Raw genomic sequence first — 113,993 nt, 5'->3', positions numbered from 1 at the left:
TGGTGCGAACTCCAGTGTCCCGACTGCGCCGCCGCCCTGACCGACCTGCACGCCCTGCGCGAGCGCTACGGCGACACCCTGGAGGTGCAGCTGCGGCACTTCCCCCTGGAGAAGCACAAGCATTCCTACGCCGCCGCCCAGGCCGCGGAGGAGGCCTTCACCCAGGGACGCGGCTGGGAGTACGCGGAGGCGGTCCTCGCCCGCACGGAGGAACTGGGCGAGCGCGGCGAGGCGCTGCTGGTCGAGATCGCTGCCGACCTGGGGCTCGACGCGGAGGAGGTCGACACGGCGCTCGTCGACGGGCGGCACCTGCTCGTCGTCGACGCCGACCACGCCGAGGGCAAGGCCATCGGCGTCACCGGCACCCCCACCTACGTCATCTCCGGCGAGCGCCTCGACGGCGGCACGTCCCAGGAGGGCCTCCGCGCCCGCATCGAGTCCCTCGCGGACGCGGCCCTGGGCCGCTGACCGGTTCGGCATCGCGCCTGTGCGGTGCCTTGGGGGGGCTGCGGAGACTGCCCCCACCTCGTCCGGCTGTCGTGCGCCGATACGACGGGAGGGGGTGCGGCGGGGTGCCCCCGCAGGGGACGGGCGGCGGACCCGGCGCCGAATGACGTGGGCGTGAACCGCGGGCCCCGGGGTGGGGGTCCCCCCGGCCGAAGGCCGGGGGGATGCCCGCCGCGGGCGCAACACACCCGCACACGACAACGGGCCCCGACCACGGCTCCGGGCACTCACACAAGCGGCTTCGCCAGATGCACTTCCGTCACCCCGTACCCCAGCGCCGCGTAGAGCCCCTCCGCCGCCTCGTTCCCGGCGAAGACGTTCAGTCCCAGCCACTCCAGCCCGGCCGCCAGGCACTCCCGCTCCGCGGCGAGCATGAGCGTGCGCCCGTGGCCCCGCCCACGGTGCTCCTCGGCGACCTGGACGTTGAAGACGAACCCCGTGTCCTCGTCCCCGCGCCCGACCCACAGGTCCCCCACGGCCTCCCCCGCCGTGCCCCCGGCCCCGCCGGCCTCCAGCACCCGCACCAGCGCGCCCGGCGTCGCGAGCCCCTCGGGGAGGGCGGCCCGGTCGTCCGCCTCGGCCTTGGCGAGGGCCTGCGCCTCGGGCACGCCGCGCTCCGTCCAGGACCGTACGTACTCGTCCCGCCTCCGGGCCGCCCACCCCGGGTACTCCGCCTCGGTCATGGGCCGTACGACGCTGCCCTCCGGCAGCGCCGGCGGCACGTCGGGCAGCGCCTTGAGCATGCTCCGGTTGCGGACGACGTACCCCAGCACGCCCGCGAGCCGGAGCGCGGCCGTGTCCTCCGCCCGCACCGAGACCTCGATTCGGCGGCAGCCCCATCCCCGCAGGACCTCCTCCGCGGCGAGGGCCGCGACCGTGCCGCGGCCGCGGCGCTGCTGGTCCTGGTCGATCCGCAGCGCGACAATGCGCCCGGCCTCGGGCCCGAACCGGGTGTCGGTGGACAGGGTGGTCTCCCCCACCGGGCGCCCGTTGACGCAGACGTGGAAGCGGCGGGCGCGTGCTCCGCCGCGCCGGCGGTGCTCGGGCTCGGCGGGGCGCAGGGTGGTGGTCATGGTGTGGAGTTCTACCGGGTCGCCGGGGTCACGTCACGGGTTCGGGTGCTCCGCCGACCGCTCCGCGAAGACCCGCATGGCCTTGGCCGTGACCGGGCCGGGGCGGGCCCCGGTGGCGAGTTCGCGGTCGTCGACCCGGTGGACGCCCTGGACGTCGCGGAGCGAGGAGGTCACGAAGATCTCCTCCGCCTCCCCGAGCGCCTCGAACGGCAGGTCGGCCTCCTCGGCGCCCGCCCAGTCGATGACGAGCTCCCGGGTGATCCCGGCGAGGCAGCCCGAGGCGAGCGGCGGGGTGAGCAGCTTGCCCCCGAGGACGACGAAGACGTTGGAGCCGGTGCCCTCGCACAGGCGCCCCTGCGTGTTGGCGAACAGCGCCTCGGAGGCGCCGTGCTGGTGGGCGCGGGCCAGCGCCACGACGTTCTCCCCGTACGAGGTGGTCTTGAGCCCCGCGAGGGCGCCCTTCTCGTTGCGGGTCCAGGGGACCGTGACGACGGCCGTCGTGTCGGGGCGGACGGTCGCGGCGCCCAGGGCGACGACCAGGGTGGGGCCGGTGGTGCCGCGCTCGGAGCCGAGCGGCGAGGTGCCGCCGGTGTAGGTGACGCGGAGCCGGCCGTGGGGCACCGGGTTGGCGGCGAGGACGGCCTCACAGGCGTGGCGCACCTCGTCCCGATCGGGCTCGGGCAGGCCGAGGCCGCGCGCGGAGCGGGCCAGCCGGCGCAGGTGGCGGTCCATGGCGAACGCGGTGCCGCCGGTGGCCTTGAGCGTCTCGAAGACGCCGTCCCCGACGGTCAGGCCGTGGTCCATGACGGACACGGACGCCTCGTCGGTCTCGCGCAGCGCGCCGTTGACCCAGATCGCGCCCGCGGTGGTCGTGCTCACGGTGTCACTCTGCCCCATGGTTCCGTTCGCCTTCGTTCGAGTCGTACGTACCCGACGCTACCGCCAGCAGCCGGGAGGCCTTCAGTTCCGTCTCGTCCCACTCCCGATCGGGATCGGAGCCCCAGGTGATCCCGGCGCCGGTGCCGAAGCGCAGCACGGGGCCGCCGGGGGCGGCGCGGTCGATCCAGAAGGTGCGGATGCCCACGGCGAGCTCGCCGGTGCCGCGGTCGGCGTCGACCCAGCCGATGCCCCCGCAGTAGGGGCCGCGGGGGGCGGTCTCCAGTTCGGCGATGATGCGCAGGGCGCTGGACTTGGGCGCGCCGGTGACGGAGCCCGGCGGGAACGCGGCGTCCAGCAGCGCGGCCCAGCCGGCGCCCTCGCGCAGTTCGCCGCGCACGGTGGAGACGAGGTGGACCAGGCCGGGGTGCTTCTCCACGACGCAGAGGTCGGGGACGGTGACCGTGCCGGTGGCGCAGACCTGGCCGAGGTCGTTGCGGACCAGGTCGACGATCATGACGTTCTCGGCGTGGTCCTTGGGCAGCAGGTCGGCCTCGGTGCGGCCGGTGCCCTTGATGGGCCCGGACTCGACGATGTCGCCGCGGCGGCGCAGGAAGAGTTCGGGGGAGGCGCTGGCCACTTCTATGCCGTGCTCGGGCAGCCGGACCGTCCCGGCGTGCGGGGCGGGGTTACCGCGGGCGAGGACGGCCGCGAGGGCGTCGATGTCGGCGTCCGGGTCGGGCAGCGGCGCGGTGAGCACCCGGCAGAGGTTGGCCTGGTAGACGTCGCCCGCCGCGATGTACTGGCGGACGCGGCGCACCCCCGCGGTGTACGCGGCGCGTTCCAGCGAGGACGTCCAGTCGCCGCGGGCGGGGCCCTTCCAGAGCCGGCGGGGGGCCGCCGCGGCGGATTCCGGCCGTACGGTCCCGAAGCGCGCGCAGACCGTCCCGCCCTCGAAACCGGCGACCACCGCCCAGAAGCCGGAGGAGTCCAGCGCGGCGGGGTCGGTGGTGACATCCCGCAGGTCGGAGGCGACGAGGCCGCCGAATCTGGCGAGGGGCTCGAGGTCGGGCACGGGGCTTCCCAGGTCGGTCCGGAGGGGCGAATGCGAGTCTAAGTCGGCGGCGACGGACGAGATGCGCTGGTCACCGACCCGGCACGCTGCGGAAACGCGTTTTGGTGGCAGAGCCGTAATCCGCTAGAGTTCAACTCGTCGCCGGGACGCGGAAGCGCACCTGCGAAGGTCCCGCCCGGGTGCGAGCTCCGGGGGAGACACTGCGGACGTGGCTCAGTTGGTAGAGCATCACCTTGCCAAGGTGAGGGTCGCGAGTTCGAATCTCGTCGTCCGCTCGAAGTGGGGGTCACCGCCCCCGCGCTGGTGGAGTGGCCGAGAGGCGAGGCAACGGCCTGCAAAGCCGTCTACACGGGTTCAAATCCCGTCTCCACCTCTGAGGACGATTAGCTCAGCGGGAGAGCGCTTCCCTGACACGGAAGAGGTCACTGGTTCAATCCCAGTATCGTCCACTGGGCCCGGAAGGGCCTTCCCGCGCTTCGGCACGGGGACCCGAGCGCGATTAGCTCAGCGGGAGAGCGCTTCCCTGACACGGAAGAGGTCACTGGTTCAATCCCAGTATCGCGCACGCTGCATCAACACCAGCACCACCCGTAGTACCGAGGACGATTAGCTCAGCGGGAGAGCGCTTCCCTGACACGGAAGAGGTCACTGGTTCAATCCCAGTATCGTCCACCAGCACCCGAGGGCCGGAGCGTTCGCTCCGGCCCTCGGTCGTGTCACGACGAGAAGAGCATGTGGGCCCAGCTCTGCTGCTTGTGATGACCGCGGTGGCCCCCGTGGTGCCCGCCGTGCGGGGCACCCCAGGCCGGGGCGGCGTGCTGCTGCTGCGGGTACGCCTGCGGGTAACCGGGCGGCGGCGGGGCGGGCTGGGCGTACTGCGACTCCATGCGGGTCAGCGCTTCGAGCTCCCCGTAGTCCAGGAAGATCCCCCGGCAGTTGCCGCACTGCTCGATCTGGACGCCGCTGCGGGTGAACGTCTGCATCGGGCCATGACACTTGGGACAGAGCATCGTCGGCTCATCTCCTCGTTCGCGCCGGCCGGGGGTCGTCCCCCGGCGTAGAACTGCACTTTACTTCCGCGATTCGGCGGCACGTATCGAGGACGGACTGTTCCGCCCCGTCGAGTGCGCGGCCCTCCTGCGCGGCCTTGGCGACGGCTGTCGCCGCGGTCTGGACCGCCAACGCCCGCGCCGCCACATCGAGATGCGGCCACGGGTCGCCGTCCGCGGGGACGGCGGGGCCGCCGCCGGCGCGGTAAGCACCGAGGAAACGGCCCCAGTCGGCGGGGTCGAGCAGCCCGGCGGCGAACCACATCGCCGGCCGGGCCAGGTCCCAGGCGGGCTCGCCGAGCCCGAGGTCGTCCACGTCTATGAGGCACCACGGCCCGTCCGGCGCGGGGTGGCGCACCAGTTGGCCCATGTGCAGGTCTCCGTGGCAGAGCACCCGCCGCGGCTGCGGGGCCTCGCCGCGGGCCCAGGGCGGCAGGCCGTGCCAGGCGGCGAGCACCGCCGGGTCGCCGGGGCCGGCGGCGAGCATCCTGGCGACCGCGCGGGCCGCGCTGACCGGGCCGCGCATCTGCGGCGGCGGGCCGGGCAGCAAGGCCGGCGGCACGGTGTGCAGCCGGGCCAGGAGGGCGCCGGCCTCCGCCCAGGGCGCGGAGTCCGGGTCGTCGCGGTCGACGGGCTCGCCGAGGGGCCACAGGCTCACGGTGCGGCCGAGGAGCACGGTGCTCAGCGCGCCCCCGTGGTCGGGCAGCGGCGCCGGGGGCAGCAGGACGCCGTCCATCAGCGGGTGGGCGGCCACACGCAGCCGCAGGGCGAGTTCTCCGGGATCGGTGCCCGGGGCGTGCGCCTTGGCGACGAGGCGGCCGCCGCGGACGACGGTGGCGTCGGGCCGTTCGGCGAGCACGGCGGGCCGCGCCTGGCCGGGCACCCGCGAGGCCGCTGCCGCGACCGCCCCCAGGGCGTGCGTCAGCGCTGCTCCGCTGCTGGTCACTTTCTCCCCCACTGCCCGTTCCACCGGCCCACTGTGCGGCAGCGTGCCGCCCACTGGCAATGCCGGGTGTGATGCCCGGGTACCGCCACAGGTACCCGGGCATTCATGCCGTCCGCCGGACCCCCGTCCCCACGGGGTTGGTTCACCGGTCCTCGCGGACCCCGGACCGCTCTTCCGGGGCCGCAGGGCGTCTGTCAGCGCCCCATCAGACCGGCTACGGACGACGCCTGTGTGACCACCGCGTCCCAGCCTCCGAAGGCCACCGCGAGCAGCACCGCGAGCGGCAGCACCATCGCCACCGCCACCAGCGGATGCCGGGTGCCCGACGGGCGTATGCCGAACGCGGCGATCCTGCTGCCGCGCGCCGGCCGCACCGTACGGCTCACCGTGTTCGCCATGGCCCTCTCCCGGGTCGTGGTCCGTGATCATTCACAGTTGTCGGGGCGGCGGGCGTTTGACCTCGGGGGACGAGTGCTCCGCCCGCCGCTTGACCTCAACACTAGGCGCGGCGCCGGCGGCGGTCGTCATGCCGTCGTACCGCTTCCCTGGCCTCCCCGAGGATGACTCCGGGTCCGGCCGTGTACTCCCCTGGGTGGAGGGACCGGGCCGCGCCCCCGGGACATCCCCGAGGGGATGTCCCGGGCAGGCGCCCAGGGGGCCCGTCAGGCGCGCTCCTCGTCCTCCGCGTCGCCGGTCGGCATGGGCTGCTCGACCAGGGCGAGGACCCGGGTGGCCATGAAGCGCGCGGTGCGCACCACGGAGCCGGACCGGGTGACTTCGCTCACTTCGACCACCCCTCGGCGGACCGCTGTCTCGACCCTGCGGCCCGCCCTGGTGGCCACCACTTCATACGTCCTCGTCGTGTCGCCGGCGTCGACGACTATCTCCACACGATCACCCTTCATGGCGTCAATCCCCCTTGTCCGATGGACTGTTGACGGCATGACGAAATTCCGGGCCGTCAGCGGCCGGAACTTTCCCCACTCTTCAAGGATCCCATCCGGCACTGACAATCCGCCGCCCCGCGCGGGCGCGGCCTCGCGGCACGACGGGCGGTCAGTCCGTAAGCTGTCGGCGTCAGACTGGCCAGGCAGGCAGCGGGGATGGACGACATGGCGATGATGCGGCTCCGGCGCGAGGACCCGCGTGTCGTCGGCTCGTTCCGGCTGCACCGGCGGCTGGGCGCCGGCGGCATGGGCGTCGTCTACCTGGGTGCCGACAAGCGCGGCCAGCGGGTCGCGCTGAAGGTGATCCGCCCCGAGCTGGCCGAGGACCAGGAGTTCCGCTCCCGCTTCGCGCGCGAGGTGTCCGCCGCGAGACGCATCCGCGGCGGCTGCACGGCCCGGCTGGTCGCCGCCGACCTGGAGGCGGACCGCCCGTGGTTCGCCACGCAGTACGTCCCCGGGCCCTCGCTGCACGACAAGGTCGCCCGCGACGGAATGCTCCCGGCGGCCGAGACCGCGTCCATCGGATCCGCCCTGGCGGAGGGACTGGTCGCCGTCCACGAGGCCGGGGTCGTCCACCGCGACCTGAAGCCCTCCAACATCCTGCTGTCGCCCAAGGGCCCGCGGATCATCGACTTCGGCATCGCCTGGTCCACGGGCGCGAGCACCCTCACCCACGTGGGCACCGCCGTCGGCTCCCCCGGCTTCCTCGCGCCGGAGCAGGTGCGCGGGGCGGCGGTCACCCCGGCCACCGACGTCTTCGCCTTCGGCGCGACGCTCGCGTACGCGGCGATGGGCGACTCGCCCTTCGGGCAGGGCAGTTCGGAGGTCATGCTCTACCGGGTCGTCCACGAGGAGCCGGACCTCGCCGGTGTGCCGGACTCACTGGCCCCGCTGGTGTACGCGTGCCTCGCCAAGGACCCGGAGCAGCGGCCCAGCACGGTCCAACTCTCCGAGCGGCTGGCCGAGATCGCCGCCCGTGAGGCCCGCGGACTCGGCGTGGCTCCGGGCCGGCGCGACATCGTGCCCCGGGCGTCCGGCCCGCGCCCCGAGCGGCCCACGGGCACGCGGGCGCAGGAGTACGCGGAGCAGCACACCGAGCGGCGGACCTCGCCGGGCACCCCCACGGCGCCGCGCACCCCCGCCTCCCCGCGTACGCCCGCCGCGCCGCGCACCCCGGCCCGGACCCCGGCCGGGCGCACTCCGGCCGCCCGCACGCCCACCGGCCGCAGGCCCGCGGGCGCGGACCGCAGGCTGCTGCGGCAGCGGCTCATCGTCTTCGTCACCGTGACCCTCCTCGTCGCGCTCGGCATCGCCGCCGCGCAGGGCTGCCAGGGCCCAAGCCGCGGCCTCGGCCTGCTGCCCGGCGTGACGGCACCCCACACGCCGTAAGCGCCCCGGCCGGCACGAACACCCACGCCTTCACCGACGTCGTCCTCACCACGGCGCGGTATGCACCCATGCCCACGAGTGTGACCTCGGTCGCCACCTTTGTCATTGTCTGACACGCGTGTCTATAGTCGACAGGCAGGGGGGCAGAACCGGCGCAGCGAGGAGCAGCGAATGGACACGACCACGGCCGGTGCACCCGGCACCCCCTACTGGGCACAACTGGGATCGCCCGACCCGCAGACGGCTGCAGCGTTCTACGGCGCGCTGTTCGGCTGGGACTTCACCGAGGACCCCGCACGCGGCCCCGGCCACCTGACGGCCCGGCTGCGCGGGCTCCCCGTCGCGGGTCTCGGGCCGGTCGGCGACCTGCCGAGGCCGGGCTGGACGGCCTGCTTCACCGTGGACGACACCCACAAGGCCGCCGCCTCGGTCGTCGCCGCCGGCGGCAGCGTCCTCGCCAGGGCCCCCTACCGCACCGACGCGGGCGGCGGCGAGGACCTGTACGCGGACCCGAGCGGAGCGCACTTCGCCGTCCGGGAGCCGGACGCCCGGCAGGCCCCCTCGGCGTCCGCCGGACCCGGCGGCTTCGCCCTGGCCGAGCTCATCACCGACGACGTCGACGCCAGTGCCGCCTTCTACGGCGCGCTGTTCGGCTGGACGGCCGGCGACCCCGCCGGGCCGCTGGGCCGGCGCGAGTGGCGGCTCGACGGCACGGCCGTCTCGCTGCTGCTGCCGCGCCCCGCGGCGATGCCCCGGGAGATAACGCCCTACTGGGACGCGTACTTCACCGTCACCGACGTCTCCGCCGCGACCGCGCGCGCGACCTCGGCGGGAGGCACCCTGCTCATGCCGTCCACCGACATCGGCAGTGGAAGCATCGCCGTGCTCCTCGATCCGACGGGTGCCGTCTTCACCCTCGTCGAGCCGAGGTGACGGCCATGTCCGTGAAGGGGAAGACCGGCATCGTGACCGGCGCCGGGTCCGGGCTCGGCGAGGCGGGGGCCAGGCGGCTCGCCCGCGAGGGCGCCAGGATCGTCGTGGCCGACGTCGACGGGGCCGCCGCCGAACGCGTCGCCGACGGGATCAACCGCGCGGGAGGCGAGGCCGCGCCGTACGAGGTCGACGTCGTGTCCTTCGAGGACACCCGGCGGCTCGTGGAGTTCACCGTCACCACCTTCGGCGGCCTCGACATCGCCTTCAACAACGCGGGCGTGACCCCGCGACTGGTCGACGCGCACGAGATCGACCCGGCGGACTGGCTGCGCGTGATCGACGTCAACCTGACCGGTGTCTTCGCGTGCATGCACGCCGAACTGGCCCACTTCGCGGCGCACGGCGGCGGCGCCATCGTCAACATGGCGTCCACCGCGGGGGTCATGGCACACGCCGGGCGGGCCGCGTACGCCGCCTCCAAGCACGGCGTCGTCGGCCTCACGCGCTCCGCGGCCGTGGAGTACGCGCAGCGCGGCATCCGCGTCAACGCGGTCGCACCCGGCCCGATCGACGCGCCGTCGGCGCGGGCACTCCCCCCGGAGGTCCGTGCCGCGATCGCCGCGAAGACCGCGATGAACCGCACCGGCGGCGTGGAGGACGTCGCCGCGGTGGTGAACTTCCTGCTGTCGGACGAGGCGTCCTTCGTCACCGGTTCCGTGTACGAGGTCAACGGCGGCCAGACCCAGCTGTGAGTGACGGACGACGACAGATCCGTCCCTGCGCGCCAGGGGTTTCAGCCTTGGCTACGCTGAGGCCATGAGCAGCACGGATCCTCTGCGGTCGGGCCTTCGCGAGCTGACCCGCCAGTCGGTGAGGGCGCAGATCTCCGACCGCGCGATGGAGTTGTTCATCGAGCACGGCTTCGAGAAGACGACCATCGAGCAGATCGCGGCGGAGATCGGCATGTCCGGGCGGAGCGTCTCGCGCTACTTCGCCAGCAAGGAGGACATGGTCGTCGGCAACCTCACCGGGATCGGGCAGGGCATCGCCGAACGCCTCGCCGCACGCCCCGCAGACGAACCCGTGTGGGAGGCACTGCGCCGGTCCCTCGACGAGCACGTGGCCGCGCTCGACCGCGACCCGGACGGCACACTGCTCGCCACCTCCGTGATGCTGGCGGGGACCCCCGCCCTGCAAGGGGCGCTGGCGAAGAAGCAGCGGGAGTGGCAGGACCTGCTCGTTCCCCTCGTGGCGGCGCGCCTCGACGAGGGCGGCGAGCACCGTGAGCTGAGGGCGCGCGCACTCGCCGTGACGGTGCTGTCCTGTCTCAACGCGGCGGTGGGTGCGTGGACGGACAGCGGGGGGAGCGAGCGGGTCGATGTGCTCGTCGATGTGGCGCTGGGTGCGGTGGGGGGTGCCGCGGGGCGGCGCTAGGGGGTGTGCGGGGGGGGTGCCCCTTGCGGCCCGTTGTTGTGTGCGGGTTGTTTGCGCCTGCGGCGGGCTGTTTCCCCGCCCTCCCTCCCGATTGCCCGGCGCGGTCAGTGCGGGTCCCGCAGCGTGTGCCTGGGTCGGTGCCGCGCCGGCGCACTCCCCCAGCCTTCAGCCGGGGGGACCCCCAGAACGCTCGCGGTTTGGCCCGACATCATTCGGCGCCCGGGTCCGCCGCTCGTCTCCCCCAGCCTTCGGCCGGGGGGACCCCCATGGGCACACCCCGCCACACCCCCTCCGGTCGTGTGGGCGACTGACGGCCGGAGGGGGGTGATGGGGGCGCCCCTCCCCGCACCGTTGGGAGCTGCCCCAGCAGGGGTCCCCCGGCCGGAGGCCGAGCGAGGGTGCGCGCCATGGAGGGGGCGCCATCCACCCGAGCGCCCGAGCCCCTCTGGTCCGCAGGGCGCCTGACGGTCGTGGGCGTTCAGTAGGGCGCGTGCGGCGCCCCCGGACCGCCTTCTCACCACCCACCGGCCGTTGTCGCCCGACGAAACGGAGGGGGCGGGGGAGTTGGGGGCACCCCTGGCCGAAGGCTGGGGGAGGGTGGGCGTTCTGGACGCTGACGTGTATTTGTTGTGCGGCACAGACGGCAAGGACCTGGACCGCCCGACATGCACATAAATATGCGGTACAGAATGCCCACCCCGGAGGCCCCGTCCCCGGCCCACCACGCACGCGCGCAGGCCCGAACCAACCGCGCCGGGCAATCAGGCGGGAGGGCGGGAGAACCGCCCGCCGCAGGCGCAAACGACCCGCACACAACCACCGGCCGCAACCAACCCCGGACACGCGCACCGCGCAGGGGGTGACGAACGGGCACTCCGTGGGTTAGTTTCTAAGCGCTTGCTTAGCGCTACGCACACGCGGAGGGACGCATTCGCATGACGGTCACACCGGAGGAGCTGCGCGAGCGAGTGCGCGCGCTGCTGGCCTCTCACGATCCGGCGGCGACGGACCGCCTGGACTTTCTGCGGGCCCGGTTCGACGCCGGTCTGGCGTGGGTGCACTACCCGCAGGGCCTCGGCGGCCTTGGCGCACCCCGCGCCCTGCAGGGGGTCGTGGACGCCGAGTTGGCCGCCGTCGCGGCGCCGGACAACGAGCCGCGCCGGATCGGCATCGGCCTCGGGATGGCGGCGCCGACCGTGCTCCGGTACGGCACCGAGGAGCAGAAGGCCCGGTTCCTGCGCCCGCTGTGGACCGGGGAGGAGGTCTGGTGCCAGCTGTTCAGCGAGCCCGGCGCCGGCTCGGACCTGGCGGGCCTGCGCACCAGGGCCGTGCGCGACGGCGACGGCTGGATCGTCACGGGCCAGAAGGTGTGGACGTCCAACGCCCACAACGCGCGCTGGGCGATCCTCATCGCCCGTACCGACCCGGACGTCCCCAAGCACCAGGGCATCACGTACTTCGTGTGCGACATGACGGCCCCGGGCGTCGAGGTGCGTCCGCTGCGGCAGATCACGGGTGAGGCCGAGTTCAACGAGGTCTTCCTGACGGACGTCCGCATCCCCGACGCCCACCGCCTCGGCGAGGTCGGCGACGGCTGGCGGGTGGCGCAGACGACGCTGATGAACGAGCGGGTCGCCATCGGCGGCACCCCGCTCCCCCGCGAGGGCGGGATGATCGGGACCGTCGCCGCGACATGGCGGGAGCGGCCCGAGCTGCGCACCCCGGACCTGCACGACCGGCTGCTGCGGCTGTGGGTGGAGGCCGAGGTCACCCGCCTCACCGGCGAACGGCTGCGGCAGCAGCTCGCCCTGGGCGCCCCCGGCCCCGAGGGCTCGGGCATGAAGCTGGCCTTCGCCTCGCTCAACCAGCGCATCAGCGGCCTGGAGGTGGAGCTGCTGGGCGAGGACGGACTGCGCTACGGCGACTGGACGATGACCCGCCCGGAGATCGTCGACTTCTACGGCCGCGACGCCGGTTACCGCTATCTGCGGGCCAAGGGCAACTCGATCGAGGGCGGTACCTCCGAGATCCTCCGCAACATCATCTCCGAGCGTGTCCTCGGCCTGCCCTCCGAGCCCCGTACGGACAAGGACGTCCCCTGGAAGGACCTGCCGCGATGAGTGCCGACCTGCTCTACTCCGACGTCGAGAACGACCTGCGCGCCGCGGTGCGCGGTCTGCTCGCCGACCGGTGCGCCCCGGCGGACGTCCTGGCGCGCTGCGAGGGCGACGAGCCGTACGACGCCGCGCTGTGGCGCACCCTGGCCCGGGAGGTGGGGGTCGCCGGGCTGCTGGTGCCGGAGAAGCTCGGCGGCCAGGGCGCCTCCGCGCGGGAGGCGGCGGTGGTGCTGGAGGAGCTGGGGTCCTTCGTGGCGCCCGTGCCCTTCCTGGGCAGTGCCGTGCTGGCCACCACGGCGCTGCTGGCGGCCGGCACCACGGAGGCGGACGCCGTCGTGGCGCGGCTCGCGGAGGGCGAGCGGACGGCCGCCCTGGCCGTGCCGCTGCCCTCGGCGCCCGGCGCGGAGGTGTTCCCGGGCGTGCGGGCCGACGCGGACGGGGTTCTCGGCGGGCGTGTGACCAGCGTCGCCGACGCGACCGCGGCGGACGTGCTGATCGTGCCCGCGACCGGCCCTGACGGGCTCGGCCTCTACGAGGTACGGACGGACGCGGCCGGGGTCGCCCTGGCCGTGCCGGTGCCGCTCGACCTGACCCGCCCGATCGCCGACGTCACCTTCGACGGCGCGGCCGCCCGCCGGATCGTCGGCCCCGCGACGGCCGCGGCGGCCGTCGAACGGGCCCTGCTGACCGGCGCGGGGCTGCTGGCCTCGGAGCAACTGGGCCTGGCCCAGCGGTGCCTGGACGAGACAGTGGCGTACCTGAAGGAGCGTCACCAGTTCGGCCGGGTCGTGGGCTCCTTCCAATCCCTCAAGCACCGGCTCGCGGACCTGTGGCTCGAGGTCGTCCAGGCCCGCGCCGCGGCACGCAACGCCGCCGACGCGCTCGCGCGCGACAGCGCGGACGCCCCGGTCGCGACCGCCGTGGCGCAGGCCTTCTGCGCACCCGTCGCGGTGCGGGCCGCCGAGGAGTGCGTCCAACTGCACGGCGGCATCGGGATGACCTGGGAGCACCCGGCCCACCTGCGGCTGAAGCGCGCCAAGGCCGACGAGATCGCCCTGGGCACGCCCGGCCGTCACCGGGCGGCCCTCGCCGCGCTGGTGGAACTGCCCGCGGCGGGCTGAGTCAGTCCCGGGGGCGGCCGGTCGCCACCGCGTAGAACGCGACGGCGGCGGCCGCCCCCACGTTCAGCGAGTCCACCCCGTGCGCCATGGGGATGCGCACCCACTCGTCGGCGGCGACCAGGGCACGGGTCGACAGGCCGTCGCCCTCGGCGCCGAGCATCAGCGCCGCGCGCTCCAGCCGGTGCGGGCCGGCCTCGTCGATGTCGGTGGCCTTCTCGTCCGGGGTCAGCGCGAGCAGCGTGAAGCCCGCCTCCCGCACCGCCTCCAGGTCCCGGGGCCAGTTCTCCAGCCGGGCGTACGGGACGGAGAAGACGGCGCCCATCGAGACCTTGACCGACCTGCGGTACAGCGGGTCGGCGCAGTCCGGGGAGAGCAGGACGGCGTCCATGCCGAGGGCGGCGGCACTACGGAAGATGGCGCCGATGTTGGTGTGGTCGTTGACCGACTCCATGACGACGATCCGCCGCGCGTCGCCCAGCAGGTCGGCGGCGTCGGGCAGTTGCCTGCGCTGCATCGAGGCGAGGGCGCCGCGGTGCACGTGGTAGCCGGTCACCTGCTCGGCGAGTTCCGGGCTGACCGCGTAGACCGGAGCCGGGACCTCGTCGATGACGTCCCGCATGACGTCGACCCACTTGGCGGACAGCAGCATGGAGCGCATGCGGTAACCGGCCTGCCGGGCGCGCCGGATGACCTTCTCGCCCTCCGCGATGAACAGCCCCTCGGCGGGCTCGCGGCGTCTGCGCAGCTCCACGTCGGTCAGGGACGTGTAGTCGCGCAGACGCGGGTCGTCGGGATCGTCGATGGTGATGAGCTCAGCCACAGGGTGATACTGCCTTGTCCGAAGTGCGGTGCCAACGGCACCGACGTCACTGGTTACCGCTGGTTACGCGCTCGCCCACGGCGACGACCTCGCCGACGACGATCACCGCGGGCGGCCGGACGCCCTCCGCGGCCACCCGCTCCGCCACCGTCGCGAGTGTCGCGTCGACCCGGCGCTGGGCCGCCGTCGTACCCTCCTGGATCACGGCGACGGGGGTGTCCGCGCCCCGGCCGTGCGCCACCAGCGCCGCCGCGATCGGGCCGATCCGCTCCACGGCCATCAGCAGCACCAGCGTGCCGCGCAGCCGGGCGAGGGCCGCCCAGTCCACGAGCGAGCGCGGATCCTCCGGGGCCACATGGCCGCTGACCACGGTGAACTCGTGCGCCACGCCCCGGTGCGTGACCGGGATGCCGGCGGCGGCCGGAACACTGATGGAGCTGGAGATCCCGGGCACCACGGTGCACGGGATGCCGGCTTCGGCGAGCGCCTCCGCCTCCTCCATGCCGCGCCCGAACACATACGGGTCCCCACCCTTGAGCCGCACGACCGCCTTGCCGGCCTTAGCGTGCTCGATCAGCGCCGCGTTGATCGCCTCCTGGGCCATCGCCCGGCCGTACGGGATCTTCGCGGCGTCGATCACCTCGACGTGCGGCGGCAGTTCGTCCAGCAGGTCGCGCGGACCGAGGCGGTCGGCGATCACGACGTCAGCCTCCGCGAGCAGCCGGCGGCCGCGCACCGTGATCAGGTCCGGGTCGCCCGGACCGCCGCCGACCAGCGCCACGCCCGGGGTCCTCCCCCGGTGCTGCGGCGCCGCGAGCGAGCCGTCCCGCAGGCCCTCCACGATCGCGTCCCGCACGGCCGCGGAACGCCGCGGGTCCCGGCCGGTCAGGACGGCGACGGTCACGCCCTCCGTACGGCCGGTCGCCGGGGTCCACGCGGTCGCCGCCTCGGCGTCGTCGCTGCGGACGCACCACACCCGGCGCACCTCCGCCTCCGCGGAGGCCGCGGCGTTCGCCTCGGGGTCGGTGGTGGCGATCAGCGCGTACCAGGCGTCGGCGAGGTCGCCGGGCCGGTAACGGCGTCGCTCCCAGCGGATCTCGCCCGCGGCGGCCATCGCGTCCACGGACGGCGTCGCGGACGGGGATACCAGGACGACGTCGGCCCCGGCCGCGACCAGAGGGGGCAACCGGCGCTGGGCGACCTGGCCACCGCCGAGGACGACCACGCGCCGGCCGGTGAGGCGCAGTCCGACGGGGTAGGCGGGTGGGTCGTTGCGGTCCTCGGCGGCAGTCATGGCGGTGCGGCTCCTAGGGTGTGCCTCGCGGCGCGGCAGGGGGTGGGGTTGCGGGGCGACCCTGCCCCGCCCCAACCCTACGGTGCGGGGCGGCTGCGGGGTTCTGTGGGGCCCGGTGGTTGCGTGCGGCGCCGCTGTGGTTGCGGTTGCGGTTTCTCCCCCGCCCTCCCTCCCTCCCCCAGCCTTCGGCCGGGGGGACCCCCATCCCGGATGGTTGGTGCGGGCCTCGCGCGGTGCGTGGTGGGCCGGGGGCGGGGCCTCCGGGGCTGGGCATTCTGTACCGCATATTTATGTGCATGGCGGGCACCTGCGCTCGGTGCCCCGGATGCCGCACAACAAATACACGTCAGCGTCCAGAACGCCCACCCCTACGACCCCGCCCCCTCCGTATCGCTGGGCGACCAACGGCCGGTGGGGGGTGATGGGGGGCGCCCCTCCCGGCACCGCTGGGAGCTGCCCGCAGTAGGGGTTCCCCGGCGGGAGGCCGAGCAAGGTGCGCGCACCGATGGCCGGGGGCGGCACCTTCCACCGTCGGCTGGCGCACCTCACCCGCCGGTGCTCGCAGGGCTTGCCTATGTCACGGCGATGCCGAAGGCCGCCAGGCGGCAGATCACGACGATTGCCGATCGGCCCTGGCGTCCGGCGGGCGTCCGACTCGCAACCAGGTTCAGTCTTGGGACCACACCGAGTGAGGCCGCCCCCGAGCGAAGGCCGAAACAGGGCAACACGCACACGGCAACGGGCCGCTCAGCAGAGCGATCAGCGCCCGCGCGCCCTATCGCCGGCATCGGCCCGAGCACCCCGAAAGACCTTCAGGTCCGATCGCGGCGGAGCCGGCGCGGGCCTCAGCCACCACCCCCAGCTACCGCTGGAAAGCGCCGCCCCATAGAGGGCCTGATGGCCGTGGGCGTTCGGTAAGACGTGTGCGGCAACCCCGGACCGCTCTCTGACCACCCTCCGGCCGTCAGTCGCCCGCGATACGGAGGGGGCGGGGTCGTAGGGGTGGATGTTCTGGACGCTGCGGGATATTTGTGTGCGGCACAGACGGCACCAATTGGACCGCCCGCCATGCACGTAAATAACCCAGTCCAGGACGTGCAGCCCCGGAGGCCCCGCACCCGGCCCACCACGAACCGCGCGAGGCCCGCACCAACCGCGCCGGGCAATCGGGAGGGAGGGCGGGGGACAGCCCGCCGCAGGCGCAAACAACCCGCACACAACAACGGGGCAGCCCGGCGCAGCCGCCCGCACGGGGCACTCCGGTCCGAAGGCCGGGGCGGGCGGGGAGACCGCCCGCCCCGGACCGCGTGCGTCAGGACTTCTCCGTGACCCCGGCAGAGTCGAACGTCGCCACCTCATGCATCGCGCGCGCAGCGCTCTGCACCAGCGGCAGCGCCAGCAGCGCACCGGTGCCCTCGCCGAGCCGCAGGTCGAGCTCGACCAGCGGCCGCAGGCCCAGCTTCGTCAGCGCCGCGCGGTGGCCGGGCTCCGCGCTGCGGTGGCCCGCGATGCAGGCCGCGAGCACCTCCGGAGCGATGGCACGGGCCACCAGGGCGGCCGCGCCCGCGCTGACGCCGTCGAGGATGACCGGCGTCCGCAGCGAGGCCGCGCCGAGCAGCAGGCCCACCATGGCCGCGTGTTCGAGGCCGCCGATCGCCGCGAGGACCTCGATCGGGTCGGACGGGTCGGGCCGGTGGAGTTCGAGGGCGCGCCGTACGACGTCGATCTTGCGGGCGTGCATCTCGTCGTTGATGCCGGTGCCGCGCCCCGTGACCTCCGCCGGGTCGACCCCGGTGTAGACCGAGATCAGGGCGGCGGAGACGGTGGTGTTGGCGACCCCCATCTCCCCGGTCAGCAGCGCCTTGTTGCCCGCGGCGACGAGGTCGCGGGCGGTCTCGATGCCGACCTCGATCGCGCGCAGTGCCTCCTCGCGCGACATGGCGGGCCCGGCCGTCATGTCGGCGGTGCCGGGACGGATCTTGCGGGGTAGCAGGCCGGGCGTGCTGGGCAGGTCGGAGGCGACGCCGACGTCGACCACGCAGACCTCGGCGCCCACCTGGTTGGCGAAGGCGTTGCACACCGCCCCGCCGCCCAGGAAGTTGGCGACCATCTGGCCGGTGACCTCCTGGGGCCAGGCGGTGACGCCCTGGGCGTGCACCCCGTGGTCCCCGGCGAAGATCGCGACGGCCGCGGGCTCGGGGATCGGTGGCGGGCACTGCCGGGACAGCCCGCTGAGCTGCGCGGAGATGATCTCCAGCATGCCCAGCGCACCCGCCGGCTTGGTCATCCGCTTCTGCCGCTCCCAGGCCTCGCCGAGCGCCTTCGCGTCCAGCGGGCGGATGCCGCGCAGCGTCTCCTCCAGGAGGTTGTGCGGCTCCTCACCGGGCAGGGCCCGGTTGCCGTACTCCTCCTCGTGGACGACCCAGGACAGCGGGCGCCGCTTGGACCAGCCGGACTGCACCAGTTCAGGGTCCTCGGGGAACTCGTCGACGTAGCCGACACAGAGGTATGCGACGACCTCGAGGTGCTCGGGCAGACCGAGTTCGCGGACCATCTCGCGCTCGTCGAAGAAGCTGACCCAGCCGACGCCGAGGCCCTCGGCGCGGGCGGCGAGCCAGAGGTTCTCGACGGCGAGCGCCGACGAGTACGGGGCCATCTGCGGCTGGGTGTAGCGGCCCAGCGTGTGGCGGCCGCCGCGGGTGGGGTCCGCGGTGACGACGATGTTGACCGGGGTGTCGACGATCGCCTCGATCTTCAGCTCGCGGAACTGCTTGGCGCGGCCCTTGGGGAGGGACTTGGCGTAGGCCTCGCGCTGCTGCATGGCGAGTTCGTGCATGCGCTCCCGGGTCTTGGCCGAGCGGATGACGACGAAGTCCCACGGCTGGGAGTGGCCGACGCTCGGCGCGGTGTGCGCCGCCTCCAGCACGCGGATCAGCACCTCGTGCGGGATCGGGTCCTTGCGGAAGCCGTTGCGGATGTCCCGGCGCTCACGGATGACGCGGTGGACGGCGTCCCGTACGGCGGGGTCGTAGCCCTCGGCGGGGGGCAGCAGCAGCTCCGGGTCCTCCTCCTCGTCGGCCACCGGCACCTCGGGCACCTCGGGCACCTCGGGGACCTCGGGTTCCTCGGATGCCTGGGGCTCCTCGGGCGCCGGCTCCGCCTCGGCCGGGGGCACGGCCTCGGGCTGCGGCTCGACGGCGGCGACCGGGGTCTCCTCCTGCACGACGGCGGCGGGCGCAGGCTCGACGACGGGCGCCTCCGGCTCGGGCTCCGGCTCCGGCTCCGGCTCCACAACAGGTACGGGCACGGGCACGGGCACCGCCACGGCCTCGACGACCGGTTCGGGCTCGGGCATCACGACCGGTTCCGGCACCACGACCGGCTCGGGCGCCTCCGGGACGACCGGTGCCACGGGCAGCTCGGCGGCCGGCTCCATGCCGAACGGCAGCGGCTCGTCCGGGGTTTCCAGCGGCGACACGGGGGCGGCCACCGGCTCGGGCGTCGCGGGCACGACGGCGACCGGCTCGGGCTCCGGCACGACGGCCTCGGGTACGGCCGGCTCCGGCACGACCGTCTCGGGTGCGGTCACCTCGGGCGCCGGGGCCTCGTCGCGGAGGATGTCCAGGTACTCCGGCCCCGTGGTGGGCGGCCCCGAGTGGCGCATGGGCGCCGGAACCGGCTGCGGCGCAGGCACCGGTGCGGGCGGCGGGGTGGCCGGACCGCGGTCGGCCAGGGAGCGCACGATGCCGCCGCCGTTGGACGGGTCCGGAATCGGGGGGCCCATGTGGAGGGGGCGCCGCGGCGGTACGGGGGCGGCCTCCTGCACCTGCACCTGCGCGGGCACCTGGGGCTGCGGAGCCGGCTCGGCCTCCGGGGCCTGGACCTGGACCGCGTCTTCGGCGGGCGCGGGCTGCGCGACGGGTTCGGCCGCCGCGTGCACCGGCTGCTCCGCCACGAACGGCGCGGCCTGCTCCGCCGGCAGCTGCTCCGGGACCGGGCTCCCCGGTACGAGCGGCACCTCCGTGCGGACCGCCGAGTAGTCGAGGGAGACGGAGTCGCGGCCGCCGCTCTCGTGGGCGTCGTGCCCGATGCCCTGGGGGGCCAGGGGCACCCCGTGCGGAGTGTGCTCGACCGACACGGGGGTGGGGGCCGCGGCCTGGGCCGGGACCGGCACGGGCGGGGCCACGGGAGCGGGCGCCGGGACGGGTACGGCGACCGGGACCGGCTGCGGCGGCACGGGCTGCGGGTCGGCCCAGGACCCCTGCAGACCCGGCATCAGCAGCATCTCCTCTTCCTCGTCGACCGGCGCGGGGCCGGACGGCTGGTCGAGGTAGTGGTACTCGGGAGGAACCGGCGCGGTGAGCGGATCGATGTCCCACGAGGGGACGGACTGCTGCTGCGCGCCACTGCCGGGAAGGTCGACGTGCGGCTGCAGAACCGCTTCTTCGCCTGCGTTCTCCGGCAGTCCCTCACCCGGGACCTGGCCGGTGTCAGTCATGCGTGCCCCTCGCCCATCGGTTTCGCTCCTTCCATCGCTGCGCCGAGCACACTGCCCACAGAGAGAACGAGCGTGGGCGGCAACCGGCACGACGACGGCGATTGACCGGTACTGACCATTACTGATCAGCCCTCACGCGACGTCAATGCGCGACAACGGCACAGCGGTCCGTCAGCCTACCGTGCGTGTGTCCGCGCGTGCTCAGGGGGTTCACCTCAAACCGGTGCCAATGCGGGCGCAACCCACCGGCTCACCTGCGGTGTCCGAGGAGCGTGAAGACCACCGTGCGCTCCCGCTCGGACCACTCGTCGTCCAGCTCCACTGCCTGCAACAACGCGCGTTCCACGGTGTATCCGCCCTCGTCGAGGGCGCGGCTGACGGCTTCGGCCTCGTCCCGGTTCGCCGCGCTCGCGGCGATTCGCTCCGGCCGGCGCGCGGCGCAGGCGGCCACGACCTGCGGTCCGCCGCCCCCGATGCGCACGATGTCCGGTTCCGGAAGGTCCTCCAGCACGTGCGGGGCCCGGCCGTGGACGACCCTCACCTGCACCCCGAAGTCCCGCGCGGTGTCCTCGATCCGCTCGCACGCCGCGGCGTCGGCCTCCACCGCGATGACGGCCGCGCCGAAGCGCGCCGCCTCCACGGCGACGGCGCCGCCGCCGGCGCCGATGTCCCACAGCAGGTCGCCCGCCCGCGGCCCGAGCCGGGCCAGTTGCAGGGCGCGCAGGTGCGCCGGGCCGTCCCCGGGGACGTACCGCTCGGCGGGCAGCGCCCAGCCCCGTACGCGGTCGGCCGTGGCGGGGTCGCCGCCCGCGAGCCAGCCCGGCTGCGCGGTGACCGGGACGGGCACCGGCGCGGGTGCGGCGGCCGGGGCGGCGCCGACGACGAGCACGACGTTGGGGTCGCGCCAGGTGTGGTCGGCCACCTTGTCTGAGGTGAGGACGGTGACCTGCTCGTGCTCGGTGCCGAGGGCCTCGCAGATCACGAAGGTGCGGTGCTCGTCGCCGAGCAGCAGGGCGAGTTCGGCCGGTCCGGCGCCCGGCGCGGTCAGCACGGCGACCTTGGGGTGCGCGCGGCAGACGTTGACGGCACGCCGCAGGGTGCGGGTGTGCGCGACGACCACCCGGGCGTCGTCCCAGGGCATCCCGGCCCGCGCGAAGGCCTGGGCGACCGAGGTGACCCCGGGGACGACCTCGACCTCCAGCCCGTACTCGGGGGTGCGCAGGGCGCGGACGACACCGAAGAATCCGGGGTCGCCGTCGGCGAGGACCACCGCGGTGCCGCGGTGCCGCGCGATGCGGCGGGCGGCCAGGTCGATGCTGCCCAGCACGATCCGCTCGGCGTCCTCCGGCACGAAGGGCAGTGCCAGGTGGTGCCGGGTCCCGGCCACCAGCGTGGCGGCCGACAGCGCGGAACGCGCCGCCTCGCCGGGTGGTGAGCCGTCCCACCCGATCACCGTGACACGGTCGGCCATCGTCGTCCTGCCTCCTGGGCACGTCGCGGTGTGGTGCCCGGGTGAGGTGATCCCGGGGTGTGCACAGTACCCCGGCCAGGATCTTGCGCTGGCGGGCGCTCACTGCCAGTCGGCGTACGCCGCGTAGTCGGAGCCGTCGGCGGACTCCTCCGCGAGGCCGTCGAGGTCCTCGGGGAGCAGGCTCCACACGATGAGATCGGTGCGGATCTCCTCCCAGCGGCCGTCGGTCTCGCCTTCGGGCCGGATGCGGACCAGGCCGGCGCCTCGCAGCACGCCCTCGCTGATGCAGCCGATCTTCTGCGCGACCTGCTGCGAGGCGGCGTTGTCCGCGGCGGTGCGCAGTTCCAGGCGCTCGAACTTCTGGTCGTCGAAGAGCCACTGGGCGGTCGCCTGCACGGCCTCGGCGGCGTAGCCCTCGCCGCGCGCCCAGGGGGCGATCATGTAGCCGGCCTCGCTGCTGCGGATGCGCCAGTCGGTGCGCTGCAGGTGGACGGTGCCGACCAGCCGCTGGGTGAGGAACTCGGTGACGGCGAGCACGATGCCGCGGCCTTCCGCGCGCTCGGCGGGGGCGAACTCGGCGATGAAGGAGCGGGCGTCCGCCTCGGTGTAGGGATACGGCACGGAGGTCCAGGCGATCACGGACTCGTCGTTCATCATCTCCGCCAGGGCGGGGATGTCGGACTCCTCGTAGGCGCGCAGCACCAGCCGCTCCGTACTGATCGAGATCTCCGGGAAGCTGGTCATTCGACGCTCCGTAGCCAGGGCATGTGTGAAGTGCACAGCATGCAACATCCACCGGGTCACCGCAGGACCGGGTCGCCGCGGGGGCCTGCGCGGCCGTCGCCCAAGGGTACGTGCAACCATCCGCACGACGGGAGCAGTTGGTGTGCTGTTCCCCGGCTTTTCCGCAGGTCCGCTACGCCTGTGGTCACAGGGTCCTGCTACCGTCTGCCCGCGTGACGGTGCACCACGCAGCAGGAGTCGGATATCAGCGGGCCGCGGGTGTGTACGAGCGGTCGCGACCCTCGTACCCCATGGCGGCCCTGGCCGAGTTGGCGGACGCGCTGCCCCTCGAGGCCGGCCGTACGGTGGTCGACCTGGGCGCCGGCACCGGCAAGTTCACCCGCCTGCTGGCCCTGACGGGCGCGGAGGTGATCGCGGTCGAGCCGGTGACGGAGATGCGGGAGCGGCTCGCGGAGCTGCTGCCGGGGGTACGGGTGACGGCCGGGACGGCCGAGGCCACGGGCCTGCCGGACGGGTGCGCGGACGCGGTGGTGGCGGCGCAGTCCTGGCACTGGTTCCAGGAGGACGAGGCCCTGGCGGAGGTCGAGCGGCTGCTGCGGCCGGGCGGTTCGCTGGCGCTGGTGTGGAACACCTACGACACCTCGGTCCCGTGGGTGCGGGACTACCAGGACATCGTCTTCCGGCTGGCGCCGCGTGACCTGCCCAGCCCCCTGGACGACGGCTGGCGCAAGGCATTCACCGACCGCGCGGGCTGGTCGCGGGTGCACGAGCGGCACTGGCCGAACCTGCACTCGACGACGGTCTCCGACGTGGTGGAGCGGATGACGTCCTCGAGCCACATCGCGGTGATGGACCCGGCGGAGCAGGAGCGGGTACGGGCCGAGGTGGAGGCGGTGCTGGCCGGGCACGACGCCACGCGCGGCAACGCGGCGGTGGAGATGCCGTACACCACGGACGTGTACTGGGTGCGGCGGCGCTGACCTCGAGGGTCTGTCGGTGGCGCCGTGTTGAATGGGCGCATGGACGTGGACCGGATGCGGGGCTTCTGCCTCGGTTTCAGCGGCGCGGTGGAGGAGACCCCCTTCCCGCGGAACCCTGAGGTGACCGTCTTCAAGGTCGGCGGGAGGATCTTCGCGATCAGCGCGCTGGGGGGTGAGCCGCTGAAGGTGAGCCTGAAGTGCGAGCCCGACCTGGCGGTGCGGCTGCGGGCGGAGCACGCGGCAATCGCGCCCGGCTGGCACCTGAACAAGCGCCACTGGAACACGGTGACGCTGGACGGCTCGCTGCCCGACGCGATGGTGTGCGAGCTCGTCGAGGACTCGTACGACCTGGTCGTGGCGCGGCTGCCGCGCGCGGAACAGGTGCGGCTGGACTGGCCGGGGGCGGCGGGGGACGGGGCGCGCTGAGCGCGCTGCCCGTCCCCCGCCGTGGCCCGGTGGGTCAGAAGGACGGGATGACGGAACCGGCGTACTTGTCCTCGATGAACTTCTTCACCTCGGGCGTGGTGAGCAGCTTCTTCAGCTTCAGCACGCGCGGGTCCTTCTCGTTGCCCTCCTTGACGGCGAGGAAGTTGCCGTAGGGGTTGTTGTCGGCGGACTCCAGCACCAGGGCGTCGTCGGCGGGCTTGAGACCCGCGGAGATGGCGTAGTTGCCGTTGATGACGGCGGCGTCGACGTCCTGCAGGGAGCGCGGCAGCTGGGCGGCCTCGAGCTCCTTGAACTTGAGGTTCTTCGGGTTGCCGGTGATGTCGGCGGGGGTGGCCTCGTTGCCGACACCGTCCTTGAGGGTGATCAGGCCGTTGGCGGCGAGCAGCTTGAGGCCGCGGGCCTCGTTCACCGCGTCGTTGGCCACGGCTATCGTGGCGCCGTTCTTGATCGCGTCGGCGGACTTCAGCTTGTCGGAGTACAGGCCCAGCGGCTCCAGGTGCACCGTGACGACGGGCACGATGTGGGTGCCCTTCTTCTTGTTGAAGTCGTCCAGGTAGGGCTGGTTCTGGAAGTAGTTGGCGTCGACGGAGCCGTCCTCGGTGGCGGTGTTCGGCGTCACGTAGTCGCTGAACTCCTTCACCTCGAGCTTGAGCCCGGCCTTGGCCGCCAGGTTGTCCTTGACGAAGTTCAGGATCTCCGCGTGCGGGACGGGGCTCGCGGCGACGACGAGCGGGTCGCTCGCGCTGTCCTTCTTGGTGCCGGAGTCCCCGCCGCAGGCGGTCAGGCCGAGGGTGAGGCCGGCGGCGGCGAGGACGGTGGTCGTGATCTTGATGCTGGTACGCACGAAAAGTGCCTTTCTGGAACGGTGTTGCCTTGCGGTGTCAGGAGGCTTCGGTGGCCGCGGCCGGGCGCAGCAGGCGCAGCCGGGGCGTGGTGGAGGTGCGGCCGCGGTGGGAGGCGCCGCGGGCAGCGAGGTCGCCGGCGAGCTGGACGGCGGTCACGATGACGATCAGGACGCCGATCGTGACGAGCATCAGAGAGGTCTCGAAACGCTGGTAGCCGTAGCGGATGGCGAGGTCGCCGAGCCCGCCGCCGCCGATGGTGCCGGCCATGGCGGAGTAGCCGATGAGCGCGATCACCGTGGTGGTGAGCCCGGCGATCAGGGAGGGCAGCGACTCGGGCAGCAGGGCCTTGCGGACGACGGTCCAGGTGCTGCCGCCCATGGCCTGGACGGCTTCGACGAGTCCGCCGTCGACCTCGCGGACGGCGGTCTCCACCAGCCGCGCGAGGAACGGGATGGCGCCGATGGAGAGCGGGACGACCATGGCCTCGGCGCCGATGGTGGTGCCGATCACCCAGCGGGTGAAGGGCAGCACCGAGATCATCAGGATGAGGAAGGGCAGTGAGCGGCCGAGGTTCACGACCACGCCGACGACCTTGTTGACCGTGGCGTTGCGCAGCAGTCCGCCGCGGTCGGTGAGTACCAGCAGGACGCCCAGCGGGAGTCCCCCGGCCACCGCGATCAGGGTGGACCAGCCGACCATGATCAGGGTTTCCCAACAGGCCTGCGACAGCAGCGGCTGCATCTGCGACCAGCTCACTTCGCGTCCTCCTTGACCGGCTCGTCCCCGCCGACGGGGGCGACGTCGACCTGGAGGCCCTTCTCGCGGAGGAAGCCGATCGGCACCACGTTGTCCTCGAAGGCGCCGGGCAGCTCGATGCGCATCCGGCCGACCTGGCGGCCGCCGATGGTCTCCAGCGCGGCGCCGAGCACGGAGATGTCGATGTTGTAGGTGCGGGAGAGCTGGGAGATGACGGGCTCGGTGGCGGCCTCGCCGTGGAAGGTCAGGTCGACCACGGTGCGGCCCTCGCCGGACGGCTCGCCGCCGACCGGGAAGAGTTCGTGGGCGAGTTCGGAGCCGGGCGTGGCGAGCAGGTCGGTGACCTTGCCGGATTCCACGATGCGGCCTCCCTTCATCAGAGCGGCGGAGTCGCAGATGGCCTTGACCACGTCCATCTCGTGGGTGATGAGCAGGATGGTCAGGCCGAGCTGCTGGTTGAGGTCGCGCAGCAGCTGCAGGATCGAGCGGGTGGTCTCGGGGTCGAGAGCCGAGGTCGCCTCGTCGGAGAGCAGCACCTTGGGGTCGCCGGCCAGGGAGCGGGCGATGCCGACCCGCTGCTTCTGGCCGCCGGACAACTGGGCCGGGTAGGCGCGGGCCTTGTCGGAGAGGCCGACCAGGTCGAGCAGTTCGAGGGCCTTGCGGCGGCGCTCGCGGCCGGAGACGCCGAGGATCTCCAGGGGCAGTTCGACGTTGTCCCGCACGGTGCGCGAGGACAGCAGGTTGAAGTGCTGGAAGACCATGCCGATACCGGTGCGGGCGGTCCGCAGGGCGGAGCCCGCCCGGTCGGAGCGGCCGGCGAGCGCGGTCAGGTCGCGGCCGGCCACCTCGACGGTGCCGGAGGTGGGTCGTTCCAGCAGGTTCACGCAGCGGATGAGCGTGCTCTTGCCCGCGCCGCTGCGTCCGACGACGCCGTACACCTCACCCTCGCGGACGTGCAGGTCGACGCCGTCGAGGGCCACCGTCTCCCGGTCACGGGAACGGTAGACCTTGGTCAGGCCCGTTGTGGTGATCACTGGATTTCCGTCACTGTCGAGTGCGCGGCGGACGAAAGCCGCACACGGGGCGTATGGACCGCGGACAGGGCATGGCTGCGCCCCTCGGGGGGCGTGCGGGAAAGGTCAGCAGTGGGTGCCGGGCGGCTGGGGGTCGTGCGCCAGCCGGCAGCGGCGGAAGGTCTGCTGCAGTTCCAGGTCCATGGGGAGGTGCGATCCGTGGCAGGAGGGGCGGGTCTCGCTTCGGGGCGCGAGACTCAGATGGCGTGGGCCCTCAGCGTGCACACATTCGACACATACGACGAACACCGGGCGTCATCGCCTCGGTCGCGCGGCAGCGGCGGTTCGTCGTGGTCATGCGCACCAGTAAAGCAGACGCCCGTGCGGCGTACCAATATCCGGTCTCGCAGTCCGGAATGTGGACAGGCCGGGGGGCCGGGAACCGGCGATTCCCGCCCGTAATAGAGTCGCGCCATGCTCGACGCGCTCACGATCGTGGTCTCGACCACGGCGCTGCTCCTGGCGTCCTGGTGCGGTTTCGCGGCCTTCCGCGACCAGCCCACCAAGGACTGGCACTTCATCGGCATGGCCCTGGTGGCGGTGCTGGCGCTCGTCCAGCTGGTGATAGGTGTGGTCAAGCTCACCGGCGGCGAGAAGCCGGTGGACGGCACGACGATCTTCGTGGCGTACCTGATCGGCGCGGCCTGCACCGTCCCGGCGGCGGGCTTCATGTCGCTGACCGAGCGCACCCGCTGGGGCTCGGCGATCGTGGCCGCGGGCGGGGTGATCCTGGCCGTGCTGGAGGTGCGGCTCCACGACATCTGGGGAGGCATCAGTGCCTGAGACCGCGAAGGACGCCACCGCGCCGGCCGCCGCCGAGCGCGGGATCGGCCGCGGGCCGGGCCGGCTGCTGCTCTCGCTGTACGGCGTCTTCACCGTCGCCGCGCTCTCCCGCGCGATCGTGCAGATCAGCATGCAGTTCGACGAGGCGCCGCTGGCGTACCTGCTCTCCCTGCTGGCGGGCATCGTCTACGCGGTGATCACGGTGGCCCTGTGGCGAGGCGGCGAGGGCGCGCGGAAGGTGGCGCTGGTCAGCTGCGCGCTGGAACTGGCCGGCGTGCTGACCGTGGGCACACTGACGCTGGTCGACTCCGGGGCGTTCCCCGACCAGACCGTGTGGTCCGACTACGGCATGGGCTATCTGTTCCTGCCCGTCGTCGTGCCGGTGACCGGCCTGCTGTGGCTGCGCCGGCCGGCGCAGCCACAGCAGGCCTCGGGATCCTGACGCGGGCTCAGGCGCTCGCGGCGTAGGTCTCGGGCCGGGCGGCCGGCTTCTCCATGTGCACCAGGCTCAGGTGGCGCGTGACCGGCTCGACGTTGCCGATCTGCGCGTAGCCCAGCTTGCGGTACAGCTGCAGGTTGACCTCGCTGCGGTGCCCGGTGAAGAGCCGGTAGCGCTTGGCCTCGCTCTCCGCGGCCAGACGCTCCTCGATGGCCCGGAGCAGACGGCCGCCGAGTCCGTGCCGCTGCATGCGGGGGTGGACGATCAGCTTGGCGAGCCGCGCGGTGCCGTCCTCGTCGACGGAGCCGCGGACCGAACCCACCACCTCCTCGCCCAGCCGGGCCACCACCACGATCCCGCCCGCGAGTTCGGCGCGCAGCGCCTCGAGGGTCTGGGTCAGCGGTTCTATGCCGTAGTCCCCGTACAGTGCGGCTTCGTCCTGGTAGCAGAGGTACTGCAGTTTGAGGATCTTCTCGGCGTCGTCGCCGGTAGCCGCAGAGATGGTCACGCTCATGCCCATGTGCGCTGGCCTCTCCTTCGAGTCCGCCCGGGCCGCGGGGGGTGAGGGTGCGGCGCGGGACGTTGCCCTGAATCGTTTCCGGAAGGCGGCGCGGCCGTGCACAAGCGTCCGTACGCCGACTGTTTACGGTGCATTACCCCGTCGTACGGGTGATGCAACCCCGGTTGCGAGGATCGTACGCAGGCAACTCAGGCACCGGGAACGCATCGGTCCGAGGCTGCCCTGTGAGATTCCCAACTCCCGGGAGATTTCACGGTAAGTGGGGTCGGAACGGGAGATCAGGGCGGATACCAGCTCGGGGCAGCGCCCGGGCAGCCGGCGCGCGGCGGCCAGCAGGGTGCGGCGCTGCTCGGCGGCGAGCACCTGCTGTTCGGTGCTCGGCAGGGAGTCGGCGGCGAGCTGGCGGGCGGGGCCGTACGACGTCTCCCGGCGGGCCCGGCGCACGGCGAGGCGGACCTCGGCCCGCACCGCCCGGCGCAGCCAGCGGGCGGGGTCGGGGGGCGGTTCGGGGAGCTCCAGCAGCCGCAGCCACACGGACTGTTCGAGGTCCGCCGCCTCGACGCAGGCGGGGACGGACTCGGCCGCCGCCTCGGCCGCGAGCAGCGGGCGGATGGCGGTCAGCTCTTCGTGTCGTACGCGCGAGGTCATGCCCGCCGGGACATCCCCGACGCGCCGGGTGGTTGCCCCCTGGCGGGGGAACCACCCGTGCGCGGGAGGGGATCACCTCGTGTTGACGATCACTTCCGGCCGACGAAGTCCGCGCGGGCCAGGAGCGCGGTGTCGCAGTTGTCCGAGAAGATGCCGTCGATGCCCTGCTCGAAGTAGACCTTGAAGGCGCCGAAGGCGTCGCCGTAGGCGTTGGGGTCCGTGCCGACCCGGAAGTCGGCGGGCAGGAAGCTGTTCTCGTTGCGCATCGTGTAGGGGTGCAGGATCAGCCCGGCCTTGTGGGCGTCGCGCACCAGCGTGGTGGGCGTGCCGAGCTTGCCGGCCGCGTCACGCGGGATGATCAGGTTCAGGGTGGGGCCGATGCCCTGCGCGAAGCCGGCGATCCACTTCAGGCCGGCCGGGGTGACCAGGTCGGCGACGGTGCGCGGGTCCCCGGCTGCGACGAAGTCGTACGGACGGGTGGTCGCCGCGTCCAGCAGGACGACCTTGGGGTTGTGCAGGCCCAGCGCGCCGAGCCGCTGGATGCTGCCGGGCTCGAAGGACTGCAGGAACAGGGGGGAGTTGCGCTTGTCGCGGCCGTAGCGGCGCAGCAGCTTGGCGAGCCGCTCCTCCAGGCCCAGGCCGATGCCGCGGAAGTAGGTGGGGTGCTTGGTCTCGACGTGCAGCCACACCGCCTTGCCGCGCCGGCGGCCCTGCTCGTCGGCCCAGCGCAGCACCTCCTCGAAGGTGGGCACCTCCCAGTGGCCGTTGTAGAGGGTGTTGCGCTGCCGCTGTGCGGGCAGGCGCTCGACCGCGCGCAGGGTCTTGAGCTCGGCGAGGGTGAAGTCCTCGGTGAACCAGCCGGTGGTCGCGACCCCGTCGAGGGTCTTGGTGGTCCGGCGGGAGGCGAACTCGGGGTGGTCGGCGACGTCCGTGGTGCCGCCGATCTCCGGCTCGTGGCGGCAGACGAGGTGCCCGTCCTTGGTGGGGACGACGTCCTGCTCGATGACGTCGGCGCCGAGGTCCAGGGCGAGCTGGTAGGAGCCCAGGGTGTGCTCGGGGCGGTAGCCGCTCGCGCCGCGGTGGCCGACGACGGTCGGGACGGGCAGGGGGTGGACGGGAACGGAGCCGTGCGAGGAGCCCCGCTCGCCCGCCACGGCGGTGCCCGCGCCGCCGAGCACGGTGACGCCGGCGCCGAGCGCCGCGGCCCCGATCAGTGCCCGGCGCCCGGGCCCCCTGCCCTGCTCCCGGCCGCCCTGCTGCTCGTGCGTCATGTGCGCTCCCTCGTGTCGGCCGAACGTCCGTCCGGATCCTGCCAAGCGACGCGCGCATCGTAGGCGGGCCCGTGTTTCCTTCGAGCGGCGAGCGACGGAACGTGACGGAAACGCATGTCAACAATGCGTACCGGTCGTGTGAACCCGGTGTGCGTGTCGCGCCGTGGCGGAAGTATCGTCCTCGGCGGGGGTGGCGCACACTGGTGAGCGAACCCCGCGGGCGTCCGGCCGGACTCCCGCCGACCACGACCGGAGGACCCGTTGTTCCGCATCATCCTCAAGGCACTGCTCGGAGTACTGATGCGCGTCCTGTTCCGCCCCCGGGTCGAGGGCGCGGAGCACATCCCGGGCGACGGCCCCGTGATCCTCGCCGGCAACCACGTCACCTTCATCGACTCGATGTTCCTGTCACTGGTCGTGAAGCGTCAGGTCTTCTTCATCGGCAAGGACGAGTACGTCACCACCCCCGGGGTCAAGGGCCGGCTGATGGCGGCCTTCTTCACCTCCGTCGGCATGATCCCCGTGGACCGCGACGGCGGGCACGGCGGCGTCGCCGCGCTCATGACCGGACGTCGCATCCTCGACGAGGGCCGGGTCTTCGGCATCTACCCCGAGGGCACCCGCTCCCCCGACGGCCGCCTCTACCGCGGCCGCACGGGCGTGTCGCGGCTGGCGCTGATGACCGGCGCGCCGGTCGTCCCGTTCGCGATGGTCGACACCGACCGGATCCAGCCGGGCGGCGCCGGCGTCCCGCGGGTGCACCGCTTCACCGTCCGCTTCGGCAAGCCGCTGGAGTTCTCCCGCTACGAGGGCATGGACCGCGACCGCTATGTGCTGCGCGCCGTCACCGACGAGGTGATGAGCCATGTGATGCGGCTGTCCGGCCAGGAGTACGTCGACATCTACGCCACCAAGGCGAAGGCGTCCAAGGCCACGGACCACGCGACGGCGGCGTAACCCCCTCCCCCACGCCCTCTCACCCTCACAGGCGCGGCATCCGGCCGACCGGCCCGTTGCCCGCGGGAGTCCGCGCCGGGGTGAGCGCGACCTCGCCGCGCGGGCCGCGGGAGATCTGGCCGATACTCGCCGACAGGTCGGCCTCCATCCCCCCGGGCAGTTTGAGCCGGATCAGCACCGGCAGCAGGAACCCCACCGCGATGAGCCCCGCCAGCACCGGGGTGAGCGTCGTGAGCATCACGGCGGTGACATGGTGCTTCCACAGGAAGTCCACCCAGGCCGCGCCGAGCACGGCGGTGGCCACCAGCACCAGGACCGCGCTGCTCAGCCGGCTCCCCCGGGCCGCGCGGGCGTCCTCCTCCAGCAGCCGCAGGGCCCGCTCCGCGTCCTGGTGCGCCGGGTCGAGGCGGCGGCAGCGGGTGAGGAAGCGCTGGGCCCGTCGCCGGTGGAGCAGTTTCAGCCGGACGTCGACGGTCTGCGTGCCCAGGCGCTGCTCCACGACCCCTGCCACGAAGTGCGGTTCGGCCTCGCGCTCGGCCAGCCGGATGGCGGCCCGCGCCTCCTGGCCCGCGTCGCGGTGGCGGTCGGCGTTCTGCTCGGCGTCGCCGGCCTGCACCAGCAGGCGCGCGAGCGCGAGCCGCAGCTGCCACTCCGGCTGGTCCCGCACCCCGCGCCGGCCGAGCACGCGTCGTAGTTCCTCCTCTGCGGCGCCGAGGTCCCCGGCGCCCTCCGCCAGCGCCACCGCGAGCCCGAGGGCCGCGCTGCCGCTGTCCGGGTCCACCGCGACCGCCCGGCGGAACGCGCCGGCCGCCTCCGCCGTCGTGGCGTCGCCCCCGCCCTCCCGGGCCCGGTGCAGCGCGAGGCTGCCCAGCTCGACGTGGGCCTGTACGTCGTACCAGTCCAGCTCCACGGCCCGGCGCAGCACGGCCTCGGCCTCCGTGTACCGGCCGAGCTGCACATAGAGCGCGCCCAGTTCGGTGTGGGAGCGCCCGTACGGGTCCAGTTCCACGGCGCGGGCGAAGTGCCGCTCGGCTGCGGCCGGCTCCGCGCGCCGGTGCGCGATCAGCCCGAGGCAGGTGTGGGCCGCGGCGTTGCGCGGGTCCTCGCGGCCGACGGCCCGGCAGTGGGCGGCCGCCTCGGCGAGACGCTCGTCCGACTGCGGGCCGCCGGGGCCGAGGTCCGCCAGGCGCACCAGCGACCAGGCGCGGCCGATCCGGAAGTCGTGGTCGTGCGGCCGGCCCCGCAGGACCTCCGCGAAGGCGTCCGCCGCGTCCAGCGGGCGCTGGTCCATCAGCGCGACCCAGCCGGTCGCGGCACGGGCCTCCGCCCGCCCGAGGGGTCCGGACGCGGATTCCAGCAGTTCCTCCAGGACCTGCCCGGCCGGGGTGTGCTCGCCGCGCTCCGCGTGCACCGCGGCCAGCTGGAACCGGAGCGACGCCAGGTGCGGGCGGACCCGGGTGAACTCCTCGACGCGACGCTCGGCCTCGTCCAGGCTGCCGCATTCGCGCAGCGTGGTGACCAGCTGGTCGTGGGCGGCCACGCTGTACGGGGCGTCGGCCACGGCGCGTTCGCACTGGGCCAGGGCCTCGTCGTACCGGTGCCGCTCGCGGAGCACGGCGGCGAGGCGGCATCGCACGGACACCGCGTCCGGGACCCTGCCGAGCAGCGCCTCCGCGGCCTGTTCCGCCTCCTCGGAACGGCCCAGTCCGGCGAGGGTGTCGACCAGCAGCCGGCACGCCCACTCGTGCTCCGGGTCGAGCTGCAGGGCCCTCCGCAGATGCGGCAGCGCCTCCTCCCGGCGGTAGGTGTCGGCGAGCACCTGCGCGGTCGCGACGTGCGCGGCGGCGATCTCGGGATGGCTGCCGCGCGCCCGGCGGGCGACGGCCTCCGCCTCGTTCCAGCGCCGCAGCGAGCACAGCACCTCCACCTTGAAGGTGAGGGTGCGGACCCGGTCGGGACGCAGGGCGAGGGCGCGGTCGACGCTCTCCAGGCACTCCGTGTCCTTGTCCTGGTCCCAGAGGCAGTAGGCCAGGTCCATGTGGGCGTCCGGCGCCGCGGGACGGCGGTCGACGCCGCGCCGCAGCACCTGTTCGGCCTCGTCCCAGTGCCGTGAACGGCGCAGGAGCCAGCCCAGGAGGTCCACGGCGTCGGAGGCGTCGTCGGTGAGTTCCGCGGCGCGCCGGGCGAACGGCAGGCCCTCGCCGGGGCGTTCCATCGCGGAGTACAGCCATCCGACGGCGGTCAGGACCTCGGGGTCGTCTGGCCGGAGCCCGGCGGCGTCCTCGGCGGCCCGCTCGGCCTCGTCCCAGCGTCCGAGCGTCCGCAGAGCGGCGAGCCTGCCGAGCAGCGCGTCGCGGTGGTCCGGTTCGCGCCGCAGCGCCTCCTCGTACGCCTCGCACTCCTCGGCCGTGCGGTCCTGCTCGCCGAGGCAGCGGGCGAGCAGCCAGGGGCCCGTCGCCGAGCGGGGCGACGCGGCGGCGGCCCGGCGCGCGGCCGACTCGGCGGCGGCCCGGTCCGCACGGCCCTCGTGCGCCAGGACGAGGAGTTCCAGCGCTTCCGCGTCGTCGGGGCGCAGGCGCAGGCACTCCTCGGCCGCGACGAGGGCCCCTTCGTGGTCGTCCCGTGCCAGGGCCGTCCTGGCGCGGGAGGCGGCCAGGACGTCGGCGGGCACGCCGCGGCGGGCCGCCTCCTCCAGGGCGGCCTCGGCCTCGCTCCAACGTGCCGCCGCGCGGAGGCCGTCGAGCCTCGCGACGTGCGCGTCCGTCGCGCGGGGGTCGAGCCGCAGGGCGCGGTCGGCGGCCGCCAGCGCCTCCTCGGTGCGCTCCGCGGCGACCAGGACCGTCGCCAGGAGGGCGTGGGCCTCGGGCTCGTCGGCTGCGGTCTCGGCGCCCTGCCGGGCGGCGGCCTCGGCGTCGGCGAGACGACCGAGGCTGTGCAGGGCCCGGACGCGCAGGCGGGCCGAGAAGCCGCGGCCCGGTTCCGCCCGGAGTGCGGCCTCGCACTCCGCGACCGCCCGCACGTACCTCTGCCGCGCGAAGGACAGGCAGGCCTGCTCCTCCAGGAGCAGGCCCTCCAGACGTCCCGTGCGGTCCGCCGCGCGCAGCGAGGTGATCATCTCCGCCGTGTCGTCCCAGCGGCGGGCGCTGCGCAGCAGGGCCAGCGCGCGCTCCATCAGGGAGGTGTCGCCGGGTTCGAGTTCCCTGGCGCGCGTCACGGCGGCGAGTGCCTCGTCGTACCGGCCGGCCGCGCCCAGCGCCCCGGAGAGGCGCAGCAGTGCCTCCGGATCGGCGGGCCGCAGCGCGGCCGCGTGCCGGACGGCCGCGATCGCCCCGTCCACGTCGCCGCCGCGCCTCAGCAGATCGGCCCGGACGCCGAGCGCCCAGTCCGAGCACGGGTCGAGCGCCAGGGCCTCCTCGGTACGGGCCAGGGCGCGGTCGAGTGCTCCGCCGGCCAGTTCGGCGGCGGCGAGTTCCAGCCGGACACCGGGCGCGTAGGGGCACTCCCGCGCGGCCCGCCGTCCCGTGGCGAGTGCCTCCGCCGGGTCGCCGCCCCGTCGTTGCGCCTCGGCCTTGCACTCCCAGGCGAGTTCCCAGTGGGGTTCCAGTGCCAGCGCCCGGTCGCAGGCCGCGACCGCCTCGTCCGTGCGTCCGAGGTCGACGAGGCAGCGGGCGTGTTCGACGTGCGCCTCGGGCCGCCGTCCGTACCGGGCGGCGAGGCGCTCGGCGGCCTCCAGCGCGGCCCGGGCGTCGCCCCGGCGGCTCTCGTACCGGACCTCCGCCGTGAGCACGGCGACGTCGTCCCGGTCCAGGGAGCGGGCGGAGAGCAGCTTGGCGCGGGCGAGTTCGCCGCCGCCCCGGCTCGCCGCGATGCGTACGGCCGCGCAGCGGACCTCGACGGGGTCGGCGAGCGCGCGCTCGGCGTCCTCCAGGCCCCGCAGTGCGGCGGCGGTGTCGCCGAGTTCGACGCGGGTCCACGCGGCGCCGATCCAGCCCTCCGCGTGGCGCGGTCCGACGGAGGTGGCCTGTTCGAAGGCCGCCAGTGCCTCGTCCCAGCGGCACGCGTCGTGGTGGAGCCAGCCCAGCGCCGTGTGGACGTCCGCGGCCCGCGGGTGCCGCGCCGCGGCGGCCGTGCCCTCGGCCAGGGCCTCGTCGAGGCGGCCCATGCGTTCGAGGGCCGCCACGCGCCACCCCGCTGCGGGGCCGCATTCCGGGTCGTGGCGCAGGGCGGTGGCGAACTCCGTGAGCGCTGCCCGGTGTTCGTACTGCCGCAGCCGCAACCGGCCGCGCGCGACGTGCAGTCGGGCCGTCCGCTCCGGATCGCCCTCCGCGCGGGCGAGCTCCACGCCGATGACGGACTCGGTCTCCTCGTAGCGGCAGTCGAGGGTGTACTCCCTCAGGACCGCCAGGACGTCGGTGTCCTGACCGGACTGTGCGTCCGTGCTCATGGCGCTCCCTCCCCCGCGGCGGGTACCGGCAGCATACGGAGTGCGATCCGGCCCCGTGCGGGCGGAGTCGGCGGCCGGCGCAACCCGCGGACCCGCACGGCGCGTCCTCCCGAGTGACGGATCCGCCGGGGGCGGGGGGACGTGTGCAGTACATAGAGGTGACGGAACTGGCGGGGGTGCGGTCGGCGCTCATCCGCTTCCGCAGCCGCGGGACGGCGCTGACCTTCGAGCTGTACCCGATGATCCATCTGGCGGAGCCCGCGTTCTACGCGGAGGTGACGGCCCGTCTGCGCGCCTCCTGCGACCTGGTGATCGCCGAGGGCGTCCGGGACAGTACGGCGACGCGGGCGCTCACGCGGTCGTACCGCAGCCTCTCCGGCCACGAGCGGCTGGGACTGGTCGTCCAGGACATCGACTTCGCCACGCTGGGTGTTCCGGTGATATGCCCGGACATGAGCGGTGCGGAGTTCGACGACCGGTGGCGGCGGCTGCCGCTCAGGGAACGGGCGGCGCTGGCCGCGCTCGTCCCAGCCTACGTCGCGGGCATGCGGCTGCTCGGCACGCGCCGGTTCCTCGCCCGGCACCTGCAGTTGGAGGACCTGCCCGGTGACGACGAGGAGACGGAGCTCTGGACGGACGACCTGGTGCTGCACCAGCGCGACCGCCTGCTGATCGACGCGCTGAGGCATCTGCACCACGCTCGGGCCGGCCGTACCGAGCCGTTCACGGCCGGGATCCTGTACGGCGCGGCGCACATGCGCGCGGTGACGACGGCGCTGATGGACCTGGGTTACCGGCCGGCCGGCTCGCAGTGGCTCACGGTCTTCTCCCTCGACGACCCCGGCGCCGCCTGACGCGGTGCGGGGACGGAGGCGAGGCCGAGGCCGAGGGCGACGCGCCCCGCGCGGAGCTGCCGAACGCCCCCGTGCGACGCGCCGCTTCGCCCCGCGGCCGCAGCCTTCGCAGCCCTCAGTGGCCCACGGCGGAGATCCGGCTCTCCGCGAGCCGCTGGCCGCGCAGCAGGCGCCAGGCGGCGATGGCGGCCAGCAGGAGGACGGCGCCGCCGGCGCCGGACGCGGCACGCAGGCCGTCGGTGAAGGCGGCGGGGTCTGCCGAGGCGGGGCCGCCGGAGATGCCGGTGACGACCGAGCCCAGGAGGGCGATGCCGAGGGCGGCGCCGAGTTCGTACGCGGTCTCGGAGACGCCGGAGGCGGCACCGGCCTGCTGCGGCGGAACGCTGGAGAGGATGACGTCGGCCGTGACGGTGAACGACAGCCCGGCTCCGGCGCCGACGACCAGCAGGGCGGCGCCGAGGAAGAGGTAGCCCGTGCCGGGACGCAGGGCCAGGAGCGCGAGCAGGGCGAGTCCGGTGGCGCCGAGGCCGCCCGCGACGGCGACGCGGACCGACCAGCGGCGCGCGACGGCGCCGGCGGCGAGACCGGTGGCGGCGGCGCCGAGGGTCGCGGGGAGTTCGCACAGGCCCGCCTGGAGCGGGGAGCGGCCCTGGACGAGCTGGAGGAACTGGGAGAGGAAGAAGACGCTCCCGGCGAGCCCGAGCACGGTGAGCAGGTCCGCCAGCACGGCGCCGGAGAAGCCCCGGTGCCGGAAGAGCCCCATGTCCAGCAGCGGCTTGGGCAGGGCGAGTTGCCTGCGGACGAAGGTGTACAGGCAGGCCGCGCCAAGGAGGCCCGCACCGGCCGCGCCGGCGCCGGGGCCGTGCACGGCGAGCTGCTTGACGGCGTAGACGACGCCGAACATGCCGAACAGCGAGAGCAGGACGCTCAGCGGGTCCCAGGGGCCGGGCGCGGGGTCGCGGGACTCGGGCAGCAGCCGGGCGCCGACGACGAGCAGCAGAGCCATGACGGGCAGGTTGATGAGGAAGACCGAGCCCCACCAGAAGTGCTCGAGGAGAATCCCGCCGACGACCGGGCCGAGGGCCGCGCCCGCGGTCGAGACGGCGCCCCAGACGCCGATGGCGAAGCTCCGCTCGCGCGGGTCGGGGAAGAGGGTGCGGATCAGCGCGAGCGTGGACGGCATGAGGGTCGCGCCCGCGACGCCCATGAGGGCGCGGGCGGTGATGAGCATGCCGGGGCTCGTGGCGTACGCGGCGAGCACGGAGAGCGCGCCGAAGGCGGCGGTGCCGGTGAGCAGCAGCCGCTTGCGGCCGACGCGGTCGCCGAGGCCGCCCATGGAGACGAGCAGGCCGGCGATGACGAAGGAGTAGATGTCGCCGATCCACAGCAGTTGGGTGGACGTGGGCCGCAGGTCCTCGCTGAGGAAGGGCACGGCGAGGCCGAGCACGGTGGCGTCGACGGCGATGAGCAGCAGCGCGAGGGTGAGGACGCCGAGGGCGAGCCAGCGGGCGGGGTGGCCGCGGTCGTCGTGGCGGGTGGTCGTGACGGGTGCGGCGGTGGTCATGACCCGCTCCGGGGTGCGCGCAGCATGCCGCCGAGCAGCAGGTCCGTGACCATGCGGGCGGAGTCGAGGCGGGCCATGCGGCCGTCCTGGACGGACCAGGCCGAGGCGGCGATGAGCGCGTACAGCGCTTCGACGAGCCAGGCGGGGGTCAGGTCGTAGCGGAGGGCGCCGGCTTCCTGGCCGCGCCGGAAGAGGGCGGCGACCCGGGCGTCGATGCGCGCCCAGCCGTCGTTGATCTCGGCGAAGTCGTAGAGCTGGTTCTCGCCGTAGAGGAAGGCCAGGAAGCCGGAGACGGGCACGGCCTCGGCGATGAGCCGGCGGACGGCCTCGACCGGGTCGCCCTCCTCGATGCGCGCCGCGTCCAGGCACTCCTCGGTCTGCTCGATGCCGAGCACGCCGAGGGCCCGCACGAGCGCGTCCCGGCCGGGGAAGTGCCGGTGGAGCGTGGCGCGGCTGACGCCGGCGGCCTTGGCGATCTCGTCCATGGAGGCGGTGGCGCGCCGCGACAGCAGGTCGGCCGCGTCCCGCAGGACCTGCTCACGATCGAAGCTCATGAGACGAGGGTAACGCGTATGAGACATTGATGTCTCATACGAGAGAACGAAGAAGCCCGGCCGGGTGGACGGACCCGGCCGGGCTCCCCGCGTGCGGAATCAGCCCTTGGCCTGCGCCCACGCCAGCTGGACCGCGAGGTCCCGCTTGACCTCGGCGAGCTGGACGACCACCGCCGACGGCGCGGTCCCGCCGCGACCGTCGCGGGATGCCAGCGCGCCGTGGACGTCGAGCACGGTGCGCACCTGCGCGGTGAGGTGGGGCGAGATCTTCGCGAACTGCTCGTCGGTCAGCTGGTCCAGCTCGATGCCCTCGGCCTCGCAGACCTTGACGCACTCCCCCGCGACCTCGTGCGCGACGCGGAAGGGTACGCCCTGCTTCACCAGCCACTCGGCGATGTCCGTGGCGAGCGAGAAGCCGGCCGGGGCGAGCTCCTCCATGCGCTCCCGGTTGACGGTGAGCGTGGCCATCATGCCCGTGAAGGCGGGCAGCAGGACCTCGAGGGTGTCGCAGGAGTCGAAGACCGGCTCCTTGTCCTCCTGCAGGTCCCGGTTGTACGCCAGCGGCAGCGCCTTCAGCGTGGCGAGCAGGCCGGTCAGGTTGCCGATGAGCCGCCCGGACTTGCCGCGGGCGAGTTCGGCGATGTCCGGGTTCTTCTTCTGCGGCATGATCGACGAGCCGGTGGAGAAGGCGTCGTGGAGGGTGACGAAGGAGAACTCCTTCGTGTTCCAGATGATGACCTCCTCCGCGATCCGCGAGAGGTCGACGCCGATCATGGCGGTGATGAAGGCGAACTCGGCGACGAAGTCGCGCGAGGCCGTGCCGTCGATGGAGTTGGCCACCGAGCCGTGCTCGAAGCCGAGGTCCCTGGCGACCGCCTCCGGGTCCAGCCCGAGCGAGGAACCGGCCAGCGCGCCGGAGCCGTACGGCGAGACCGCGGTGCGCACGTCCCACTGCCGAAGCCGCTCGGCGTCCCGGGACAGCGCCTGGACGTGGGCGAGCACATGGTGGGCGAAGAGCACCGGCTGCGCGTGCTGCAGATGGGTGCGGCCGGGCATGGCGACGTCGATGTGCGTCTCGGCGAGCCGGACCAGGGCGTGCTGCAGCTCGGCGATCAGGCCGCCGATGATCCGGGCGTGGTCGCGCAGGTACATCCGGAAGAGCGTGGCGACCTGGTCGTTGCGGGACCGGCCGGCGCGCAGCTTGCCGCCGAGGTCGGGGCCGAGCCGCTCCAGCAGGCCGCGCTCCAGGGCGGTGTGGACGTCCTCGTCGGCGATGGTCCCGGTGAAGGAGCCGTCGGCGACGTCGGACTCCAGCTGGTCGAGCCCCGCGAGCATGCGGGTCAGCTCGACGTCGCTGAGCAGCCCCGCCTTGTGCAGCACACGCGCGTGGGCGCGGGAGCCCGCGATGTCGTACGGCGCGAGCCGCCAGTCGAAGTGGACGGACGCGGAGAGTTTGGCCAGCGCCTCCGCGGGACCGTCGGCGAAACGCCCGCCCCAGAGCCGGACGTCGCCGCTGTTGGTGGTCACTGCTCTGCTCGCTTCCCTCGGGGGTGGATGTGCGGCCGCCTCCCCGCCCGGACGGGCGAGGAGGCGGGCTGCCGTGGTCGAGGCTACCGACTAGGCCAGGTCGCGCTTGGCGGCGATCTTCGACGACATGCCGAAGATCTCGATGAAGCCCTTGGAGAGGGACTGGTCGAACGTGTCGCCGGTGTCGTACGTCGCCAGGTTGAAGTCGTACAGGGACTCGGCGGACTTGCGGCCGGTGACGACGGCGCGGCCGCCGTGCAGGGTCATCCGGATGTCGCCGGTGACGTGCTGGTTGGCCTCCTCGATGAAGCCGTCCAGGGCCCGCTTGAGCGGGGAGAACCACAGGCCGTCGTAGACCAGCTCGCCCCAGCGCTGCTCGACCTGCCGCTTGTAGCGGGCCAGTTCGCGCTCGACGGTGACGTTCTCCAGCTCCTGGTGGGCGGTGATCAGGGCGATCGCGCCCGGAGCCTCGTACACCTCACGGGACTTGATGCCGACCAGGCGGTCCTCGACCATGTCGATCCGGCCGACGCCCTGGGCGCCCGCGCGCTCGTTGAGCTGCTGGATGGCCTGCAGGACGGTGACCGGCTTGCCGTCGACGGCGACCGGGACGCCCTGCTTGAAGGTGATGACCACCTCGTCGGCCTCGCGGGCCGCGGCGGGGTTCTGGGTGTACTCGTAGACGTCCTCGATCGGGGCGTTCCAGATGTCCTCGAGGAAGCCGGTCTCGACGGCGCGGCCGAAGACGTTCTGGTCGATCGAGTACGGGGACTTCTTGGTGGTGGCGATCGGGAGGTTCTTCTCCTCGCAGAACGCGATCGCCTTGTCCCGGGTCATCGCGTAGTCGCGGACCGGCGCGATGCAGGTCAGCTCGGGCGCGAGGGAGGAGATGCCGGCCTCGAAGCGGACCTGGTCGTTGCCCTTGCCGGTGCAGCCGTGGGCGACGATCGAGGCGCCGTGCTTCTTGGCGGCGGCCACGAGGTGCTTGACGATGGTCGGCCGGGAGAGCGCGGAGACCAGCGGGTAGCGGTCCATGTACAGGGCGTTGGCCTTGATCGCCGGGAGGCAGTACTCGTCGGCGAACTCGTCCCTGGCGTCGGCGACCTCGGCCTCCACCGCGCCGCAGGCGAGCGCCCGCTTGCGGATGACGTCCAGGTCCTCGCCGCCCTGACCGACGTCCACGGCCACGGCGATGACCTCGGCGCCGGTCTCCTCGGCGATCCATCCGATGGCGACGGAGGTGTCCAGTCCGCCCGAGTAGGCGAGTACGACGCGCTCGGTCACGGGTCTCTCCTTTGGTGCGCGAGGTCGAGTGCGTATGGCGGCGGTGACGATGCATACGCTGTTGGGTATAAGTATGCACTCCTCTGCATGCTTCGTCAATCGGCCGTGTCGCCGCAGGCCACAGGCGTGTCGGCGACTCCCGGCACCACCCGCGCCGAGGACGTTCCGGCCGCCCCCGCACGACCCCTCCCCGCTCCACGCGGCCATACCACAACGCCGCACGCCACGTAGGGAGAAACCGGGCTTTGAGCAGCGGCGCGAGACCGTGCGTATCCATGCGCATGGCGGCCACGACCACGATGATCCACAACAGCAGGGCGGGCAGGCGGCAGGCCATGCGCCGGATCCGGCCCCGCCGTTCCCCCGCGATCCCGCTGCTCCTCCTGGCCTGGGCGGGCGCCGCCGGGGTCGTGTGGCTGTGGTGGGGCAACACCCCCTACGTCCAGCCCACCACAGCCGGCCGGCTCACCGCCGCGGGCCGGATCACCGGCCTGCTCGGCGGCTACGCCATCGCCCTGGTCGTCCTGCAGATGGCCCGCGTACCCGCGCTGGAGCGGCGCGTGGGCAGCGACCGGGTGGCCCGCTGGCACGCGATGAGCGGCCGCTACGCCGTCTCCCTCGTCGTCGCCCACGTCGCGCTGATCCTGTGGGGCTACTCCGAGCAGTCCGGGCAGCCGGTCGTACAGCAGTCGGTCGCCGTGGTCACGGACTACCCGCGGATGATCGAGGCGACCGCCGGCACCGTGCTGCTGCTGATCATCGGCTTCGTCTCGGCGGGCGTGCTGCGCCGCCGGCTGCGCTACGAGACCTGGTACTACATCCACCTGCTGACCTACGCCGCGGTCTACCTGACCTTCTGGCACCAGCTCGCCACCGGCGCCGAGTTCGCGGGCAGCGCCACCGCGCGCGGCGTCTGGTACGCGCTGTACGGGTCGGTGACGGCGCTGGTGCTCTGGTACCGGGTGCTGGTGCCCGTCCGGCTCAACATGCGGCACCGCATGCGGGTCGCGGAGACCGTGCAGGAGGCGCCGGGCGTGGTCTCGGTGCTGATCACGGGACGCAGGCTGCACCGCCTCGGCGCGGAGCCCGGCCAGTTCTTCCGCTGGCGCTTCCTCGCCGAGGGGATGCGCTGGAGCGCCAACCCCTACTCCCTGTCGGCACCGCCGCGGCCCGACCTGCTGCGGATCACCGTCAAGGCGGTGGGCGGCCACAGCTCCGCGCTGGCCACGCTCGTGCCCGGCACGCGGGTGTGGGCCGAGGGCCCGTACGGCGCCATGACGGCCTCCCGCCGCCGCGGCGGCAAGGTGCTGCTGCTGGCCGGCGGCGCGGGGATCACCCCGCTGCGGGCGCTGTTCGAGACGCTGCCGGCCGCGCCCGGCGACCTCACGCTGCTGTACCGGGCCCGCAGCAGGCAGGACCTCGCGCTGTGGGCCGAGCTGGAGGAGATCGCGGCCGAGCGCGGCGCACGCCTGGTCTACGCGGTGAACGGACCCGACGGCGCCCGCCCGGAGATCACCGCCCAGGGACTGCGGCGGATGCTGCCGGACATCGACCGGCACGACGTGTACCTGTGCGGCCCCCCGGGACTGGCCGAGGAGTCGTACTCCGCGCTGCGCGAGGCCGGAGTGCCTGAACGACGTATCCACCACGAGTCCTTCGAGATGTGAGGTCCGAGTGAAGAAGAAGCACCCGCTGCGCCGGATCCTCCTGAGCAGCGTGACGACCGTCTCCGGGGTCGTGCTGCTGCTCGCCCTGAAGCCGACGACGGCGCCCTTCACCTCGCAGGCCGGGGGCCCGGCACAGCAGGTGCCGCCGGTCTCCGCGGCCCCCTCGCCCGCCGGCCCGGACCCGTCGGTGCCGGTGGCCTCGGATCCCGCGGACGGCGGCGGGTCCGGCGGTACGCGGGATCCCGGCAAGCAGGGCGGCGCGCCCGTACCGAAGACCGTCACCGGGGACGCCGCGCAGACCAGCTACGGCCCCGTCCAGGTCAAGATCACGGTCCAGGGCGGGCGGATCGTTTCGGCGGCGGCCGTCCAGGCCCCCGCCGGCACCCCCACCAGCGACCAGCTCACCGCCACCGCCGTCCCGGAGCTCAACCAGGCCGCGGTCACCGCCCAGAGCGCGCAGATCGACACCGTCTCCGGTGCCTCCTTCACCAGCGAGGGCTACCGGAAGTCGCTGCAGAGCGCCCTGGACAAGGCCGGTGTCTGACGATGTCCGAGAACCCGCCGCGCCTGCGGCACGTGGAGCACTGCATGGGGACGGTGTTCTCCTTCGACGTGCGCGGCGCCCGCGACCCCCGTGTCCGGGCCGCCCTCGACGAGGCGGTGGCGGGCCTGCACGAGGTCGACGCGGTGTTCTCCACCTTCCGCGCCGACAGCGAGATCAGCCGGCTGGGCCGCGGTGAACTCGCCCTCGCGGAGTGCTCCCCCGAGGTGCGGGAGGTCCTGGGGCTGTGCGAGGACGCCGAGCGCCGCACCGACGGCTGGTTCACCCCGCGCTACGCGGGCCCCGGTACCGCGCTCGACCCCACCGGCCTGGTCAAGGGGTGGGCGGTGGAGCGGGCCGTCCGGACGATCGCGGCGGCGGGCGCCGCCAAGGTCTGCCTCAACGGCGGCGGCGACGTCCAGCTGACCGGCGGCCCCTGGCGGGTCGGCATCGCCGACCCGCTGCGGCCCGGAGGGCTCGCCACCGTCGTCGAGGCCGACGGCGAACTGGCCGTCGCCACCTCCGGGCCCGCCGAGCGCGGCTGCCACATCCTCGACCCCCGCACCGGCGCCCCGCCCACCGAGGGGGCGGCCTCGCTCACCGTGGTGTGCGCCTCCCTCACCGAGGCGGACACCTGGGCGACGGCCGGGTACGCCATGGGCGGCCGGGCCCGCGAGTGGCTGGAAGCACTCCCCGATGTGGAGGCCTTCGCCGTCGCCGCCGACGGCACGACCTGGCACACCACGGGATTCGGGCGTTTCGTCGCCAAGTTGAGCGCTTGACGATCAGCTGTTCCAGGTGGCAAGAATGCGTCACATGGATCTGCAACTGAACGGCAAGGTCGTGCTGGTCACCGGAGGGTCCGACGGACTCGGCGCGGCCCTTGTCCGGCGGCTGGCCGCCGAGGGCGCCAGGGTGGCGCTGTGCGGACGTGACTCCGAGCGCATCGAGCACGTGGTGAAGGAGCTGGGCGCCACCGGTGCCGACGTGCTGGGCGTGCCCGCCGACGTCACCCGTCCCGAGGACCTCGAGCGCTTCGTCGCCGCCGCCGACGGGCGCTGGGGACGGATCGACGCCGTGGTCAACAACGCCGGCCGCAGCGCGGCCGGGTTCTTCGAGCGCCAGGACGACTCGGTGTGGGAGGAGGACCTGCAGCTGAAGCTGCACGCCGCGGTACGGCTGACCCGGCTCGCCCTCCCCCACCTGCGCGCCGCGGGGGGCGGCGGAGTCGTCAACACCCTCGCCGTGTCGGCCAAGGCCCCCGGCGCGGGCAGCACCCCGACCTCGGTCTCCCGCGCGGCCGGCCTGGCCCTGACCAAGGCGCTGTCCAAGGAACTCGGGCCCGACAACATCCGGGTCAACGCCGTCCTCGTCGGCCTGGTCGAGAGCGGCCAGTGGACCCGGCAGGCCGAGCAGCGCGGGATCGCCGTCGAGGAGCTGTACGCCACGATGGGCCGCGACTCCGGCATCCCGCTGGGCCGGGTGGGCCGCGCCGAGGAGTTCGCGGACCTGGTGGCGTTCCTGCTGTCCGACCGGGCCGGCTACGTGACCGGCACCGGCATCAACTTCGACGGCGGCCTGAGCCCCGTCGTCTGACGGGAACCGGGGCGAGGAGAGGGACAGGGGCCCGGGCCCACCGGCTGGAGCTGGCGGGCCCGGGCCCACCCGCTCTAGCCGCCCGCGGCCAGGCGCAGCAGGTGCTCGGCGACCGCCTGCCCGCCCGCCGGGTCGCGGCTGATCAGCATGACCGTGTCGTCGCCGGCGATCGTGCCGAGGATGTCGTACACCTCGGCCTGGTCGATCGCGGACGCGAAGAACTGCGCCGCGCCCGGCGGGGTGCGGATGACGACGAGGTTGGCCGAGGCCTCCGCCGAGATCAGCAGCTCACTTGCGAGGCGGCGCATCCGCTCCTCCTTCACCGACTCCCCGAGCGGTGCCATGGGGGTGCGGAAACCGCCCTCGCTGGGCACGGCGTAGATGAGTTCGCCGTTGTTGGTGCGGATCTTCACCGCGCCCAGCTCGTCGAGGTCACGGGAGAGCGTCGCCTGGGTGACGCTCAGCCCGTCGTCGGAGAGCAGCTTGGCGAGCTGGCTCTGGGACCGCACCGGCAGCCGGTTCAGGATGTCCACGATCCGCCGGTGGCGTGCCATCCGGGTCTGCGGTACGGCCGCGGCTCCCCCGCCGGCCTGCTGCTGCGCCTCGCTCATCGTCGACTCATTCCCCGGATCGCGGTCCCTCTGCGGCGTGTACGGCGTCGAGGACGCCCGGCAGCGCCCCCAGGAACGCGTCCACCTCGGCGTCACCGAGGATCAGCGGCGGGGCGAGCCGCACCGTGTCGGGTACGGCGGCGTTCACCAGGAGTCCGGCGTCCTGAGCCGCCTTCTGCACCTGCGCGGAGAGCGGCTCGGTGAGCACGATACCCAGCAGGAGGCCCGCACCGCGCACATGATCGACCAGAGGGTGGCCCAGCGCCTCGACGCCCTGGCGCAGCTTCTCGCCCTGGCGCTTGACGTTCTCCAGCACGCCCTCCTGGGCGATGGTGTCCAGAACGGCGAGCGCCGCCGCACAGGCCACCGGGTTGCCGCCGAAGGTGGTGCCGTGCTGACCGGGGGTCAGCAGGTCGGCGGCGGGACCGAAGGCGAGGGTGGCGCCGATGGGCAGTCCGCCGCCGAGCGCCTTGGCGAGGGTGACGACGTCCGGCTCGACGCCCTGCGCCTGGTGCTCGAACCAGTGCCCGGTGCGGCCGATGCCGGTCTGCACCTCGTCCATGACGAGCAGGGTGCCGGTGGCACGGGTGATCTCCCGTGCGGCGGCCAGGTACCCGGCGGGCGGCACGATGACGCCGTTCTCGCCCTGGATGGGCTCGAGCATCACCAGCGCGGTCTCCTCGGTGACGGAGGCGCGCAACGCGTCGGCGTCACCGTACGGCACATGGGTGACGTCACCGGGCAGCGGGCGGAAGGACTCCTGCTTCTTGGGCTGCCCGGTGAGCGCGAGCGCACCCATGGTGCGGCCGTGGAAGCCGCCGTCGGTGGCCACCATGTGCGTACGGCCCGTCAGCCGGCCGATCTTGAAGGCGGCTTCGTTGGCCTCGGCGCCGGAGTTGCAGAACAGCACGCGGCCGGGGCGGCCGGACAGCTGGAGCAGCCGCTCGGCGAGGGCGACCGTCGGCTCGGCGATGAAGAAGTTGGAGACGTGGCCGAGGGTCGCGATCTGCTCCGAGACGGCGCGGACGACCGCGGGGTGGGCGGTGCCGAGGGCGTTGACGGCGATGCCGCCGAGGAAGTCCAGGTACTCCTTGCCGTCGGCGTCCCAGTACCGCGCGCCCTCGCCGCGGACCAGGGGCAGCCGCGGGGTGCCGTAGTTGTCCATCAGGGAGCCCTGCCAGCGCCGTGTGAGCGCCTCGTTCCCGTGGTCGCCGGTCCCGGTCATGCCCGTCCCCCTTCGCTCTGCGATGTGTCGCCGCCCGCCGCGTCGACGGGGTCGGGCACCACCATCGTGCCGATTCCCTCGTCGGTGAAGATCTCCAGCAGGATCGAGTGCTGGACCCGCCCGTCGATGACCCGGGCGGTGTGGACGCCGTTGCGCACCGCGTACAGGCACCCCTCCATCTTGGGCACCATGCCGCTGGACAGCTCGGGCAGCAGCTTCTCCAGCTCGCTCGCCGTGAGCCGGCTGATGACCTCGTCGCTGCGCGGCCAGTCCTCGTACAGGCCCTCGACGTCGGTGAGGACCATCAGGGTCTCGGCACCGAGCGCGGCCGCGAGCGCCGCGGCGGCGGTGTCGGCGTTGACGTTGTAGACCCCTGCTCCGTCGGCGGTGTCGGCGCTGCGGGCGATGGAGGAGACGACCGGGATGCGGCCGTCGTCCAGCAGGGCCCGGATGGCTCCGGTGTCGATCTCGGTGATCTGCCCGACCCGGCCGATGTCGACGGCCTCGCCGTCGATCACCGGGCGGTGCCGGGTCGCGCTGATGGTGTGGGCGTCCTCGCCGGTCAGACCGACGGCGAGCGGACCGTGCTGGTTGAGCAGGTTGACCAGCTCGCGCTGCACCTGCCCGGCGAGCACCATGCGGACGACGTCCATGGCCTCCGGGGTGGTGACCCGCAGCCCCGCCTTGAACTCGCTGACCAGGCCGTGCTTGTCGAGCTGCGCGCTGATCTGCGGGCCGCCGCCGTGCACGACGACCGGCTTGAGGCCGGCGTGCCGCAGGAAGACGACGTCCTGGGCGAAGGCCGCCTTCAGTGCCTCGTCGACCATGGCGTTGCCGCCGAACTTCACGACGACGGTCCTGCCGTGGTGCCGGGTGAGCCAGGGCAGCGCCTCGATCAGAATCTGCGCCTTCGGCAGGGCGGTGTGCTTGCGGGTGCTCATGAGCTGTAGGCGCTGTTCTCGTGGACGTACTCGGCGGTGAGGTCGTTGGTCCAGATGGTCGCGGTCTCGGTGCCGGCGGCGAGGTCGGCGGTGATGTGGACCTCGCGGTAGCGCATGTCGACCTGTTCGCGGTCCTCGCCGACGGAGCCGGACTTGCACACCCACACGCCGTTGATCGCCACGTTGAGACGGTCCGGCTCGAAGGCCGCGGAGGTGGTGCCGATCGCCGAGAGCACCCGGCCCCAGTTGGGGTCCTCGCCGTGGATCGCGCACTTGAGGAGGTTGTTGCGGGCGATGGAGCGGCCGACCTCGACGGCGTCGTCCTCGGTCGCGGCGTTGATCACCTCGATCTTGATGTCCTTGGAGGCGCCCTCGGCGTCCCGGATCAGCTGCCGGGCGAGGTCGGCGCAGACCTCCTCGACGGCGGCGGCGAAGGACTCCGCGGCGGGGGTGACGCCCGACGCGCCGGAGGCGAGCAGGAGCACCGTGTCGTTGGTCGACATGCAGCCGTCGGAGTCGGCCCGGTCGAAGGTGGTGCGGGTGGCGGCGCGCAGCGCCTCGTCGAGGGCGGCGGAGTCCAGGTCGGCGTCGGTGGTCAGGACGACCAGCATGGTGGCCAGGCCCGGGGCGAGCATGCCCGCGCCCTTGGCCATCCCGCCGACGGTCCAGCCCTCGCCCTCGTGCACGGCGGTCTTGTGGACGGTGTCGGTGGTCTTGATCGCGATGGCGGCCTTCTCGCCGCCGTGGGCGGAGAGCTCGGCCGCCGCCTTGGCGACGCCCGGCAGCAGCTTGCCCATCGGCAGCCGGACGCCGATCAGCCCGGTGGAGCAGACGGCGACCTCCCCGGCGCTCTGCCCGAGGGCGCCGGCGACCGCCTCGGCGGTGGCGTGGGTGTCCTGGAAGCCCGCGGGACCCGTACAGGCGTTGGCGCCACCGGAGTTGAGGACGACGGCGGAGACCCGGCCGCCCCCCAGCACCTGCTCCGACCACAGGACGGGGGCGGCCTTGACGCGGTTGGAGGTGAAGACACCGGCCGCGGCGAGCCGCGGACCCTCGTTCACCACGAGGGCGAGGTCCGGGTTGCCGTTCTCCTTGATCCCGGCGGCGATGCCCGCCGCCGTGAACCCTTGTGCTGCCGTGACGCTCACTGTGTCGTCTCCTTGTCCGCTTCTGGGCCGACGCACCGCAGGGGCGCGGCCTTCGCCGTGATGTCGGTGTGCGGCCCGGTCGCCGCGGCCGGGCCGCACGCGTCGGAGCCCGCGTCGCAGGGGGCGGCCCGGGTGAGCAGTTCGGCCACCGCTCGGCGCGCGCGGGCGGCGGGGCGGGGGGTCATGGCGCGACCCCCACGGTGCTCAGACCCAGCCCCTCGGGCAGGCCGAGCGCGATGTTCATGCTCTGCACGGCGCCGCCGGCGGTCCCCTTGGTGAGGTTGTCGATGGCGCTGACGACGACGACCCGGTCGGCGGCCTCGTCGTACGCCACCTGGATCAGCGCGGCGTTCGAGCCGTACACGGCGGCGGTGGCGGGCCACCGGCCCTCCGGCAGCAGGTGCGCGAACGGCTCGTCGGCCAGCGCCTTCTCGTAGGCGGCCCGTACGGCCTCGGCGGTGGTGCCGGGCCTGGCCTTGGCGCTGCAGGTGGCGAGGATGCCGCGGGGCATCGGCGCCAGCGTCGGGGTGAAGGAGACGGAGACCCGCTCCCCGGCCACGGCCGACAGGTTCTGGATCATCTCGGGGGTGTGCCGGTGCGTACCGCCGACCCCGTACGGGGTCATGCTGCCCATGACCTCGCTCCCCAGCAGGTGCGGCTTGGCCGCCTTGCCCGCGCCGGAGGTGCCGGACGCGGCGACGACGACGGCCTCGGGCTCCACCAGGCCCGCAGCGTACGCGGGGAAGAGCGCGAGCGAGACCGCGGTGGGGTAGCAACCGGGCACCGCGATGCGCTTGGACCCCTCCAGCGCTGCGCGGGCACCCGGCAGTTCCGGAAGGCCGTACGGCCAGGTGCCGGCGTGCGGGGAGCCGTAGAACCGCTCCCAGTCCGCGGCGTCCTCCAGCCGGAAGTCGGCACCGCAGTCGACGACGAGCGCGGTGTCCCCGAGCTGCTCGGCGACGGCGGCCGACTGCCCGTGCGGCAGCGCGAGGAAGACGACGTCGTGCCCGGCCAGCACCTGCGCACCCGTCGCCTCCAGGACGCGGTCCGCCAGCGGCAGAAGGTGCGGCTGCAGGCCACCGAGGCGCTGCCCGGCGTTGGTGTTCCCGGTGAGCGCGCCGATCTCGATCTCGGGGTGGTTCAGCAGCAGGCGCAGGATCTCCCCGCCCGCGTACCCGCTCGCTCCCGCCACCGCTGCCCGGAATGCCATGGACCCTCCTCGTCGATGGCATGACTATACGGCGCTCGGAACTTTTATGCAAAGCTTTTCGGCCCGCCACGACGGGGGCGCCGTGACCGAGCGCTGCAGCCGGCCACTACATCCCACCTCACCTTGCTACACCTCGCCGCCGGGATCATCCAAGGCCGGTCGGGCAACCGGCCTGTCGCAGACGTTGCATCCGCAGCGGACCCCGGGAGTGCGTGTGCCCACCGTCGCCGGCAAGGGGGCGGTGCGGGATGCCGGGCGGGGTGGGCGTCCGGCCCGGCACCCCGCACCGCTGCCGCATCCGCGACTTCTGCGGCTTTCGTGCCGCGCCCTGCCGCTCCGAGCAGCGGAAACTCCCTCACTGATCATCGTTAAACCACTTCAGTCCGGCCCGTCGCAGCAGTAGAGTCTGTGGCCATCCCGGGAACGGTTCACCATGCATGTAAAAACTCTGGGTGAATTCCGTGTGCCCCGGCTCTACCACTGACCCCTGGGGGGGCTTTGTCACCTGTGGAACCCGCCTGGTCCGTCCCGGCGCGCCCGAAGCGCGCGCGCCGGATCGCGGCCTGCACCGCTCTTGCTCTCTCGGCCGGCATGCTGCTGGCCGCCCCGGCTTCGGCCGACGCGCCGACACCGAATGCCCCGGCCGTCGAGCGGCCCGCGCAGCCCCGGCTCGACCGGCTGCCGACGCTCACGCTGCCGAAGCGCACCACCTCGAAGGCCCCGTCCTCGCGCGTCGCGGGCGCTGCCGCCGCGGACGTCCCGGCGAAGCCGCGTCAGGACGTGGACGGCGACGGGTACTCCGATCTGATGTACCGCGCCATCGACGGACAGGTATACGTCGAACCGACGAACGGCACGGACGGTCACGTCTACACGATCAACGGCGACTACGAAGAGCAGTACAAGGACATCATCGCGCCGGGCGACCTCGACGGCGGCGGCGGTCCGGAGTTCTTCACGCTGTCGGCGACCGGCAAGCTCTCGCTCTTCCAGAGCTGGGGCGCGGACAGCACCGGCTACGCCACCTGGTCCGGCAACGGCTGGCAGATCTACAACAAGGTCTTCGCACCCGGCGACCTGAACGGCGACGGCCGGGGCGACATCCTGGCCCGTACGCCCGCGGGCGAGCTGTACCTCTACACGTCCAACGGCGCGGTCGACAGCAACCCGCTCTCCGCGCGGACCAAGGTCGGCACCGGCTGGGGCGTGTACGACCAGCTCGTCGGCGCGAACGACATGAACGGCGACGGCATCGGCGACCTGGTCGCCCGCACGACCGCCGGCGACCTGTACTTCTACGCCGGCACCGGCAACGCCGCGGCCCCGTTCGCGGGCCGGGTCAAGGTCGGCACCGGCTGGAACGCGTACAACCAGCTCGTCGGTGTCGACGACCTGACCGGGGACGGTTTGGCCGACCTCCTCGGGCGCACCGAGGACGGCACGACCTACTTCTTCGAGTCGACCGGGCAGGGCACCTTCCTCGACCGCACCGATTTCGGCACGGGCTGGAACGCCGCATCGCTCTTCCTCGGAGCGGGCGGGAACCCCGACTTCGGCAAGAACGAGCTGATGGGGCTGGACACCAAGAACAACCTGTACTGGTACTACTCGAAGAACAACGGGCTGCTCAGCCCCCGCGAGTTCCTCGAGGAGCTCTGGTCGGGCGTCAACCTCACGCTGGTCTCGTCCCTCGACAAGGACGGCCAGGCGGACCTGCCGATCATCTACGACGGCACGCTGTACAACGGCGAGTACACGATCGGCAGTGGCTGGGGCATCTACAACAGCCTCGTCGGTCCCGGCGACCTGAGCGGCGACGGCAAGGGCGACCTGCTGGCGCGGGACAAGTCCGGCGTCCTCTACCTGTACCGGGGCAACGGCACGGGCAGCGCGTTCGCCAAGCGGACCAAGGTCGGCTCCGGCTGGGGCGTCTACAACAAGCTCCTCGGCGCGGGCGACTACACCGGTGACGGCCGCACGGACCTCCTGGCCCGCACCACCGGCGGCACCCTCTACCTGTACGCGGGCACGGGCAACGCCTCCGCCCCGTTCAAGTCGCGGGTCTCCATCGGCAGCGGCTGGAACACCTACAGCAAGCTCGCCGCACCCGGCGACATCAACGGTGACGGCAAGGGCGACATCGTCGGCGTCAACTCCGCCGGCGACCTCTACCGCTACACCTCCACCGGAACCGGGAAGTTCACTGCGAAGGTCCGGATCGGCCCCGGCTGGAACACCTACCGCAACCTGTACTGAGCAACCCCGCACCACACAGAGCGCCCTGCGGCCGGTCTTCCGGCGGCAGGGCGCTCCTGCGTGCCGGCGCCGGGACTCGTCCCACCGGCTCCGGGAACTCCGGCCAGAAGCGCGCCGGCGCCCCGGCAGGTCGGTGTCCCAGCGGAACTCCGCGCCGCGGGCGGCCGGCCGGCCGGCCGGCCGGAACAGGTATGCCTCAATGTCCGTGGCACGCAGGCGGGCGGGCCTTCCGCGCCGGGCGGACGTCCTCCTCGATGCCCGGGTGGAGCCGGACCGGCCCGCCTGGAACCAGCGGCCGCCGCAGGCGGCCGGGACGGGGGTGCCTCTATGTGTTTCGTCAAGCGGCGCGGGGGGGGTTCTGGGTTGGTAGTAGGTGCCGTCGCGGAGCATGGCGAACAGGACGCTGGTGCGGTGGCGGGCGAGGCGGAGGAGGGCTTGGGTGTGGGTTTTGCCGCGGGCCCCGCACTTGTCGTAGTAGGTGCGTGAGGCGGGGTCGTGGAGGGCGGCGAACGCGGACAGGAACATCGCCCGCTTGAGCTGCCGGTTTCCGCCTCGGGGTGCGTGTTCGCCGTGGATGGAGGTGCCGGACTGCTTGGTGGTGGGGGCCAGGCCGGCGTAGGAGGCGAGGTGGGCGGCGCTGGGGAACGAGCTGCCGTCGCCGACGGTGACCAGGAGGACTACGGCGGTCCTGACGCCGACGCCGGGCAGCGACGTCAGGACCTCGGAAAGAGGGTGGGCCTCCAGCAGGGCCTCGATCTGTGCTTCCAGGGCTCGTCGTTGTTCGTGCACGGCCGCCAGCGACTTGGCCAGCGACGGGACGACGACGTCGAGGGTGCCGGTCCCCGGGACGATGACGGTCTGCTCGTCGAGTGCGTCGAAGACGTCGTCGATCAGCCGGGTGGCCATGCGCGGGGCCTTGGGCCGGATCACTTCGACGAGCCTGCGGCGGCCGGCTTTGCGCAGGGCGACCGGGGATCCGTGGCGCTCCAGCAGCCAGGTGACGGCCTGGTGGCCAAAGCGGGGCCCGAGGATGCGTTCCAGCGACGGGTGGAACTGGGTGAGCAAGCCGCGTATCCGGTTAGAGGTGCGGGTGACTTCCGCGGCGAGGTCCTGGTCGAAGCCGACGAGGACGGCCAGCTCGGCACCGTGCCACCGTGGCGGACGCCTCCATTGCGCCGCGAAGACCGAGCGCCAGGTGTGGGTTGACAGCCAGACAAACGTGGACCGCACCGTCGGACGGGCACAGGTAGACCGATTCCGGCGGGGCCCGACCACGTTCGAGGCTCCAGAGTCGATCACTGCACTGAGCCCCGCCATCGACAGTAACTCGCCGACCCCTCGCTCCCCAGTGACACAAGGCGCGCGGACCCTCCGAACCCCACTTACTGGACATTTTTTGGCGAGGGTCGACTTCAGGCAAACCTTTGCCTTAAGATTGCAATTTCAATAGAGGGTCCAGGACCAGCGGAACTCTCCACGTGACTAAAGGAACTGGTAAGAGCATGTTCGGACAGCTGGCAGGCGGTAACGATCTTGTCCTGCCCTCTCCTGCCTCAGGGCCCGGGACCCCTGCAAGTGTGTGGCAGCGTCAAGTGGCCGCTGGCATTGATCTCGTGATCGCCGTCTTTGTCATCCTTGTGCCGCTGCTAGCCTTCGACAGGATTGTTCTTGCCGGAGTCGGAGAAGAGGGCGACGCAGTCTGGCAACTGGTTGCAGTCCTATGGATTGGAGCCTTCTTGCTGACATATTCGCCACTTAGCACCTGCCGCTGGGGCCGTACGCTGGGGAAGCGGGTCATGGGGCTAAAGGTGGTCAGAATCGGCAGCGACAGCCGGATTAGTTACGGGCGGGCGCTGATACGTCACCTCGCCAACGTAGGGATAGGGCTTGTCCCGGTGATCCTTATCGCGAACGTCACCTCGATCAGCACGGGCGCGCAGCGGCAGGGGATGCATGACCGCCTCGCCCGCAGCGTAGTTGTGCGCACCCGTTGATTCATCCCTTGCCGTGTGCTCATCTTCCGGCTCGCATGAGGTTCGGCGCGACGCTGAATGCCTGACACGTCTGAAGGTCGCGCCTACGGACCGATAGTCCGTAGGCGCGACCTTCGTCCTTTTATATCAGCAGCTCTGGCACGGCCAGAAACAGAAGTATCATTTAGTCCGAGGTGCACCCGATGCGTAGCGATCTCTGTTCCCGTGCGCCCGATGCTTTTCGAGAAGCCGCAGGTTCCTCCGCCCTGGTCACGCCATAGCCCGCGATGGCTGCGGCCGCAGGGCCATTACTTGTCGGCAACAATTCAACTTCCCACAATGGCACGAACGAGATGACCACCATCAACTCGTAAGAGAGTGTCTCACCCACGGCGCCGCCGACCCGTCAAACTCCGCGCGGACAAGGCGTACTTCTCCGACGAACACCTGACCCTGCTGCGCTACTAACTTGAATGCGTGATGTCGGGGCTTGCCGGTTGGCGGCGACAGACCCAGCTCACGGCTTCCCCGGCGGCCGGAGCGCGAGGATACTGTTCGCGTGATTCGGGATCTGCCGCCGTTGCCGTTGCCCCAGTATGCCGTCGTGCGCATCGGCTGCTCAGCAGGCGTGCCGACGAGGTGGCCAGCGATCTATGGCAGAAGGGCATCCCGGCAGGGCTGATCGGTTATGAGTACCAACCGCTGAGCGAGGCGGCGCTCCTGGACAGGATTGGTGAGAGCGGGTTGGTCGTCTTCGGAACCAGCGGCCTGTTCGGACGGCTCGGCATCGACGTGGCTTCGCGTCGCGTGGTGCACATCCCCGCGCCCGAGTCCACAACCGCCAACCACGTGAACAGGGACCTTGGAATCTTCCACGAGTGCGTCGCGTCCACGATCGCCCACTTCCCGTTCTACGAGGAAGGCGAGGAGGAGCGATTCCCGGCGGCGGCGGACGAGCTGCGCGAGCTCGTCGCCACCCTTGATGACACCGCACTCACCCACAACGGGTTCTGGGAGAGCCTGTGCGACGACGTAGAGATGGGCGATTACGCGAACTGGAGGGACTAAGCCACCTCGGCCACCAGCATCAGGCCCGTGGCCGCCAGGCAGCGTCGACAGTTCCGGGCGGTACTGGAGCCGCTTGAGCCGACTCTTCACGGCCCGAGTTATCTGACCGAGGTCCGCGGCGGCGAGGTTGCCGATCTAGCGTTTGACCAGCGACCAGGTGCCCCCCTGCGGGTTGAGGTCTTTCGGCTACCGCCGCCTCACCGTCCATACGAACCACAGGGCTCGCACTTCCTCGGCCTGGCCGCCGCCCCGACCTGCCGCAAGAGGCTCGCGCAACTTGCCACGTGAGACACCCTCTAAGTCGATATCGGCACTCTATCGGTCATTTTGGATTAGGGAACATTCACATTTCGCACTTGACCTGGTTGCCGGACTGTCGTTCCCGCCCGACTGTGACGGTGCATGCCCGCGAGAGGCCTCAACGGGACCGGGATGCCACCCGGTCCCGTTGAGGGGTGTGAGCGGGCGATCAGTCGCGATCAGTCAGCCCATCAGTCCACTCCCACACGCCCCATTCATCGAACCGCTCGTCGAGGTAGCCGGCAATTTCCCCCCCAGCGTAGCCACCGAGGATGCCAAGTGCGGGGGAACATATCTCAGCCGCAGGGCCACAAGCCAGTCCAGCACTTGCGCCGAGCACGGCACCTTGGGTCGCGAAGGTTCCTGTGAGGGTTGCCTTGGCAGCCGCAGTGATGAGGTCCTCACCATCCATGAGTTCGACAATGAAATCGGCGAGGGTGGTTGCCGCCCCAAGTCCCTTTGAGGCACCCTTGTACCAAGCTGTGTTCGATGCGCTGGCTACCCAGTCTGCCGTTTTGTGGCTCTCGAAGAAAGCGGTACCTTGTTCGCCCATCTTCTTCAGTGTGGCGTTGTCTGACTTTTTCCAATCAGTGAATGTTTTCTTGAGGTCGGCAAAAAACTCAAACGCTTCCTGAGTCGGTTCAACCCACTCATTGAGCTGTTCGATCGTCGCGGCCACGTCCTGCAGGCCTGCGTTCCAGGAAACAAGGCGGGCCCGGTCCCGGGCTCCCTGCTGCTTGATGTAGTTGTTGCCGAAGACGCCACCGGAACTCTTGACGACCTTCTCGTAGTTCTTGCCGTAGCCGGTGACCTTCGTGCCGCGGTTGGTGCACGTGTACATGCCGCTTACACATTCTTCCAGCGCCTCACCCTTGGGGTCGGCGTTGGCGACGGGATTCTGCGCCCCATAGCTGTATCCGTTGAGCGTTTGCGCGATCTCGTCCTCGAGGACCGGGTCGACACTGAGGAACTGGCCCGTCGACGGGTCGTACTCGCGGGCACCCACGTGGGTGAGGCCAGTGCCCAGGTCTTCGGGCTTGCCAAGGAACCGCTTGTCATCGACCCAGGTCGTCGCAGCGCCGCGGGCAGCACCGAACGGCGTGTTGTAGCGCTTGGTGAAGGCCTGAGTGTCCGCGTCGATGGCGAGACTTGTGGTGCCGTGGTGGTCTCCGGTGAGCCAGGTCACCTTGGAGGTACCGGTCTCATTACTGCGCAGTGCGATCGCGGTACCACCCACGGAGTAGTACCGGTTGGCCCACTTCTTGGTCCCCTTCACATGCACGTCGGTGGAGCCCACGTACAGCACGCTCTCGCCGCCACTGGTGGAATTGCGGCGAATGAGAAGCTGACCGTCGGCGTCATAGACGTAGTCCGTGGCAGATGAGCCCTCCGTCAGCTTGCTCAGCTTGCCCTCCGCACTCCACAGCAAGCTCTGGGAGGTGGTGCTTCCGGCCTTCTCGACTCGGGACTCGGTGTTGCCGGTGTCGTCGTACGAGTACTGCGCCGGAACCCCGGTACAACTCGCCGCCGTGGTGGTGGCTGCCAGAGCGTGTGGCCGGCTGGCGTCGTAGCAGTAGGTGCGGCTGGTGTCACCCGAGGAGCTGTGAACGGTCTCCTTGGTGCGCTGGCCCGCGGAGTTGTAGCTGTAGGTGCTCCAGTAGGGCGCGGCGCCGTCGATGTTGCCGATGGTTCGGCCGGTGGTCGAACAGTCCGCGGTCTTGGGAGTCCAGGCTTCCGTGAGTCGACGCTGTCCGTCGTAGGCGAAGCACTGGTTGTCCGGCTTGACCGTGCCGCCCTGGGTGGCCGGGTCCGATATCTGGGTTATGTTGCCGGATTGGTTGTATGAGTAGTTGAGCTCTTGCGGCATCCATGCGTGGGTCTGGTCCACGACGTAGGAGCGCAGCAGACGGTCGGTGCCCTCTTCGTAGGTGCGGTTGAGGTAAGCCTTCTTGACACCCGCGGCGCTGGAGGTGCCGAGGGTGTACTGCTGCGGCTGACCGGTGGGCGAGTACGAGGCGCCCAGCAGATACCCCGTGGTGCCGGACACGCCGGTGGGCAGGGCATAAGTGTTGTAGGCGTTCTGGACCGTCTCCGCGGCGAGTCCGCCGACGGTGGGTTCCTTGGTGTAGTTGACGGCGCCGTCGATGAGGTAGTCGGTTTCGGTGGTGGTGGTGGCGGTGACAGCGCCGGAGGTGACCATCGGATCATTCGCGGGGAGGACGAGGTCGGTGGCGGTCGCACGGCCGAGGTCGTCGTAGGCGGTGACCTTCTTGGTGTATGCCTTGCCGCCCACACCTCCCTCGTACCTGACGGAGGACTCGGGCAGACCCTTCATAACCGAGTCGAAGGTCCAGTGGGCCAGCTTGTTGGCGTCCGTCCGGGTGGTCTTCCACAGATCGGTCTTTCGGCCGAGGTCGTCATAGCCGTACAGCGTGACGATGTCTTCGTCGTCCTTGACGGTGTCGATCTGGTCCAGCTTGGTATACGTGGTGCGGGTAGTGCCCTTGTCGGGGTCTGCCGCGGTCACCTGGCGGCCGTAGAGGTCGTAGGTGTAGGACCAGACGGCGTTGTCCGGGCCGGTGATGGCCGTGACCGCATTGTCCGGGGCCAGCGCGTACTTCACACGGTTGTAAGTGGCACCGGAGCTGGCGCCGTACTGGGTGTCAGCCGGGCTTGCGGACGAGTAGGTACGCGTTTCAACGGTACGGCCGAGCGCGTCGGTGATGGTGCGCTGCGCGGTGCCTCCCTCGAGTGCCGAGCTCGCGACGGAGTCACCTGTGTAGGTGACGGTGGTCTCCGCCTTGGCAACGCCGAAGACCAACAGTTGCCCGGAGGTCGGCCGGCCGACCCCGTCGAAGGTGGTCATACTCTGCTTCGGCGACCCGCCGTACTCGACGCGGGTGTACGCCGACTTGGGAGTGGCAGCCGGGTCCAGGACCTCTGCGTGGGTCTCGTAGGTCAGACCGCGCGAGTTGTAGCGGGTATCGGTGAGGAGTCGTCCGCCGTTGGCCGAGGGAGTCTGGACCTGAAGCGGCCGCAGTAGCGCGTCGCTGATGGAGTAGGTGGTGCGGTAGGTGGCCCCGTCGGCCTTGAGCGTCGACACCGAGGTCCAGGGCTGAGCGGAGCGCTGCAGGCCGTACCCGTAGGTGACGTTGGCGCTCAGTGCCCCGCGGTCACGGCCGGGAAGCCAGGTGGCGGTGATTCTGCCGAGCGCGTCGTAGGTGTTCTCGGTCTTCTTCAACGCCACGTTGTAAGTGCGCAGCGCTTGGCCCCGGGCGGGGTCGAAGTAGGTGTTCACCTTCTGGGTCAGCGGCTTGGTGACCGTGGTACGGCTGAGCGGGCCGTCGTCGGTGGGGGAGGTGCCGCCGGGGATGTACACGGTGGAGGTGGTGATGTTGTCGGCGTTGGTTACCGCGAGGGGACGGCCGAGGGCGTCGTAGGTGGTGGAGGCGGTCTTCTGCCAGCCACTGGGGTGCCGCTCGTTCCCGGTCGCGGTCGCCGGGTAACCGGTGGGCCGTCCGATCCAGGTCGGTTGTCCCTTGCTCAGGGTCTGGGTCTCGCTCCAGGTGGTGGCGGTGGGGTTGTCATACACGGTGGCGTTGTCGGAGAGCACGTCGCCGCGCGTTGCCGAGTCGGCAGACAGGGAAAGCCCGGTCTCGACGGTGGCGCAGGGCTTCGAGACGGTCCGGACACGGGTGACGAGGCTCAGGCCGGCGGTGTTCCCGGCGAACCAGTTGCGGGTGCAGCTCTCGTCGCCGGCCGCGTTGTCGTCGCCCGAGGCGTCGATCTTCACGATGCGCCCGCGGGTGTCGAAGGTGTTCTCGGTCTTCGTCGTGCGCCACGTGTCGCCGGCGGTGAGGTGGGTGTAGTTCCACACCCGAAGATCGTTGGTGTAATAGGCCTCGGTGTCGGCGAACGACTTGTGCTGCACCGCTGTGCGCCGCGACCAGGGGGTGTTGAGGGTCGAGGAAACAGGCTGGGCGCCGTCGTATTTGACCTCTTGACGGAGATACCCCGCGTGTTGCTCGCTGTCGGTGACGGCACTGACGGAGATGCCGGTGAGCGGAATGCCCGGGGTTGTGACGCTGCGGGTGCCGCCGGCCTTGATCTTGTCACCGTTCATGCCCTGCATGTAGCGGGAGACGGTCTTGGAACGTGTGCCCGACAGTGCTCCTGTCCACGAGGTGACGGTGGCGTAGCCACGCCAGGTGGACCAGGTTCGCTCCGATTCCTTGGTGAAGGGGGAGTCGTTGTAGCGCCAGGCAGGCGAGTCGTAGCCATAGGCGTACTCGACGGGCTCGTTCTGGCCTGCGGGGTCGGTGACCGTGACCGCGGTGACGTTGTACTTGTGGAACCAGTCCAGCTGCGGGTCACCGCCGTTGACCGGCCAGTACACCGGGTAGCAGGACATGGCGTTGTCGTCCTCGGCCTTCGGCATGTTGCTGCCGCGCACACACTCGGGGCCGGAGAGGGTGACGGTGGTGATGGCGCCGGCCTCGGAGGTGATGGTGTTGATGCGCGGCCGATGCAGCGGGAGGATGTCGTCGCCGGGGGCATCGACCCGGTTCGGCCGGAAGTGGTAGGTGAATTCCACGGGCGGCAGCGTGATCGCAGGGGTGCCGTTCTCGCCGGTGCGCCGGATCGAGGAGAGTGTGAGCACCTGATCGCTGGTGTTGCCGATGTCCCCACCGTCGAGGAACTTCTGGACCAGGGCGTAGGAGTCGACCTTGGTGAAGGCCGAGGCAGTCGTGGACCACGAGTAGGTCGTGATGTCGGTCAGGCGCTTGCGGGTGAAGAACGAGGGGCCGCTGCCCTTGCAGTCGGTCTCGCTTGCCGTGCAGATCGTGTCGAACGGCACGTCGGGCCAGTTGTCAGAGGTCGCGTCCGTCAGTGACGAGCAGTCAGAAGCCGTGCACCGCTCGGCGTAGGCGAAGGTGACCTTGGCGTCGGTGACACCGGTGAACAGGGTGCCCGAACGCTGACCGTATTGGATTTCCTTCAGGTACCCGCCCCGGGTGTAGGAGGCGAGTTTCGTCTTGTCGGCGAGCTTGGCGTAGTGGTTGGTCTCCGGCGTGTACCAGTAGCTTGCGGCATTGCCGGCGGTGTCCTCAATGAGGTCCAGGTTCCAGCGCCACGCCTGCGTCTTTGCGCGACCGTCCAGACTGGTGCCCGAGCTGTACCCGGGCTCGCCGCTGTCGTCGCCGAACACCGGGACGGTCCAGACCGATTCGGTGCGCTGGCTGCCTGCTCCGGGCAGCTTGTTCAGGCCGAAGGTGTACGTGCTGCCGGCGGAGGTGGTGAGGGTCCAGTATTCGCCGTCGTCGTCACCATTGTCGGCGTCGGTGTGGTGCACGACGACGGAGTCGTCGTCGTTCTTCAGACGCCACTGTCCGGTGGTGTCGTCCTTGACCAGTTCACTGGCCCGGCCGTTGAGGACCAGGGTGGCGTTCTCGTACTTCCAGCACAGATCGTGCTTGTCCTCCTGCCCGTCGTCGTCGCACGAGCCGTAGGTCCTGGTGATGTACGACGAGCTCAGATCGAAGCCCTCGCCGACCTGGGAACCCTGGTTGTTGGTATTGGCCGTACGTCCGTCGATGCTCCCTGAGTCGTAGGAGAACTCCAGCTCGGGACCGGGGCCTGCCGCGGCAGGCGGGACGGCGATGGGGTAGGACCAGGCGAACGCTCCGGAGGACTGTCCGGACGCCCAGGTGGAGGAGGGAGGCAGAGGACTGGCGGCGTAGTCGCCGGAGCCGGTTGCGGAAGCGGCTCCCACGGCAGTGACGGCGAACACCGCTTCGGATTGCGCGTTTGCCAGGGTGACAGAGGCGGCGACGGTCTGAGCCTCGGCGTTGTTCACCGATTCCAGTTGTTTGCCGGTGCTGCAGGCGGCCTTGGCGGGGGTGGTCAGCACGCAGTCGGGAAGTTGGACTATGCCGAGTCGGCCGGCCCAGTCGCCGCCGACAGCGGACCCGAAGTCGCTGTAGTCCACCGTGATCTGTGCGGTACCGCCCTGGTCGGCGGCGGCGGTGAAGATCACGCCGGTCACACCTGCCCGATGGGTCGCCTCCCTGTCCAGGACTGTGATCTGGGCATCGCCGGAAGCCGGGTGGGAGGCGCGTCCCTTGGTGGCCTTGCCGCCCGGCAGCACCTGCACAGGGACGGTGCCACCGCCCACCGGGGTCCCGCCGGCGAGTCGACCGCGTGCCGTGGCGGCCTTGGGCCATGCGGCACGCTGCTCCTCGTGCGCCTTCTTCTCGCGCCGTGCGTTGTCCGTTCGGGAGTCCGCGCGCTTCTCCCGCGCCTTCCCGGAGGCCTTCTCCACGGCCTTCTCGCTCAGGGGGCGCAGCGTACCGGCCTTGGCCTTCGGCACGTCCGGCTTGTCGAGAAGTCGTCCTGCGGCCCACACGGGGGTCAGTGACGTCGGCACGCACAAGACCGCTGCGAGGGTGAGCACGACAGATACGCGGGTTCTGCCGGGTGATGACAAGAACCCAGGCGTCGTAGGACGGGAGCGCCCTGTGCGAGAGCGCCTCCGTGGGGTGAATCTCAAAGGTTTTCCTTTCTCAGGGCATGACAAACACGCCCATGAGGCTCCCGGTGGAAGCCATGGGTGGGGGAGGGGATGCCTCAGGGTGCGGCCGGACGACCTGACCGTCCGGCCGCACCCTGGGCGAATGTCAGCTTCCGACGACCTGTTCGACTTGGTCGCTGTCGCTGAAAGCTCCGGTCCACACACGGACCTCGGCGATTCGGCCGGGAAGGTAGTGGTTCCAGGCCGAAGAGGTGTAGCCCTTGCCGACGGCGAATTCGCCGGTGCCCGCCAGGGCCGTGTAGGCGGTCGGCTGCCCATTGGGCGTGGCACTCAGGTAGAGGCTGATGGTGCCGTTCGTGCCGTCCTGCGCGTTGTAGACACCCGTGATCTGGACCGAGCCGTCCGCGTCGGCGGTCTCGTCGCTGCTCACTACGGGTCCCGCGGCGGTACCGTCCGCGGCGAGGCGTCCGAAGTACCAGACGCCGGCCACCACCGTGCGCTCTTCACCGCTGTCCTCGTCCAAGACGGTCTTGGATCCGGTCTTCTCGAACCACACACCCCAGGACGATCCTGTGGCGGTCCGCTGTCCGATTACCTGGGCCCGGTACCCATTGGGCTTCTTGGCCAGCTCCTTGCCGTCGAGTTCGACGGATGCGGTGGCGCTGAACGAGCCGGTGTCGTCGACAACGGGTGCGGTGGTAGTGCCGGAGCCAGTGCTGCCGTTGAGGGCGATCGCCTCACCGTCGAGCGTGGCCCCGCCGCTCAGGGCCAGGGTACGGTCGTAGCCGGAGTCGTCCGTCAGGGCGTTGCCGGTAGCGGCGTCGGCGTTCCAGGAAGCGGCGAGCTCCACGTACGCCTTGTTGCCGTCGTCGAGGAGCCGGGCCTCGGTACGTATCTCGTCATTGCTGAGTGCGCGCTGCCAGACGGCGGCCTCGTCGATCTGGCCGTCCCAGTAGTCGGTGTAGGTTTCGGACCACTGGACGCGGCCGATCTGCACCGGACCGGCGGCAGCCCAGGCGGTGGTGTAAGGGACGGTGCCCTGAGGAACGCCGTTCACATAGAGGGTGATGGTCTTGGCGACGGAGTTGTAGACACCGGCGAGATGGGTCCATACCCCGAGCACGGGCGGCTTGGTCGCGGTGACGCGCTGGTAGGTCCACGTCCCGGAGGCCGGAGCGTCACTGCTGACTGCCCGCAGGCTCCAGGTACCCACGGCGTTCTCGTAACTCAGGTAGAACGGACTGCGGTTCACGCCGTTCTGGCCCAGCACTGTACGGGACCTGCCCATACTCTCCAGCCGTACCCATGCGGAGACCGTGTAGGAGGCGCGGGTGTCGACAACCTGTCCGCTGGTGGCCGCGTAGCCGGTGGTCCCGTCAAGGTCAAGACCCTTGTCGAGGACCTCCTGGCCGTCGCCATCGGTGTACTGGCCACGCCGACCCTTGTCGGTGCGGTTCGCACCACCGGTGAGGGTGGCGTTGTGGACGGTGGTACCCCCCGAGGAGTCGATGGCGACGCCGGTGTCCTCGTCGAAGTGCCAGCGGGCCACCGGCCCAGAGCCCTCCTTGACCACGAAGTCGACGATGTTCTCGGCGCCCAAACGCCCTTGTGAGTCCTTGGCCTTGACATGCAGTTGCATGGCTCCGGCGAGGGTTGGGGCGAACGTCACCGTGACAGTGGCGCCGGGCTGGTCGGGCGACCATGTGTTCGTGGTGGACAGGCGGTAGATGTAAGCCACATTCACATCACCCGACGTGGGGCCGAAGGTGACCGCCCCCTCCGTTCCGGGACCGCCGCCAGGGACACAAGAATTGACCGTGCACTGCGAGTAGGTCTCGGTGAAGGTGATGCTCGGAGCCTTTGGCGCGGCTGCGTCGACCTTGAAGTAACACCAGCCGGTGGTCGAGCCGTTCGACGGCCCCGACAGATATGTCGAGCCCGAGTCGTTGTAGGAGCGAGTCCAGGCGCGGTAGCGGTAGTTGATGCCGTCCTGCAGCGCTGCCACCGAGCCGGTCACCTTGGTGTTGTGGCCCACGTACCCGGTGGACGGAACCGTCAGATCCGGCACCGCTCCCGTCCAGGTCCCGTCGCTGTTCTTCTTCTCCACATCCATGATCGCCCGCAGCTTGGCCTCCGAGGATCCACCCGACTCGGTACGCGGCCGTGCCGTCAGGGCCGGCGTCGGATCGGAGACGGTGCTGGGTGACGCCGCGTTGGTGGAGCAGGTGAAGCTCGTACCGGCCACCAGACCGATGTCGCCGGGCAGGGCCGGCTTTCCGATGTAGTCCACGGACAGAACGGCGTCGCCGTTGAACCGCTTCCACGAGTTCGTGTCCGACTCGTCCTTCGCCATCAGCATCAGTGTGAGGCGGGAGATCTTGCCCGCGGCGAAGTCCTTGACGGTCGGCGTCAGGTTCTCGTCGGTCTCGTCGGCGTTGTCGTTGAATTCGATGGCTTTGCGAGGTTGGGAGGGAGAGCAGTTGTCCCCCCGGCCCGCGGATACGTTCCGGTCGCCCATTTGGTCCAGCTTGGTCGGGCCGGGCCACTTGGTGGAGGAGGAGATGTTGTTGGTGCGCTCCAGGTCGACCCACGTGGCATCACAGGAGAACGACCACGTTTCGGTCACCGCGAACGTCGCGTCCACGACCTGCTTGCCCTTGAGCTTGTCCGGCGCGAACTCGAAGTACATCCGGTTCGTGTACGGCGTGCCGGACGTGCAGTAGTAGGTCACGCCGCCGATGACCTCGGTGCCGCAGTGGCCGACGCTCATGCCGTTGGTGCCGTCGGAGAAGTTGTAGAACACGTCTCCGTCCGAGGAGAGCACCGTACGCTCGGACTCGTTCCAGGTCACCGTCGGGTCGATGTACAACGGGAAGGCGTCGGCCGGCGTCTGCTCGATCAGGTCGGTGTCCGGGGTGACGCTCACCGAGTCCGCGGTGACATCGATGTCCATCACGGCGCTGCTGTCACCGTCCTGCGGAGCGTCCAGCCGTGCCGCGGCGGTGTCCTCGTTGGGCGGCAGTGCCGAAACCGGCTCCGACTCGGCCGTCGGCCCCGCCATTCGCGCGCCGGAAACCGACTTCTGTGCTGTCTCCCCGGCCGGGTCGCTCTCACCGGCGGAGTTCCACATGCGGGCCGCCGGTGAGCGGAACACCGTATTGCCGTTGCCGTCGACAGCCTGGAGTCCGCCACCGACACCCTCACGGACCTTCAGCCCTTCAGCCTTGAGGCCATAGGAGATCTCAGTCAATGCGGGATTGGCCGCCGCCTCAGGGGTGGTTACCTCCAGAACCTGGCGGAAACCCTCGACGCCGGCGGTCATCACGAGGTTCACACCCGGAAGCACGTCCTTGTAGATCGCGCGCGATCCGTCGACGACAGGCTTCGGAAGCACCCCCGGCCAACCGAGCGACAACGAGCGCCCGTCACTGTCGATCTCCACCAGTTCCGACCCATCCCCGCCACCGGAGAACGAGAAGTCGGCGGTGGAAGCCTTGGGACCGACGGAACCGTCCGAGCGCTTGACCAGAGCCGGGTCCGGATCTGCCCACCCGCCATCCCCGGTGGCCACTCGCACCGGGACGATGGACTGTTCCAGCGTGAACGACTCCCCGTCCGGGTTGGCGAACGTCGTGGAGTGCTCGGTCCGTTCCGTCACCACCTCCACCCGCTCACCCGTCTGCGCGGCCCTCGCCTGCGCGCTGGCCGCGGGACTCGGCAGCGCCGACTCGGCAGCCGCCTGATCCGCCGCGACAAGCGGCAATACGGGCGCGACCAGCGCTAGTACGAGGGCAGCGGCACTGAGCCGCACCTGGTGGCGGGTTGGGCGGTGAGGCGTCATCACATCGGTCTCCGACGTCCGGCGGCCCGGAGGCAGCGACACTTAGGCTCGGTCATGGGCATGGCAAGTCCTTGATTGAGGTCTCCGGGTGCGTCACATCACCCGTATCCAACTGATGTCACTGGGCGCGAACTTCGGGAGTCTCACCCGGGACGGGGCGTCACATCGGAGGGCGGCTGCCGCCTGGAATCGACAGGGCTCGGGGCGCCTCGGCCTCGGCAGCGCATTCGCCCGAAACGTCGCCTTTATCAAGACAACGGGGTGGTGACACTCCTACTCCTCCACCGGCAAGTTGATCACGGCGTTCCGGAGCGGTCGCGCCGAACTTCGGACAATCTGATCGAACGAATCGATCAAGGGAAGGGGGTGGAGGTGGACGGAAACGGTCATGTCCTTATCCGGACATGAAAGCCTAGGTAAAAACCGAGTCGCCGTCAGACGCCAGGCGGATTCGGGTATTCCACTACGGCTTCAAAACCCGAAAGGGGGCCCCTGAGCGGCGCTTTCGTCATGGACCGAACCAATGGCTGCCCTTCGACTGATTCGCGCGGCAGGCCGGCGCTGACTCGTTCGGCCGGTTCTCCCCGGGCTTCCGCTTGACTGACGCCGGGGTCATCCTTGACCCGCTGCATACCGTGGGCCTCCAGGAGGGCACAGACGCCTGGGCGACCTGACGGATGAGCAGTGGCCTGTGTTATGGCCGCTGCTGTCGAAGGACGAGAGGCACGGTCGACCATCGCTATGGATCCGGTGGTCGCCGGACGGCACACGGTTCCGGTTCGTGCCGGCGTCCCCGGGTTGGACGTGCCCGAGCGGTACGGATCGTCGGCCACCGCCGCCGGCGCTTTAGCGACCGTCTGGCCGATTGAAGCGCCAAGTCACCAAGTGGGGCGCCGGTTGCGCACAGGCCGGCGCCGCAGCGGGCGCCCAAGCTTCGACTCGGTGGCGAACACCCGTCGCGCGGACGGCGAGAAGCACTGGAAGGTGCGCGGCTCGGCCGTGGACGATTGGCGGCGTGCGGACACCACCGCCTCGGGGACGGGAAGCGCCGCAACATAAGCCCGGCAGACGTCCGGCAGCGCTGCATCATGTCCCAGCCGCATGGAGGCGCCGGCGCGCCCGAAGCCTCCAGGGTCTTTCCGGACAGTGCGATCAGAGTGGTCCACCACGCGTGGATGTTGCTCCAGCTCTTGCGCTCCCGGCCAGGTCCGGCTCGGCGAGAAGCACGGGCGCCTCCTGCCGTGCCGCCCGCGCCTCGCCGGTGCGCCCGGCTTCGTCCAGCATCTGGGAGTGCTGTAGCAGAATCCACGTCAAGATGGCCGAAGCCGCACGGCCGTCGTCGAGTGCCCGTGCTCGTGCGAGCCCAGGGCGCCAACAAGCAGTCCGCACACCTCGGTTCCCGGGGGTCGATCCGGCACGCGGCGGCCGATGTCTCCCCCGTACAGGACCGAACGCTCCTCGGGTCGTCGTATGCCTCGTCCGGCACGTGGGCGGCGTCGCGCGCGATGGGCTCCGGCTATTCCCGCGGGACGGCCGCCCGCCTACGAACGGCGGCGGGGCTTGCCGCGCTTCGCGGTGGGGCGGGGCGTCTTCGCGGACGCGCGGCCGGACGATTTGGCGGCGGGCTTGCGCCGCGCCGTCCCCTCGTCCGAGCGCTGCTTCTTCGGCTGCGCCTGGGGCTGGGTACGGCCGCGGGTGCTGTTGACCGTGCGGCCGCGCACGATGCCGATGAAGTCCTCGACCCTGTCGGTCGTCGCGTCCTCGCGCCACGACAGGGCCACCCGCGACTGCGGGGCGTCGACGACCGTGCGGTAGGTGAGGTCCTTGCGGTGGTGCAGACGCGCCAGCGACTGCGGGACGACCAGCAGACCCACGCCCGCGGCGACGAGCTCGACGGCGTCCGCGGTCGTGGCCGGGCGCTCGATCGCGGGCCGCCCGGGGAGCTCCTGCCAGTCCAGGGTGTCGTCGAGGGGGTGGAACACCACGTCGTCGGCGAGATCCGCGACCGACACCTCCTCGGCGGCCGCCACGAGGTGGTCCTTGGGGACGACGACGACCGTGGTCTCCGTGTAGAGCGGAATGGCGCTGAGGTCCGTCCGGTCGATCGGCAGCCGCACGAAGCCCGCGTCGGCGTCCAGGCCGCGGAGCATCCCGGGGGCGTCGGCGGCCGTGGCCATGACGAGCTCCAGCGGGATGCCCGGCAGCCGCTCCTGCCAGATCCGCACCCACTTGGCGGGGATCACGCCCGGGACATAGGCGAGGCGGAACGAGGAGGGAGCTTCCGAGCCGGTCATCCGGCCAGGCTACCCCGGCGCCGGTCGGGGGCAGCGCCCGCGATCGATATCCTGGGGGCATGACGTCGCACCATTCCGCCCAGACCATGAAGCCCGCCACCGCGGCGAAGAAGCTGGGTGTGTACCTCGAGGCCACCCCCGCCGAGTTCCGGGAGGGCGTCGTGTCGCGCGACGAGCTGAACGCGCTCCAGGCCGACCCGCCCGAGTGGCTCCAGGAGCTCCGCCGCAACGGTCCGCACCCGCGCCCGGTCGTGGCATCGAAGCTCGGCGTCTCCATCTCCGGCCTCGCCCGCGGCGGCGTCAGCGAGGCGCTCACCACGGAGCAGATCGAGGCGCTGAAGCAGGACGCGCCCGAGTGGCTGCAGAAGGAGCGCGCCACCCAGGCCGAGGTCCGCAAGGAGACCGCCCGCCTCAAGGAGCGCGACGCCGAGCGCGCCCGCCGCGCCGACGCCTGACACCCCCGCGACGCCGCAGGCCGCCCTCTCGGCGGCGGGCGGCGTCCCTCGCGCAGCCTCTCGCACGCCGTGGGCCGCGAGGCCTGAGCGTCCTCACGAGGCTCGGTGCGACCGGCTGGGAGACAGCCGGCACGCCGCCCTCCGGCCCGGCCGCCCCGGATCCGGGCGGTGGCCAGGGCGCACACGCCGTGCCCCCTGAACAGCACGCGCCAAGAGGCGGGAGCGGACTGGCTGCCGGCGAGCCGGCAGCCCGGCGGCAACCGCTCCCTTCCCCGGCGGCATTACGGCAGGCCGGCCCGTGCCGGGCGGCGGGTGAGCCGCCCCGCGGCGACCCTGACGGGCTGCCGGACGGCGCGTTCCGCGGGGGGTGTCGTCCGCTCCGTGTCCACGACGGACGGCTCCGCCCTCGTTCCCCAGCCGCGGGATCCGCGACAGCGTCCGGGGCCGCCGTGCTCACGGGCGCTGGAACCTCGGCCCAACGGCGGCGGCACCGGTTCAGGCCCCGCTGCCGCGCCGGCGCCCTGCCCATGCCGGCCCGGCCACCCGCACGGCGCACCGGCGACCGCATCCTCCGGGCACCCCGGCTGCCCGCGGCGGGAGCCTGGCCGCCCGGCACGACGCCTCCCACCCCGCCCACAAAGCGCGTCCCGGTCCGTTGACAGCGCGGGGGGCGCGTCGCAGACTCAGTGCCCGAACGGTCAATGAACGATAGTTCACTGTGCGAACGTGGACTTCGCGCGCCAGAACAGGGGCTGCCATGACCATCTCCCGCGAACTGCTGATCGGCGGCAAGGACGTCCCGGCCGCCTCCGGACGCACGGCCGAGGACATCAGCCCCTTCACAGGCGAGGTGTACGCGACCGTCGCCGCCGGGGGCGCCGAGGACGTCACCCGGGCGGTGGACGCCGCCGAGGCCGCGTTCCCGCAGTGGGCGGCGCTCAGCCCGTTCGCGCGGCGCAGGATCTTCCTGACCGCGGCCGACCTGCTGGAGGCCCGCACGGAGCAGGCCGCGGAGATCATGGCGCACGAGGCCGGCGGGACACGCCCCTGGGCCTACTTCAACGTAGGGCTGGCCGCCAACATCCTGCGCGAGGCGGCCGCCGCCGTCACCGCGCCGCGCGGTGAGGTGCTGAGCGCGCAGGAGGAGGGCGTCCTCGGCATGGCGGTGCGCGAGCCGGTCGGCGTCGTGGGCGCCTTCGCGCCGTGGAACGCCCCGATCATCCTCGGCGTCCGCGCGGTCGCCGCGCCGCTGGCGGCCGGGAACACCGTCGTGGTGAAGCCCAGCGAGGACGCCCCGGTGGCCTGCGGCCTGTTCGTCGCGGACGTGCTGCGCGAGGCCGGGCTGCCGGACGGCGTGCTGAACGTGGTGACCAACGCCCGTGAGGACGCCGCCGAGGTCGCGGAGGCGCTGATCGCCGACCCGAGGGTCCGCATGGTCAACTTCACCGGGTCGACGGAGGTCGGGCGGATCATCGGCACCCACGCCGCGCGCCACCTCAAGCCGGCCGTGCTGGAGCTCGGCGGCAAGAACGCGATCCTCGTGCTGGACGACGCGGACGTGGACTACGCCGTCGACGCCGCCGTCTTCGGCGTCTTCCTCAACTCCGGGCAGATCTGCATGTCCGGTGACCGGATCCTCGTCCACGAGAGCCTCGCCGAGGAGTTCACGGCCAAGTTCGCCGCCAAGGTCGGCACGCTGCCCTCGGGCGACCCCTCGCACCCGCACACCGTCATCGGGCCGCTGGTGAGCGAGGCCTCCGCACGGCGCGTCGCCGCGCTCGTGCGGGACGCGGTCGCCAAGGGCGCCACCGTGCTGGCCGGGGGCGGCGAGCCGGACGGCGCGGTGCATCCGGCCACCGTGCTGCACGGCGTGCCCAAGGACGCGGAGATCTACTACGGCGAGGCCTTCGGTCCCGTCGTCACCGTGGCCCCCTTCGCCGACGACGACGAGGCCGTGGCCCTGGCCAACGACACCGACCACGGTCTGACCGCGGGCGTCATCACCGAGAACGGCACCCATGGCCTCGCCGTGGCCCGCCGCCTGCGTACCGGCATCGTGCACGTCAACGACCAGTCGGTGGCCGACGAACCGCAGGCGCCCTTCGGCGGCTTCAAGGCCTCCGGTTACGGCCGCTTCGGCGGCCGCTGGGGCCTGGAGGCGTTCTCCAACACCCGCTGGGTCACCCTGGCCACCGAGCAGGCGCACTACCCGTTCTGAACCCGCGGCGAAGGGCGTAGGGTCCGCGCATGGAAGATCCACTCGGCGCGGCCCGCGCCCTCCTCGCCGAACGCTTCCCCGACGCCCTCGCCGGCTTCCTGGGCGGGTCCACCGCCCGCGGGGAGGGGACGGCGACGTCCGACCTGGACGTGGTCGTCGTCCTCGATCCGCCCGCCGGCTGCCACGCGGAATCGCTGACCTGGGGCTCCTGGCCGGTCGAGCTCTTCGTGCACACCCCCGAGTCGGCGCAGGCCTTCATGGGCTGGGACCGGGACCGCGGCAGCGGCACGATGGCGTTCATGTGCGCGCGGGGCGTCGTCCTGCTCGACCGCGACGGGACCGCCGCCCGGCTGCGCGACACCGCGGAGCGGATCCTCGCCGCCGGACCGCCGGCGGTCACGGACGCGGCGCGCGACCACCGGCGCTACTCCGTCACCGACCTGCGCGACGACCTGCTCGGCGCGCGCGACGAGGAGGAACTCCTCGCCGTGGCCGCCGCCCTGCTGGAGGGCGCCGCCGAGCTCCTGCTCGCCACCCGCGGCCACTGGCGCGGTGGCGGCAAGTGGCTGCCGCGCCGGCTGCGCGAGGCCGACCCCGAACTCGCGGGGCTCCTGCTCGGCGGTTACCGCGACCTCGTCCGCGGCGGCCCGCGCGAGCCGTTCGCCGCCGCGGTGGACACGGTGCTGCACGCCTGCGGCGGCCCGCTGTGGGCGGGCTACCGGCGCACCCCCGACCCCCGCATGCTGGCGGAACTCGGCCTGCGGCCGCACTGAGACCCGGGCCCGTTCCCGGGGGTGCGGAGCGGACGCCCGAACCTAGACTGGAGGGGCAAGGCTGCGGGACCGCCGAGTTCACAGGAGGTCTACCGATGCACGCGAACAAGGGTGACCGGGTCAGGCAGCACGGGCGGGTCGTCGGCCAGCACGACAAGGTGGCCGAGATCGTCGAGGTCATGGGGCAGGGCGGCGAGCCGCCGTACCGCGTCCGGTACGACGACGGGCACGAGTGCATCCTGTCCCCCGGACCGGACTCAACGGTGGAGCACGAGCGGGGCGCGACCCCCACCCGCTGAGCCGTCCGCACCGCATCGTGCCGGACCGCGGCCGCGGGACCACGCGGCCGCGGGCCCGGTGGTGCGCGCCTACGTCCCCGGTCGGGTGCGGGGCGTGCGGACGCGCGTCGGGTAGTGGTCGGCGACGACGCGGGACATCGCACCGATGGGGTCGGCCGCGACCTCCTTGGCGGAGAAGAAGACGTTGCCGAGCACCTGGGGATGGTTGCGGGCCAGGTCGAGGTGGCGGGAGAGTTCGGCCGGGTCCTGCCAGGCCGCCGCCTCGCCCGCGGCGCCCGCGCGGTAGAGCGCCTCACCGATGTAGAGCTGGACGCCCGTGCCGTCGACGACGTCGGCCCACCAGGGCACGAGCGCGGCGTAGTCGGCGACGTCGAAGCCGATGTTCCAGTACACCTGCGGCACGATGTAGTCGATCCAGCCCTTGAGGACCCAGCCGCGTGTGTCGGCGTAGAGGTCGTCGTACGTCTGGACCCCGCCGCGGGTGGCGGAGCCGCGCGGGTCCGTACCGCGGTTGCGCCAGACGGCGAAGGGGCTGACGCCGAAGCGGGTCGCGGGGCGCAGTGCCCGGACGCGGGCGGCGGTCTCGCTGACGAGCAGGTCGATGTTGTCGCGCCGCCAGGAGGCGAGGTCTTCGAATCCCTCCCCGTACCGGGCGAAGGCGTCGTCGTCGGCGAAGGACCGGCCGGCGACCGGATAGGGGTAGAAGTAGTCGTCCCAGTGCACCCCGTCGACGGGGTAGCGGCGGACGGCGTCGAGCATGGCGTCCTGGACGAAGCTGCGGACCTGGGGAAGCCCGGGGTTGTAGTAGAGCTTGCCGCCGTACGCCACGGTCCAGTCGGGGTTGACGCGGGCCGGGTGGTCCGGGGAGAGCCGTCCCGGGTCGTTGTGGGTGGCGACGCGGAACGGGTTGAACCAGGCGTGCAGTTCCAGCCCCCTCGCGTGGGCCTCCGCCACGGCCGTGCCGAGCGGGTCCCAGCCCGGGTCCCGCCCCTGGACCCCGGTCAGATACGCCGACCAGGGCTCGTAGGGGGACGGCCACAGCGCGTCGGCGGTCGGCCGGACCTGCATGACGACCGCGTTGAGGCGCCGCTCGACGGCCGCATCGAGGTAGCCGAGGAGTTCGTCGTGCTGCTGACGGGCCGACAGCCCGGGGGTGGAGGGCCAGTCGCGGTTGGCCACCGTCGCCAGCCACATGCCGCGGAACTGCTCCCGCGCGCCGGGGCCGTCCGCCGCCCCGGACGGCGCCTCCGCCCCCACGGGCACGGCCGCCCCGTCCGCCCCGTCCGCCGCCCTCGCGGCCTCGCCGGCGGCGAGGACGGCGCCGAGCGCCCCGGCGGCGCCCGCGGCGAAGGTCCTGCGTGAGAGTCGGCGCATGACTGTCCCCTGATTCCCCGTCATATTCATATTTCGCTGATACTGGGCCGAATCGGTCCGTCCGGCAACCTACCGGGAGCCGGACGGGTCCGGCGTCCCCCGGGGCCCCCGTCCGTCCCGTACCCGCGCCCTCGTCACCCTCGGCGCACGAGTGTCACCGGCGGCATCGGGCCCGGTCACCGGGGCTCCCGGGCCCGGCGGAACGGCCCTTGCGGGGACCCGGACCGGTACGCCGGCCGGGTGTAATGTCGAGCGGGCTGGTCCGGACCTCACGACGGTCCGGGTCTCCATCTCGCGATCAGGGAGAGGCTGGGCGTTGAACGACGACATCCGTTTTGTCGGTGTGGTGGGCTGTGGCCAGATGGGCGCGGGTATCGCCGAGGTGTGCGCCCGTGCCGGACTGGACGTCCGGGTGGCGGAGACCACCGGCGAGGCCCTGGAACTGGGCCGTACCCGGCTGACGAACTCGCTCCGCAAGGCGGCGGAGCGCGGCAAGATCACCGCGGAGGAGCGCGACGCGACGCTGGAGCGCCTCTCCTTCACCACCGACCTGGGCGACTTCGCCGACCGCGACCTCGTGATCGAGGCCGTCGTCGAGAACGAGCAGGTCAAAACCGAGATCTTCCAGGTGCTCGACCAGGTGGTCACCCGCCGGGACGCGATCCTGGCCTCGAACACCTCCTCCATCCCGCTGGTGAAGCTCGCCGTGGCGACCTCCCGCCCGGAGCAGGTGATCGGCATCCACTTCTTCAACCCGGCGCCGGTGCAGAAGCTCGTCGAGCTGATCCCCGCCCTCACCACGGACGGCCAGACGCTGGTGCGCGCCGAGAAGCTCGTCACCGACGTCCTGGGCAAGCACCCGATCCGGGCGCAGGACCGCGCGGGCTTCGTGGTCAACGCGCTGCTCATCCCGTATCTGCTGTCGTCGATCCGGATGTTCGAGACCGGCATCGCCAGTCGTGAGGACATCGACAACGGCATGGAGATGGGCTGCGCCCACCCGATGGGCCCGCTCAAGCTCTCCGACCTGATCGGGCTGGACACCGTGGCCTCGGTCGCCGAGTCGATGTACGAGGAGTTCAAGGAGCCGCTGTACGCGGCTCCCCCGCTGCTCCAGCGCATGGTCGACGCGGGCCGGCTGGGCCGCAAGAGCGGCCACGGCTTCTACGACTACGTGTAGTTCGGCGTCCGCGCCGTCGTCTCCCGCCGCGCGTCGAGCCGGGCCAGTTCCGCCCTGGCCCGGGCCTCGACCGGGGCGGCGCCGACGGCGGAGCTGATCTCCAGGGCCTCGGCCAGGGCGCCGCGGGCCGCCGACGCCCGCCGCGGACGGCGCTCGGCGGCGCCCAGCACGATCAGCGTGCGGGCGAGGTCGATGGGGAGTGAGCGGCCGCGCAGCCGGTCCGCGGCGGCCTGGATGCGGGTGACGCCCCGCTTGGAACGGCCCAGTACACAGTCGCGCAGCCCCTCGGCGCGGTCCAGCGCCGACTGCACGCTGGCGGACGGCCGTGCCCCGGCGCGGCGACGGGCCGCGCGCAGGATCTCGGCGGCGGAGTCCGTGTCGCCGAGGATGACGGTCGCCTCGGCGAGGTCCCCGTACCAGCGCAGCATCACCGGGTCGGCGATGCCCATCGTCTCGCCCATCCTGCGCACCTGCCGCAGGGTCTCGACGGCCGCCGCGGTGTTCTCCCGTCCCCCGGCCAGCAGTTGGGCCCGGCCGCGGACGCCCAGCGCCCGCAGCAGGAAGAGCTGGTCCCCATCGGTCATGCAGGCCCGGATCGTGCGGTCGGTGAGCTCCAGGGCGCGCTCCAGGCGCCCTCCGGCGGTCTCGGCGAGCGCGGCGGCGTACAGCACGGGCGGCGAGTCGTTGCCGGCCCGGACGGGGAGCACGGCGCAGCGGGCGACGTTGTCCAGGGCCTCGCGGCACCGTCCGGACCGCACCTGTATGCGGATCAGCGCCACCAGCGTCGCGGCGGTCTCCTCGACGGAGGCGTACTCGCCGGCCCTGCCGAGGAGGCCCGACATCTCGTGTTCCGCCTCGATGATGCGGTCGGCGTCGGCGGCCAGGATCGCGCGGGTGCGGACGAGTTCGCGGGCGCCGGGCCCGTCGGGAGGCACGGGGAGGCCGAACGCCTCACCGAGCGCGGCCTCGGCGGACTCCGCCTCTCCGTGCAGCGCGTGCAGCCGGGCGAGCAGCGCCAGGGCGGCCACGCGGGTGTCGACGGCGTCCGCCTGTACCGCCATGTCAACTGCGCGGCGGGCATGGGCGGAGGCCTGCGCGGGCCGTCCGCCGATGAGGTGCCGCAGGGCGGCCCACTGGTGCAACCGGGCCTCGAGCCCGGGATGCCCTTCGGCCTCCACCAGGCCGTCCGCGATGAGACGGCCCGTGGCGCCCAGCGCCTGGCCGGCGTTGCCGAGCATGATCAGCCGGGCCAGTACGCGCTGCCGCGCGGAGGAGGCCTCGGCGAGCACGGTCTCCGCGGCCCGGCCCGCGTCGCCCCGCAGCCCGGCGTCGCTGGCGTACTCGGCGGCGGCCAGCAGCCGGTCGGCACGCTCTTCGGGGCGGTCCTCGGGGGTACGGCGGGCGGCCAGGGCGGCCAGTTCGGCGGCGGTGGCGGGGGCGCCGCGGCGGCGCGCGGACTCGGCGGCGGCCGTCAGCGTGGCCGCGGTGGTCTCGTCGGCGTGCGGGTGGGCCAGGGCCAGGTGCCGGGCCTGCTCCACGGGCTCGGGCACCACACGGGACAGCAGTTTGTGCGCGGTGCGCCGGCCGTGCTCCGGGGCGTCGGCGTAGACCGCGGCGCGGATCAGCGGGTGCTGGAAGCGAATCGTTCCCTCGGCGTCCGCGACGGCGACCCCCAGGGTCTCCGCGGTGGCCAGGTCGCCCTCCGGGTCCGGGATGCCCGCGGCGCCGAGCAGCGGCAGCGTGGGGCGGGCCGCGGCGCTCGCGACGAGCAGCGTCTGCCGGGCGGAGGCGGGCAGCAGCCGCACCCGGTCCAGCAGCAGGTCCCGCAGCCGCGGCGGTACGGACAGCACGTCCCCGGCCTCGAAGGGCGTGCCGTCCCGCAGCAGGACGCGCCCGAGCTCGAGGGCGTACAGCGGATTGCCCGCGGCCGTGTCCTGGACGGCGCGCACGGCGGGTTCCGGCAGCTCCGCCCCGGTGTCGTGCAGCAGCAGCTCGGCCACGTCGCTGTCGGACAGCGGCGGCACGAGCACCGCCGTGGTACCCGGCGGGCAGCACCGCATCCCGAGCGGCTCCTCGCCCTCCACGACGCGCTCGGCGGCCAGGAACCGCACACCCTCGCCCGGGGGGAGCCGGCGCAGCGCGAGCGAGAGGACCTCCGCGCTCGGCGTGTCGAGCCACTGGAGGTCGTCGACGACGATCAGCACGGGCCCGGCTGCCGCGAGCGCCCGCAGCAGTTCGACGGCCGCGTCGCGCACGGCCAGCCGGCTCTGCGTCGCCACCGGCTCGCGCCCCCGCAGCAACGCCGCCCGCAGGGCGGCCCGGGGGCCCGCGCTCAGCCCGTCGACGTACTCCTCGGGCACCCGGGCGAAGAGGTCCATCAACGCCACGAAGGGCAGCTTGGCGTCCTCCTCGACAGGCACGGCCCGCAGCACGAAGCCTTCCGGCGGGGCCTCGTCGGTCAGCACCGCGAGCAGGGCGGACTTGCCGATCCCGGCCGCTCCGTGGAGCAGTACGCCCGGACCGGCGGTCAGCTGTGTCCGGGCATGGTCGAGGATCTCCCGACGCCCGATCAGGGACGGCATATGCTCATGACAACGTTTGCTCAACTGCCTTGTCAATGACCGCAGTCACGTCGGCGTGTCCGCGGGGCCTGGTGCGGCCGTTGTGTGCGGGTCCGTTGCGGTTGCGGTTGCGGTTTCCCCCACCCTCCATCCCCCAGCCTTCGGCCGGGGGCGCCCCCGCCTCCCCCGCCCCCTCCGTATCGCTGGGCGGCCGACGGCCGGTGGGAGGTGATGGAAGGGCACCCCTCCCCGCACCGCCGGGAGCTGCCCCAACAAGCTGCCTCGGCCTGCTGCCGCTCGCCCCGGGCTTCACGTGTGACCGGCACCGCAGTTGGCCACGCTGGGCAACTCCGATACACATCACTACAGTTGCTCCAAGAGGGAGTCCCACAGGACCGCTTCCGGGTCGGGTTCTTCCGGGTGGAGCATGCAGCGTCTGCAGCGCAGGAGTCCTGGTTCGTTGGTACCGGAGGCGGCGCTCATCCACGGCAGGGCCTCCATGGCGTGTGCGCGCTCGTCGTCGGCGAGGGTGTCGACGGTCCGGCGGAGCTCCTCGGGTGCGGATTGGTCGGTGAGGCAGAGCCAGCCGACCGCCGCCGCCAGGCGGGCTTCGGGGGCCTCCGTCCGGTCGTGCCACCGTTCGCGCAGCCACGTGACGGTCGGCGGATGCGGGTGGGCCCGGGTGATCTCGGCGGTGGCCAGGAGCAGGGCGGCGCGGACCATGGCGTCACCCTCGGCGGCGAATCCGTCGGCCAAGGCGGTCCGGATGATGTGGTCGGGGTCGGCGGCGGTCGCCAGGACGTAGGCGGCGTCGACGCGGGCGGTGGGGTCGGAGTCTCCGAGGAGGGGCAGGAGTGCGGAGGTGTCGGTGGTGATCGCGGCTCGGGCGGCGGCCACCGACCAGCCGGCCGGGTAGCCGGTCACCTCGTAGCCGTAGCCGTCGTGGGTGTCGGGGGCGTCGCGCCGGGGATCGTTGCGATGAAGGAGGAGTTCCTCGCGGGACGCGACACCGTGATGCCGGGCACGGGCGGGGCCGGAGAGTACAGCGAGGGCGGCGGCGCGGTGTGGGTGGTGGGCGTCGATGGCCAGGGGGATGAGGAACGGCACGGCGAGGGCGGCAGCGGCCCGGCTGTCATTGGCGCACAGGCCCCACAGCACACCCGTCGCGTCCACGCCCGGTTCGCCGTCAGCACGCAGGAGGTGAACGGCCTTTCGGACGTCGTGCCCATGGGGGAAGTTGCCCCACGGGACGGCATCGAGGTCCAAGCCCTGTCGGCGTTCGGGAAGGATGCCGGCCACCACCGCCCGCACGTCGAACGGGCCGCCCGAGAACAGGGCCAGGTCCGCCCCGTCCACCACTTCCCGGCACATCGCGAACGTCGGATCGGTCCGCCAGTCCTTCACACCGCACCCCCACCGTTGAGCCCCCGGAACTCGATCATGACGGGCCCGGCGGCCCACCGGAAGCCACTCGCCGGATGATCCAGCCGCATCGTGCACAGGGGCCAACCGGAATGCTCAAGGGCTATCCACCGTGCTCTGTCACGTCAAGGCCGCCTGGCAGGCGTGGAAGGACCACCGCGACGGCAGCGCGGACGAGAAGGAGGAACAGACCAGAGAGGGTGGACCGGGCCTGCTGGAGGTCGCCGCGGTCACCTTTGCCCCACGGCGGCGACAACATCGGCGTCCATGTGCCCGTCTTCGCCACCGCAGGCGTGGGCGGGACGACCGTGCATGCCGTGGTGTTCCTCGTGCTCGTCGCCGTGTGGTTCTTCGCGGGCAAGTTCTTCGCCGCTCGACCCGCCATCGCCAAGGCCCTCACCCGCTGGGGTCACATCCTGCTGCCCCTGGTCCTGATCGCCATCGGCCTGCTCATCCTCGTCGAGGGCGGCGTGCCGTCCCTTCTCGTGGACAGAGCCAGAGGGTCATCAGGCGGCAACGGAGGCCGGCTTGTCGCGGAGCACGACAAGCGGCGGGTGGGGGGGGACGCACCCTGGCCTCCGGCGAGCGGCCGACCCGCAGCCAGGTTCAGTCCCGGGAGCACACCGACCGCGCCGTACGAGGCCGCCCCTGGCCGAAGACCGGGGAAGGGCGGGGGATGCCCGCCGCGGACGTAAGCAACCCGCTCACGACAACGGGCCGCACGGGGCAACGCACGAGGTCACGCAACGCCGTCGGGATCGGGCAGCAGCACCACCCGGTGCGCCCCCGCATCCACCGCCACCACGCTGTCGCACGCCGCGACGACCGTGATCCCCGCCGCCGCCACCCGCCGGAGCTCGCTCCACGCGCCGCGGCTGATGACGGTCGTCGTGACGGAGGGACCCCGGCTCCAGGGTGCGTTGTTGAGGGCGAGCTGCAGCGCGGACCGCTGGGGTCCGGGCGGCCCGACCACGGCGATCAGTTCTCCCGTGGGCGTGGACAGATCGGCTCCGGTGACGGTGGGGGTTGCCATGCCTGCCCCTCTCCTCGTTCTGGCCGCTATGCGGGCAATGGGTGTTTTGCTCGCGGATCGACCCAGGTTTACCAAGGATTGGGCGGGATCAAGGGCGCGGCACTCCGGGAACCCCGGTTGCGGTACGGGCGGAACCCGCCTGCGCACCCGACTGCACGGGCACCCGGGGTGCGTCCCGGTGGAGCACCAGCAGCGCCATGTCGTCGGTGAGCCGCCCCCGCGTGTGCCGCAGGAACGAGGCCCGCACCGCGTCGACCAGGGCCGGTGCGGACAACGCGCCGCCGTGGGAGGCCGTCTGGGCGGCCGCCCCTTCCAGGACCGGCAGCAGGGGGAAGAACTCCCCGGCGGCGTCCCGGGCGTCCATCACGCCGTCGGTGTGCAGGAAAAGCGCCTGGCCGGACAGGAGTTCCCCGCAGGGGACCGCCTTCGGGTCGGGACCGGGGTCGAACAGGCCGAGCGGCGGGAACGGTTCACCGGTCTCCAGCGGGCGGGCGCTCGGCTGCCCGGGGTGGCCCGGGCAGAGCCGGTACGGCTGCGGATGGCCGCAGTTGATGACCTGGACGCCGCAGTCCTCGCCCAGTTCGAGCAGCATCAGGGTCACGAACTCCTCGGCGGCGTGCGCACGCCCCCTCAGGTGCCGGTGGAGCGCGCGGTCCAGGCGGTGGAGCACGCCACCGAGTTCCGGCTCGTCGTGCGCGGCCTCGCGGAAGCTGCCGAGCAGCGCGGCGACGGTTCCGATGGCCTCGAGGCCGTGGCCGCGCACGTCGCCGATGACCGCGCGCACCCCGTAGGGCGTGGCGAGCACCTCGTACAGGTCGCCGCCGACGCGGGCGCCGCGGCTGGCCGAGAGGTGGTCGCCGGCCACCGCGAGGCCGCCCACGCATTGCGGCAGCGGGGGCAGCAGCACCTGCTGGGCGGCGACGGCAATCTCCCGGGTGCGGTCGAGCTCGGCGGCGAGCCGTGCCCTGCGGTCGGCGAGCCGGAAGCAGACGGCCAGGACGGCGAGGACGGCGACCTCGGAACCCAGCAGTTGTCCGGTGTCCGGCAGCGCTACGGCCGCCACGGCGAGCCCGCCGCTGACCAGGACGCAGCGGCGGCGTCCGGTGCCGGCGCAGGCGATCACCGGGGCCGCGACCGCGGCGGGCGTCCACTGGACTCCGCCGGGCACCGCGTACACCAGGCCCAGCACCGCGGCCACCCACAGACCGGGAAGCGACAGGATCGCCAGCCCCCGTGCCCTGCTGCCGCTCCGGCGGTTCACCGCCCTGGGTCGGATCATGCCTCGGGGCTCCCCCTGAAGCCGTTGACGCGGCCGGCGACGACACAGCCCCCGCGTCGAGTGGGCCCTGGTTCCGAACGATTGTGGCGACTCGGTGCGACGAACCGGGTACCCAGAGGAGCCATTTCACCCGATCGGGCTACGTGACCGGCGGGAACGCCCGTGGGGCGCCCCCGGCGGACCGGGGGCGCCCCACGGGAACGCGACGTCGCGGGTGTCAGGCGCCGCGCAGGGCCGCTCCCGTGCGCTCCGCCGCGGCGGCGACGGCCGCGTCACGGGCCGCGGAGGCCTCCTCCGCGGTGAGCGTACGGTCCGGGGCGCGGAAGCGCAGGCTGTAGGCCAGCGACTTCTTGCCCGCACCGATCTGCTCACCGGTGAAGATGTCGAACAGCCGCAGCGATTCGAGCAGTTCGCCGGCGCCGGAGCGCAGGGCGCCCTCCACCTCGGCGGCCGGGACGGAGCCGTCCACGACCAGGGCGACGTCCTGGGTGGCCACCGGGAAGGTGGACACCCGGGGCGCGACGACGGGGCCGCCGGAGGCACGCTCCAGACGGTCGAGGTCGACCTCCATGGCGGAGGTGCGCTCCGGCAGGTGGAGTGCCTTGATCACCCGGGGGTGCAGCTCGCCGGCGTTGCCGACCAGCACCTCCTCGCCGTCGACGACCGCGAGGAGCGCGGCGCAGCGGCCCGGGTGGAAGGGGGCCTGCTGGTCCTGGCGGACGATCAGCTCGACCCCGGCCTCGGCGGCGACGACCCGCCCGGCCTCGATGGCGTCGGCCCACTGGGTGGGACGGCCCTGGCCCCACCAGCCGGCCTGCTCACGGGCACCGGCCAGGACCACCGCGACGCGCCTCGGCTGCCGCGGGAGGGCGGCGTCGAGCGCGGCGATCTCGGCGTCGGTCGGGCGCCGGTCGACGGGCAGCCGCGGCGGCGCGGGCTCCTCGCCGCTGGGGCGGAAGACCAGGCCGGTCTCGAAGAGCGCGAGGTCGTGCGCGCCGCGCCCCACGTTGCGGCGCAGGGCGTGGAGCAGGCCGGGGAGCATGGTCGTGCGGAGCGCGGGCTCCTCGTCCGACAGCGGGTTGGCCAGCTTGACGGTGATCCGGCGCGGGTCGTCCGCGTCGAGGCCGAGCTGGTCGAAGACGCCTTCGCCGAGGAACGGGTAGTTCTGCACCTCGGTGTAGCCGGCCCCGGCGAGCGCCCGGCCGACCCGGCGGCGCAGCTTCTGCGACTCGGTCAGACCGCGGCCGGAGGGCAGGTTCGGCAGGGTGGAGGGCAGGTTCTCGTAGCCCTCCAGCCGGATGACCTCCTCGGCGAGGTCGTTGGGGTCGCGCAGGTCGGGCCGCCACGACGGCACGGTGACGATCAGCTCGTCGGAGCCGTAGACGTCGCAGCCGACCTGCTGGAGGCGGCGCACCACGGTCTCGCGGCCGTACGCCATGCCCGCCACCTTGTCCGGGTGGTCGGCGGGGATGGTGATGGTGTGCGGCGCGGAGGGCGCGATGACCTCGGTGACGCCCGCCTCCGCGGTGCCGCCCGCGAGCAGCACCAGCAGGTCGACGGTGCGCTGGGCGGCGGCGGCCGCGGCCTGCGGGTCGACACCGCGCTCGAAGCGCTTGGACGCCTCGGAGGACAGCTTGTGGCGGCGCGCGGTGCGGGCGATGGCGACCGGGTCGAAGTGCGCGGCCTCGATGACGACGTCGGTCGTCGAGGCGCCGGCGTCGTCGATCTCGGTGTTGGCGCCGCCCATGACACCGGCCAGGCCGATCGGCCCCCGGTTGTCGGTGATCACCAGGTCCTCGGGGTCGAGGACGCGGACCTGGCCGTCGAGCGTGGTCAGCTTCTCGCCCGGCTGCGCCCGGCGGACGCCGATGACGCCCTCGATGCGGGTCCGGTCGTAGGCGTGCAGGGGCTGACCGAGCTCCAGCATCACGTAGTTGGTGACGTCCACGGCGAGCGAGATCGGGCGCATGCCGGCCTTCTGCAGCCTGCGCTGCAGCCAGATCGGCGAGCCGGCCTCCGGGTCCAGGCCGGTGACGGTGCGCGCGGTGAAGCGGTCGCAGCCGACCGGGTCGGAGACCTTCACCTCGTAGCCGTAGGAGTTCGGGCCGGGCACGTCGAGCAGCGCCGGGTCGCGCAGCGGCAGCCCGTAGGCGATGGCGGCCTCGCGGGCGACGCCGCGCATCGACAGGCAGTAGCCGCGGTCGGGGGTGACCGCGATGTCGAGCACCTCGTCGACGAGCTCCAGCAGCCCGACGGCGTCGGTGCCGGCCTCGTGCTCCGGCGGCAGGACGATGATGCCGTCGTGGTCGTCGCCCATGCCGAGCTCGCGGGCGGAGCAGATCATGCCGTGCGAGTTGCGCCCGTAGGTCTTGCGCGCGGAGATCTCGAAGTTCCCGGGCAGCACGCCGCCGGGGAGGATGACGACGACCTTGTCGCCGACGGCGAAGTTGCTCGCGCCGCAGACGATCTCCTGCGGCTCGCCGGTGCCGTTGGCGGTGCCGACGTCGACGGTGCAGAAGCGGATCGGCTTCTTGAAGCCGCTCAGCTCCTCGATGGTGAGCACCTTGCCGACCACCAGCGGGCCCTTCAGGCCGGTGCCGAGCTGCTCGACGGTCTCGACCTCGAGACCGGCGGAAATGAGCTTGGCCTGGACGTCGCGGCCGGACTCGCCGGCGGGCAGGTCGACGTACTCCCGCAGCCAAGAAAGCGGGACCCGCATCAGATCTCCATCCCGAACGGAAGGGTGAAGCGCACGTCACCCTCGACGATGTCTCGCATGTCCTCGACGTTGTGACGGAACATCAGCATGCGCTCGATGCCGAAGCCGAAGGCGAAGCCGCTGTACTTCTCCGGGTCGACGCCGCAGGCGGTGAGCACCCGGGGGTTGACCATGCCGCAGCCGCCGAGCTCGATCCAGCCCTCGCTGCCGCAGGTGCGGCAGGGCCGGTCCGGGTTGCCGACGGACTCGCCGCGGCAGACGTAGCAGACCATGTCCATCTCGGCGGACGGCTCGGTGAAGGGGAAGTAGTTCGGGCGGAGCCGGGTCGTGATGTCCTCGCCGAAGAGCGACTGGACCATGTGGTCCAGGGTGCCCTTGAGGTCCGCCATGGTCAGGCCCTCGTCCACGGCGAGCAACTCGACCTGGTTGAACACCGGGGTGTGCGTGGCGTCCAGCTCGTCCGAGCGGTAGACCCGGCCGGGGCAGATCACGTAGACCGGCGGCTCGCGGTCGAGCAGGGAGCGGATCTGCACCGGGGAGGTGTGCGTGCGCAGCACGACGCCGCTCTCCTCGGGACCGGTCCCGGCGGGCTTGTCGCCCTCGACGAAGAACGTGTCCTGCATGGTGCGGGCCGGGTGGTCCGCCCAGATGTTCAGGGCGTCGAAGTTGAACCACTCGGCCTCGACCTCGGGGCCCTCGGCCACCTCGTAGCCCATGGCCACGAAGACGTCCTCGATGCGCTCGGAGAGCGTGGTCAGCGGGTGCCGGGCGCCGCGCGGGACGCGGTCGTACGGCAGGGTGACGTCCACCGCCTCCTCGACCAGCACGCGGTCGTCGCGCTCGCTCTCCAGCACCTCCTGCCGGGCCTTGAGTGCCTGGTTGACCGCGCCGCGGGCCTGGCCGACGCGCTTGCCCGCGTCCGCCTTGGCGTGCGGCGGCAGTGCGCCGATCTCACGGTTGGCGAGGGCGAGCGGCGAGCGGTCCCCGGTGTGGGCCACCTTGACCTCGCGCAGCGCGTCGAGGTCGGCGGCCTCGGCGATGGCGGCGAGCGCCTCGTCGCGCCGGCGCTCGATCTCTTCCGGTTTCAGTGCCTCGACCTCGACAGGGTCGTACGACTTGTTCGGTGCCGACATTTCTTCCCGTTCCGATGTGGGTGATGGCGTGGCCGACCTGCTCGCCCGACCGCTGAATGCCAAGGGTCGAGTCTATCGGGGCCACGGGGAAAGGCTGGTCACGCCCGTCGGGGCCGGTGGATCACCACGCGATGCTCAGGCCGCGAAGGCCGGCGCCCCGACGGGCAGGGTAAATCGGAACTGGGCGCCCTTACCGGGCGCGCGACCCACCGTGATCGAACCGCCGTGGGCCTCGACGATGCCCTTGACGATGTACAGCCCCAGGCCCGTGCCGCCGCGTTTGCTGCCCCGCCAGAAGCGGGTGAAGACGCGGTTCATGGACTCCTCCGGGATGCCGGGTCCCTCGTCGCTCACGGTCACCGCTGTTCCGGACCATCCGCGCTCGCGCGGCGACGACGAGGGTGCTACGTCAATGGTGACAGTTCCCTCGCCGTGGCGCACGGCGTTTTCCAGCAGGTTCCCCAGGATCTGGTCGACCTTGTCGGGGTCGGCCCACAGCGACGGCAGCGACTGCGCGACCCGTACGGCGAAGCGGTCCGCGGGCTGCCCGGCGGCGACGAGGGCGTCCACGTGGCGCCGCACCGCCGCGGCGATGTCGACCGGCTGCCGGCGCACCTCCAGGCGGCCGGAGTCGATGCGGGAGATGTCGAGCAGCTCGGCGATCAGCCGGGTGACGCGGTTCGCGTCGGCGTGCACGGTCTCCAGCATGAGTTTCTTCTGGTCCTCGGTGAAGCGTTCCCACTTCGCCAGCAGGGTCGCGGTGAAGCCTTTGACCGAGGTGAGCGGGGAGCGCAGCTCGTGCGCGACGGTGGCGATCAGCTCGGCGTGGCTGCGCTCGGTGCGCCGCCGCGCCTCGGTGCCGCGCAGCGCGACGACCAGCCGGCGCACCGGTCCTGTGGGGTGGTCCCGGACGTACCGGGCGGAGACCAGCACCTCGCGGCCGCCGGGGAGCAGCAGGTTGCGCTCGGGCTGCCCGGTGCGGGTGGCCAGGCCCGCGTACGGGTCGGTGAGCTGCCACCAGCGGCGTCCGTCCAGGTCCTCCAGGGGCAGCGCCTGCTCGATCGGACGGCCGAGGACGTCGGCGGGGTCGAGCGCGGTGATCCGGGCGGCGGCCGCGTTGAAGCAGAGCACGAGCCCGTGCTCGTCGGCGACGACGAGGCCGTCCGGGAGCTCGTCGGCTGTGACACCGAGTTCGGTCAGGACAGTCGGCCAGCCCTGCGGCGCGCTCGGCGGCGTGCCGCCGTTCATCCTGACGTCCATCCCCGTAACCCCCTCTCCAGGGCGGTCCCCGGGGCGTCACACTACTAGCTCATCGTTACGGAGCGGCACCCTCCGGGAGCACGCTGCGCGCGGGCGGAGGCGTAGAGGCACACGGCGGCGGCCGTGGCGAGGTTGAGGCTCTCGGCGCGTCCGTGGATGGGGACGCGCACCACCTCGTCCGCGAGTGCGCGGGTCTCCTCCGGCAGGCCCCAGGCCTCGTTGCCGAAGATCCAGGCGGTGGGGCCGCCCATCGTGCCCTCGTCCAGTTCGGCGTCGAGGTCGCGTTCCCCCGCGCCGTCGGCGGCGAGCAGCCGCACCCCGGCCCCGCGCAGGCCGTCCACGACGGTCTCCATGGGGACGCCGACGGCGACCGGAAGGTGGAAGAGGCTGCCGACGGATGCGCGTACGGCCTTGGGGTTGTACAGGTCGACGGAGGCGTCGGTGAGGACGACCGCCTCCGCGCCCGCGGCGTCCGCGCAGCGCAGCACGGTGCCGGCGTTGCCGGGGTCGCGCACATGGGCCAGGACGGCGACGAGCTTCGGCCGGGCCCGCAGCACCTCCTCGAACGGGGTGTCCAGGAAGCGGCACAGGCCGATGATCCCCTGCGGGGTGACGGTGTCCGACATCTCGGCGACGACCTCGTCGGTCGCGGTGAGCACGGGCACCCCGGCGGCGCGGGCCGCGGCGACGATCCCGTCGTGCCGGGCGGCGGCCTCGGGGGTGACGTAGACCTCGACCAGGTGGGCCATGGCCTCGCGCACGGCCTGCGGTCCCTCGGCGAGGAAGCGCCGCTCCTTGCCGCGGAAGCTGCGCTTGGCGAGGCGCCGCGCGGCGACGACTCGGGGGGATCGCAGGGAGGTCAGCTCGGGGCCGGGCATGGGCGGTGCACTCACTTCGGTCGTCGGTGTCCGGCCGGAAGCGCGGGGCGCGGCGCTCCGGAATGCAGCACGGACCCGCAGGCGCAGCGCCTGCGGGTCCGGAAGAGCGTGGGTCAGGCCGCCTTGGGGGCGTTGACGTCGCTCGGCAGGGCCTTCTGGGCCACCTCGACCAGCGCGGCGAACGCGTTGGCGTCGTTCACGGCCAGCTCGGCGAGGATCTTGCGGTCCACCTCGACGTTGGCGGCCTTCAGACCCTGGATGAAGCGGTTGTAGGTGATGCCGTTGGCGCGGGCAGCGGCGTTGATGCGCTGGATCCACAGCTGACGGAAGTCGCCCTTGCGCTTCTTGCGGTCGTTGTAGTTGTAGACGAGGGAGTGGGTGACCTGCTCCTTCGCCTTGCGGTACAGGCGGGACCGCTGGCCGCGGTAACCGCTGGCCTGCTCGAGGATCGCCCGGCGCTTCTTCTGGGCGTTGACTGCCCGCTTGACGCGTGCCACTAGATAACTCCTTCTAAGGGGCCGTGGGGGTGCTCACACGGCCCGAAAACGAATGGGTCCCGGTCCAGCATCGCGCCCCCTGATCGAAGGGGGCGTGCCGTCACTTGCCGAGAAGCTTCTTGATCTTCTTGGCGTCGGGCTTGGCCAGGACGACAGTGCCGGTGAGGGCACGGGTCTTCGTCGACGGCTTGTGCTCAAGCAGGTGGCGCTTGCCGGCGCGCTCGCGGATCACCTTGCCGGAGCCGGTGATCTTGAATCGCTTGCTCGCACCGCTGTGGGTCTTGTTCTTCGGCATGCGCCGTAGTCTCCTCGTCGCTGGCCCTCCCGTCCGCCCGTGGGCGGACGGAGAGCGTCAGTCCTTCATTGCGTTACCCGGAGCGGACTCCGGGTCCTGGCAACGCCGTCAGACGGCGTCAGCTGGCATCGGCGGGAGCGTCCTGCTCGTCGTGCTCGAGCTCGAGCTCCTGCTCCTGCTCGTCGGGGTCCTTCGGCAGGCGACCGGCCTTGCGGGCGGCCTGCGCCTCGCGGGCCTCGGCCATCGCCTCGGTCTTCTTCTTGTGCGGACCGAGAACCATGATCATGTTGCGGCCGTCCTGCTTCGGCGAGGACTCCACGAAGCCCAGGTCCTGGACGTCGTCGGCGAGCCGCTGCAGCAGTCGGAAGCCCAGCTCGGGGCGCGACTGCTCACGACCGCGGAACATGATCGTGATCTTGACCTTGTCGCCCTGCTTGAGGAACCGGACGACGTGACCCTTCTTGGTGTCATAGTCGTGCGGGTCGATCTTCGGCCGGAGCTTCATCTCCTTGATGACCGTGTGCGCCTGGTTCTTGCGCGCCTCACGGGCCTTCATGGCCGACTCGTACTTGAACTTGCCGTAGTCCATGAGCTTGCAGACCGGCGGGCGTGCGGTCGCCGCCACCTCGACCAGGTCGAGGTCGTACTCCTGCGCAAGCTCCAGTGCCTTGGCAAGCGGCACGATGCCGACCTGCTCGCCACTGGGACCGACGAGTCGCACCTCGGGGACGCGAATCCGGTCGTTGATGCGGGGCTCGGCGCTGATGGGGCCTCCTCGGTAGCACCACGCGACTGACTGGATTGACAGGCGCGTAACGTCTGAAAACTTGGTCCGGCCCGTGAGGAGGCGTGAAAAACGCCCCATACGGGTCACAGGCGGATGCTCCTCACAACCGGGAGCACCGCCGCGGCATTCCGCGGGGCGCGTCGGGCACCGCGCCTCTTCCGGGGACACGGCACCTGACCGGTGACCCGCCGCCCTCGAGGGCCGGCAAGGTGGGAGATCGGAGCCTCCACTTGTGGGCTGGAGCGCTCCGTTTCCGTGACGTCCACGGGGTGTCCAGCCGGTCGATCGTCAAGCATACCAGTGTCCGACCGCAGACCGTAATCGGCCGACGTGGGCCTATCGTGTGAGGCATGAGTGACGCCAGCCCCCAGCACCAGTCCCCCTCCGCGGACCGCCCCGACTTCGACACGATGACCCGCGACATCGCGGACGTCCCGGCGGTCGAGGTGATCACCACGGTCGCGGTGCACCTGATGAGCGCGGCGGCGGTGAACCTCGGCCTCGCGGAGGACGGCGACCGGCACAAGGACCTCGACGAGGCGCGCAAGCTGATCACCGCCCTGGCCGGACTGGTCACCGCCGGCGCGACCGAGATCGGCTCCTACCACGCCGCCCCGCTGCGGGACGGCCTGAAGTCGCTGCAGCTCGCCTTCCGTGAGGAGTCCGTCGTCCCCGACGCTCCGGGCGAGGGCCCCGGCGAGAAGTTCACCGGCCCCGTCCACGGCTAGGCCGGCCGGCCCCGCCCGAACGCTCGAGACGGCGTCGCCCCCGGTGGGGCGGCGCCGTCAGCGCGTGAAGAGCGGTTCGCCGGGCAGCCGGGTGTCCGCCGGGAGCAGCGCCAGTTCGATGCCGCGCACCAGCGCGCCGCGCAGCACCTCGTCCGCCGCGAGCGTCGCCGAGACGCGCTGCGCGACCTGCGGCACGTCGGCGCCCTCGTCCAGGACCAGCCCCAGCGTGCCGTCGGCGTCCGCCGAGGGGACGAGGTGGGCGCGGACCACTTCCGGCGCCGTCCCCACCGCGGCCCGCAGGGCCTCGCGGACCGCGGGGTCGGCCAGCGGGTCCGCGCCCGCGCGGCCCGACGCGACGGCGCGCAGCGCGCCGCCGGTCAGCGCGTACGGCACGGGCCCGGCCATGTCGATCAGCAGGGTGTCGGCCTTCTCGTGCGCCAGCGCCTGCAGTGCCTGTCCCAGCGGCACGGCCACCGGCCGCGCGTCCGGCCGCCAGCGCGCGAGGGCCTCGGTGGAGGTGAACGCCGGCAGCGCCCTGCGCCCGTCGGCCGCCTGGAGGGTCGGCACCGCCATGTCGCTGGTCTTCTCGCGGCGCAGCCCTCCCGGTCCCTCCTCGACCTCCCCGAGCAGCGCCACCACCGGCACCAGGAAGCGCGCGCCCGGGAGCGCCGCCAGCACCTCGGGTTCGGCCGACGGGTCGGCGTCGTACGCGGCGAGCGCCGCCGCGAGCCGGGGGTCGGCGGTGCCGTCGTCGTCGGGGAAGCCGGAGTCGGGAATGTTCTTGAGAGCCACCTCCCGAGGGTATCGGGGCTGCCGGGCCGCGATTTCTTACGCCCCCTTCATCCGCCTCTCACGGACCGCGCAGTTTCCGTCCCTAGCTTCCCTGGGCATGGCTTACGAGAACCCCGCCGCACGGCGTCCCGGCCGGACGGACGTCACCGGCCCTGTCCCCCGCGCCCCTCGCGGCACCGTGCGCACCGTGACGGCGACCGCGCTGCTGGCGTGCGCCGTGCTCGGCACGGCGACGTACGGGGCGGCGTCGCCGCCGCACACGGCGGCGGTGACCGCGACCGGGGCCGGCGGGGCGGCGAACGTGGCGATCGTGAAGGTGAGCGAGGAGCCCCGGATGGTGTGGAGCGAGGTACTGGCGACGGCGCTGCGGGACGTGTCCGGGGACCCGCGGGCGCGCTACTCGGTGGCGGTGCTGGACACCGCCACGGGCGGCCGTGCGGTGCACGGGGACGGGCTGTACGACACGGCGAGCATCGTCAAGGTCGACATCCTGGCGGCGTTGCTGCTCCAGGCCCAGGACGCGGGGCGGGACCTGACGGCGCAGGAGAGGGCCTGGGCCGAGGTGATGATCGAGGACAGCGACAACGCGGCGGCCACCGCGCTGTGGCGGGCGATAGGCCGGGGAGCCGGACTGGACGCCGCCAACCACCGCCTCGGGCTCACCTCGACCACGGCGGGCAGCGGGCCGCTGTGGGGGCTTACCCAGACCACGGCTGCCGACCAACTCACACTGCTGCAAAGGGTCTTCGGCACCGACGGCGCCCTCGACGCGGCGTCCCGCGCGTATGTCCGCCGGCTGATGGGACGCGTCGCGGCCGCGCAGGCCTGGGGCGTGCCGACCGCGGCCGACGGCTCCTACGAGGTCAAGAACGGCTGGCTGCGGCGCAGTACGACCGGGCTGTGGGACATCAACAGCATCGGCCGCGTCCGGGCCGGCGGGCGGACGTATCTGGTCGCCGTGGTCTCCCGCGGCAGCACGACGCAGGCCGCGGGCATCACGCTGGTGGAACGGGCCGCGCGGGCGGCGGTCGGCTCCTTCAGCCGCGCCGCCGGCCGTTCCGGGAGTTCGTGAGCCGGGGCCGCAGCCACAACAGGGCCGCGGCGGCGACCAGTCCGGTGCCGGCGACCGCGAAGACCACGGCGACGCCGTCGCCCAGGGCGTCCCCGTCGGCTGCCGCGGCCGCCTTCGCCGCGTCGGGACCGGCGCCGAAGTACTTGCGCGTGTAGGGGACGGCACTCGGCACGACGGCCTCGGGCTTGACCTTCGCCGCCGCCTTCAGCGCGGCCGCCGGGTCCACCAGGCCGTGGCCGACGGCGTCGTCACGGCCGCCCGCCGGGGAACTCCGGGCGGTGTCCTCCAGCAGTCGCTTCACCTGGGCGGGGCTGAGCCGGGGGTAGGCGGAGCGGACGAGCGCGGCCGTGCCCGACACGTACGCGGAGGCGGTGCTGGTGCCCCAGCCCTCGTAGTAGCGGCGGTTGGGGTCGGCTATCACGACGTCGACGCCCGGCGCGGCGACCGTCGCGTACCAGCGGCGGGTGGAGAAGGCGGCGCGGGAGCCGTAGCGGTCGACGGCGGCCACCGCGATGACGCCCGGGTACGCCGCGGGGTAGGAGACCCGGTTGCCCTGCTCGCCGCCGTTTCCGGCGGAGGCGACGACGACCACGCCCTTGCGCAGGGCGTACTGGACCGCGTCGTCCTCCTGCGCCTCGGGGTGGGCGGTGCGGCTGTCGTCGCCGAGGGAGAGGTTGATGACGTCGGCGCCGTGGTCGGCGGCCCAGCGGATGCCGTCGGCGAGGGCGCTGCCGCGCGTGGTGCGGGCCTTCTTCCGCTGCGGGTCCTTGTCCTCGAGGATCACCCGCACGGGCAGGATCCTGGCCTCCGGGGCGATGCCCAGCACGCCGTCGGAGCCGCCGGGGCCATGGCCGTGACCGGCGATGATCCCGGCCATGCCGGTGCCGTGCCGGGCCCAGGCGGTGTCGCCGCGGCGGGCCCCGAAGCCGACCATGTCCTTGCCCTCGAGGACCTGGCCGGACAGGTCCGGGTGGGTGCCGTCCACGCCCGTGTCGAGGACGGCGACGGTGACGCCCTTGCCCTTCGTCCGCTGCCAGGCCTCCTGCGCGTGCAGCGCGTCCAGCGCCCAGTCCGCGTCGCGTACGGCGTCGGCGTGGGCCGGGACGACGGGCAGCAGGACGAGGGCCGCGGCGGTCATCGCGGTGGCCAGTCGCCTCATCCGGAACCTCCCGTCGGGGTGGCGGTCAGCGAGCCCGCGGCCCGGCGGGCCCGGTCGGCGACGGCGTCGGCCAACGCGTCGGCCTCGTGCCCCAGTCCGGCCTGGGCGGGCGCGGCCGTGGCACCCGCGGTGACGGCCGAGGCGGCGGGCTGCGGGACGGCGATCTCGCGGCCGTCGGCGAAGCCGCTCACCGCGTACACGACGACAGGCAGGTCGGCGGCTACCGTGACGGTCCAGCTGGCGCGCTGGCGGTCGCCGAAGCCGTCCGCGACGGTGCCCGGGAAGGCGACCGGACGCGGCATCAGATCCCTGCGGGACCCCAGGCGTTCGGAGATCCAGCGGTTGTGCAGCTTGCGCATCGTGGGGGCCTCGGCCTTGGTGACGAGCAGTCCGACCGTGGTCACGGCGCTCGACGTGGCGTCGGCGTAGGTGGCGCGCAGCAGTTTCACGCACCCGGCGGGGCGCAGCACCTTCGCCAGCAGCGGGTCGAAGGCCTCCCGGCAGTCGCCGGCCGGTGCCACGCCGATCCGCGTCCAGGTGCGTTCCGCGCCGCCCGGACCGAGGCCCTTGCCGTGCAGAGTGGACGGGAAGAGCGTGTCGACGGGCGTGCTGTGCCACAGGCCGCGGGCGAGGGCGAAGTCGCGCTTGCTCGCCTCCGCCGCCGTGGGCGCGGGCACGGCCGGGTCGTGGTTGATCCACACGCCGGCGCCGGCGCCGCCGAGCAGGCCGAGGCCCAGCACCAGGCACAGCGCGGCGGCGGCCGTACGGGGCCGTGCCTGGGCGGCGTGCGCGGGGGCGTGCGGCGGCCGGGGAGGATACGGCGGCTGCGCCGAGGGCGGTACGGGCGAGGTCCAGGCCGCGGCCGGGGGGTGCGCGGGCGGCGGGGGCGGTACGGGGCCGGCCGGGTAGGCGACGCCGACAGGGCCCCGCTCGCCCACGGGACGCGGGTACGGGGGCGCCGGCATCGGGGCCGTGCCGTACAGCTCCTGGGGCGGCCCGCCCTCGGGCTCGCCGCCGGCGGCGGGGCCCGCGGCGGCCCAGGGCGCGGACGCCCGGCCGGGGGCGGCGGTGGCGGCCCAGTGGGCGGAGGCGGAGGTGTGCACGGCGGAGCCCTGCGGCGGCGCGGAGGCGCGCGGGGCGGAGCCGGGGGGCGGCGGTATCGGGCGCGGTGGGGACCAGCTCGGCCGGGGGGTCGCTCCCCCGTTGTCGAAACCGGCGCTCACCCGGTGCCCCCTCACGGCCGCACGGCGGACGGCCCGTTCACGCGATGGACTGCGGCGTCACTCTACTGGGCGCGGCGACGTCACGACGCGTCAGTACGGATCACTTGCCCCTACCGCTCGGTAGGGGCATTCTGGCAAGCTTCGCGCATGTCTGATCAGGGAGCAGCTCGCACCCGGTACGACCGGGCCACCGCCCACCTCGACGCGCCGGTGGCGATCGTGGATCTGGAGGCGTTCGACGCCAACGCGGACGACCTGGTCCGCAGGGCGGGCGGCAAGCCGGTCCGGGTGGCCTCCAAGTCGGTCCGCTGCCGTGCCCTCCTGGAGCGGGTGCTGGAGCGGGACGGCTTCGCGGGGGTCATGTCCTTCACCCTCGCCGAGTCGTTGTGGCTGGCGCGCTCGGGCTTCGACGACGTCCTGCTGGCGTACCCGTCGGCGGATCGTTCCGGCTACGCGGAGCTGGCCGCGGACCCGAAGCTGGCGGCCGCGGTGACCGTCATGGTCGACGACGTGGCGCAGCTGGACCTCGTCGACTCCTCGCGCGCGGGCGGCTCCGAGATCGTCCGGGTCTGCCTGGAGCTGGACACCTCGCTGAAGATGCTGGGGGGCCGGCTCCGCATCGGGGCGCTGCGCTCCCCGCTCCACCGGCCGGAGCAGATGGCGGCGCTGGCCCGGGAGGTGTCCCGGCGGCCCGGCTTCAAACTGGTGGGGATCATGGCGTACGAGGGCCATGTGGCCGGCGTCGGCGACTCCGTCACCGGCCGGCCGCTGCGCTCGCGCGCGGTGCGGCTGATGCAGGCGGCGGCGCGCCGGGAGCTGGCGGCGCGGCGCGCGGAGGTCGTGCGGGCCGTGCGGGAGGTGGCGCCCGGGCTGGAGTTCGTCAACGGCGGCGGCACGGGAAGCGTGCAGAGCACGGCCGCCGAGGACGCGGTGACGGAGATCGCCGCCGGGTCGGGCCTGTACGTGCCGCGGCTGTTCGACAACTACACCTCCTTCCGGGGGCGTCCGGCGGCGCTGTTCGCGCAGCCCGTGGTGCGGCGTCCGGGCGTGGGCGTCGTCACCGTCCTCGGCGGCGGCTACCCGGCCTCGGGCGCGGCCGGCCGGGACCGGCTGCCCGTCCCCTACCTGCCGCAGGGGCTGCGCTACGACCCCCAGGAGGGGCCGGGCGAGGTGCAGACGCCGCTGATCGGGACGGCCGCCGACGATCTGCTGATCGGCGACAAGGTGTGGTTCCGGCACGCCAAGGCGGGCGAGCTGTGCGAGCGCTTCGACACGCTGCACCTGGTCGAGGGCGACCGGGTGGTGCGGGCGGTGCCGACCTACCGCGGCGAGGGCAGGACGTTCCTCTGACGCGCGGGCGCCCCGGCCGGACGGACCGGACCGGGGCGCCGTCGTGCGGGGACGGCGGTCACACGCCGGTGCCGCCACCGGAGCCCGAGGCCTTGATGCCCTTGGTGATCTCGTCCATCACGGCGAGGCCGGGCGCCTTGGGGTTGATGTCGAAGCCGTAGCGGACCAGCACGAGCCTGTCGGGGTCCGACGGCGAGGGGAACACCAGCGACTGGACGTAGCCGTCGTCGCCCCTCTCGGTGACGACCTTCCAGCGCACCAGGTAGCCCTGCTCGCCTGCGACCGCGACCTTCTGCGACAGCAACTGCGTGTGCGAGGTGATGTCGCCGTAGATCTTGCCGCCGTAGGCCCCCTCGGCGTTGCCGGAGATGTCCTCCTTGGCCGCGGCCTCGGCGGTGGTGGACTTCAGCTTCACCGACGCGGCGGGCATCGAGAAGACGCCGCCGCGCAGGCAGGTGCTCGAGGGGTCGCCGGGGCAGGCGTACTCGCCCACGGTGAGCTCCGCGAGCCCGTACCGGCTGGTGTCGCCGGTCCAGCCGTCGGGCACGGGCAGGCTGACGCCGTCGACGGCGTCCAGGGCGAAGCCGGGCTCGCTCTTGGGCACGTCCGGCGGGCCGCCGCCGTCCGGGCCCCTGTCCTCCGGGCCCTGCCCGGGGGCCGTGAGGGACGGGGCGGGCCGGGCCGAGTCCGCGCTGCCGCCGCCGCCCTTGCCGAGGGCGACGACACCTCCGACCACCGCACCGGCCACCACGACCGCGGCGATGACGGCGATCGCTATCAGACCGCCGCGCGGCTTGCGGGGAGCCGCGGGGAACGCGCCGGGGTGGCCGGGGTACTGCGGATGGCCCGGCGCCCCGGCGCCGAACGCCGGGGCGGGGGGTGGAGCGGTGCGGGTGTACTCGGTCCACTCGGTCCCGTCCCACCAGCGCTCCAGAGCGGGCCCGTTGCCTGTCTGCCCGGGTTCTGGGTACCAGCCGGGCGGGGTCGTCATGGTCACGGCGTCACCTTAAGGCCCGGGCCTTAAGATTCCCGTCAGTCGTCCGGTCACAGAGGGGTCACGTACGCCCCCGCGATACCCCCGTCCACCAGGAACTCCGCCCCTGTGATGAAGGACGCGTCGTCGCTGGCGAGGAAGGCGACGGCCGCGGCGATCTCCTCCGCCTCCGCGAAGCGGCCCACCGGGATGTGCACCAGGCGGCGCGCGGCGCGCTCCGGGTCCTTCGCGAACAGCTCGCGCAGCAGCGGGGTGTTGACCGGCCCCGGGCACAGCGCGTTGACCCGGATGCCCTCCCGGGCGAACTGCACGCCCAGCTCGCGGGACATCGCCAGCACGCCGCCCTTGGAGGCGGTGTACGAGATCTGCGAGGTCGCCGCGCCCATGACGGCGACGAAGCTCGCGGTGTTGATGATCGAGCCCTTGCCCTGTCGCTGCATGTACGGCAGCGCCGCCTTGCAGCACAGGTACACCGAGGTGAGGTTCACCTCCTGCACGCGGCGCCAGGCGTCGATGCCGGTGGTGAGGATCGAGTCGTCGTCGGGGGGCGAGATGCCCGCGTTGTTGAAGGCGACGTCGACCGAGCCGTAGGTGTCGTACGCCGCCTTGAACAGCGCCTCCACCTGCCCCGCGTCGGTCACGTCGGCCTCGACGAACAGCCCGCCGGTCTCCTCGGCGGCCGCCTTGCCCGCGGCCTCGTCGATGTCGGCGCACACGACGTTCGCGCCCTCGGAGGCGAGCCGGCGTGCCGAGGCGAGCCCGATGCCGCTGCCGGCGCCGGTGACCACCGCCGTCCGGCCCACCAGGCGGCGGCACACCACTGCTTCTGCTTGCGTCATTGCCGGGATCACTCCTCCGTGCTGATGAAGACGTTCTTGGTCTCGGTGAAGGCGGCCAGCGCGTCCGGGCCGAGCTCGCGCCCGAGCCCCGACTGCTTGAACCCGCCGAACGGTGTCCAGTAGCGCACCGAGCTGTGGGAGTTGACCGACAGGTTGCCGGCGGCGGTGCCCCGGGCCAGCCGCAGGGCGCGGCCGACGTCCCTGGTCCAGATCGAGCCGGACAGCCCGTACGGGGTGGCGTTGGCCAGGCGCAGCGCGTCGGCCTCGTCCTCGAAGGGCAGCACGACGGCGACCGGGCCGAAGACCTCCTCCACCGCGACGCGCTCGGCCGGGCCGGCGGGGGTCAGCACGGTCGGCGGGTACCAGAAGCCCTTGCCCTCCGGGGCTGTGCCGCGGATCGCGACGGGCGCGTCGGGGGCCACGTACGAGCGGACGCGGTCACGCTGCGCGGCGGAGATCAGCGGGCCCATGTCGGTGGCCGGATCGGCGGGGTCGCCGACGCCGACGGCCAGGACGGCGGGCTCCAGCAGTTGCATGAAGCGGTCGTAGACCTGCCGCTGCACCAGGACGCGGGTGCGGGCGCAGCAGTCCTGCCCGGCGTTGTCGAGGAAGGCCATCGGCGCCGTCGCCGCGGCCTTCTCCAGGTCCGCGTCGGCGAAGACGATGTTCGGCGACTTTCCGCCGAGCTCCAGGGTGACCCGCTTGAGCGTGCCGGCGCAGGTGGCCATGATCTGCTTGCCGATGCGGGTCGACCCGGTGAAGACGATCTTCGCCACGTCCGGGTGCTCGACCAGGGCCGCCCCCGCGACCGGGCCCTCGCCCGGCAGCACCTGGAAGAGGTGCTCGGGCAGTCCCGCCTCCAGCGCCAGGTCCGCCAGGCGAAGCGCGGTCAGCGGGGTGGTCTCGGCGGGCTTGAGGATCACCGCGTTGCCCGCCGCGAGCGCCGGGGCGGTCCCCCAGGCCGCGATGGGCAGGGGGAAGTTCCAGGGCGCGATGACGCCGACGACGCCGAGCGGTTCCAGGAACGTGACGTCGATGCCGCCGGGCACCGGGATCTGCCGGCCGCCGAGCCGTTCGACACCGCCCGCGGCGTAGTCGAGCAGGTCCCGGACGTTGCCGGCCTCCCAGCGGGCGTTGCCCACTGTGTGGCCCGCCTCTCGCACCTCCAGGGCGGCCAGTTCCTCCACGTGGGCGTCGACGGCGGACGCGAAGCGGCGCAGCATTCTCGCCCGGTCGGCCGGGGCCAGGGCCGCCCAGGCGGTCTGGGCGCGGGCCGCGCGGGCGACGGCGGCGTCGACGTCCTCCCGGCCCGCCGCGGGGACGGTGGCGATCACCTCCTCGGTGGCCGGGTTGAGCACGTCCAGCGCTTCGAGCGGTTCGGGTGCTTCGGGCACTCGCTGCCTCACATGCGTTCGAAGGAGCGGTAGCGCTCCCAGTCGGTGACGGCCGTGTCGTACGCGTCCTGTTCGACGCGGGCCATGTTCAGGTAGTGCTCGACGACCTCGTCCCCGAAGGCCGCGCGGGCGATCGGACTGGCCTCCCACAGCTCGGCGGCCTCGCGGAGCGTGGCCGGCACGTGCGCCACGCCTTCGCTGACGTAGGCGTTGCCGGTGACGGGCTCGGGGAGGGTGAGCTTCTGCTCCACGCCGTGCAGACCTGCGGCGATCATCCCGGCGACGGCGAGGTAGGGGTTGACGTCGCCGCCGGGCACCCGGTTCTCCAGGCGCAGCGCCGACGGGGAGTGCCCGACGACGCGCAGCGCGCAGGTGCGGTTGTCCGGGCCCCAGGCGACGGCGGTGGGGGCGAAGGAGCCGGGCCGGAACCGCTTGTAGGAGTTGATGTTGGGCGCGTACAGCAGGGAGAAGTCGCGCAGCGCGGCGAGCTGCCCGGCCAGGAAGTGCCGCATCGTCTCCGACATGCCGCCCGGCTCGTCGCCCGCGAAGACCGGCTGACCGTCCTCGTCGCGCAGCGAGAGGTGGATGTGGCAGGAGTTGCCCTCGCGCTCGTTGTACTTCGCCATGAACGTCAGGGAGTAGCCCTCCTGCGCGGCGATCGACTTGGCGCCGGTCTTGTAGACGCTGTGCTGGTCGCAGGTGACCAGGGCCTCGTCGTAGCGGAAGGCGATCTCGTGCTGGCCGAGGTTGCACTCGCCCTTGGCGGACTCCACGCGCATCCCGGCGGCGCCCATCTCGTTGCGGATGCGGCGCAGCAGCGGCTCGACGCGGCCGGTGCCGAGCAGGGAGTAGTCGACGTTGTACTGGTTGGCGGGGGTCAGGTCGCGGTAGCCGTTCGTCCAGGCCTGCTCGTAGGTGTCCTTGAAGACGATGAACTCCAGCTCCGTACCCGCGTACGCCGACCAGCCGCGCTCCGCGAGCCGCTCGGTCTGGCGGCGCAGGATCTGCCGGGGCGAGGGGGCGACCGGCGTCGAGCCGTGGTCGAGCAGCCGCAGGTCGGCGATGACGAGCGCGGTGGCGGCGTCCCAGGCGGTGATCCGCAGGGTGCCGAGGTCGGGGTGCATGGCGAAGTCGCCGTAACCCCGTTCCCAGGAGGACAGGGCGTAGCCGTCCACGGTGTTCATGTCGGCGTCGACGGCGAGCAGGTAGTTGCAGCCCTCGGTGCCGTGCTCCAGGACGTCGTCGAGGAAGTGCCGGGCCGCGAAGCGCTTGCCCTGGAGGCGCCCCTGCATGTCGGTGAAGGCGACGACCACCGTGTCGATCTCCCCCGAGTCGACACGTCGTCGCAGGTCGTCGGTGCTGAGCGGGGCTGTTCGGTGCACCACGGGTGATCACCTCTCCTACCGTCCGACAGGTGATCCAAAAGTACGGGCCCGGGGCTCAGTTGGGTACGGTGCAAGAAGAAATCCGCGCGTCGCAGGGAGGCTCCCGTGGCCCGTCCGCTGATCGGTGTCAGCACCTACTGGGTCGGCTCGGCCCGCTGGGGCGGCTGGGACCTGCCCTCCGCCCTGCTCCCCGCCGGGTACCCGCTGCTCGTACGGCGCTCCGGCGGCCTCGCCGCGCTGCTCCCGCCGGACGACCCCGCCCACGCCGCCGACGCCGTGGCCCGCCTTGACGGGCTGGTGGTCGCGGGCGGCCCGGACGTGGAGCCCGCGCGGTACGGCGCCGAGCCCGACCCGCGCACCGACCCGCCCGCGCGGGAGCGCGACGCCTGGGAGCTCGCCCTCATCGACGCCGCCCTCGCCGCCGGGGTGCCCCTGCTCGGCATCTGCCGGGGCATGCAGCTCCTCAACGTCGCCCTCGGCGGCACCCTCGCCCAGCACATCGACGGCCACCGCGGCCCCCGGGTGGGCGTGTTCGGCCGCCACACCGTCAAGCCGGTCCCCGGCACGCGCTACGCGGAGGCGGTGCCGGAGGCCACGACCGTGCCCACCTACCACCACCAGGCGGTGGACGCCCTCGGCCGCGGGCTGGTGATCGGCGCCGAGGCCGAGGACGGCACGCCGGAGGCCGTGGAGCTGCCGGGCGACCGCTTCGTGCTGGGGGTGCAGTGGCACCCCGAGATGGACGAGGACGAACGGGTGATGCGGGCCCTGATCGCCGCGGCGGCCGGCGCGGTCAGAGCTGCATCTTGAAGCCGACGTGCGAGGCCGTGAAGCCGAGGCGCTCGTAGAAGCGGTGCGCGTCGGTGCGCGCCCGGTCCGAGGTGAGCTGCACCAGCGTGCACCCCAGGCGGCGGGACTCCTCGACCGCCCACTCGATCAGCTGCGTCCCCAGGCCGCCGCCACGGGCGTCGCGGTGCACGCGCACCGCCTCGATGACCGAGCGCGTCGCCCCGCGCCGTGACAGCCCCGGTATCACCGACAACTGCAGCACCCCGACCAGCACGCCGTCCCGCTCCGCGACGACCACGTGCTGCCCGGGGTCGGCGACGACGCGTTCGTACGCCGCGTAGTACGGCTCCAGGTCGTCCGGGGTCTCGCGGCCCCGGCCGAGTCCGTCGTCGGCGAACATCGCCACGACGGCGGGGATGTCGTGACGCGTGACGGGGCGGAAGTGGAGGTCGCTCATGCGGGCAGCCTAGGCCGCAGCCTGGCACGCAGCCACGACAGGGCCGCCTCCCCCTGCGCCCGCTGGAAGGCGCGCAGTGTGGGCAGCCCCGGGGGCGCCGGGCGGCGGGCGTGGGCCAGGAACATCCCGGTGAGTGCCGCCAGCGCCGCGTCCACCGCCTCCGGGTCCGCGTCGCGCGCCGGCGGGTGGTCCGTGAAGAGCCCCTCCGGGTCGGGGCCGCCCTGCATCACGATGCTCGGCAGCATGCAGAGCAGGTCGAACCACGGGGTGGACGTGCAGGCCCACGGCCAGTCCACGAACACGACCCGGCCGTCCGGGGTCAGCAGGATGTTGTCCGCCCGCAGATCGCCGTGGGCCAGCGTGTCCCCGGCCAGCGCCTGCGGCCAGCCCGACTCCAGGGCGGCGAGGTCCTCCAGATGCGCTGCCGCCCAGGGATCGAGGCCGCGCAGGTCGTCCCTCCCCGCGTCCCGCTCCGCGGCCAGCTCCGCCCAGCAGCCGAAACTGCCCGCCAGGCGTTCGGCGGCCGGCGGCGCCGCGACCGGACCGGGCGTCAGCCGGACGGCAAGATCGCCCAGCGCGACCATGACGCGGCGCAGTTCCTCCGCGTCCCAGGGGTCCGCCGGGTGGCGGCCGGGCACGTCCTCGAAGGCCAGGACGACCCAGCCGTCCTGCTCGAAGGAGTGCAGCAGACGCGGTGCCGGAATGTCCCGGGGCAGGTCGGCGGCGATCCGGGCCTCGGCCCGGTGGATGTGCGGGGAATCCGGGTTCTGCGCCGGGCTCACGGCCTTCACGAAGGCGCGGCGGCCGTCCGTGAGGGTGAGGCGGGCCGCCACGCCCGGGGAGAAGCCGCCCGACTGGTCGGCGGCGCGGGCCACGGGGGCGCCCAGGCGTGCCTCCACGGCGGCGGCGAGGTCACGGGGCAGTGAGGCCCAGGGTGCGCGTGTCATCCCCCGAGGATCGCGGGCTTCGCCCGCGGGGCCAACGGGTTTTGCCCGTGCGGGCGGGTTGTTGTGTGCGGGGGGTGCCCCCTGCGGCCGGTTGTTGTGTGCGGGTTGTTTGCGCCTGCGGGCGGCTGCGCCGGGCCGCCCGGTGGTTGTGTGCGGGTTGTTTGCGCCTGCGGGCCGGGTGCCCCGGGCTGCCTGGTTGTTGTGTGCGGGTGCGTTGCGCCTGCGGGCCGGGTGCCCCGGGCTGCCCGGTTGTTGTGTGCGGGTTGGTTGCGCCTGCGGGCGGCTGCGCCGGGCTGCCTGGTTGTCGTGTGCGGGTTGTTTGCGCCTGCGGGCCGGGTGCCCCGGGCTGCCTGGTTGTCGTGTGCGGGTTGTTTGCGCCTGCGGCGGGCTGTCCCCCGCCCTCCCTCCCGATTGCCCGGCGCGGTCAGTGACCGCCTCGCGGCGTGCGTGGTGGGCCGGGGGCGGGGCCTCCGGGGCTGCACGTCCTGGACTGGGTTATTTACGTGCATGGCGGGCGGTCCATGTCCGAGCCCCGGATGCCGCACACAAATATCCCGCAGCGTCCAGAACATCCACCCCTACGACCCCGCCCCCTCCGTATCACTGGGCGGCTGACGGCCGGTGGGTGGTTGAGGGCGGTCCGGGGGTGCCGCACGCGTCTTACTGAACGCCCACGGTCATGGGGGTGGTGGCTGAGGCCCCCGCCGGCTCCGCCGCGATCGGACCTGAAGGTCTTTCGGGGTGCTCGGGCCGATGCCGGCGATAGGGCGCGCGGGCGCTGATCGCTCTGCTGAGCGGCCCGTTGCCGTGTGCGTGTTGCCCTGTTTCGGCCTTCGCTCAGGGCGGCCTCACTCGGTGTGGTCCCAAGACTGAACCTGGTTGCGAGTCGGACGCCCGCCGGACGCCAGGGCCGATCGGCAATCGTCGTGATCTGCCGCCTGGCGGCCTTCGGCGTCGCCGTGACATCGGCAAAACCCTGCGAGCACCCGCGGGCGAGGTGCGCCAGCCGACCTGTGGGAGGTGCCGCCCCGGCCACGGGTGCGTGCACCCTTGCTCGGCCTGCGGCCGGGGGACCCCCTGCTTGGGGGCAGCTCCCGGCGGTGCGGGGAGGGGTGCCCCCCATCACCCCCCAACGGCCGTTGGTCGCCCAGCGAAACGGAGGGGGCGGGGTCGTAGGGGTGGGCGTTCTGGACGCTGACGTGTATTTGTTGTGCGGCATCCGGGGCACCGAGCGCAGGTGCCCGCCATGCACATAAATATGCGGTACAGAATGCCCAGCCCGGAGGCCCCGCCCCCGGCCCACCACGAACCCGCGCAGGCCCGCACCAACCGCGCCGGATGGGGGTCCCCCCGGCCGAAGGCTGGGGGAGGGAGGGAGGGAGGGCGGGGGAGAAACCGCAACCGCAACCACAACGGCGCCGCACACGACAACCGGGCCCCACAGAACGCACCCCGGCCGCAACCGCGCTACGCGCGGGAGGCGTTGACAGCGCACCGCACGCCTCCCTACGCTCGGCGTTCACAGGATTGAAACGTATCAATACCTTACGTCCGCGGATTGAAACGTTTAAACCCCACCGAGAGGTGTTCATGAAACGACGTCCGCCCCTCCCCCGCCGCCTCACCCTCCTCGCCCTCTCCCTCGGCCTCACGCTCGCCGCCGCCACCCCCCAGGCGTTCGCCGACCACGGGCCCGCCCGCAACCACGCCCCGGGTGCGCCCACGGGCCTGACGGTGGGCGACCGCACCGACCCGCTCGCGCTCGACGGCGCGCCGCGCTTCGGCTGGCTGCCCCGGGACGGCGACTTCGACGAGGTCCAGACCGCACACCAGGTCGTCGTACGCGCCCCCGGCGGCCGCACCCTGTGGGACAGCGGCAAGGTCCGCGGGTCCGAGCAGTCCTGGGTGCCGTACGGCGGGCCCGCCCTGGCACCGGGGACGGTCTACCGGTGGAAGGTGCGGACCTGGGACCGCGCCGGCGCGGTCTCCCCCTACTCGGCCGGCGCCTCCTTCGGTACGGGCCTGACGGACCAGGACTGGTCCGGCGCCCAGTGGATCCGCCGTCCCGCCACGGGGAACGACGCGAGCAACGAGTGGACCGCGGCCCGCAAGGTCGTACCGGTGTCCGCGGGCAGCCCCGTGGTCGGCGCCCGGGTGTACGTCGCGGCCTCCGGCGACTGGCAGGTCGACGTCAACGGCGAGACGGTGCAGCGCAGTTCGTCCTACGAGTACGCCGGCGAGGGCTTCTACGACGTCGCCGCGGTCAAGGGCGTCAAGGCGGGCCGGGACCTGGCCGTGGGCGTGCTGACGCACTACTGGTCCTGCAAGTGCCAGGGCCGGGCCAACGGCCCGAACGCCCCCGAGGGCCCCTCAGGAACGCTGGTCAAGGTGGTGGTCGACCACGCGGACGGCACCCGCGACGTGGCGGTCTCCGACGGCACCTGGAAGGTCCACCGCTACGAGCCGCAGCGGGTCGACACCCTGACCTACCGCAACGGCGACGCCGGCGACCGCGTGGAGTACTACGACGCAACGGTCGAGCCGACCGGCTGGAACACGCCCGGCTACGACGACTCCGGCTGGGCCGCCGCCACCGTCATCGGTGCCCACCCGAGGCCGAACCCGGACAACTGCGCGCCCTACGAGGGCGGTTCGTCCCCGTGCGCCTTCACCCACCTGTCGGCGCTGCAGGCCCACCTCACGCAGCGGACCGTCCACCCGGTCTCGCTGCTGCGCCTGCCCGACGGCACCGTCCTCGCCGACTTCGGCAAGGTGTACGCCGCGGTGCCCTCGGTACGGCTCCGCTCCGGCACCGCCGGCCGGCAGCTGACGTTCACCACGAGCTACCGGCGCAGCAACTCCACGCTGACCGCCGCCGTGCGGGCCGGGGACGCCTCCGTGACGCTGGCGAACGCGGCGAACGTCCACGCCGGCGACGAGATCGTGGTGGACGCGCCCGCCGCCGGGTACGGCGCCGGGCACCCCGAGACCCGCACCGTGAGCGCCGTGGACGGCACGGCGGTGACCCTGGACCGCCCCCTGGGCAAGGACCACGCCGCCGCGAGCTGGGTGGAGAACTCCCGCGCGGGAACGTCGGGCCTGGACACCCAGGGCAGCAACATGCGCTTCTTCTACACCGAGAAGGACGGCCCGCAGACCGCCCGGGCCTTCACCTACTGGGGCTGGCGCTACCTGCAGATCAGCGACCCGGGCGAGAAGCTGAGCACGCGCGACGTCACCGCCGTCGTCCAGAACACCGACGCGGCGCACCCCGCCGCGTTCCGCAGCAGCGACGACACCCTGGACGAGGTCTTCTCGCTGATGCAGCGTTCGGCGCTGCAGTCCGCGCAGAACGTCTTCCTGGACACCCCGACGCGTGAGAAGGGCCAGTTCCTCGGCGACACCGTGGACGAGTCCTTCGCGACGATGGCAGCGTCGGGTGAGCGCAGCCTGACCCGTCAGGCGATCGTGTCCTTCATGAACTCCCAGGCGCGCTACTGGCCCAACGGCGCCCTCAACTCCGTCTATCCGAACGGCGACGCCAAGCGGGACATCCCCGACTACACCGAGATGTTCCCCGAGTGGGTGATGCGCTACTACCGCACGACGGGCGACCGCGAACTGCTCGCCCAAGCCCTGCCCGTGATGCGCAACGTCGCCGACTACGTCTCCTCGGCGGTGGACGACCGCGGCCTGGTCGCCGACCTGCCCGGCGGAAGCGGCGCCTACCTGCACGGCATCATCGACTGGCCCTCCCCGATGCGGTACGGCTACGTCACCGACGGCAACGTGAACCGCACCGTCGTCAACGCCCTGGGCGTCGGCGCGATGCGGTCGGTCGCCGAGGCCGCCGACGCGCTCGGCGACCACGCCACCCGGGACGCGTACGACGACCGCGCGCAGAAGCTGTCGGCGGCGATGCGGGAGCAACTGCGCGACGGCGGCAGTGGGCTGTGGTCGGACGGGCTGTCCTCGGACGGCGCCCTGATCGCGCACCGCAGCGAGCACGCGCAGAGCTTCCCGCTCGCCTACGGCGTCGCGGAGCCCTCCGAGTACGCCGCCCTGGGCGCGGAGCTGTCCCGGCAGGGGATGCGGCAGGGGCCGATGACGCTGCGGACCCTGCTGGAGGCGCTGCGGGTCGCCGACCGGCCGGACACGCTGGTGCGGATCCTCACCGATCCCTCCGCCGACGGGCCCGCGCAGGTGCTCGCCGAGGGCGGCACCTTCCTGTGGGAGCAGTGGACTCCGGGTTGCGCGAGCAGTGACTGCGCGCCCGGGCAGGTCTCGCAGAGCAGCAGCGAGAGCATGTCGCACGGCTGGGGCGGCGCCGGTGTCGTCGGAGTGCTGGAGGGCGTCCTCGGCCTCACGGTGACCAGTCCGGGCGGCGCGTCGGTGCGGATCGCCCCGGCGGACGCCGGCGTGAGCCACGCCTCGGGCAGCCAGTGGACCGAGCGCGGCACCGTCGGCGTCGACTGGCGGCGGAACCGGCATGGCGTGGACACGACGGTCGAGGTGCCGGTCAACGTGACGGCGACGGTCGCCCTGCCCGTCGTGGCGGGCGGCCGTTACACCGCGGCCGGCAGCCACGCCACGTACCTGGGTGTCCAGGACGGACGGGCCGTCTACCGAGTCGGTTCGGGCCGTACCGTCTTCACGGCCGTCCGGCGCGGCTGACCCCGGTTCCTCCCCGGCGCACGTGACGGCCATGGGCCCGCGTGCGCCGGGGAGCGTCCACGGCGCGGGTCCCCCGGGTCAGCCGCCGGGCCGGGCGGGGGCGGGCCCGGCCGGGGCTTGTGGGGCGAGGGCGGCGGCGAGCACGGCCGGCGCCTCGGCGAGGGACGGGCCGTACCAGGTGAGGTGACGGCCGCTGACCAGGGCCGCGGGTATCTCCGGGAACGCCTCGGGCCCGTCGTCCGCCGTGAACCGGTACGGCTCGTCCGGCAGCACGACGAGGTCCGCCCCGCTGCCGGCGAGCTCGTCGATCGGCACCCGCGGATACCGCTCCTGGTGGTCGCCGTAGACGTTCTCGACGCCCAGCCGGGCCAGCAGGTCGCCGGCGAAGGTGTCCCGGCCGAGCACCATCCACGGGCGGCGCCAGACGGGGACGACGGCCTTGCGGGGGTGGGTGGCGGGCCGCAGCGACGCCCAGGTCTTCTCCGCGGCGTCGAGCCAGGCCGGGCGCGGCAGCCCGCAGGCCTCGACGACCACGCGGTGCAGTTCCCGGAAGGCCTGGGGAAGGCTGCGTACCTCCGTGACCAGGACCGTCAGACCGGCCGCGCGCAGCGCGTCGAGGTCGGGCGCGCGGTTCTCCTCCTCGTTGGCGATCACCAGGTCGGGAGCGAGCCGGACGATCTCCGCGATGTCGGGGTTCTTCGTGCCCCGGACCCGCGTGACGCGCAGGTCGGCCGGCTGGTTGCACCAGTCGGTGGCGCCCACGAGGAGGGCGGGCGCCGTGGTCGCCACCGCCTCGGTGAGCGAGGGGACGAGGGAGACCACACGCCGTGCGGGGCCGGAGTCGCGACGGGTCATGTCCCCACCGTATCGATCCCCGCCGGACGGGGAGGGCCGGACGGCGCGGCTCCGGCACCAGGGAGGGGAAGTGCCGGGTGCCGCGCCGTCCGGGGCCGGGGTCCGGTCAGCCGACCGGGGCGAGCCGGTCCGTGAGACCGGGGTGGGCGTCGAGCCAGTCGCGCACGCCGTCCTGCTCGTGGCCCTGGCCGGCCTTGTGCACGGCGCCTTCCAGCCCGGTCAGTTCCTTCTCGCTCAGCTCGAAGTCCTGGAGCCACTCGGCGACCTTGGGCTCGTCGCCGGCGAAGTCGCCCCGGGCGAGGGTGTGGATGCCGTCGCCCTTGCCCCAGGCGCCGAGCGGGTCCTTCAGCTTCTTCAGGCTGTGCTCGCTGTAGGCCCAGTGCGGGGACCACAGGGTCACGACGACGGGTTCCTTCGCCTTCATGGAGCGGTCGAGCTGGGCGAGCATGCTCGCGGTCGAGCCGGTGGTGACCTTGTACTCGCCCTCCAGCCCGTACTTCTCCAGCACCGTGTCGTTGAGCATCTTCATCATCCCGGCGCCGGGCTCGATGCCGATGATCCGGCCGCCGAACTGCTTGCCCTTGCCCTTGAGGTCGGCCAGCGAGTCGATGCCCTTGACGTAGGACGGCACCGTCAGTTCGAGCGAGGTGGGGCCGTACCAGGAGCCGTAGTCGTCCAGCTCGTTCTTGTACTTCTCCCAGTACGACCGGTGCGTGACGGGCAGCCAGGAGTCGGTCTCGAAGTCGACCCGTCCCGCGGACATGCCGGTGTACAGGGCGCCGACGTCGTACTGGGTGACCTTCGGCTCGTACCCGCGCCGCTCCAGCAGCTCCTTCCACAGGTAGGTGGAGGCGATGCCCTCGTCCCAGGGGATGTAGCCGATGTCGACCTGGCGGCCCTTGCCGACGTCGTCTGCCTCGGGGACGGCGGTCCTCTCGTCCCCGCCGCCGAGGACCCCCATCCCGCCGGCGGTCAGCGCGAGGGCGACGATGCCGACGACGGCGACGGAGGTCTGCGGGCGGTACTTCCACAGCCGCGGTCCGCGCGGGGAGGCGGCCGCGGCCATGGCGCGCCGGCCCAGCGGGGAGACCCGGGTGCCGAGGGCGCCGGTGACGCGGTCGAGGTACATGGCGAGGATGACCACGGACAGGCCCGCCTCGAAGCCGAGGCCGATGTCGACCTGGCTGATGGCGGTGAAGACGGAGGCGCCGAGACCGCCGCCGCCGACCATGCCGGAGATGACGACCATGGACAGCGCGAGCATGATCACCTGGTTGACGCCCGCCATGATCGTGGGGAGCGCGAGCGGCAGTTGCACCCGCAGCAGGGTGCTGCGCGGGGCGGTGCCGAAGGCCTCCGCGGCCTCGACGAGCTCCTCGTCGACCTGCCGGATGCCGAGTTCGGTCATGCGCACGCCCGGCGGCAGCGAGAAGACGATGGTGGCGATGATGCCGGGCACCTGGCCGACGCCGAAGAAGAAGATGCCGGGGATCAGGTAGACGAAGGCGGGCATCGTCTGCATGAAGTCCAGCACCGGGCGCAGGGCGGCGGAGACGGTGCGGTTGCGCGCCGACCAGATGCCGAGCGGCACGGCGAGCACGATGGTGATCACGGTGGCGACGAGCACCAGGGACAGGGTGTCCATGGCCTCGTCCCACTGCTGCACGGAGACGACGACGGCCAGGCCCGCGAAGGCGAGCACGCCGGCGGTCAGGCCGCGCAGCCACAGCGCGAGGATCGCGAGGATCCCGGCGAGCAGGAGGGGTGCGGGGGCCTGCAGCACGGCGTCCAGGCCGTCGTACATGCCGGAGACGACGGCGCTGATGACGTCGAAGAGCGGGCCGAAGTGGTCGCGCAGATAGGTGACGGCGCTGTCGGTCCAGTCGCCGAGGGGCAGCCTAGGCACGCGCCGCCTCCTTCCGCGGCTGCGCCGGCACACCGGGCGCGGCGGCGGGCGGGGCCGCGTGGGCCGTGTCGCCGGTGCAGGGGGTCACCGGTCCGTCGTGGTCGCCGAGCGCCGCGAGCAGCCGCTCCTTGGCGATGACGCCGACCACGTCGCCGGCCTGGTCGCGGACGGCCACGGGGTGCGGGACGCGCGCGCTGACCGGCAGGACGTCGGCGAGCGGGGTGCGCGGGGCGACCGTCTCGCAGCGGCAGTCGCCCGCGTCGGGGCGCTGCGGCGGCTCCATCACGGTGCCGGCGGTCAGCACGCGGGAGCGGTCGACGTCGTGCACGAAGGAGCTGACGTAGTCGTCGGCGGGGCGCAGCAGGATGTCCTCGGGGGTGCCGATCTGGACGATGCGCCCGTCGCGCATCACGGCGACGCGGTCGCCCAGCCGCATGGCCTCGTTGAGGTCGTGGGTGATGAAGACGATGGTCTTCTTCAGGCTGCGCTGGAGCTCGAGCAGCTGGTCCTGCATGTCGCGGCGGATCAGCGGGTCCAGCGCGCTGAAGGACTCGTCCATGAGGAGCACGTCGGCGTCGGTGGCGAGCGCGCGGGCCAAGCCCACGCGCTGCTGCATGCCGCCGGAGAGCTCGTCGGGCCAGGAGTCGCCCCAGCCGGACAGGCCGGTGAGCTCCAGGGCCCGCGCGGCGCGCTTCTCGCGTTCCTTGCGGCCCACGCCCTGCACCTCCAGGCCGTACGCGGCGTTCTGGAGAACGCTGCGGTGCGGGAAGAGCGCGAAGTGCTGGAAGACCATGCTGATGCCGTGCGAGCGCACCCGGCGCAGTTCACGGGGGCTGAGCGCGGTGAGGTCGCGGCCGTCGAAGAGCACCCGTCCCGCGGTGGGGGGATTGAGCCCGTTGAGCGTGCGCAGCAGGGTGGACTTGCCCGATCCGGACAGGCCCATGACGACGAAGATCTCGCCCTCGCGGACGTCGAAGCTCGCGTCGATCACCGCGGCGGTCGTACCGCTCTCGCGCAACTCGTCGCGTCCGGCTCCGGCCTCCAGACGGCGCACGCCGTCCTCGGGATCGGCACCGAACACCTTGTACAGATGCTCTGCCTGCAGCCTGTACACATACACCTCACGTGTCGTAGGGAGGACGACCGGCTGCCCCCGCACGCTGGTCGCGGAGCGCTCCTGTCCCGCTCCGGGACGGCGGCTGCCCCGACTCAAGCGGAGCAAACCGTTCCGTGACGGAGGTCACGGTGTCGGCGGCGTGCGGCATCATCGGCGTGTGACTCGACGCCTGATGCTCCTGGACACCGCCAGCCTCTACTTCCGCGCGTACTTCGGCGTGCCCGACTCGGTGCGCGCGCCGGACGGCACGCCCGTCAACGCCGTGCGCGGGCTGCTGGACTTCATCGCCCGCCTGGTCGCCGACCACTCCCCCGACGACCTGGTGGCCTGCATGGACGCGGACTGGCGGCCGCAGTGGCGGGTGGATCTGATCCCCTCGTACAAGGCGCACCGCGTCGCCGAGGAGGTGCCCGGCGGCTCGGACGTCGAGGAGGTGCCGGACACCCTGTCGCCGCAGGTCCCGGTGATCGAGGCGGTGCTGGACGCGCTGGGCATCGCGCGGGTGGGCGTCGCCGGGTACGAGGCGGACGACGTGATCGGCACCCTGACGGGCCTGGCGCCGGGGCCGGTGGACATCGTCACGGGCGACCGCGACCTGTTCCAGCTGGTGGACGACGCCCGCGGGGTGCGGGTGCTGTACCCGGTCAAGGGCGTGGGCGCGCTCGACCTGGTGGACGAGGCCTGGCTGCGCGCCAGGTACGGCGTGGACGGCCCCGGCTACGTGGACCTGGCGCTGCTGCGCGGCGACCCGAGCGACGGCCTGCCGGGCGTGCCGGGGATCGGCGAGAAGACGGCGGCCAAGCTGCTGGACGCCTACGGCGACCTGGCCGGGATCATGGCCGCCGCCCACGACCCCGCCTCCAAGGTCACCCCCGCGCAGCGCAAGCGCCTGCAGGAGGCCCGGGAGTACGTGGCGGTCGCGCCGAAGGTGGTGCGGGTGGCCTCCGACGTGCCGCTGCCGGAGTTCACCCCGCATCTGCCGCGCGAGCCGCGCCGGCCCGAGGAGCTCGCCGCGCTGGCCGAGCGCTGGGGGCTGGGCGGCTCGCTGCAGCGGCTGCTCAGCGTGCTGGGGTCGGAACGGGCCGGGTGACGGCGAGCACGTCGCGGTCGGGCTGGAGGGTGAGGCCGACGGTCGGGCGGATCTCCTGATCGCCGGTGTCCAGGTGGAAGCGGCTGCCGAGGGTGGCCAGCACGATCACCGCCTCGACCATCGCGAAGCGGGCCCCGAGGCACGCCCGGGTTCCCCCGCCGAAGGGGAACCAGGTGTGGTCGGTGATCGCGTCGGGCGCCCCGTCCAGCCAGCGCTCCGGGCGGAACTCCTCCGGTTCCGGCCACCGGCGCGGGTCGCGGTGGGTGGCCCAGGGGCTGATCCAGACCTGGGTGCCGGCCGGGACGGGCTCCCCGCCCAGGGTGGCGCCCTCCTCGGCGACGGCCAGGTTGAGCCAGACCGTGGGCCGCAGGCGCAGGGTCTCCTTCACGACGGCCTCGGTCCAGCGCAGTCGGGCGTAGTCGTCGAAGCCCGGGGTGCGGCCGCCGAGCACCTGGTCCAGTTCCCCGGTGAGCGCCTCGCGTGCCTTCGGGTTGCGGGACAGCAGGTGCCAGGCCCAGGTGAGCGTGGTGGCGGTGGTCTCGTGGCCGGCGTTGTAGAGGGTGACGGTCTCGTCCCTGATCTCCTTGTCGGTGAGCGGGACGCCCGCTTCGTCGACGGCGGCCAGCAACCGGCTGAGCAGGTCGTCGCGTTCGCCGCCGGCCTCGCGGCGGGCGGCGACGATCCGGGCGACCTCGGCGTCGAGGGTGTCGACGGCGGCCTTGAAACGGAGTCGCCCCGGGGTGCGGAACCAGTCGGGCAGCATCGCGCCGAGGCCGCGGAACTCGGCGCCCATCTGCTGCTGGGCGACGTCCATGCAGCGCCCGATGACCTCTTCGCGGACGGCGGCGTCGGTGCCGAACACCGTGCGCACGGCGATGCGCTGGGTCAGCCCGGTCATCTCGCGGCGGATGTCGATCCGTTCGCCCCCGCTCCAGCGCTCGGCCACCTCCCGCGCGCAGTCGGCCATCGTCGCCGCGTACGCGCGCACCTGCTTGGGCCGCACCGAGGGCTGGACGAGGGACCGCTTGCGGCGCCAGTCGGCGCCCTTGGCCACCACGACCCCCTCGCCCATCAGGTAGCGGAAGGACCATCCGAGGTCGGGCAGGGAGAAGCTGGACTCGCGGGCCGACAGCAGTTCCCCGATGAGTGCGGGATCATTGAGGAAGCGCGCGGGGGTGCGGCCCATGGCCCAGGTGACCTGCCCGGCCCCGCACTCGCGGAGCGCGGTGAAGAAGGCGAGCGGGTCCTTGGCGAACTGCGGGAGGTTCCCCAGCAGCGGCACCCCGCGGGGTCCTGCGGTGATCGCGGTGGCGGTGTCGGAACCCATGTGCGCCGGCCTCCCGGGTAGCGTCTGATCGCGTCCGTCCCATCAAAATCGGCGAGCGGCGGATCGGAACCGGTGTTCGAAGATCTCGTGATCTTTCCGAGACCGGGCTGCACAGGACGGCACGGATGGGTTAGGCTTGCCTAACTTGATGCGAGGAGTGTGCTCATGGCAGACCGTCCGGTGCGCAGGAAGCCGCAGCTCAACCGCGCGCGGGTGCAGCACGTGGAACGGCTGAGCCCGCACATGATCCGCGTGGTACTCGGCGGTGAGGGCCTCACGGGGTTCCCCGTGGGCGAGTACAGCGACCACTACATCAAGCTGCTCTTCCCTGCCGAGGGCGTGCGCTACCCCGAGCCGTTCGACATCCAGCGGATCCGCGCCGAGTTCCCCCGCGACCAGTGGCCGCGCATCCGGACGTACACGGTGCGCCGCTGGAACGCGGAGGCACGCGAGCTGACGGTCGACTTCGTGTACCACGGCGACGAGGGCCTGGCCGGCCCGTGGGCCGCCCGCGTCCAGCCCGGCGAGGAGGTGCTCTTCCTCGGCCCCGGCGGCGCCTACGCGCCCGACTCCGCCGCCGACTGGCATCTGCTGGTGGGCGACGAGAGCGCGCTGCCGGCGATCGCCGCCTCGCTGGAGCGGCTGCCCGAGGGCGCTCCCGCCCGGGTGTTCGTCGAGGTCTCCGGCCCGGAGGAGGAGCAGAAGCTCTCCACGCCCGGTGACGCCGAGGTCGTCTGGGTGCACCGCGGCTCCGGCCGGGTCGGCGAGGAGCTGGTCCGTCTCGTGGCCGGGCTGCAGTTCCCGCCGGGTGACGTGCAGGCGTTCGTCCACGGCGAGGCGGGCTTCGTCAAGCGGCTGCGCCACCTGCTGCGGGTCGAACTCGGCGTGCCGCGGGAGCGGTTGTCGATCTCGGGCTACTGGCGCACCGGTCACGACGAGGACGGCTGGCAGGCCTCCAAGCCGGACTGGAACCGCCGGATCGAGGAGGAGCAGGAGACCCCGCCGCAGGCCCTCGCCTCCTGACATCGCGTACGCACGAGGCGTGCCCCCGCCGTGGGGTCACGCCTCGTCGTCGTTCCGGCCCGGCCTCGGACGGACTTCCGGTAGAAGCCATCAGCTGACGCTGCGTCATTTTTCAGGTCCGGGTGAGGGCGGCGCTCGTCGGGCACCTCCGGCGGGCGCGGGATCGGTCGCGGCCCCGGCCGCGGGGGAACCGGCGTCGGGGTCGGCGAACCGGCGGCCCGCTTACCTCAGGTACACGTCGTCCAGCGACGGACGGACGGGCGACG

90 protein-coding genes, 5 tRNA genes and 3 pseudogenes (2 of these 98 cut by a window edge) are annotated in these 113,993 nt (G+C 72.6%); 38 read left to right on the top strand and 60 right to left on the bottom strand.

Annotated features, from left to right (window positions below):
* Positions 1 to 468, top strand: the 3' portion of a protein-coding gene (locus OIE69_RS31880) for a DsbA family protein (protein WP_326577619.1). 39 nt of this gene lie to the left of the window's left edge; only the last 468 of its 507 coding nucleotides appear in the window; the start codon falls outside the window, past its left edge; the stop codon is at positions 466 to 468.
* A gap of 266 nt (positions 469 to 734) precedes the next feature.
* On the opposite strand, the gene OIE69_RS31875 is transcribed toward OIE69_RS31880, so the two are convergent.
* From OIE69_RS31875 to OIE69_RS31865, 3 genes are read right to left on the bottom strand one after another with little or no spacing between them, the layout of a single operon-like run.
* The gene (locus OIE69_RS31875; RefSeq protein WP_326577618.1) at positions 735 to 1,580 is read right to left on the bottom strand and encodes a GNAT family N-acetyltransferase; all 846 of its coding nucleotides are present in this window, start codon (positions 1,578 to 1,580) and stop codon (positions 735 to 737) included.
* A 33-nt stretch (positions 1,581 to 1,613) separates the two neighbouring features.
* Positions 1,614 to 2,477 (bottom strand): aminotransferase class IV, encoded by an 864-nt coding sequence (locus tag OIE69_RS31870; protein WP_326577617.1) that lies wholly within the window; start codon positions 2,475 to 2,477, stop codon positions 1,614 to 1,616.
* The gene (locus tag OIE69_RS31865; RefSeq protein ID WP_326577616.1) at positions 2,464 to 3,531 is read right to left on the bottom strand and encodes a chorismate-binding protein; all 1,068 of its coding nucleotides are present in this window, start codon (positions 3,529 to 3,531) and stop codon (positions 2,464 to 2,466) included. The genes OIE69_RS31870 and OIE69_RS31865 overlap by 14 nt, the downstream gene beginning before the upstream one ends.
* Positions 3,532 to 3,733: 202 nt before the next feature.
* Between OIE69_RS31865 and OIE69_RS31860 the strand changes: the two genes are divergently transcribed.
* The 5 genes from OIE69_RS31860 (at position 3,734) to OIE69_RS31840 (ending at position 4,206) form a co-directional block, all read left to right on the top strand.
* Positions 3,734 to 3,806: transfer RNA gene (locus OIE69_RS31860), tRNA-Gly, on the top strand.
* A 27-nt stretch (positions 3,807 to 3,833) separates the two neighbouring features.
* Positions 3,834 to 3,904: transfer RNA gene (locus OIE69_RS31855), tRNA-Cys, on the top strand.
* Between the two features lie 4 nt (positions 3,905 to 3,908).
* A tRNA-Val gene (locus OIE69_RS31850) sits at positions 3,909 to 3,980 on the top strand.
* A 44-nt stretch (positions 3,981 to 4,024) separates the two neighbouring features.
* Positions 4,025 to 4,096, top strand: a tRNA-Val gene (locus OIE69_RS31845).
* A gap of 35 nt (positions 4,097 to 4,131) precedes the next feature.
* Positions 4,132 to 4,206: transfer RNA gene (locus tag OIE69_RS31840), tRNA-Val, on the top strand.
* Between the two features lie 41 nt (positions 4,207 to 4,247).
* Here OIE69_RS31840 and OIE69_RS31835 read toward each other — a convergent pair.
* From OIE69_RS31835 to OIE69_RS31820, 4 genes are all read right to left on the bottom strand, one after another.
* Positions 4,248 to 4,541, bottom strand: coding sequence for a TFIIB-type zinc ribbon-containing protein (locus OIE69_RS31835; protein WP_078620275.1), 294 nt, complete (start codon positions 4,539 to 4,541; stop codon positions 4,248 to 4,250).
* A gap of 7 nt (positions 4,542 to 4,548) precedes the next feature.
* Positions 4,549 to 5,526, bottom strand: a complete 978-nt coding sequence (locus OIE69_RS31830) for a phosphotransferase enzyme family protein (protein WP_326581479.1) — start codon at positions 5,524 to 5,526, stop codon at positions 4,549 to 4,551.
* A 194-nt stretch (positions 5,527 to 5,720) separates the two neighbouring features.
* A complete protein-coding gene (locus OIE69_RS31825; protein ID WP_018564248.1) occupies positions 5,721 to 5,924 on the bottom strand; it encodes a hypothetical protein in 204 nt (67 codons plus the stop codon).
* 264 nt (positions 5,925 to 6,188) lie between these two features.
* Positions 6,189 to 6,431: a hypothetical protein gene (locus tag OIE69_RS31820; RefSeq protein WP_037733380.1), complete on the bottom strand. Its 243-nt coding sequence runs from the start codon at positions 6,429 to 6,431 to the stop codon at positions 6,189 to 6,191.
* A gap of 207 nt (positions 6,432 to 6,638) precedes the next feature.
* On the opposite strand from OIE69_RS31820, the gene OIE69_RS31815 reads away from it, so the two are divergent.
* The 6 genes from OIE69_RS31815 (at position 6,639) to OIE69_RS31790 (ending at position 13,467) form a co-directional block, all read left to right on the top strand.
* Positions 6,639 to 7,862, top strand: coding sequence for a serine/threonine-protein kinase (locus OIE69_RS31815; RefSeq protein WP_326581478.1), 1,224 nt, complete (start codon positions 6,639 to 6,641; stop codon positions 7,860 to 7,862).
* Between the two features lie 171 nt (positions 7,863 to 8,033).
* Positions 8,034 to 8,795, top strand: a complete 762-nt coding sequence (locus OIE69_RS31810) for a VOC family protein (protein ID WP_326577615.1) — start codon at positions 8,034 to 8,036, stop codon at positions 8,793 to 8,795.
* A gap of 5 nt (positions 8,796 to 8,800) precedes the next feature.
* The gene (locus OIE69_RS31805) at positions 8,801 to 9,547 is read left to right on the top strand and encodes an SDR family NAD(P)-dependent oxidoreductase (RefSeq protein WP_326577614.1); all 747 of its coding nucleotides are present in this window, start codon (positions 8,801 to 8,803) and stop codon (positions 9,545 to 9,547) included.
* Between the two features lie 64 nt (positions 9,548 to 9,611).
* Entirely contained in the window at positions 9,612 to 10,229 is a 618-nt protein-coding gene (locus OIE69_RS31800) for a TetR/AcrR family transcriptional regulator (protein WP_326577613.1), read from the top strand.
* Positions 10,230 to 11,164: 935 nt separating this feature from the next.
* Entirely contained in the window at positions 11,165 to 12,349 is a 1,185-nt protein-coding gene (locus OIE69_RS31795; protein WP_326577612.1) for an acyl-CoA dehydrogenase family protein, read from the top strand.
* A complete protein-coding gene (locus OIE69_RS31790) occupies positions 12,346 to 13,467 on the top strand; it encodes an acyl-CoA dehydrogenase family protein (RefSeq protein WP_326577611.1) in 1,122 nt (373 codons plus the stop codon). Before OIE69_RS31795 ends, OIE69_RS31790 begins: the two co-directional genes overlap by 4 nt.
* A 1-nt stretch (position 13,468) precedes the next feature.
* Here the strand turns inward: OIE69_RS31790 and OIE69_RS31785 are convergent, their stop codons facing one another.
* The 5 genes from OIE69_RS31785 to OIE69_RS31765 all read right to left on the bottom strand — a co-directional run bounded on the left by OIE69_RS31785 (position 13,469) and on the right by OIE69_RS31765 (position 22,294).
* A complete protein-coding gene (locus OIE69_RS31785) occupies positions 13,469 to 14,287 on the bottom strand; it encodes a TrmH family RNA methyltransferase (RefSeq protein WP_326577610.1) in 819 nt (272 codons plus the stop codon).
* A 46-nt stretch (positions 14,288 to 14,333) separates the two neighbouring features.
* The gene (gene cobA / locus OIE69_RS31780) at positions 14,334 to 15,581 is read right to left on the bottom strand and encodes a uroporphyrinogen-III C-methyltransferase (RefSeq protein ID WP_326577609.1); all 1,248 of its coding nucleotides are present in this window, start codon (positions 15,579 to 15,581) and stop codon (positions 14,334 to 14,336) included.
* A gap of 1,312 nt (positions 15,582 to 16,893) precedes the next feature.
* Positions 16,894 to 20,079 carry a nicotinate-nucleotide--dimethylbenzimidazole phosphoribosyltransferase gene (gene cobT, locus OIE69_RS31775; RefSeq protein ID WP_326577608.1) on the bottom strand — a complete coding sequence of 1,062 codons (3,186 nt, stop codon included), beginning with the start codon at positions 20,077 to 20,079 and terminating at the stop codon, positions 16,894 to 16,896.
* A gap of 250 nt (positions 20,080 to 20,329) precedes the next feature.
* Positions 20,330 to 21,550: a precorrin-6y C5,15-methyltransferase (decarboxylating) subunit CbiE gene (cbiE, locus tag OIE69_RS31770; RefSeq protein WP_326577607.1), complete on the bottom strand. Its 1,221-nt coding sequence runs from the start codon at positions 21,548 to 21,550 to the stop codon at positions 20,330 to 20,332.
* Positions 21,551 to 21,649: 99 nt separating this feature from the next.
* Entirely contained in the window at positions 21,650 to 22,294 is a 645-nt protein-coding gene (locus tag OIE69_RS31765) for a GNAT family N-acetyltransferase (protein ID WP_326577606.1), read from the bottom strand.
* 212 nt (positions 22,295 to 22,506) lie between these two features.
* Between OIE69_RS31765 and OIE69_RS31760 the strand changes: the two genes are divergently transcribed.
* Both OIE69_RS31760 and OIE69_RS31755 read left to right on the top strand, forming a co-directional pair.
* Positions 22,507 to 23,274: a class I SAM-dependent methyltransferase gene (locus tag OIE69_RS31760; RefSeq protein WP_326577605.1), complete on the top strand. Its 768-nt coding sequence runs from the start codon at positions 22,507 to 22,509 to the stop codon at positions 23,272 to 23,274.
* A 39-nt stretch (positions 23,275 to 23,313) separates the two neighbouring features.
* Positions 23,314 to 23,700 (top strand): MmcQ/YjbR family DNA-binding protein, encoded by a 387-nt coding sequence (locus OIE69_RS31755; protein ID WP_326577604.1) that lies wholly within the window; start codon positions 23,314 to 23,316, stop codon positions 23,698 to 23,700.
* Positions 23,701 to 23,734: 34 nt separating this feature from the next.
* On the opposite strand, the gene OIE69_RS31750 is transcribed toward OIE69_RS31755, so the two are convergent.
* From OIE69_RS31750 to OIE69_RS31740, 3 genes are read right to left on the bottom strand one after another with little or no spacing between them, the layout of a single operon-like run.
* Positions 23,735 to 24,565, bottom strand: a complete 831-nt coding sequence (locus OIE69_RS31750) for a MetQ/NlpA family ABC transporter substrate-binding protein (RefSeq protein ID WP_326577603.1) — start codon at positions 24,563 to 24,565, stop codon at positions 23,735 to 23,737.
* 37 nt (positions 24,566 to 24,602) lie between these two features.
* Positions 24,603 to 25,322 (bottom strand): methionine ABC transporter permease, encoded by a 720-nt coding sequence (locus OIE69_RS31745; RefSeq protein WP_326577602.1) that lies wholly within the window; start codon positions 25,320 to 25,322, stop codon positions 24,603 to 24,605.
* The gene (locus tag OIE69_RS31740; protein ID WP_326577601.1) at positions 25,319 to 26,356 is read right to left on the bottom strand and encodes a methionine ABC transporter ATP-binding protein; all 1,038 of its coding nucleotides are present in this window, start codon (positions 26,354 to 26,356) and stop codon (positions 25,319 to 25,321) included. Before OIE69_RS31740 ends, OIE69_RS31745 begins: the two co-directional genes overlap by 4 nt.
* A 453-nt stretch (positions 26,357 to 26,809) precedes the next feature.
* Between OIE69_RS31740 and OIE69_RS31735 the strand changes: the two genes are divergently transcribed.
* Both OIE69_RS31735 and OIE69_RS31730 read left to right on the top strand, forming a co-directional pair.
* On the top strand, positions 26,810 to 27,178 hold the full coding sequence (locus OIE69_RS31735; protein ID WP_326577600.1) for a hypothetical protein: 369 nt from the start codon (positions 26,810 to 26,812) through the stop codon (positions 27,176 to 27,178).
* Positions 27,171 to 27,620, top strand: coding sequence for a hypothetical protein (locus OIE69_RS31730; RefSeq protein ID WP_326577599.1), 450 nt, complete (start codon positions 27,171 to 27,173; stop codon positions 27,618 to 27,620). The genes OIE69_RS31735 and OIE69_RS31730 overlap by 8 nt, the downstream gene beginning before the upstream one ends.
* A 7-nt stretch (positions 27,621 to 27,627) precedes the next feature.
* Here OIE69_RS31730 and OIE69_RS31725 read toward each other — a convergent pair whose 3' ends face one another.
* The 3 genes from OIE69_RS31725 to OIE69_RS31715 all read right to left on the bottom strand — a co-directional run bounded on the left by OIE69_RS31725 (position 27,628) and on the right by OIE69_RS31715 (position 30,056).
* The gene (locus OIE69_RS31725; protein WP_018564269.1) at positions 27,628 to 28,137 is read right to left on the bottom strand and encodes a GNAT family N-acetyltransferase; all 510 of its coding nucleotides are present in this window, start codon (positions 28,135 to 28,137) and stop codon (positions 27,628 to 27,630) included.
* Positions 28,138 to 28,260: 123 nt separating this feature from the next.
* Complete coding sequence (locus OIE69_RS31720) at positions 28,261 to 28,785, bottom strand: sigma-70 RNA polymerase sigma factor region 4 domain-containing protein (protein WP_326577598.1); 525 nt, start codon at positions 28,783 to 28,785, stop codon at positions 28,261 to 28,263.
* 89 nt (positions 28,786 to 28,874) lie between these two features.
* Positions 28,875 to 30,056, bottom strand: coding sequence for a glycerophosphodiester phosphodiesterase (locus OIE69_RS31715; RefSeq protein WP_326577597.1), 1,182 nt, complete (start codon positions 30,054 to 30,056; stop codon positions 28,875 to 28,877).
* A 300-nt stretch (positions 30,057 to 30,356) separates the two neighbouring features.
* Here OIE69_RS31715 and OIE69_RS31710 point away from each other — a divergent pair, with 300 nt between their 5' ends.
* Entirely contained in the window at positions 30,357 to 31,013 is a 657-nt protein-coding gene (locus tag OIE69_RS31710; protein WP_086020787.1) for a lysophospholipid acyltransferase family protein, read from the top strand.
* Positions 31,014 to 31,038: 25 nt separating this feature from the next.
* Here the strand turns inward: OIE69_RS31710 and OIE69_RS31705 are convergent, their stop codons facing one another.
* Positions 31,039 to 35,457: a tetratricopeptide repeat protein gene (locus OIE69_RS31705; protein WP_326577596.1), complete on the bottom strand. Its 4,419-nt coding sequence runs from the start codon at positions 35,455 to 35,457 to the stop codon at positions 31,039 to 31,041.
* Between the two features lie 143 nt (positions 35,458 to 35,600).
* On the opposite strand from OIE69_RS31705, the gene OIE69_RS31700 reads away from it, so the two are divergent.
* Entirely contained in the window at positions 35,601 to 36,311 is a 711-nt protein-coding gene (locus OIE69_RS31700) for a hypothetical protein (RefSeq protein WP_326577595.1), read from the top strand.
* Between the two features lie 115 nt (positions 36,312 to 36,426).
* On the opposite strand, the gene OIE69_RS31695 is transcribed toward OIE69_RS31700, so the two are convergent.
* The 4 genes from OIE69_RS31695 to OIE69_RS31680 all read right to left on the bottom strand — a co-directional run bounded on the left by OIE69_RS31695 (position 36,427) and on the right by OIE69_RS31680 (position 41,240).
* On the bottom strand, positions 36,427 to 37,875 hold the full coding sequence (locus OIE69_RS31695; protein ID WP_326577594.1) for an MFS transporter: 1,449 nt from the start codon (positions 37,873 to 37,875) through the stop codon (positions 36,427 to 36,429).
* Positions 37,872 to 38,429: a TetR/AcrR family transcriptional regulator gene (locus tag OIE69_RS31690; RefSeq protein ID WP_326577593.1), complete on the bottom strand. Its 558-nt coding sequence runs from the start codon at positions 38,427 to 38,429 to the stop codon at positions 37,872 to 37,874. The genes OIE69_RS31695 and OIE69_RS31690 overlap by 4 nt, the downstream gene beginning before the upstream one ends.
* Before the next feature lie 99 nt (positions 38,430 to 38,528).
* Complete coding sequence (argH, locus tag OIE69_RS31685) at positions 38,529 to 39,956, bottom strand: argininosuccinate lyase (RefSeq protein ID WP_326577592.1); 1,428 nt, start codon at positions 39,954 to 39,956, stop codon at positions 38,529 to 38,531.
* A gap of 90 nt (positions 39,957 to 40,046) precedes the next feature.
* A complete protein-coding gene (locus OIE69_RS31680) occupies positions 40,047 to 41,240 on the bottom strand; it encodes an argininosuccinate synthase (RefSeq protein ID WP_326577591.1) in 1,194 nt (397 codons plus the stop codon).
* Between the two features lie 281 nt (positions 41,241 to 41,521).
* Between OIE69_RS31680 and OIE69_RS31675 the strand changes: the two genes are divergently transcribed.
* The 4 genes from OIE69_RS31675 to OIE69_RS31660 are packed head-to-tail and all read left to right on the top strand — an operon-like array spanning position 41,522 to position 45,044.
* On the top strand, positions 41,522 to 42,907 hold the full coding sequence (locus tag OIE69_RS31675) for a ferredoxin reductase family protein (protein WP_326581477.1): 1,386 nt from the start codon (positions 41,522 to 41,524) through the stop codon (positions 42,905 to 42,907).
* Between the two features lie 7 nt (positions 42,908 to 42,914).
* Complete coding sequence (locus tag OIE69_RS31670; RefSeq protein ID WP_326577590.1) at positions 42,915 to 43,451, top strand: FMN-binding protein; 537 nt, start codon at positions 42,915 to 42,917, stop codon at positions 43,449 to 43,451.
* Between the two features lie 2 nt (positions 43,452 to 43,453).
* Complete coding sequence (locus tag OIE69_RS31665; protein ID WP_326577589.1) at positions 43,454 to 44,230, top strand: FAD:protein FMN transferase; 777 nt, start codon at positions 43,454 to 43,456, stop codon at positions 44,228 to 44,230.
* Positions 44,231 to 44,264: 34 nt separating this feature from the next.
* Complete coding sequence (locus tag OIE69_RS31660) at positions 44,265 to 45,044, top strand: SDR family oxidoreductase (protein WP_326577588.1); 780 nt, start codon at positions 44,265 to 44,267, stop codon at positions 45,042 to 45,044.
* 74 nt (positions 45,045 to 45,118) lie between these two features.
* On the opposite strand, the gene OIE69_RS31655 is transcribed toward OIE69_RS31660, so the two are convergent.
* Genes OIE69_RS31655 through argC form a run of 6 tightly spaced genes read right to left on the bottom strand, consistent with a single transcriptional unit; the run spans position 45,119 to position 50,179 of the window.
* Positions 45,119 to 45,655 (bottom strand): arginine repressor, encoded by a 537-nt coding sequence (locus OIE69_RS31655; protein ID WP_326577587.1) that lies wholly within the window; start codon positions 45,653 to 45,655, stop codon positions 45,119 to 45,121.
* A gap of 7 nt (positions 45,656 to 45,662) precedes the next feature.
* Complete coding sequence (locus tag OIE69_RS31650; RefSeq protein WP_326577586.1) at positions 45,663 to 46,880, bottom strand: acetylornithine transaminase; 1,218 nt, start codon at positions 46,878 to 46,880, stop codon at positions 45,663 to 45,665.
* Positions 46,877 to 47,821 (bottom strand): acetylglutamate kinase, encoded by a 945-nt coding sequence (gene argB / locus OIE69_RS31645; RefSeq protein WP_326577585.1) that lies wholly within the window; start codon positions 47,819 to 47,821, stop codon positions 46,877 to 46,879. The genes OIE69_RS31650 and argB overlap by 4 nt, the downstream gene beginning before the upstream one ends.
* Positions 47,818 to 48,969 carry a bifunctional glutamate N-acetyltransferase/amino-acid acetyltransferase ArgJ gene (gene argJ, locus OIE69_RS31640; protein ID WP_326577584.1) on the bottom strand — a complete coding sequence of 384 codons (1,152 nt, stop codon included), beginning with the start codon at positions 48,967 to 48,969 and terminating at the stop codon, positions 47,818 to 47,820. The genes argB and argJ overlap by 4 nt, the downstream gene beginning before the upstream one ends.
* Positions 48,966 to 49,154: a hypothetical protein gene (locus OIE69_RS31635; RefSeq protein WP_326577583.1), complete on the bottom strand. Its 189-nt coding sequence runs from the start codon at positions 49,152 to 49,154 to the stop codon at positions 48,966 to 48,968. Before OIE69_RS31635 ends, argJ begins: the two co-directional genes overlap by 4 nt.
* Positions 49,151 to 50,179, bottom strand: a complete 1,029-nt coding sequence (argC, locus tag OIE69_RS31630) for an N-acetyl-gamma-glutamyl-phosphate reductase (protein ID WP_326577582.1) — start codon at positions 50,177 to 50,179, stop codon at positions 49,151 to 49,153. The genes OIE69_RS31635 and argC overlap by 4 nt, the downstream gene beginning before the upstream one ends.
* Before the next feature lie 591 nt (positions 50,180 to 50,770).
* On the opposite strand from argC, the gene OIE69_RS31625 reads away from it, so the two are divergent.
* On the top strand, positions 50,771 to 52,435 hold the full coding sequence (locus OIE69_RS31625; protein ID WP_326581476.1) for an FG-GAP repeat domain-containing protein: 1,665 nt from the start codon (positions 50,771 to 50,773) through the stop codon (positions 52,433 to 52,435).
* 351 nt (positions 52,436 to 52,786) lie between these two features.
* On the opposite strand, the pseudogene OIE69_RS31615 reads toward OIE69_RS31625, so the two are convergent.
* Positions 52,787 to 53,578 (bottom strand): annotated as a pseudogene (locus OIE69_RS31615) (IS110 family RNA-guided transposase); the annotation flags it as partial.
* Between the two features lie 359 nt (positions 53,579 to 53,937).
* Here OIE69_RS31615 and OIE69_RS31610 point away from each other — a divergent pair.
* Together OIE69_RS31610 and OIE69_RS31605 are read left to right on the top strand one after the other, a co-directional pair.
* Positions 53,938 to 54,429, top strand: coding sequence for an RDD family protein (locus OIE69_RS31610; protein ID WP_326577581.1), 492 nt, complete (start codon positions 53,938 to 53,940; stop codon positions 54,427 to 54,429).
* Positions 54,430 to 55,047: 618 nt separating this feature from the next.
* The gene (locus OIE69_RS31605; protein ID WP_326577580.1) at positions 55,048 to 55,476 is read left to right on the top strand and encodes an SUKH-4 family immunity protein; all 429 of its coding nucleotides are present in this window, start codon (positions 55,048 to 55,050) and stop codon (positions 55,474 to 55,476) included.
* Here OIE69_RS31605 and OIE69_RS44955 read toward each other — a convergent pair.
* From OIE69_RS44955 to OIE69_RS31590, 4 genes and pseudogenes are all read right to left on the bottom strand, one after another.
* Positions 55,473 to 55,656 (bottom strand): annotated as a pseudogene (locus tag OIE69_RS44955) (IS630 family transposase); the annotation flags it as partial. The gene OIE69_RS31605 and the pseudogene OIE69_RS44955 overlap by 4 nt on opposite strands.
* A 289-nt stretch (positions 55,657 to 55,945) precedes the next feature.
* A complete protein-coding gene (locus OIE69_RS31600) occupies positions 55,946 to 62,230 on the bottom strand; it encodes an RHS repeat domain-containing protein (protein WP_326577579.1) in 6,285 nt (2,094 codons plus the stop codon).
* Between the two features lie 223 nt (positions 62,231 to 62,453).
* A complete protein-coding gene (locus OIE69_RS31595; protein WP_326577578.1) occupies positions 62,454 to 65,966 on the bottom strand; it encodes a LamG domain-containing protein in 3,513 nt (1,170 codons plus the stop codon).
* 1,724 nt (positions 65,967 to 67,690) lie between these two features.
* Complete coding sequence (locus tag OIE69_RS31590; protein WP_326577577.1) at positions 67,691 to 68,443, bottom strand: LysR family transcriptional regulator substrate-binding protein; 753 nt, start codon at positions 68,441 to 68,443, stop codon at positions 67,691 to 67,693.
* 59 nt (positions 68,444 to 68,502) lie between these two features.
* On the opposite strand from OIE69_RS31590, the gene OIE69_RS31585 reads away from it, so the two are divergent.
* The 4 genes from OIE69_RS31585 (at position 68,503) to OIE69_RS31570 (ending at position 72,188) form a co-directional block, all read left to right on the top strand.
* Positions 68,503 to 68,898 (top strand): DUF5997 family protein, encoded by a 396-nt coding sequence (locus OIE69_RS31585; RefSeq protein WP_326577576.1) that lies wholly within the window; start codon positions 68,503 to 68,505, stop codon positions 68,896 to 68,898.
* 757 nt (positions 68,899 to 69,655) lie between these two features.
* Positions 69,656 to 71,116, top strand: a complete 1,461-nt coding sequence (locus tag OIE69_RS31580; protein ID WP_326577575.1) for an aldehyde dehydrogenase family protein — start codon at positions 69,656 to 69,658, stop codon at positions 71,114 to 71,116.
* A 29-nt stretch (positions 71,117 to 71,145) separates the two neighbouring features.
* The gene (locus tag OIE69_RS31575; protein ID WP_326577574.1) at positions 71,146 to 71,889 is read left to right on the top strand and encodes a nucleotidyltransferase domain-containing protein; all 744 of its coding nucleotides are present in this window, start codon (positions 71,146 to 71,148) and stop codon (positions 71,887 to 71,889) included.
* A gap of 95 nt (positions 71,890 to 71,984) precedes the next feature.
* Positions 71,985 to 72,188, top strand: a complete 204-nt coding sequence (locus OIE69_RS31570; protein WP_326577573.1) for a DUF1918 domain-containing protein — start codon at positions 71,985 to 71,987, stop codon at positions 72,186 to 72,188.
* 69 nt (positions 72,189 to 72,257) lie between these two features.
* Here the strand turns inward: OIE69_RS31570 and OIE69_RS31565 are convergent, their stop codons facing one another.
* The gene (locus OIE69_RS31565; protein WP_326577572.1) at positions 72,258 to 73,562 is read right to left on the bottom strand and encodes a glycoside hydrolase family 10 protein; all 1,305 of its coding nucleotides are present in this window, start codon (positions 73,560 to 73,562) and stop codon (positions 72,258 to 72,260) included.
* A 316-nt stretch (positions 73,563 to 73,878) separates the two neighbouring features.
* On the opposite strand from OIE69_RS31565, the gene OIE69_RS31560 reads away from it, so the two are divergent.
* Entirely contained in the window at positions 73,879 to 74,742 is an 864-nt protein-coding gene (locus tag OIE69_RS31560) for a 3-hydroxybutyryl-CoA dehydrogenase (protein WP_326577571.1), read from the top strand.
* Here the strand turns inward: OIE69_RS31560 and OIE69_RS31555 are convergent.
* Positions 74,733 to 77,324, bottom strand: a complete 2,592-nt coding sequence (locus tag OIE69_RS31555; RefSeq protein WP_326577570.1) for an AAA family ATPase — start codon at positions 77,322 to 77,324, stop codon at positions 74,733 to 74,735. The genes OIE69_RS31560 and OIE69_RS31555 overlap by 10 nt on opposite strands.
* A 342-nt stretch (positions 77,325 to 77,666) precedes the next feature.
* A complete protein-coding gene (locus OIE69_RS31550; protein ID WP_326577569.1) occupies positions 77,667 to 78,707 on the bottom strand; it encodes a hypothetical protein in 1,041 nt (346 codons plus the stop codon).
* Positions 78,708 to 78,961: 254 nt separating this feature from the next.
* On the opposite strand from OIE69_RS31550, the gene OIE69_RS31545 reads away from it, so the two are divergent.
* A complete protein-coding gene (locus tag OIE69_RS31545; RefSeq protein ID WP_326577567.1) occupies positions 78,962 to 79,420 on the top strand; it encodes a cadmium resistance transporter in 459 nt (152 codons plus the stop codon).
* A gap of 44 nt (positions 79,421 to 79,464) precedes the next feature.
* Here OIE69_RS31545 and OIE69_RS31540 read toward each other — a convergent pair whose 3' ends face one another.
* The 9 genes from OIE69_RS31540 to infC form a co-directional block, all read right to left on the bottom strand.
* A complete protein-coding gene (locus tag OIE69_RS31540; protein ID WP_326577565.1) occupies positions 79,465 to 79,758 on the bottom strand; it encodes a hypothetical protein in 294 nt (97 codons plus the stop codon).
* A gap of 88 nt (positions 79,759 to 79,846) precedes the next feature.
* On the bottom strand, positions 79,847 to 81,037 hold the full coding sequence (locus OIE69_RS31535) for a PP2C family protein-serine/threonine phosphatase (protein ID WP_326577563.1): 1,191 nt from the start codon (positions 81,035 to 81,037) through the stop codon (positions 79,847 to 79,849).
* A 217-nt stretch (positions 81,038 to 81,254) separates the two neighbouring features.
* Positions 81,255 to 83,756: a phenylalanine--tRNA ligase subunit beta gene (pheT, locus tag OIE69_RS31530; RefSeq protein ID WP_326577561.1), complete on the bottom strand. Its 2,502-nt coding sequence runs from the start codon at positions 83,754 to 83,756 to the stop codon at positions 81,255 to 81,257.
* Positions 83,756 to 84,889 (bottom strand): phenylalanine--tRNA ligase subunit alpha, encoded by a 1,134-nt coding sequence (pheS, locus tag OIE69_RS31525; RefSeq protein ID WP_326577559.1) that lies wholly within the window; start codon positions 84,887 to 84,889, stop codon positions 83,756 to 83,758. The genes pheT and pheS overlap by 1 nt, the downstream gene beginning before the upstream one ends.
* Positions 84,890 to 85,024: 135 nt before the next feature.
* Positions 85,025 to 86,137 carry a sensor histidine kinase gene (locus OIE69_RS31520; RefSeq protein WP_326581475.1) on the bottom strand — a complete coding sequence of 371 codons (1,113 nt, stop codon included), beginning with the start codon at positions 86,135 to 86,137 and terminating at the stop codon, positions 85,025 to 85,027.
* A 56-nt stretch (positions 86,138 to 86,193) separates the two neighbouring features.
* On the bottom strand, positions 86,194 to 87,027 hold the full coding sequence (locus OIE69_RS31515; protein WP_326577557.1) for a TrmH family RNA methyltransferase: 834 nt from the start codon (positions 87,025 to 87,027) through the stop codon (positions 86,194 to 86,196).
* A gap of 113 nt (positions 87,028 to 87,140) precedes the next feature.
* The gene (gene rplT / locus OIE69_RS31510) at positions 87,141 to 87,524 is read right to left on the bottom strand and encodes a 50S ribosomal protein L20 (protein WP_018564305.1); all 384 of its coding nucleotides are present in this window, start codon (positions 87,522 to 87,524) and stop codon (positions 87,141 to 87,143) included.
* 100 nt (positions 87,525 to 87,624) lie between these two features.
* Complete coding sequence (rpmI, locus tag OIE69_RS31505; RefSeq protein ID WP_018564306.1) at positions 87,625 to 87,819, bottom strand: 50S ribosomal protein L35; 195 nt, start codon at positions 87,817 to 87,819, stop codon at positions 87,625 to 87,627.
* A 118-nt stretch (positions 87,820 to 87,937) separates the two neighbouring features.
* Complete coding sequence (gene infC / locus OIE69_RS31500) at positions 87,938 to 88,621, bottom strand: translation initiation factor IF-3 (RefSeq protein ID WP_392567690.1); 684 nt, start codon at positions 88,619 to 88,621, stop codon at positions 87,938 to 87,940.
* Between the two features lie 335 nt (positions 88,622 to 88,956).
* On the opposite strand from infC, the gene OIE69_RS31495 reads away from it, so the two are divergent.
* On the top strand, positions 88,957 to 89,334 hold the full coding sequence (locus tag OIE69_RS31495; RefSeq protein WP_018564308.1) for a DUF1844 domain-containing protein: 378 nt from the start codon (positions 88,957 to 88,959) through the stop codon (positions 89,332 to 89,334).
* A gap of 57 nt (positions 89,335 to 89,391) precedes the next feature.
* Here OIE69_RS31495 and OIE69_RS31490 read toward each other — a convergent pair whose 3' ends face one another.
* Positions 89,392 to 90,126: an SseB family protein gene (locus OIE69_RS31490; RefSeq protein ID WP_326577550.1), complete on the bottom strand. Its 735-nt coding sequence runs from the start codon at positions 90,124 to 90,126 to the stop codon at positions 89,392 to 89,394.
* A gap of 97 nt (positions 90,127 to 90,223) precedes the next feature.
* Between OIE69_RS31490 and OIE69_RS31485 the strand changes: the two genes are divergently transcribed.
* Positions 90,224 to 91,198, top strand: a complete 975-nt coding sequence (locus OIE69_RS31485; RefSeq protein ID WP_392567594.1) for a serine hydrolase — start codon at positions 90,224 to 90,226, stop codon at positions 91,196 to 91,198.
* Here the strand turns inward: OIE69_RS31485 and mycP are convergent.
* Both mycP and OIE69_RS31475 read right to left on the bottom strand, forming a co-directional pair.
* The gene (mycP, locus tag OIE69_RS31480) at positions 91,164 to 92,357 is read right to left on the bottom strand and encodes a type VII secretion-associated serine protease mycosin (RefSeq protein ID WP_326577548.1); all 1,194 of its coding nucleotides are present in this window, start codon (positions 92,355 to 92,357) and stop codon (positions 91,164 to 91,166) included. The two genes, OIE69_RS31485 and mycP, sit on opposite strands and share 35 nt — an antisense overlap.
* Positions 92,354 to 93,580 carry a hypothetical protein gene (locus tag OIE69_RS31475; protein WP_326577546.1) on the bottom strand — a complete coding sequence of 409 codons (1,227 nt, stop codon included), beginning with the start codon at positions 93,578 to 93,580 and terminating at the stop codon, positions 92,354 to 92,356. The genes mycP and OIE69_RS31475 overlap by 4 nt, the downstream gene beginning before the upstream one ends.
* Before the next feature lie 147 nt (positions 93,581 to 93,727).
* Here OIE69_RS31475 and OIE69_RS31470 point away from each other — a divergent pair, with 147 nt between their 5' ends.
* Positions 93,728 to 94,930, top strand: coding sequence for an amino acid deaminase/aldolase (locus OIE69_RS31470; protein WP_326577544.1), 1,203 nt, complete (start codon positions 93,728 to 93,730; stop codon positions 94,928 to 94,930).
* Between the two features lie 58 nt (positions 94,931 to 94,988).
* Here the strand turns inward: OIE69_RS31470 and OIE69_RS31465 are convergent, their stop codons facing one another.
* From OIE69_RS31465 to OIE69_RS31450, 4 genes are read right to left on the bottom strand one after another with little or no spacing between them, the layout of a single operon-like run.
* Positions 94,989 to 95,921 (bottom strand): DUF2510 domain-containing protein, encoded by a 933-nt coding sequence (locus OIE69_RS31465; protein WP_326581472.1) that lies wholly within the window; start codon positions 95,919 to 95,921, stop codon positions 94,989 to 94,991.
* Positions 95,922 to 95,974: 53 nt separating this feature from the next.
* Positions 95,975 to 96,763 (bottom strand): 3-oxoacyl-ACP reductase, encoded by a 789-nt coding sequence (locus OIE69_RS31460; protein ID WP_089229012.1) that lies wholly within the window; start codon positions 96,761 to 96,763, stop codon positions 95,975 to 95,977.
* Positions 96,764 to 96,771: 8 nt separating this feature from the next.
* Positions 96,772 to 98,157 (bottom strand): aldehyde dehydrogenase family protein, encoded by a 1,386-nt coding sequence (locus tag OIE69_RS31455; RefSeq protein WP_326577540.1) that lies wholly within the window; start codon positions 98,155 to 98,157, stop codon positions 96,772 to 96,774.
* Positions 98,158 to 98,165: 8 nt separating this feature from the next.
* Positions 98,166 to 99,542, bottom strand: coding sequence for a glutamine synthetase family protein (locus tag OIE69_RS31450; protein ID WP_326577538.1), 1,377 nt, complete (start codon positions 99,540 to 99,542; stop codon positions 98,166 to 98,168).
* 105 nt (positions 99,543 to 99,647) lie between these two features.
* On the opposite strand from OIE69_RS31450, the gene OIE69_RS31445 reads away from it, so the two are divergent.
* Positions 99,648 to 100,352 carry a gamma-glutamyl-gamma-aminobutyrate hydrolase family protein gene (locus OIE69_RS31445; protein WP_326577536.1) on the top strand — a complete coding sequence of 235 codons (705 nt, stop codon included), beginning with the start codon at positions 99,648 to 99,650 and terminating at the stop codon, positions 100,350 to 100,352.
* Here the strand turns inward: OIE69_RS31445 and OIE69_RS31440 are convergent.
* Positions 100,336 to 100,788, bottom strand: a complete 453-nt coding sequence (locus OIE69_RS31440; RefSeq protein WP_326577534.1) for a GNAT family N-acetyltransferase — start codon at positions 100,786 to 100,788, stop codon at positions 100,336 to 100,338. The genes OIE69_RS31445 and OIE69_RS31440 overlap by 17 nt on opposite strands.
* Positions 100,785 to 101,735 carry an aminoglycoside phosphotransferase family protein gene (locus OIE69_RS31435; RefSeq protein WP_326577533.1) on the bottom strand — a complete coding sequence of 317 codons (951 nt, stop codon included), beginning with the start codon at positions 101,733 to 101,735 and terminating at the stop codon, positions 100,785 to 100,787. The genes OIE69_RS31440 and OIE69_RS31435 overlap by 4 nt, the downstream gene beginning before the upstream one ends.
* A 1,590-nt stretch (positions 101,736 to 103,325) precedes the next feature.
* Between OIE69_RS31435 and OIE69_RS31430 the strand changes: the two genes are divergently transcribed.
* Positions 103,326 to 106,409: an alpha-L-rhamnosidase-related protein gene (locus tag OIE69_RS31430; RefSeq protein ID WP_326577531.1), complete on the top strand. Its 3,084-nt coding sequence runs from the start codon at positions 103,326 to 103,328 to the stop codon at positions 106,407 to 106,409.
* Between the two features lie 78 nt (positions 106,410 to 106,487).
* Here the strand turns inward: OIE69_RS31430 and OIE69_RS31425 are convergent, their stop codons facing one another.
* From OIE69_RS31425 to OIE69_RS31415, 3 genes are all read right to left on the bottom strand, one after another.
* Positions 106,488 to 107,264 carry a helical backbone metal receptor gene (locus OIE69_RS31425; RefSeq protein ID WP_326577529.1) on the bottom strand — a complete coding sequence of 259 codons (777 nt, stop codon included), beginning with the start codon at positions 107,262 to 107,264 and terminating at the stop codon, positions 106,488 to 106,490.
* A gap of 106 nt (positions 107,265 to 107,370) precedes the next feature.
* A complete protein-coding gene (locus OIE69_RS31420) occupies positions 107,371 to 109,170 on the bottom strand; it encodes an ABC transporter permease/substrate binding protein (RefSeq protein ID WP_326577527.1) in 1,800 nt (599 codons plus the stop codon).
* Positions 109,163 to 110,284, bottom strand: a complete 1,122-nt coding sequence (locus OIE69_RS31415) for a quaternary amine ABC transporter ATP-binding protein (RefSeq protein WP_326581471.1) — start codon at positions 110,282 to 110,284, stop codon at positions 109,163 to 109,165. Before OIE69_RS31415 ends, OIE69_RS31420 begins: the two co-directional genes overlap by 8 nt.
* Before the next feature lie 175 nt (positions 110,285 to 110,459).
* Here OIE69_RS31415 and OIE69_RS31410 point away from each other — a divergent pair, with 175 nt between their 5' ends.
* Entirely contained in the window at positions 110,460 to 111,377 is a 918-nt protein-coding gene (locus tag OIE69_RS31410; protein WP_326581470.1) for a 5'-3' exonuclease, read from the top strand.
* Here the strand turns inward: OIE69_RS31410 and OIE69_RS31405 are convergent.
* Entirely contained in the window at positions 111,346 to 112,704 is a 1,359-nt protein-coding gene (locus OIE69_RS31405; RefSeq protein ID WP_326577525.1) for a cytochrome P450, read from the bottom strand. The genes OIE69_RS31410 and OIE69_RS31405 overlap by 32 nt on opposite strands.
* Positions 112,705 to 112,869: 165 nt before the next feature.
* Between OIE69_RS31405 and OIE69_RS31400 the strand changes: the two genes are divergently transcribed.
* Positions 112,870 to 113,727, top strand: coding sequence for a siderophore-interacting protein (locus OIE69_RS31400; RefSeq protein ID WP_326577523.1), 858 nt, complete (start codon positions 112,870 to 112,872; stop codon positions 113,725 to 113,727).
* Positions 113,728 to 113,832: 105 nt separating this feature from the next.
* On the opposite strand, the pseudogene OIE69_RS31395 reads toward OIE69_RS31400, so the two are convergent.
* Positions 113,833 to 113,993, bottom strand: a pseudogene (locus tag OIE69_RS31395) (AAA family ATPase); its annotated part runs 486 nt beyond the window's last position; the annotation flags it as partial.

This window comes from Actinacidiphila glaucinigra (assembly GCF_035918135.1).
Classification (GTDB): Bacteria; Actinomycetota; Actinomycetes; order Streptomycetales; family Streptomycetaceae; genus Actinacidiphila; species Actinacidiphila glaucinigra.
Note: the sequence above shows the minus strand (reverse complement) of the source record. Positions and strands in the feature narration are given on the sequence as shown.

Excerpts from the sequence above, each read along its gene's own strand:
- OIE69_RS31410 (WP_326581470.1), top strand. The coding sequence starts at position 110,460 with ATGCTCCTGGACACCGCCAGCCTCTACTTCCGCGCGTACTTCGGCGTG.
- OIE69_RS31755 (WP_326577604.1), top strand. The coding sequence starts at position 23,314 with ATGGACGTGGACCGGATGCGGGGCTTCTGCCTCGGTTTCAGCGGCGCG.
- OIE69_RS31790 (WP_326577611.1), top strand. The coding sequence starts at position 12,346 with ATGAGTGCCGACCTGCTCTACTCCGACGTCGAGAACGACCTGCGCGCC.
- cobT (WP_326577608.1), bottom strand. The coding sequence starts at position 20,079 with ATGACTGACACCGGCCAGGTCCCGGGTGAGGGACTGCCGGAGAACGCA.
- OIE69_RS31735 (WP_326577600.1), top strand. The coding sequence starts at position 26,810 with ATGCTCGACGCGCTCACGATCGTGGTCTCGACCACGGCGCTGCTCCTG.
- OIE69_RS31590 (WP_326577577.1), bottom strand. The coding sequence starts at position 68,443 with ATGACCGGCTCGGAAGCTCCCTCCTCGTTCCGCCTCGCCTATGTCCCG.
- OIE69_RS31495 (WP_018564308.1), top strand. The coding sequence starts at position 88,957 with ATGAGTGACGCCAGCCCCCAGCACCAGTCCCCCTCCGCGGACCGCCCC.
- OIE69_RS31875 (WP_326577618.1), bottom strand. The coding sequence starts at position 1,580 with ATGACCACCACCCTGCGCCCCGCCGAGCCCGAGCACCGCCGGCGCGGC.
- OIE69_RS31555 (WP_326577570.1), bottom strand. The coding sequence starts at position 77,324 with ATGCCGTCCCTGATCGGGCGTCGGGAGATCCTCGACCATGCCCGGACA.
- OIE69_RS31825 (WP_018564248.1), bottom strand. The coding sequence starts at position 5,924 with ATGGCGAACACGGTGAGCCGTACGGTGCGGCCGGCGCGCGGCAGCAGG.
- OIE69_RS31520 (WP_326581475.1), bottom strand. The coding sequence starts at position 86,137 with ATGAACGGCGGCACGCCGCCGAGCGCGCCGCAGGGCTGGCCGACTGTC.
- argB (WP_326577585.1), bottom strand. The coding sequence starts at position 47,821 with ATGAGCACCCGCAAGCACACCGCCCTGCCGAAGGCGCAGATTCTGATC.
- OIE69_RS31440 (WP_326577534.1), bottom strand. The coding sequence starts at position 100,788 with ATGAGCGACCTCCACTTCCGCCCCGTCACGCGTCACGACATCCCCGCC.
- OIE69_RS31800 (WP_326577613.1), top strand. The coding sequence starts at position 9,612 with ATGAGCAGCACGGATCCTCTGCGGTCGGGCCTTCGCGAGCTGACCCGC.
- argC (WP_326577582.1), bottom strand. The coding sequence starts at position 50,179 with ATGGCATTCCGGGCAGCGGTGGCGGGAGCGAGCGGGTACGCGGGCGGG.
- OIE69_RS31425 (WP_326577529.1), bottom strand. The coding sequence starts at position 107,264 with ATGACCCGTCGCGACTCCGGCCCCGCACGGCGTGTGGTCTCCCTCGTC.
- OIE69_RS31720 (WP_326577598.1), bottom strand. The coding sequence starts at position 28,785 with ATGACCTCGCGCGTACGACACGAAGAGCTGACCGCCATCCGCCCGCTG.
- OIE69_RS31655 (WP_326577587.1), bottom strand. The coding sequence starts at position 45,655 with ATGAGCGAGGCGCAGCAGCAGGCCGGCGGGGGAGCCGCGGCCGTACCG.
- mycP (WP_326577548.1), bottom strand. The coding sequence starts at position 92,357 with ATGAGGCGACTGGCCACCGCGATGACCGCCGCGGCCCTCGTCCTGCTG.
- OIE69_RS31635 (WP_326577583.1), bottom strand. The coding sequence starts at position 49,154 with ATGACCCCCCGCCCCGCCGCCCGCGCGCGCCGAGCGGTGGCCGAACTG.
- OIE69_RS31695 (WP_326577594.1), bottom strand. The coding sequence starts at position 37,875 with ATGACCACCGCCGCACCCGTCACGACCACCCGCCACGACGACCGCGGC.
- OIE69_RS31835 (WP_078620275.1), bottom strand. The coding sequence starts at position 4,541 with ATGCTCTGTCCCAAGTGTCATGGCCCGATGCAGACGTTCACCCGCAGC.
- OIE69_RS31690 (WP_326577593.1), bottom strand. The coding sequence starts at position 38,429 with ATGAGCTTCGATCGTGAGCAGGTCCTGCGGGACGCGGCCGACCTGCTG.
- OIE69_RS31665 (WP_326577589.1), top strand. The coding sequence starts at position 43,454 with ATGTCCGAGAACCCGCCGCGCCTGCGGCACGTGGAGCACTGCATGGGG.
- OIE69_RS31570 (WP_326577573.1), top strand. The coding sequence starts at position 71,985 with ATGCACGCGAACAAGGGTGACCGGGTCAGGCAGCACGGGCGGGTCGTC.
- OIE69_RS31400 (WP_326577523.1), top strand. The coding sequence starts at position 112,870 with ATGGCAGACCGTCCGGTGCGCAGGAAGCCGCAGCTCAACCGCGCGCGG.
- OIE69_RS31430 (WP_326577531.1), top strand. The coding sequence starts at position 103,326 with ATGAAACGACGTCCGCCCCTCCCCCGCCGCCTCACCCTCCTCGCCCTC.
- OIE69_RS31725 (WP_018564269.1), bottom strand. The coding sequence starts at position 28,137 with ATGGGCATGAGCGTGACCATCTCTGCGGCTACCGGCGACGACGCCGAG.
- OIE69_RS31565 (WP_326577572.1), bottom strand. The coding sequence starts at position 73,562 with ATGCGCCGACTCTCACGCAGGACCTTCGCCGCGGGCGCCGCCGGGGCG.
- OIE69_RS31675 (WP_326581477.1), top strand. The coding sequence starts at position 41,522 with ATGGCGGCCACGACCACGATGATCCACAACAGCAGGGCGGGCAGGCGG.
- OIE69_RS31650 (WP_326577586.1), bottom strand. The coding sequence starts at position 46,880 with ATGACCGGGACCGGCGACCACGGGAACGAGGCGCTCACACGGCGCTGG.
- OIE69_RS31485 (WP_392567594.1), top strand. The coding sequence starts at position 90,224 with ATGGCTTACGAGAACCCCGCCGCACGGCGTCCCGGCCGGACGGACGTC.
- OIE69_RS31460 (WP_089229012.1), bottom strand. The coding sequence starts at position 96,763 with ATGACGCAAGCAGAAGCAGTGGTGTGCCGCCGCCTGGTGGGCCGGACG.
- OIE69_RS31515 (WP_326577557.1), bottom strand. The coding sequence starts at position 87,027 with ATGCCCGGCCCCGAGCTGACCTCCCTGCGATCCCCCCGAGTCGTCGCC.
- OIE69_RS31705 (WP_326577596.1), bottom strand. The coding sequence starts at position 35,457 with ATGAGCACGGACGCACAGTCCGGTCAGGACACCGACGTCCTGGCGGTC.
- OIE69_RS31405 (WP_326577525.1), bottom strand. The coding sequence starts at position 112,704 with ATGGGTTCCGACACCGCCACCGCGATCACCGCAGGACCCCGCGGGGTG.
- OIE69_RS31710 (WP_086020787.1), top strand. The coding sequence starts at position 30,357 with ATGCGCGTCCTGTTCCGCCCCCGGGTCGAGGGCGCGGAGCACATCCCG.
- OIE69_RS31580 (WP_326577575.1), top strand. The coding sequence starts at position 69,656 with ATGACCATCTCCCGCGAACTGCTGATCGGCGGCAAGGACGTCCCGGCC.
- OIE69_RS31535 (WP_326577563.1), bottom strand. The coding sequence starts at position 81,037 with ATGATCCGACCCAGGGCGGTGAACCGCCGGAGCGGCAGCAGGGCACGG.
- OIE69_RS31625 (WP_326581476.1), top strand. The coding sequence starts at position 50,771 with ATGCTGCTGGCCGCCCCGGCTTCGGCCGACGCGCCGACACCGAATGCC.
- pheT (WP_326577561.1), bottom strand. The coding sequence starts at position 83,756 with ATGCGGGTCCCGCTTTCTTGGCTGCGGGAGTACGTCGACCTGCCCGCC.
- OIE69_RS31540 (WP_326577565.1), bottom strand. The coding sequence starts at position 79,758 with ATGGCAACCCCCACCGTCACCGGAGCCGATCTGTCCACGCCCACGGGA.
- OIE69_RS31715 (WP_326577597.1), bottom strand. The coding sequence starts at position 30,056 with ATGACGCACGAGCAGCAGGGCGGCCGGGAGCAGGGCAGGGGGCCCGGG.
- OIE69_RS31470 (WP_326577544.1), top strand. The coding sequence starts at position 93,728 with ATGTCTGATCAGGGAGCAGCTCGCACCCGGTACGACCGGGCCACCGCC.
- cbiE (WP_326577607.1), bottom strand. The coding sequence starts at position 21,550 with ATGGCCGACCGTGTCACGGTGATCGGGTGGGACGGCTCACCACCCGGC.
- OIE69_RS31795 (WP_326577612.1), top strand. The coding sequence starts at position 11,165 with ATGACGGTCACACCGGAGGAGCTGCGCGAGCGAGTGCGCGCGCTGCTG.
- OIE69_RS31660 (WP_326577588.1), top strand. The coding sequence starts at position 44,265 with ATGGATCTGCAACTGAACGGCAAGGTCGTGCTGGTCACCGGAGGGTCC.
- OIE69_RS31870 (WP_326577617.1), bottom strand. The coding sequence starts at position 2,477 with ATGGGGCAGAGTGACACCGTGAGCACGACCACCGCGGGCGCGATCTGG.
- rpmI (WP_018564306.1), bottom strand. The coding sequence starts at position 87,819 with ATGCCGAAGAACAAGACCCACAGCGGTGCGAGCAAGCGATTCAAGATC.
- OIE69_RS31815 (WP_326581478.1), top strand. The coding sequence starts at position 6,639 with ATGGCGATGATGCGGCTCCGGCGCGAGGACCCGCGTGTCGTCGGCTCG.
- OIE69_RS31585 (WP_326577576.1), top strand. The coding sequence starts at position 68,503 with ATGACGTCGCACCATTCCGCCCAGACCATGAAGCCCGCCACCGCGGCG.
- cobA (WP_326577609.1), bottom strand. The coding sequence starts at position 15,581 with ATGACTGCCGCCGAGGACCGCAACGACCCACCCGCCTACCCCGTCGGA.
- OIE69_RS31805 (WP_326577614.1), top strand. The coding sequence starts at position 8,801 with ATGTCCGTGAAGGGGAAGACCGGCATCGTGACCGGCGCCGGGTCCGGG.
- OIE69_RS31575 (WP_326577574.1), top strand. The coding sequence starts at position 71,146 with ATGGAAGATCCACTCGGCGCGGCCCGCGCCCTCCTCGCCGAACGCTTC.
- pheS (WP_326577559.1), bottom strand. The coding sequence starts at position 84,889 with ATGTCGGCACCGAACAAGTCGTACGACCCTGTCGAGGTCGAGGCACTG.
- OIE69_RS31610 (WP_326577581.1), top strand. The coding sequence starts at position 53,938 with ATGTTCGGACAGCTGGCAGGCGGTAACGATCTTGTCCTGCCCTCTCCT.
- OIE69_RS31435 (WP_326577533.1), bottom strand. The coding sequence starts at position 101,735 with ATGACACGCGCACCCTGGGCCTCACTGCCCCGTGACCTCGCCGCCGCC.
- OIE69_RS31465 (WP_326581472.1), bottom strand. The coding sequence starts at position 95,921 with ATGACGACCCCGCCCGGCTGGTACCCAGAACCCGGGCAGACAGGCAAC.
- OIE69_RS31765 (WP_326577606.1), bottom strand. The coding sequence starts at position 22,294 with ATGACCAGCTTCCCGGAGATCTCGATCAGTACGGAGCGGCTGGTGCTG.
- OIE69_RS31810 (WP_326577615.1), top strand. The coding sequence starts at position 8,034 with ATGGACACGACCACGGCCGGTGCACCCGGCACCCCCTACTGGGCACAA.
- OIE69_RS31820 (WP_037733380.1), bottom strand. The coding sequence starts at position 6,431 with ATGAAGGGTGATCGTGTGGAGATAGTCGTCGACGCCGGCGACACGACG.